The sequence below is a fragment of the Natrinema sp. 1APR25-10V2 genome (assembly GCF_031626495.1).
Classification (GTDB): Archaea; Halobacteriota; Halobacteria; order Halobacteriales; family Natrialbaceae; genus Natrinema.
In genome coordinates, this window is the sequence record NZ_JAMQOJ010000004.1 from 280,033 (window position 1) to 394,473 (window position 114,441).

At 64.4% G+C, this 114,441-nt stretch carries 107 protein-coding genes and 1 pseudogene (1 of these 108 only partly in view); 51 read left to right on the plus strand and 57 right to left on the minus strand.

Features of this window, described 5'->3' with window-relative positions; genetic code table 11:
* On the plus strand, positions 1-1,000 hold the 3' portion of the coding sequence (locus tag NDO75_RS14400; protein WP_310907183.1) for an ABC transporter permease. It extends 311 nt beyond the left edge of the window; the window shows 1,000 of its 1,311 coding nt (coding positions 312-1,311); the start codon falls outside the window, past its left edge; it ends in the stop codon at positions 998-1,000.
* Between the two features lie 39 nt (positions 1,001-1,039).
* Here the strand turns inward: NDO75_RS14400 and NDO75_RS14405 are convergent, their stop codons facing one another.
* Positions 1,040-1,540, minus strand: a complete 501-nt coding sequence (locus NDO75_RS14405; RefSeq protein ID WP_310907185.1) for a DUF5518 domain-containing protein — start codon at positions 1,538-1,540, stop codon at positions 1,040-1,042.
* A 75-nt stretch (positions 1,541-1,615) separates the two neighbouring features.
* On the minus strand, positions 1,616-2,743 hold the full coding sequence (locus NDO75_RS14410; RefSeq protein ID WP_310907186.1) for an AI-2E family transporter: 1,128 nt from the start codon (positions 2,741-2,743) through the stop codon (positions 1,616-1,618).
* A 90-nt stretch (positions 2,744-2,833) separates the two neighbouring features.
* On the opposite strand from NDO75_RS14410, the gene NDO75_RS14415 reads away from it, so the two are divergent.
* The 5 genes from NDO75_RS14415 to NDO75_RS14435 all read left to right on the plus strand — a co-directional run bounded on the left by NDO75_RS14415 (position 2,834) and on the right by NDO75_RS14435 (position 7,643).
* Positions 2,834-3,946 carry a thiamine ABC transporter substrate-binding protein gene (locus tag NDO75_RS14415; RefSeq protein WP_310907188.1) on the plus strand — a complete coding sequence of 371 codons (1,113 nt, stop codon included), beginning with the start codon at positions 2,834-2,836 and terminating at the stop codon, positions 3,944-3,946.
* A gap of 4 nt (positions 3,947-3,950) precedes the next feature.
* Entirely contained in the window at positions 3,951-5,864 is a 1,914-nt protein-coding gene (locus NDO75_RS14420; protein ID WP_310907189.1) for an iron ABC transporter permease, read from the plus strand.
* Positions 5,861-6,898 (plus strand): ABC transporter ATP-binding protein, encoded by a 1,038-nt coding sequence (locus NDO75_RS14425; RefSeq protein ID WP_310907190.1) that lies wholly within the window; start codon positions 5,861-5,863, stop codon positions 6,896-6,898. Before NDO75_RS14420 ends, NDO75_RS14425 begins: the two co-directional genes overlap by 4 nt.
* A gap of 76 nt (positions 6,899-6,974) precedes the next feature.
* On the plus strand, positions 6,975-7,286 hold the full coding sequence (locus tag NDO75_RS14430) for a carboxypeptidase regulatory-like domain-containing protein (protein ID WP_310907191.1): 312 nt from the start codon (positions 6,975-6,977) through the stop codon (positions 7,284-7,286).
* A 90-nt stretch (positions 7,287-7,376) separates the two neighbouring features.
* Positions 7,377-7,643: a hypothetical protein gene (locus tag NDO75_RS14435; RefSeq protein ID WP_310907192.1), complete on the plus strand. Its 267-nt coding sequence runs from the start codon at positions 7,377-7,379 to the stop codon at positions 7,641-7,643.
* 36 nt (positions 7,644-7,679) lie between these two features.
* On the opposite strand, the gene NDO75_RS14440 is transcribed toward NDO75_RS14435, so the two are convergent.
* Positions 7,680-9,551, minus strand: coding sequence for an SLC13 family permease (locus tag NDO75_RS14440; protein WP_310907538.1), 1,872 nt, complete (start codon positions 9,549-9,551; stop codon positions 7,680-7,682).
* Between the two features lie 295 nt (positions 9,552-9,846).
* Between NDO75_RS14440 and NDO75_RS14445 the strand changes: the two genes are divergently transcribed.
* Both NDO75_RS14445 and NDO75_RS14450 read left to right on the plus strand, forming a co-directional pair.
* The gene (locus tag NDO75_RS14445) at positions 9,847-10,155 is read left to right on the plus strand and encodes a hypothetical protein (protein ID WP_310907193.1); all 309 of its coding nucleotides are present in this window, start codon (positions 9,847-9,849) and stop codon (positions 10,153-10,155) included.
* Positions 10,152-10,664: an adenylyltransferase/cytidyltransferase family protein gene (locus NDO75_RS14450; protein WP_310907194.1), complete on the plus strand. Its 513-nt coding sequence runs from the start codon at positions 10,152-10,154 to the stop codon at positions 10,662-10,664. Before NDO75_RS14445 ends, NDO75_RS14450 begins: the two co-directional genes overlap by 4 nt.
* A gap of 30 nt (positions 10,665-10,694) precedes the next feature.
* Here the strand turns inward: NDO75_RS14450 and NDO75_RS14455 are convergent, their stop codons facing one another.
* The gene (locus NDO75_RS14455) at positions 10,695-13,055 is read right to left on the minus strand and encodes an ATP-dependent DNA helicase (protein WP_310907196.1); all 2,361 of its coding nucleotides are present in this window, start codon (positions 13,053-13,055) and stop codon (positions 10,695-10,697) included.
* Positions 13,056-13,237: 182 nt separating this feature from the next.
* Here NDO75_RS14455 and NDO75_RS14460 point away from each other — a divergent pair, with 182 nt between their 5' ends.
* Positions 13,238-13,474, plus strand: a complete 237-nt coding sequence (locus NDO75_RS14460; protein WP_310907198.1) for a hypothetical protein — start codon at positions 13,238-13,240, stop codon at positions 13,472-13,474.
* A gap of 120 nt (positions 13,475-13,594) precedes the next feature.
* Positions 13,595-14,170, plus strand: a complete 576-nt coding sequence (locus NDO75_RS14465; RefSeq protein WP_310907200.1) for a DUF1684 domain-containing protein — start codon at positions 13,595-13,597, stop codon at positions 14,168-14,170.
* Between the two features lie 322 nt (positions 14,171-14,492).
* Here the strand turns inward: NDO75_RS14465 and NDO75_RS14470 are convergent, their stop codons facing one another.
* Complete coding sequence (locus NDO75_RS14470) at positions 14,493-15,173, minus strand: class I SAM-dependent methyltransferase (RefSeq protein WP_310907201.1); 681 nt, start codon at positions 15,171-15,173, stop codon at positions 14,493-14,495.
* Between the two features lie 352 nt (positions 15,174-15,525).
* Between NDO75_RS14470 and NDO75_RS14475 the strand changes: the two genes are divergently transcribed.
* The gene (locus tag NDO75_RS14475) at positions 15,526-16,104 is read left to right on the plus strand and encodes a hypothetical protein (protein WP_310907203.1); all 579 of its coding nucleotides are present in this window, start codon (positions 15,526-15,528) and stop codon (positions 16,102-16,104) included.
* 95 nt (positions 16,105-16,199) lie between these two features.
* Here the strand turns inward: NDO75_RS14475 and NDO75_RS14480 are convergent, their stop codons facing one another.
* The 4 genes from NDO75_RS14480 to NDO75_RS14495 form a co-directional block, all read right to left on the minus strand.
* Positions 16,200-16,982, minus strand: coding sequence for a hypothetical protein (locus NDO75_RS14480; protein ID WP_310907204.1), 783 nt, complete (start codon positions 16,980-16,982; stop codon positions 16,200-16,202).
* 636 nt (positions 16,983-17,618) lie between these two features.
* Positions 17,619-18,623 (minus strand): Zn-ribbon containing protein, encoded by a 1,005-nt coding sequence (locus NDO75_RS14485; RefSeq protein ID WP_310907205.1) that lies wholly within the window; start codon positions 18,621-18,623, stop codon positions 17,619-17,621.
* Positions 18,623-19,024, minus strand: coding sequence for a DUF2073 domain-containing protein (locus NDO75_RS14490; protein WP_310907206.1), 402 nt, complete (start codon positions 19,022-19,024; stop codon positions 18,623-18,625). The genes NDO75_RS14485 and NDO75_RS14490 overlap by 1 nt, the downstream gene beginning before the upstream one ends.
* Positions 19,025-19,028: 4 nt before the next feature.
* A complete protein-coding gene (locus tag NDO75_RS14495) occupies positions 19,029-19,667 on the minus strand; it encodes a GTP-binding protein (RefSeq protein WP_310907207.1) in 639 nt (212 codons plus the stop codon).
* Between the two features lie 1,238 nt (positions 19,668-20,905).
* Between NDO75_RS14495 and NDO75_RS14500 the strand changes: the two genes are divergently transcribed.
* Positions 20,906-22,630 carry an ORC1-type DNA replication protein gene (locus NDO75_RS14500; protein ID WP_310907209.1) on the plus strand — a complete coding sequence of 575 codons (1,725 nt, stop codon included), beginning with the start codon at positions 20,906-20,908 and terminating at the stop codon, positions 22,628-22,630.
* A gap of 264 nt (positions 22,631-22,894) precedes the next feature.
* Here the strand turns inward: NDO75_RS14500 and NDO75_RS14505 are convergent, their stop codons facing one another.
* Both NDO75_RS14505 and NDO75_RS14510 read right to left on the minus strand, forming a co-directional pair.
* The gene (locus tag NDO75_RS14505; protein ID WP_310907210.1) at positions 22,895-23,848 is read right to left on the minus strand and encodes a S26 family signal peptidase; all 954 of its coding nucleotides are present in this window, start codon (positions 23,846-23,848) and stop codon (positions 22,895-22,897) included.
* 62 nt (positions 23,849-23,910) lie between these two features.
* A complete protein-coding gene (locus NDO75_RS14510) occupies positions 23,911-24,801 on the minus strand; it encodes a S26 family signal peptidase (RefSeq protein ID WP_310907212.1) in 891 nt (296 codons plus the stop codon).
* Between the two features lie 113 nt (positions 24,802-24,914).
* Between NDO75_RS14510 and NDO75_RS14515 the strand changes: the two genes are divergently transcribed.
* Positions 24,915-26,507, plus strand: a complete 1,593-nt coding sequence (locus NDO75_RS14515; protein ID WP_310907214.1) for a DNA-directed DNA polymerase II small subunit — start codon at positions 24,915-24,917, stop codon at positions 26,505-26,507.
* Positions 26,508-26,685: 178 nt separating this feature from the next.
* On the opposite strand, the gene NDO75_RS14520 is transcribed toward NDO75_RS14515, so the two are convergent.
* The gene (locus NDO75_RS14520) at positions 26,686-27,123 is read right to left on the minus strand and encodes a hypothetical protein (protein ID WP_310907215.1); all 438 of its coding nucleotides are present in this window, start codon (positions 27,121-27,123) and stop codon (positions 26,686-26,688) included.
* Between the two features lie 199 nt (positions 27,124-27,322).
* On the opposite strand from NDO75_RS14520, the gene NDO75_RS14525 reads away from it, so the two are divergent.
* Both NDO75_RS14525 and NDO75_RS14530 read left to right on the plus strand, forming a co-directional pair.
* Positions 27,323-28,501 (plus strand): aspartate kinase, encoded by a 1,179-nt coding sequence (locus NDO75_RS14525; RefSeq protein WP_310907216.1) that lies wholly within the window; start codon positions 27,323-27,325, stop codon positions 28,499-28,501.
* A 154-nt stretch (positions 28,502-28,655) separates the two neighbouring features.
* Positions 28,656-29,078, plus strand: coding sequence for a hypothetical protein (locus NDO75_RS14530; protein WP_310907217.1), 423 nt, complete (start codon positions 28,656-28,658; stop codon positions 29,076-29,078).
* Positions 29,079-29,156: 78 nt separating this feature from the next.
* Here NDO75_RS14530 and NDO75_RS14535 read toward each other — a convergent pair whose 3' ends face one another.
* The 3 genes from NDO75_RS14535 to NDO75_RS14545 all read right to left on the minus strand — a co-directional run bounded on the left by NDO75_RS14535 (position 29,157) and on the right by NDO75_RS14545 (position 30,299).
* Positions 29,157-29,525 (minus strand): hypothetical protein, encoded by a 369-nt coding sequence (locus tag NDO75_RS14535; RefSeq protein WP_310907218.1) that lies wholly within the window; start codon positions 29,523-29,525, stop codon positions 29,157-29,159.
* A 112-nt stretch (positions 29,526-29,637) separates the two neighbouring features.
* On the minus strand, positions 29,638-30,075 hold the full coding sequence (locus NDO75_RS14540) for a GNAT family N-acetyltransferase (RefSeq protein ID WP_310907219.1): 438 nt from the start codon (positions 30,073-30,075) through the stop codon (positions 29,638-29,640).
* A gap of 47 nt (positions 30,076-30,122) precedes the next feature.
* Entirely contained in the window at positions 30,123-30,299 is a 177-nt protein-coding gene (locus NDO75_RS14545) for a hypothetical protein (RefSeq protein ID WP_310907220.1), read from the minus strand.
* Between the two features lie 1,232 nt (positions 30,300-31,531).
* Here NDO75_RS14545 and NDO75_RS14550 point away from each other — a divergent pair.
* Positions 31,532-32,794 carry a DHHA1 domain-containing protein gene (locus tag NDO75_RS14550; RefSeq protein WP_310907221.1) on the plus strand — a complete coding sequence of 421 codons (1,263 nt, stop codon included), beginning with the start codon at positions 31,532-31,534 and terminating at the stop codon, positions 32,792-32,794.
* Between the two features lie 27 nt (positions 32,795-32,821).
* On the opposite strand, the gene NDO75_RS14555 is transcribed toward NDO75_RS14550, so the two are convergent.
* The 4 genes from NDO75_RS14555 to folP all read right to left on the minus strand — a co-directional run bounded on the left by NDO75_RS14555 (position 32,822) and on the right by folP (position 40,100).
* Complete coding sequence (locus NDO75_RS14555) at positions 32,822-33,799, minus strand: electron transfer flavoprotein subunit alpha/FixB family protein (protein ID WP_310907222.1); 978 nt, start codon at positions 33,797-33,799, stop codon at positions 32,822-32,824.
* Positions 33,796-34,569, minus strand: a complete 774-nt coding sequence (locus NDO75_RS14560) for an electron transfer flavoprotein subunit beta/FixA family protein (RefSeq protein WP_310907223.1) — start codon at positions 34,567-34,569, stop codon at positions 33,796-33,798. Before NDO75_RS14560 ends, NDO75_RS14555 begins: the two co-directional genes overlap by 4 nt.
* Before the next feature lie 50 nt (positions 34,570-34,619).
* Complete coding sequence (locus NDO75_RS14565; RefSeq protein ID WP_310907224.1) at positions 34,620-37,160, minus strand: FAD-dependent oxidoreductase; 2,541 nt, start codon at positions 37,158-37,160, stop codon at positions 34,620-34,622.
* 447 nt (positions 37,161-37,607) lie between these two features.
* Positions 37,608-40,100, minus strand: a complete 2,493-nt coding sequence (folP, locus tag NDO75_RS14570) for a dihydropteroate synthase (protein ID WP_310907226.1) — start codon at positions 40,098-40,100, stop codon at positions 37,608-37,610.
* 272 nt (positions 40,101-40,372) lie between these two features.
* Here folP and NDO75_RS14575 point away from each other — a divergent pair, with 272 nt between their 5' ends.
* On the plus strand, positions 40,373-42,091 hold the full coding sequence (locus NDO75_RS14575) for a formate--tetrahydrofolate ligase (RefSeq protein ID WP_310907227.1): 1,719 nt from the start codon (positions 40,373-40,375) through the stop codon (positions 42,089-42,091).
* Between the two features lie 264 nt (positions 42,092-42,355).
* On the opposite strand, the gene NDO75_RS14580 is transcribed toward NDO75_RS14575, so the two are convergent.
* The 4 genes from NDO75_RS14580 to NDO75_RS14595 form a co-directional block, all read right to left on the minus strand.
* The gene (locus NDO75_RS14580; RefSeq protein WP_310907229.1) at positions 42,356-42,736 is read right to left on the minus strand and encodes a Rid family detoxifying hydrolase; all 381 of its coding nucleotides are present in this window, start codon (positions 42,734-42,736) and stop codon (positions 42,356-42,358) included.
* Between the two features lie 113 nt (positions 42,737-42,849).
* A complete protein-coding gene (locus tag NDO75_RS14585) occupies positions 42,850-44,682 on the minus strand; it encodes a BCCT family transporter (RefSeq protein ID WP_310907230.1) in 1,833 nt (610 codons plus the stop codon).
* Between the two features lie 131 nt (positions 44,683-44,813).
* Positions 44,814-45,185, minus strand: coding sequence for a GRAM domain-containing protein (locus NDO75_RS14590; RefSeq protein WP_310907231.1), 372 nt, complete (start codon positions 45,183-45,185; stop codon positions 44,814-44,816).
* A 70-nt stretch (positions 45,186-45,255) separates the two neighbouring features.
* Entirely contained in the window at positions 45,256-46,497 is a 1,242-nt protein-coding gene (locus tag NDO75_RS14595; protein WP_310907232.1) for an NAD-binding protein, read from the minus strand.
* Positions 46,498-46,810: 313 nt separating this feature from the next.
* Here NDO75_RS14595 and NDO75_RS14600 point away from each other — a divergent pair, with 313 nt between their 5' ends.
* Positions 46,811-47,251, plus strand: a complete 441-nt coding sequence (locus NDO75_RS14600) for a universal stress protein (protein ID WP_310907233.1) — start codon at positions 46,811-46,813, stop codon at positions 47,249-47,251.
* Positions 47,252-47,420: 169 nt separating this feature from the next.
* Here NDO75_RS14600 and NDO75_RS14605 read toward each other — a convergent pair whose 3' ends face one another.
* The 5 genes from NDO75_RS14605 to NDO75_RS14625 all read right to left on the minus strand — a co-directional run bounded on the left by NDO75_RS14605 (position 47,421) and on the right by NDO75_RS14625 (position 52,760).
* The gene (locus tag NDO75_RS14605; RefSeq protein WP_310907234.1) at positions 47,421-47,573 is read right to left on the minus strand and encodes a hypothetical protein; all 153 of its coding nucleotides are present in this window, start codon (positions 47,571-47,573) and stop codon (positions 47,421-47,423) included.
* 107 nt (positions 47,574-47,680) lie between these two features.
* Entirely contained in the window at positions 47,681-48,139 is a 459-nt protein-coding gene (locus NDO75_RS14610; protein ID WP_310907235.1) for a hypothetical protein, read from the minus strand.
* Positions 48,140-48,437: 298 nt separating this feature from the next.
* Positions 48,438-50,195 carry a BCCT family transporter gene (locus NDO75_RS14615; protein ID WP_310907237.1) on the minus strand — a complete coding sequence of 586 codons (1,758 nt, stop codon included), beginning with the start codon at positions 50,193-50,195 and terminating at the stop codon, positions 48,438-48,440.
* 263 nt (positions 50,196-50,458) lie between these two features.
* Positions 50,459-51,730 carry a threonine ammonia-lyase gene (gene ilvA, locus NDO75_RS14620; protein ID WP_310907238.1) on the minus strand — a complete coding sequence of 424 codons (1,272 nt, stop codon included), beginning with the start codon at positions 51,728-51,730 and terminating at the stop codon, positions 50,459-50,461.
* 136 nt (positions 51,731-51,866) lie between these two features.
* Positions 51,867-52,760 (minus strand): bifunctional methylenetetrahydrofolate dehydrogenase/methenyltetrahydrofolate cyclohydrolase, encoded by an 894-nt coding sequence (locus NDO75_RS14625; RefSeq protein ID WP_310907239.1) that lies wholly within the window; start codon positions 52,758-52,760, stop codon positions 51,867-51,869.
* 356 nt (positions 52,761-53,116) lie between these two features.
* Between NDO75_RS14625 and NDO75_RS14630 the strand changes: the two genes are divergently transcribed.
* A complete protein-coding gene (locus tag NDO75_RS14630) occupies positions 53,117-54,493 on the plus strand; it encodes an aminomethyl transferase family protein (RefSeq protein ID WP_310907240.1) in 1,377 nt (458 codons plus the stop codon).
* A 109-nt stretch (positions 54,494-54,602) separates the two neighbouring features.
* Positions 54,603-55,535, plus strand: coding sequence for a methylenetetrahydrofolate reductase (locus NDO75_RS14635; RefSeq protein WP_310907539.1), 933 nt, complete (start codon positions 54,603-54,605; stop codon positions 55,533-55,535).
* Positions 55,536-55,578: 43 nt separating this feature from the next.
* Here the strand turns inward: NDO75_RS14635 and epsC are convergent, their stop codons facing one another.
* Both epsC and NDO75_RS14645 read right to left on the minus strand, forming a co-directional pair.
* Positions 55,579-56,454, minus strand: a complete 876-nt coding sequence (epsC, locus tag NDO75_RS14640; protein ID WP_310907242.1) for a serine O-acetyltransferase EpsC — start codon at positions 56,452-56,454, stop codon at positions 55,579-55,581.
* 287 nt (positions 56,455-56,741) lie between these two features.
* Positions 56,742-56,978, minus strand: a complete 237-nt coding sequence (locus NDO75_RS14645; RefSeq protein WP_310907243.1) for a hypothetical protein — start codon at positions 56,976-56,978, stop codon at positions 56,742-56,744.
* Positions 56,979-57,158: 180 nt separating this feature from the next.
* On the opposite strand from NDO75_RS14645, the gene NDO75_RS14650 reads away from it, so the two are divergent.
* Positions 57,159-58,103 carry a tetrahydrofolate dehydrogenase/cyclohydrolase catalytic domain-containing protein gene (locus NDO75_RS14650; protein WP_310907245.1) on the plus strand — a complete coding sequence of 315 codons (945 nt, stop codon included), beginning with the start codon at positions 57,159-57,161 and terminating at the stop codon, positions 58,101-58,103.
* A gap of 348 nt (positions 58,104-58,451) precedes the next feature.
* Here NDO75_RS14650 and NDO75_RS14655 read toward each other — a convergent pair whose 3' ends face one another.
* The 6 genes from NDO75_RS14655 to NDO75_RS14680 all read right to left on the minus strand — a co-directional run bounded on the left by NDO75_RS14655 (position 58,452) and on the right by NDO75_RS14680 (position 64,244).
* The gene (locus NDO75_RS14655; RefSeq protein WP_310907246.1) at positions 58,452-58,886 is read right to left on the minus strand and encodes an ester cyclase; all 435 of its coding nucleotides are present in this window, start codon (positions 58,884-58,886) and stop codon (positions 58,452-58,454) included.
* A gap of 899 nt (positions 58,887-59,785) precedes the next feature.
* Positions 59,786-60,439, minus strand: a complete 654-nt coding sequence (locus NDO75_RS14660) for a helix-turn-helix domain-containing protein (RefSeq protein ID WP_310907247.1) — start codon at positions 60,437-60,439, stop codon at positions 59,786-59,788.
* A gap of 42 nt (positions 60,440-60,481) precedes the next feature.
* Positions 60,482-61,246 carry a helix-turn-helix domain-containing protein gene (locus NDO75_RS14665; RefSeq protein ID WP_310907248.1) on the minus strand — a complete coding sequence of 255 codons (765 nt, stop codon included), beginning with the start codon at positions 61,244-61,246 and terminating at the stop codon, positions 60,482-60,484.
* Positions 61,247-61,439: 193 nt separating this feature from the next.
* Entirely contained in the window at positions 61,440-62,426 is a 987-nt protein-coding gene (locus tag NDO75_RS14670; RefSeq protein ID WP_310907249.1) for a hypothetical protein, read from the minus strand.
* A gap of 388 nt (positions 62,427-62,814) precedes the next feature.
* On the minus strand, positions 62,815-63,066 hold the full coding sequence (locus tag NDO75_RS14675) for a ubiquitin-like small modifier protein 2 (protein WP_310907250.1): 252 nt from the start codon (positions 63,064-63,066) through the stop codon (positions 62,815-62,817).
* A gap of 83 nt (positions 63,067-63,149) precedes the next feature.
* Positions 63,150-64,244, minus strand: coding sequence for a cell shape determination protein CcmA (locus NDO75_RS14680; RefSeq protein ID WP_310907251.1), 1,095 nt, complete (start codon positions 64,242-64,244; stop codon positions 63,150-63,152).
* Positions 64,245-64,375: 131 nt separating this feature from the next.
* Here NDO75_RS14680 and NDO75_RS14685 point away from each other — a divergent pair, with 131 nt between their 5' ends.
* Positions 64,376-65,368 carry a replication factor C small subunit gene (locus tag NDO75_RS14685; protein ID WP_310907252.1) on the plus strand — a complete coding sequence of 331 codons (993 nt, stop codon included), beginning with the start codon at positions 64,376-64,378 and terminating at the stop codon, positions 65,366-65,368.
* Between the two features lie 20 nt (positions 65,369-65,388).
* Here the strand turns inward: NDO75_RS14685 and NDO75_RS14690 are convergent, their stop codons facing one another.
* Complete coding sequence (locus NDO75_RS14690) at positions 65,389-67,521, minus strand: GAF domain-containing protein (RefSeq protein ID WP_310907253.1); 2,133 nt, start codon at positions 67,519-67,521, stop codon at positions 65,389-65,391.
* A gap of 254 nt (positions 67,522-67,775) precedes the next feature.
* On the opposite strand from NDO75_RS14690, the gene alaS reads away from it, so the two are divergent.
* The 4 genes from alaS to NDO75_RS14710 all read left to right on the plus strand — a co-directional run bounded on the left by alaS (position 67,776) and on the right by NDO75_RS14710 (position 73,759).
* Positions 67,776-70,550 carry an alanine--tRNA ligase gene (gene alaS, locus NDO75_RS14695; protein ID WP_310907254.1) on the plus strand — a complete coding sequence of 925 codons (2,775 nt, stop codon included), beginning with the start codon at positions 67,776-67,778 and terminating at the stop codon, positions 70,548-70,550.
* A gap of 68 nt (positions 70,551-70,618) precedes the next feature.
* A complete protein-coding gene (locus NDO75_RS14700; protein ID WP_310907255.1) occupies positions 70,619-71,404 on the plus strand; it encodes an alpha/beta hydrolase in 786 nt (261 codons plus the stop codon).
* Between the two features lie 290 nt (positions 71,405-71,694).
* Complete coding sequence (locus NDO75_RS14705) at positions 71,695-72,930, plus strand: AMP-binding protein (RefSeq protein WP_310907256.1); 1,236 nt, start codon at positions 71,695-71,697, stop codon at positions 72,928-72,930.
* 103 nt (positions 72,931-73,033) lie between these two features.
* A complete protein-coding gene (locus NDO75_RS14710; protein WP_310907257.1) occupies positions 73,034-73,759 on the plus strand; it encodes a type 1 glutamine amidotransferase in 726 nt (241 codons plus the stop codon).
* Between the two features lie 356 nt (positions 73,760-74,115).
* On the opposite strand, the gene NDO75_RS14715 is transcribed toward NDO75_RS14710, so the two are convergent.
* Positions 74,116-76,302 (minus strand): (Fe-S)-binding protein, encoded by a 2,187-nt coding sequence (locus tag NDO75_RS14715; RefSeq protein ID WP_310907258.1) that lies wholly within the window; start codon positions 76,300-76,302, stop codon positions 74,116-74,118.
* A 181-nt stretch (positions 76,303-76,483) separates the two neighbouring features.
* Here NDO75_RS14715 and NDO75_RS14720 point away from each other — a divergent pair, with 181 nt between their 5' ends.
* Entirely contained in the window at positions 76,484-77,074 is a 591-nt protein-coding gene (locus NDO75_RS14720; protein ID WP_310907260.1) for a conditioned medium-induced protein 4, read from the plus strand.
* Between the two features lie 356 nt (positions 77,075-77,430).
* Positions 77,431-78,117: a hypothetical protein gene (locus NDO75_RS14725; protein WP_310907261.1), complete on the plus strand. Its 687-nt coding sequence runs from the start codon at positions 77,431-77,433 to the stop codon at positions 78,115-78,117.
* A 15-nt stretch (positions 78,118-78,132) separates the two neighbouring features.
* On the opposite strand, the gene NDO75_RS14730 is transcribed toward NDO75_RS14725, so the two are convergent.
* From NDO75_RS14730 to NDO75_RS14750, 5 genes are all read right to left on the minus strand, one after another.
* The gene (locus NDO75_RS14730; protein ID WP_310907262.1) at positions 78,133-78,525 is read right to left on the minus strand and encodes an iron-sulfur cluster assembly protein; all 393 of its coding nucleotides are present in this window, start codon (positions 78,523-78,525) and stop codon (positions 78,133-78,135) included.
* A 1-nt stretch (position 78,526) separates the two neighbouring features.
* Positions 78,527-79,624: an amidohydrolase family protein gene (locus tag NDO75_RS14735; RefSeq protein WP_310907264.1), complete on the minus strand. Its 1,098-nt coding sequence runs from the start codon at positions 79,622-79,624 to the stop codon at positions 78,527-78,529.
* A 337-nt stretch (positions 79,625-79,961) separates the two neighbouring features.
* A complete protein-coding gene (locus NDO75_RS14740; protein ID WP_310907265.1) occupies positions 79,962-80,552 on the minus strand; it encodes an L-threonylcarbamoyladenylate synthase in 591 nt (196 codons plus the stop codon).
* A 64-nt stretch (positions 80,553-80,616) separates the two neighbouring features.
* Complete coding sequence (locus tag NDO75_RS14745) at positions 80,617-81,132, minus strand: redoxin domain-containing protein (RefSeq protein ID WP_310907266.1); 516 nt, start codon at positions 81,130-81,132, stop codon at positions 80,617-80,619.
* A complete protein-coding gene (locus NDO75_RS14750) occupies positions 81,132-81,437 on the minus strand; it encodes a glutathione S-transferase N-terminal domain-containing protein (RefSeq protein ID WP_310907268.1) in 306 nt (101 codons plus the stop codon). Before NDO75_RS14750 ends, NDO75_RS14745 begins: the two co-directional genes overlap by 1 nt.
* Positions 81,438-81,549: 112 nt before the next feature.
* On the opposite strand from NDO75_RS14750, the gene NDO75_RS14755 reads away from it, so the two are divergent.
* On the plus strand, positions 81,550-82,962 hold the full coding sequence (locus NDO75_RS14755; protein ID WP_310907269.1) for a hemolysin family protein: 1,413 nt from the start codon (positions 81,550-81,552) through the stop codon (positions 82,960-82,962).
* Between the two features lie 15 nt (positions 82,963-82,977).
* Here the strand turns inward: NDO75_RS14755 and NDO75_RS14760 are convergent, their stop codons facing one another.
* From NDO75_RS14760 to NDO75_RS14775, 4 genes are all read right to left on the minus strand, one after another.
* Positions 82,978-83,721, minus strand: a complete 744-nt coding sequence (locus NDO75_RS14760; protein WP_310907271.1) for a hypothetical protein — start codon at positions 83,719-83,721, stop codon at positions 82,978-82,980.
* A 132-nt stretch (positions 83,722-83,853) separates the two neighbouring features.
* Positions 83,854-85,047 carry an anion permease gene (locus NDO75_RS14765; protein ID WP_310907272.1) on the minus strand — a complete coding sequence of 398 codons (1,194 nt, stop codon included), beginning with the start codon at positions 85,045-85,047 and terminating at the stop codon, positions 83,854-83,856.
* 92 nt (positions 85,048-85,139) lie between these two features.
* Entirely contained in the window at positions 85,140-85,862 is a 723-nt protein-coding gene (locus tag NDO75_RS14770) for a DUF5828 family protein (protein ID WP_310907274.1), read from the minus strand.
* Between the two features lie 88 nt (positions 85,863-85,950).
* Positions 85,951-86,616 (minus strand): hypothetical protein, encoded by a 666-nt coding sequence (locus NDO75_RS14775; RefSeq protein ID WP_310907275.1) that lies wholly within the window; start codon positions 86,614-86,616, stop codon positions 85,951-85,953.
* A gap of 350 nt (positions 86,617-86,966) precedes the next feature.
* Between NDO75_RS14775 and upp the strand changes: the two genes are divergently transcribed.
* Both upp and NDO75_RS14785 read left to right on the plus strand, forming a co-directional pair.
* On the plus strand, positions 86,967-87,644 hold the full coding sequence (gene upp / locus NDO75_RS14780) for a uracil phosphoribosyltransferase (protein WP_310907276.1): 678 nt from the start codon (positions 86,967-86,969) through the stop codon (positions 87,642-87,644).
* 62 nt (positions 87,645-87,706) lie between these two features.
* Positions 87,707-88,084 carry a cupin domain-containing protein gene (locus NDO75_RS14785; RefSeq protein WP_310907278.1) on the plus strand — a complete coding sequence of 126 codons (378 nt, stop codon included), beginning with the start codon at positions 87,707-87,709 and terminating at the stop codon, positions 88,082-88,084.
* Here the strand turns inward: NDO75_RS14785 and NDO75_RS14790 are convergent.
* A complete protein-coding gene (locus NDO75_RS14790; protein WP_310907279.1) occupies positions 88,047-88,502 on the minus strand; it encodes a DUF2892 domain-containing protein in 456 nt (151 codons plus the stop codon). The two genes, NDO75_RS14785 and NDO75_RS14790, sit on opposite strands and share 38 nt — an antisense overlap.
* A gap of 38 nt (positions 88,503-88,540) precedes the next feature.
* On the opposite strand from NDO75_RS14790, the gene NDO75_RS14795 reads away from it, so the two are divergent.
* A complete protein-coding gene (locus NDO75_RS14795) occupies positions 88,541-89,563 on the plus strand; it encodes a hypothetical protein (protein ID WP_310907281.1) in 1,023 nt (340 codons plus the stop codon).
* Here the strand turns inward: NDO75_RS14795 and NDO75_RS14800 are convergent.
* Entirely contained in the window at positions 89,461-90,069 is a 609-nt protein-coding gene (locus NDO75_RS14800) for a YigZ family protein (RefSeq protein WP_310907540.1), read from the minus strand. The two genes, NDO75_RS14795 and NDO75_RS14800, sit on opposite strands and share 103 nt — an antisense overlap.
* 445 nt (positions 90,070-90,514) lie before the next feature.
* Here NDO75_RS14800 and NDO75_RS14805 point away from each other — a divergent pair, with 445 nt between their 5' ends.
* Positions 90,515-90,820 (plus strand): hypothetical protein, encoded by a 306-nt coding sequence (locus tag NDO75_RS14805; RefSeq protein WP_310907282.1) that lies wholly within the window; start codon positions 90,515-90,517, stop codon positions 90,818-90,820.
* Between the two features lie 259 nt (positions 90,821-91,079).
* Positions 91,080-91,508: a hypothetical protein gene (locus NDO75_RS14810; RefSeq protein WP_310907284.1), complete on the plus strand. Its 429-nt coding sequence runs from the start codon at positions 91,080-91,082 to the stop codon at positions 91,506-91,508.
* Positions 91,509-91,520: 12 nt separating this feature from the next.
* Here NDO75_RS14810 and NDO75_RS14815 read toward each other — a convergent pair whose 3' ends face one another.
* Positions 91,521-92,024: an amino acid-binding protein gene (locus tag NDO75_RS14815; protein ID WP_310907285.1), complete on the minus strand. Its 504-nt coding sequence runs from the start codon at positions 92,022-92,024 to the stop codon at positions 91,521-91,523.
* A gap of 131 nt (positions 92,025-92,155) precedes the next feature.
* Here NDO75_RS14815 and NDO75_RS14820 point away from each other — a divergent pair, with 131 nt between their 5' ends.
* Complete coding sequence (locus NDO75_RS14820; RefSeq protein ID WP_310907287.1) at positions 92,156-92,956, plus strand: hypothetical protein; 801 nt, start codon at positions 92,156-92,158, stop codon at positions 92,954-92,956.
* Between the two features lie 9 nt (positions 92,957-92,965).
* On the opposite strand, the gene hisB is transcribed toward NDO75_RS14820, so the two are convergent.
* A complete protein-coding gene (gene hisB / locus NDO75_RS14825) occupies positions 92,966-93,553 on the minus strand; it encodes an imidazoleglycerol-phosphate dehydratase HisB (protein ID WP_310907288.1) in 588 nt (195 codons plus the stop codon).
* Positions 93,554-93,826: 273 nt separating this feature from the next.
* On the opposite strand from hisB, the gene NDO75_RS14830 reads away from it, so the two are divergent.
* Positions 93,827-94,084: a hypothetical protein gene (locus tag NDO75_RS14830; RefSeq protein WP_310907289.1), complete on the plus strand. Its 258-nt coding sequence runs from the start codon at positions 93,827-93,829 to the stop codon at positions 94,082-94,084.
* A gap of 173 nt (positions 94,085-94,257) precedes the next feature.
* A pseudogene (locus NDO75_RS14835) lies at positions 94,258-95,681 on the plus strand (TrkH family potassium uptake protein).
* 396 nt (positions 95,682-96,077) lie between these two features.
* Here the strand turns inward: NDO75_RS14835 and hisA are convergent.
* A complete protein-coding gene (gene hisA / locus NDO75_RS14840; protein WP_310907290.1) occupies positions 96,078-96,839 on the minus strand; it encodes a 1-(5-phosphoribosyl)-5-[(5-phosphoribosylamino)methylideneamino]imidazole-4-carboxamide isomerase in 762 nt (253 codons plus the stop codon).
* A gap of 286 nt (positions 96,840-97,125) precedes the next feature.
* Here hisA and NDO75_RS14845 point away from each other — a divergent pair, with 286 nt between their 5' ends.
* The 6 genes from NDO75_RS14845 (at position 97,126) to fer (ending at position 102,633) form a co-directional block, all read left to right on the plus strand.
* Positions 97,126-97,509, plus strand: coding sequence for a hypothetical protein (locus NDO75_RS14845; RefSeq protein WP_310907292.1), 384 nt, complete (start codon positions 97,126-97,128; stop codon positions 97,507-97,509).
* A 110-nt stretch (positions 97,510-97,619) separates the two neighbouring features.
* On the plus strand, positions 97,620-98,798 hold the full coding sequence (locus NDO75_RS14850) for an anion permease (protein WP_310907293.1): 1,179 nt from the start codon (positions 97,620-97,622) through the stop codon (positions 98,796-98,798).
* A gap of 152 nt (positions 98,799-98,950) precedes the next feature.
* Positions 98,951-99,376, plus strand: a complete 426-nt coding sequence (locus NDO75_RS14855; protein WP_310907294.1) for a universal stress protein — start codon at positions 98,951-98,953, stop codon at positions 99,374-99,376.
* Positions 99,377-99,514: 138 nt separating this feature from the next.
* A complete protein-coding gene (locus NDO75_RS14860; protein WP_310907295.1) occupies positions 99,515-100,696 on the plus strand; it encodes an anion permease in 1,182 nt (393 codons plus the stop codon).
* Positions 100,697-100,819: 123 nt separating this feature from the next.
* Positions 100,820-102,001, plus strand: a complete 1,182-nt coding sequence (locus NDO75_RS14865; protein WP_310907296.1) for an anion permease — start codon at positions 100,820-100,822, stop codon at positions 101,999-102,001.
* A gap of 242 nt (positions 102,002-102,243) precedes the next feature.
* Positions 102,244-102,633 (plus strand): ferredoxin Fer, encoded by a 390-nt coding sequence (fer, locus tag NDO75_RS14870; protein WP_310907297.1) that lies wholly within the window; start codon positions 102,244-102,246, stop codon positions 102,631-102,633.
* Positions 102,634-102,903: 270 nt separating this feature from the next.
* On the opposite strand, the gene NDO75_RS14875 is transcribed toward fer, so the two are convergent.
* Complete coding sequence (locus tag NDO75_RS14875) at positions 102,904-103,407, minus strand: HPP family protein (RefSeq protein WP_310907541.1); 504 nt, start codon at positions 103,405-103,407, stop codon at positions 102,904-102,906.
* A 698-nt stretch (positions 103,408-104,105) separates the two neighbouring features.
* Between NDO75_RS14875 and NDO75_RS14880 the strand changes: the two genes are divergently transcribed.
* From NDO75_RS14880 to NDO75_RS14900, 5 genes are all read left to right on the plus strand, one after another.
* Entirely contained in the window at positions 104,106-105,335 is a 1,230-nt protein-coding gene (locus tag NDO75_RS14880) for an ABC transporter substrate-binding protein (protein WP_310907299.1), read from the plus strand.
* 24 nt (positions 105,336-105,359) lie between these two features.
* Complete coding sequence (locus NDO75_RS14885; protein ID WP_310907301.1) at positions 105,360-106,352, plus strand: sugar ABC transporter permease; 993 nt, start codon at positions 105,360-105,362, stop codon at positions 106,350-106,352.
* Positions 106,349-107,305: a carbohydrate ABC transporter permease gene (locus NDO75_RS14890; protein ID WP_310907303.1), complete on the plus strand. Its 957-nt coding sequence runs from the start codon at positions 106,349-106,351 to the stop codon at positions 107,303-107,305. The genes NDO75_RS14885 and NDO75_RS14890 overlap by 4 nt, the downstream gene beginning before the upstream one ends.
* 31 nt (positions 107,306-107,336) lie before the next feature.
* Complete coding sequence (gene ugpC, locus NDO75_RS14895) at positions 107,337-108,491, plus strand: sn-glycerol-3-phosphate ABC transporter ATP-binding protein UgpC (protein ID WP_310907305.1); 1,155 nt, start codon at positions 107,337-107,339, stop codon at positions 108,489-108,491.
* 163 nt (positions 108,492-108,654) lie between these two features.
* Entirely contained in the window at positions 108,655-109,656 is a 1,002-nt protein-coding gene (locus NDO75_RS14900; RefSeq protein ID WP_310907307.1) for an A24 family peptidase C-terminal domain-containing protein, read from the plus strand.
* Here NDO75_RS14900 and NDO75_RS14905 read toward each other — a convergent pair whose 3' ends face one another.
* The 3 genes from NDO75_RS14905 to NDO75_RS14915 form a co-directional block, all read right to left on the minus strand.
* Positions 109,657-109,884: a hypothetical protein gene (locus tag NDO75_RS14905; RefSeq protein WP_310907308.1), complete on the minus strand. Its 228-nt coding sequence runs from the start codon at positions 109,882-109,884 to the stop codon at positions 109,657-109,659.
* A 60-nt stretch (positions 109,885-109,944) separates the two neighbouring features.
* Positions 109,945-110,250 carry a hypothetical protein gene (locus NDO75_RS14910; RefSeq protein ID WP_310907309.1) on the minus strand — a complete coding sequence of 102 codons (306 nt, stop codon included), beginning with the start codon at positions 110,248-110,250 and terminating at the stop codon, positions 109,945-109,947.
* Between the two features lie 149 nt (positions 110,251-110,399).
* On the minus strand, positions 110,400-110,819 hold the full coding sequence (locus NDO75_RS14915; RefSeq protein WP_310907311.1) for an HIT family protein: 420 nt from the start codon (positions 110,817-110,819) through the stop codon (positions 110,400-110,402).
* Between the two features lie 295 nt (positions 110,820-111,114).
* Here NDO75_RS14915 and NDO75_RS14920 point away from each other — a divergent pair, with 295 nt between their 5' ends.
* The 3 genes from NDO75_RS14920 (at position 111,115) to NDO75_RS14930 (ending at position 113,631) form a co-directional block, all read left to right on the plus strand.
* On the plus strand, positions 111,115-112,101 hold the full coding sequence (locus NDO75_RS14920; protein ID WP_310907312.1) for a CDP-glycerol glycerophosphotransferase family protein: 987 nt from the start codon (positions 111,115-111,117) through the stop codon (positions 112,099-112,101).
* A complete protein-coding gene (locus NDO75_RS14925; protein WP_310907313.1) occupies positions 112,089-112,769 on the plus strand; it encodes an NTP transferase domain-containing protein in 681 nt (226 codons plus the stop codon). The genes NDO75_RS14920 and NDO75_RS14925 overlap by 13 nt, the downstream gene beginning before the upstream one ends.
* Before the next feature lie 133 nt (positions 112,770-112,902).
* The gene (locus tag NDO75_RS14930; protein WP_310907314.1) at positions 112,903-113,631 is read left to right on the plus strand and encodes a glycerophosphodiester phosphodiesterase; all 729 of its coding nucleotides are present in this window, start codon (positions 112,903-112,905) and stop codon (positions 113,629-113,631) included.
* Between the two features lie 30 nt (positions 113,632-113,661).
* On the opposite strand, the gene NDO75_RS14935 is transcribed toward NDO75_RS14930, so the two are convergent.
* Positions 113,662-114,363, minus strand: a complete 702-nt coding sequence (locus NDO75_RS14935; RefSeq protein WP_310907315.1) for a uracil-DNA glycosylase — start codon at positions 114,361-114,363, stop codon at positions 113,662-113,664.
* Positions 114,364-114,441 lie beyond the last annotated feature (78 nt).

A 114,441-nucleotide genomic window follows, 5' to 3' on the forward strand; every position in this document is an offset into this window, starting at 1 on the left:
GATCCAGACGCAGGCGCTCTCGAACGGCAACGAGACGGTTGCACAGGGGAACGGGTTGATCGCGTCGGGACCGTCGTACATCCGCGAGGACGAGCTAGCCGAGGGGAGACAGTTCCAGATGGGCGAGCGCGAGGCGGTGATCAATCCCGCAGCGGCGGGCCAGTTCGAGGAGAACGTCACCGTCGGCGACAATCTCACGGTGACGTTCCTCGGCGGCGAGCGGACGACTGTCGAAGTGGTCGGCATCACCAAGGACAGCGAGGGGCTGAGTCCGTTCGAGGGGTTCGAGGCCTCGCCGCGGGTCTACGTCCCGACCGATCCCTACTACGTGGAGCAAGCGGCCAGACTGGGGATCGGCGGCGGAGCCGGCGGTGACGACGCGGGCGCCGGTGGAAACGAAAGCGGCGGTGACGGCGGCAGTCAGGCTCGCTTCCTCGCGATCGTCGTCGAGGCCCCCTCCGACGACAGCGCCGACATCGACGCCGCCCGGCAGGCGGCGGCCGACTACCTCGAGAGCGATCGGTCGGACGCGAGCGACCTGATGGGCGACGACCTCGAGGTACAACTCCAGACGAGCACGGAACTGCTCCAGCAACTCGAGGACGTGCTGGGGCTCCTTCGGAACTTCATCGTCGGTATCGCGGCCATCTCGCTGCTGGTCGGCTCGATCGGCATCGCGAACATCATGCTCGTCAGCGTCACCGAGCGGACCCGCGAGATCGGTATCATGAAAGCCGTCGGCGCGCAGAACCGCGACGTGCTCGGCCTGTTCCTCACCGAAGCGGTGATCCTCGGCGTGATCGGTGCGATCCTGGGAACGGGACTGGGGCTCGTCGGCGGCTACATCGGCGCGCAGTACATCGAGCTCCCGCTCGTCTACCCGCTCGAGTACGTCGCACTCGCGATCGTCGTGGGGATGCTCGTCGGCGTCGTCGCCGGGCTGTATCCGGCCTGGCGGGCCGCGCGGACGGATCCGATCGACGCGCTCAGATACGAGTGAGTAGATTCGAGCGGCGGGACCGTGCTCGAGTTCTGCGGGCTATCGGTCCCACTCTCGTTCCTGCTCTACGCCCCGTTCCGATTCCGACTCGCGGTCCCGGATCGGCGCGGCGTCGGCGGTCCGCGTGTGGGTGTCCGTCTCGAAGCCGATGGTTTCTCTGGTCTGCTGCCGTCGGTCCGGATACTCGACCGCGAGATAGGCGCCGAGGTAGCCGCCCAGCGCCGACAGGCCGACGGTGTAGAGCAGGAGAAAGAAGATGCCGCTGACGAGCACGATCGAGAGGAAGGCGATGCCGCTGACGGGGACGTCAGCGGCGAGTCCGAGGCTGAGGAATCCGAACGCGAGAACGCCGGCGGCCGCGATCGGCAGGAAAGCGATCGCGCCGGCCAGCGCACCCGCGACCGTTCCGTCGCGCTGGTTCGGCCCCTCGAGGAAGCCGGCGACGGCACCGCCGAGGACGGTCGACAGTGGAATAAACGAGAGGACGACGCCGACGACGGCTCCGATGATCGCGTTGATCGCGGTTCGGCTACGGACCATACTGAACGAACGCGGAGCAGGGGCAAAAGTGTCGGTGGTCCGTTGTATCGGATCCCGAAGCGAATCGGTGAACGATCAGTCGTTCGTGATCTTCGAGTTCGACTCCTCGAAGGTCGTCTCCGCGTCAGCAGTATCGTCGACGTCGGTCGCGGTCTCGAGATTCTCCTCGATGATCTCGCTGAAGCTAGCGTCGGTGTTGACCTCGTCGGCGAGCAGATCGACGGCTTCGACGAAGACGGCGACGATCAGCGGGCCGACGACGACGCCGATCGCGCCGAGGGTAAAGAGGCCGCCGGTGAATCCGACGAAGTAGAGGCTGCCGGGGAGGCCGGCCGATCGGCGGGCCAACCGCGGGCGAACGGCGACATCGGGGAGCCAGGCGACGAGCACGAGGCCGAGGGTGCCGATCAGCACCGCCGCGGCGAGGTCGCCGGCGACGACGTGGTAGAGCGTAATCGGAGCGATGAGCATGCTCGGACCGATAATCGGGACGAACTGCATGATAGCGGCGACGATCGCTAGCGTCAGCGCACCCTCGTAGCCGAGTGCCCAGAACAGTGGGTAGGCGATCGCCAGCGTGGCGATCGACGTCGCGACCTGCAGGACGTAGATCGCGTACAGCGTCTCGCGGGCCCGTTTGGCGAGCGCGTAGACGACGTCCCGATAGGCGTGTGGGACCGGCGCGATCGCCGCTCTGCCGGCGTCGTCACCCTTGAGCAAGAGTCCGAAGAGGAGGACGACGAACAGCGCGAACTTGATCGCGAGCACCGGCAGCGCCAGTGCAAGCGTCGTCGCGGCCCCGCTGAGGAACTCGAGAGCGGTAGCCTGAACCTGCCCAACCTCGACCGCGTGCGTCATCCCGAAGGCCGTGATCGAGACCTCATCGGGGAGCCCAGTGACGACCTCGAGCACCTGCTCGAGCCGGAAGTACAGCGCGACGACCAGCGGCGAGAAGACGGCGATCGCGCTCAGGAAGCCGAGCAGGGTCGCGGCGAGCGAGCCCGTCCACTCCGAGAGCCCGCGCCTGACGAGCCAGCCCTGAACGGGCATGAGGACGTACGCCACCGTAAGCGCGAGGAGGATCGTCCCGAGCACCTCGAGCAAGATCCCGCCGGTCAGGACGCCGAGTGCCACGACGATCCCCGCGAGGACGTATCGGCGGCGCGTGTTCGCGGCCCGATCCTCGGTCCCGGTCCCTGTCACAGGCGTGGGTCTCATGCGGGCGACATAATCTTTCGGTCTCGGTGACTGTCGATCAAGCCGTTTAAGACCACCCGGTACAACCACCGAGTAATGAGACGACGGACGTTCATCGGTGCGATGGGTGGGAGCACGGTCGCCGGACTCGCAGGATGCTTGACACGGGACGGAGACGACGAGACGGGGAACGGCGATTCCGAGCCGGAAAATCCGGACCTCGAGGGAGAGCTCACGGTCGCGACCTACGAGTCGATGGTCGACGGCGACAATCCGGCGGGGCCGTGGCTCAAGGAGGCATTCGAGGCGGAGTACGCCGACGCCGAGCTGACGTGGACGGTTCCGGGGCAGGGACTCACCCACTACATCGAGCGCGAGCAACAGAACGCCGATCTCGAGGCCGACGTCTACCTCGGGCTCAACGTGGACGACCTCGTCCGGATCGACGACAGCCTCGGCGAGGGCGGCCTCTTTCGGGAACTCAACGTCGACCGGATCGACAACGCCGGGCGGATCCGCGACGGACTCGACATGGGCGACCCCCACGGCCGGGTGCTCGCCTACGACACGGGCTACATCTGCCTCGTCTACGACGAGACCGTCGTCGACGAACCCGAGACGCTCGGGGCACTGACCGAGCCGGCCTACGAGGACTCGCTGCTGGCCCAGAACGCCCAGAGCTCGGACCCCGGGAAGGCGTTCCTCCTGTGGACGGTCGACGCCTTCGGCGAGGACGGCTACCTCGAGTACTGGCGCGATCTCGAGGCCAACGGCGTCCGAATCCTCGACGACTGGTCCGAGTCCTACTACGGCGCGTACATGAACGAGGAGCGGCCGATGGTCGTCTCCTACTCGACCGATCAGGTGTACGCCAGCGCCGAGGAGTACGACATGAGCCGCCATCAGATCGCGTTCCCGAATGGGCAGGGGTACGCCAACCCCGAGGGGATGGGCATCTTCGAGCGCGCGTCGGAACTCGACCTCGCCTACGAATTCCTCGATTTCGCCCTCTCGAGCGAGGCCCAGGCCGTCGTCGCCCAGCGCAACGTCCAGTTCCCGGCCGTCTCCTCGGAGCACGTCGACCTCGACGAGGAGTTCGACCAGTACGCCCACGAGCCGTCGGAGGCGGTGACAGTGGGGTACGAGGCCCTGCGGGGCAAGCTCGACGGCTGGGTCGAGGACTGGGCGCGCGAGTTCGCCGGCCAGTAGGACCGTGTCCCGACCGGGAGCGACCGGGCGCTGGCCCCGGTTTCGATGCCGATCCGCAGCCATTCGCGAGTGGCTCGAGCACCGCGCGCTCGCCCTGACCGCGCTCGCGACGGCGGCGGTCCTCGTCGTCATGCTGTATCTGCCGGTCGGCATCGTCTTCGTCGAGGCCGTGCTCGAGGACGGGCGGCTCACGCTGTCGTACTTCGGTACCGTCCTCACGGATCCGTTCTATTTCGGTGTCCTCGCGGACGTCTTCGCTGAGCCGCTGGCGATTCGGAGCCACGTCGAGGGGGTCGTCGGCTGGCTTGCCGCCATTTCGGTATCGGTCTCGCTCGAGACCCCGATTCCCGGCCTCGACCTGCCGGTACCGTGGCTCCGGGTCGACTTGCCCAGCGTTCGGAAGGGGCTGTTCGGCTTCACGGCCTATCAGGCGGCGCTGTCGACGGTCGCGAGCGTCGCGCTCGGGCTGCCGGCGGCGGCCGTCCTCGCGAACTACGAGTTCCGGGGCCGGCGGACGATCCGCTCGCTGACGATCCTCCCGTTCGTGCTGCCGGGAATCATGGTCGCAGTCGGCTTCTACGCGATGTTCGGACGGGCGGGCACGCTCAACGGGCTACTCGGCCTCGTCGGACTCGGGCCGTTTCCCTTCATCGAGTGGAACCCGCTGGCGATCGTAATCGTCGCCCACGCGTTCTACAACGCGCCGCTGGTGGCCCGCGTCACCGTCGCCGCCTGGGAGTCGGTCGACTCCCGAACGGTCGAGACCGCGCGCAGCCTCGGGGCGAGCCCCCGCCGAGCGTTCAGCGACGTGGTCGTCCCACAGCTCCTGCCGGCCGTCCTGACCGGCGCGCTGCTGACGTTCATCTTCACGTTCATGACCTTCCCCATCGTCCTCGCGCTGGGCGGGCTCCAGCTAGCGACCGTCGAGGTCTGGATCTACGACCGGGTCCGCCAGCTGGCCTACGGCGAGGCGGCCACGCTCGCCGTCCTCGAGACGCTGCTCTCGCTCGCCCTGACCTACGCCTACCTCCGGTACGAGTCGGCCCAGACGGGGCTGGCTCGAGCGGCGACCCCGCCGCCGCGCGAGCCGCTCTTTCCGGACGTTCGGACCGCCCTGTCACCGCGCCGGCTGGCGATCGTCGGCTACGGACTCGTCGCACTGGTCGTCTTCGTCGGCCCCGTGGCGAGCCTCGTCGCGGGGAGCGTCACGGACGGCGGCGGGGTCACCCTGAACCACTACGCCTTCCTGCTCGAGCGCCAGCTCGAGGGCGCGTCCTATCAGACCCTGCCGTGGGTCGCCATCCGGAACTCGCTGCTCTTCGGCGTCGCGACGCTTTTCGTCGCCGTGCCGATGGGCGTGGTCGTCTCGGTCGTGACGACGCGGGCCGGCCGCGGCGGGGCCGTCGTCGACGCCCTGGCGATGCTCCCGCTGGCGGTCAGCGGCGTCGTCTTCGGTATCGGTCTCCTGCGGGGGCTCGTCTTCGGGATCCCGCTTCCCGGGGGCTGGCGGTTTCAGGTGACGGGCGGGGTCGCGATCGTCGCCGCTCACGCCGTCGCGGCCTACCCCTTCGTCACGCGCAACGTCTCGCCGCTGCTGTCGACCCTCGATCCCGCGATGGTCGAGTCCGCCCGCGCGCTGGGGGCCTCTCGCTACCGCGCGCTCGTCGACGTCGAACTCCCCCTCGTCGCGAGCGGGATCGTCGCCGGCGCGGCCTTCGCCTTCGCCATCTCGATCGGCGAGTTCTCTTCGACGGTGATTTTGGCCGGGAGCGGCGACACGTACACGATGCCCGTCGCCGTCGAGCGCTACCTCGGTCGCCGCTCCGGCCCCGCGATCGCGATGGGGACGGTGTTGCTGTTCGTCACGGCCGCGAGCTTCGTCGTCGTCGACCGCGTCGGCGGGAGGTTCGAGCGATGACCGACCTCCGGCTCGAGGGCGTCTCGAAGGCCTACGACGAAACCGACGCGCTCGAGGAGATCGATCTGACGGTCCGCGACGGGGAGTTCTTCACCCTCGTCGGCCCCTCGGGCTGTGGGAAGACGACCACCCTCCGGACGATCGCCGGTTTCGAGGAGCCGACAGAAGGAAGCGTCAGTTTCGACGGCCGATCGATGGGCGGCGTCCCGCCCGAGGGTCGCGACGTTGGCGTCGTCTTCCAGAGCTACGCGCTGTTTCCCCACATGAGCGTCGCCGAAAACGTCGGCTACGGGTTGCGGTTTCGAGCGCCGCCGAACGGGCAAACGGTCGAGGACCGTGTGGCCGAGTTACTCTCGCTCGTCGACCTCGAGGGGATGGGCAACCGGGAGCCGGAGCAGCTGTCGGGCGGCCAGCGCCAGCGGGTAGCGCTGGCCCGCGCGCTCGCGCCCGCACCCGACCTCCTCCTGCTCGACGAGCCGATGAGCGCGCTCGACGCCCGACTCCGGGAGACGCTTCGTCGCCAGATAAAGCGGATTCAGTCCGATCTCGAGATCACGACCGTCTACGTCACCCACGATCAGGCAGAGGCGCTGGCCGTCTCGGACCGGCTCGCGGTTATGCGCGACGGCCGCGTCGAACAGGTCGGCCGGCCCCAAGAGATCTACCGGGAGCCGGCGACCCGGTTCGTCGCCGAGTTCGTCGGCGACAACACCGTCCTCGAGGGCGAGGTGATCGCGAACGATCGGAACGGGGCTCGCATCGACGTCGACGGTCGAGCGTTCGAGGTGCCGGCGCTATCCGATGGGAGCGAGTACGCGACCGTCTGCGTGCGTCCCGGGGCGCTCTCACGGACCGTCGATCGCAATCGGATTCAGGTCGGCGTCGAGACGAGCGAATTCCTCGGCGAGACCGTCCGCATCCACGGGCGGTGGAACGGGCGGGAGGTCACGCTGCAACTTGCGGACGCCCCGGACGGAGACGAACTCACGGTCGGGTTCGATCCGGCGGACGCACACGTCGTGGCGTCGGAGTGATGGGGGCTCGTGAACGGGTCGTACGGCCGGACCACGAAGGCGGTTGCTTTTCGTCGCATTCGTGGTATAACCTCACATGCAACACACTCGCCGGCTTCGAATCGCTGTCAAGCCACGCGAAACAGCGGTCGGAGAGACGATCACCGTCCGCGTTCGCGACGATCGGCGGCAGCCGGTCGAGGGAGCCGTCGTCGGAACCGGAACGAAAACCGCACGGACCGACGAGCGCGGGCTGTGTCGATTCGAATTCGACTCACCGGGCTTCTGGAAACTCGTCGCCGCGAGGTCCCCGAGCGAGCGCGTCGCGTACGAGCCGGCTTCGGCGCTCGTTCGCGTCGTCTCGAGCCCGTCTCGTCGACGTCCGCATCGTCTCGTCGGATCGCGGTGAGTGGCGTCCAACCGATACGCCGCTTTTCTTCGGACCGGGTAGTGTGATGTGATACCATACCATTATCTCGGTCGGGACCGTTCGGATGGTATGGCAGACACGAAAGCGAGTCGGAACAAACAGGCCCGCATCGCCGAACGACGCCAGCGAGAACGGGAACTCGCGGAGGCGCTCGAGCGGGCCGACGAATCCGAACCACCGCTGGAGAACGGGTCCACGGCCGAGTTGCCCGACGAAGACGAGATTTCGGTCGAACTGCCCGACGAAGGCGATCCGATGGTCCGGCCGGTTCTCGAGGCCGACATCGCACCCGAACTGTCCGAGCGCTACCCGATCGAGCTGCCCGACGAATCCTGAGTGACGACGCGAGACGAACGGTCGAAATCGAAGCCGCTACGCCAGTCCCCAGAAGAACGCGATCCCGAGGACGGTCACGACCGACAGCAGTAACTGTAGCGGCGCACCGACCCGGACGAAGTCCGAGAACTTGTAGCCGCCGGGGCCGTAGACGAACAGGTTCGTCTGGTAGCCGACCGGCGTGAGGAAGGCAGTCGATGCCGCGAACGTGACCGCGAGCACGAACGCGAACGGGTCCGCGCCGATCTGTGTGGCGGTCTCGACGGCCACGGGAAGCATCAACACGACGCTCGCGTTATTGGAAATGACACCGGTGATGAGCCCCGTCGCGATGTAGAACACCCACAGCACGCCAAGCGCCGGCAGATACGCGCCGGTCGCGGCGACGAGACTGCCGAGCAGATCCGCACCGCCGGTCTGTTCGAGCGCCATCCCGAGCGGGATGATCCCCGCGAGGAGGAAGATCACGTCCCACTCGACGGCGTCGTAGATCTCGGTCGGCCGGAGGACGCCCGTCGCGACCATCGCGACGACGCCCGCGAGGGCAGTAACGAGGATCGGGAGCGAGAGGGCAGCGAGCCCCTCGAGCGCGCCGATGCCGGTCGCGGCGGCGAGCGCGGAGCCGACGACGCCCCACGGGATCGCGACGAAGCCGACGACGCCGGCCATGATCGCCGCCGCGTGGGGGATCTTATCGGTCCGGTAGTCGGGCTCTTCGGGCTCGTGAGCGACGATGAAGTCGTCGTTCTGCGAGAGGCGGTCGATGCTGTCCGGCGCGGCCTGGACCAGCAGTGTGTCGCCGACGCGGATCCGGCGCTCGTCCATGTTGCTGCGGACCGTCTCGCCCCGGCTGCGGAAAGCCAGTACGGTCGCGTCGTAGCGCTGCCGGAAGGTCGAACTCTCGAGCGATTCGCCGACGAGGAACGACCCTCGCGGGACGACGATCTCGACGAGGGTCCGCTCGGGGATCTCGTCGGGTTCCAGCTCCGCGTCCGTTTCGGGGCTGCCCACGAGCGTGACCGTCTCCCGATCGACGAGCTGCTGGACGGTCGCGCGGTCGGCGCGCAGCCGCAGCAGGTCGCCGGCGCGGATCGTCTTCTGCCCGATCGGCTCGATGAATTCCTCGCCGTCGCGGACGACCTGGAGGATGTCGGCGTCGAACTCGACGTGGTCGATGGCGTTCTCGACGGTGGTGCCCACCAGCGGCGAGTCGTCGTCGACGGTGACTTCGGTCAGGTACTCCTCGATGGCGTACTCCTGTACGTAATCCTCCTCGACGGGGACGCGCTCGGGGAGTAGTCGGTGGCCCACGGTCATGAGATAGAGGCTGCCCACGACCAGGACGACGATCCCGAGCTTGGTGAACTCGAACATCGAAAAGGGATGGTCGAGCAGGCGCGCAGAGACGTCGCTCGCGAGGATGTTCGTCGAGGTGCCGATCAGCGTGAGCATCCCGCCGAACATCGAGGCGTAGGAGAGCGGAATCAGGAGTTTCGAAGGCGAGGTCTTCCCCTGGTGTGCGATGTCAGAGATGACGGGCACGAGGATGGCGACGACCGGCGTGTTGTTGATGAACCCCGAAATTGGACCGCTGACGCCGATCGTGGCGAGCAGCTGTTTGTCGAGGTCGTCCCCCGCGAACGCGGACATCTTCCGGCCGAGGATCTGGACGACCCCCGTCTGGCTGATCCCCGAACTGAGGATGAGCATCGCCAGCACGGTGATCGTCGCCGAGTTCGAGAAGCCCGAGGTCCCTTCGGCCGTCGATATCTCGGTGAGGTTCACCACGCCGTCGGTTCCGAGCACCATCAGCAGGACCATGATCAGGATGGCGGTCACGTCGATCGGCAGGAGCTCGGTCACGAACAGCACCAGCGCGATGACGATGATCCCGAACACGACCAGCATCTCGGGGGTCACCGCGAGCTCGCCGGATCCGGCAGCTAGCGGTATCGCTCCGACGCCGAACGGAAACAGTTCGGACACAGTTGACAGTGCGGATTCCGTGACGGTCCCGCTTGAAGGCCCCGATTCGGCGGTATCACGGAATGGACGACGGCCCCGCGATGGCCGCCGTGCTCGAGGCCGCCCAGTGGACCTTCTGCGAACATCTTCGGGCGAATTCCCTCGGGGTAGGAACCGTAGCGGTACTCAAGTGCTGTTCCAGAAAAGAGACCGTACGAAGGGATCGGACCGACGAGCCATGAACGAGTACGCCCTCCCGATCGCGATCGCGAACACGGCCACGGTGCTGACCGGCGGTGCCGTCGCGCTGCTGGCCTACCGCGCGTTTCGCCGAACCGGCTCCGCGGCGCTGCGCGCGGTCGCCGTCGGGTTCGGGGTCATCGTCACCGGCTCGATACTCGGCGGCGGTCTCCACCTCCTCTGGGACGCGGTGGCGCTCGGCGTCGCCCTGCAGAGTGCGGTGACCGCCCTCGGGTTCGGGATCTTGCTCTACTCGCTGTACGCCGAAACGTCCGACGTGACCGTCACTACGGAGATTCGGCTATGAGAGACGGCCCGACTGCAGACGGATCGGCGATGCGGCCGACGCGCGTCGTCGCCCAGGGAACTTTCGACCTGCTCCATCCCGGACACGTCGGCTATCTCGAGCAGGCCGCCGCGATGGGCGACGAACTCCACGTCATCGTCGCCCGCGAGGCGAGCGTCACGCACAAGCCCGACCCCGTACTGCCCGACGAACAGCGCCGGGACGCCGTCGCCGCGCTCGAGGCGGTCGAGCACGCACGACTGGGCCACCCGGAGGACTTCTCGATCCCGATTCAGGAGATCGATCCCGACGTGCTCGTCCTCGGCCACGACCAACACCACGACGAGAGCGAGATCGAGCGATTGCTCGCCGACTGGGGGATCGACTGTCGGGTCGAGCGGGCGAGCGGACTCGAGCCGACCGACGAGGAACTGTACTCGAGCAGCGACATCGTCGACCGGGTTCTGTCGGAACGTGATCGAAAGCAGAGCGAGCGGCGGGCGACACTCGAGGCGGATGGCGACGACTGAACGCGACCCACGGTTCGTGATCGACACCCGCTACCGCGACCGGAACCGCTCTAAGCCGACGTCGAGCATGTCGGGGCTGACGGGCTGGAACTCGCCGTCGTCGGGCAGGTAGGGGCGGACGGAGTCCCAGCTGTCGCGGGCGTAGCGCTCGTCGAGCAGGACGCGCACGCCGACATCCTCGGGGCTGCGGATGACGCGGCCGATCGCTTGTCTGGCTTTCCGTACCGCCGGGATCGTCAGCGCGTATGTGAAACCGTCGCCGAACTCGTCCTCGTAAGCCCGCCGGACCGCCTTCGTTCGGGGACTCGAGGTGTTGACGATCGGAACGCCGCAGACGACCGCTGCGGCCAGTCGATCGCCGCTGTAGTCGACGCCCTCGGTCAACGTCCCCCGGAGGCTGGTGACGAGCACCTTCCCCTCGCCCGCGAAGAACTCGTCTTTGAGCGACTGGGTGGTCTCGTCGTCACTGGCGGCGTCCAGCAGGACCGCCTTGTCGATCCGCTCCTCGAGGACACCGGCGGCCCACTCGGCCTCGGCGTAGCTCGGCATCCCGACGAGGACGTTGCCCGAGACGCGGGCGACTTTCGCGATGGCGTCGGCGTAGTGCGTTCTGGTCGGGTTCTCCTCGTCCGGCCGCCCGCGGTTGTCGTAGGTGAACTTCGGGGCGGCGACGGCGAAGCTCTCGCGGTTCTCGGCGGGGAAGTGGAGGCCGTAGCGGCGCTCGACAACCGGCCGGTCTTCTTCGCGCTCGAGGTACCGGAGCCCCGTGACTTCGGTGAAGGCGTCCATCGGCTCGAGCGTCGCGCTCATCAGAATGCCGCCGCCGAAGGTGGCGAGTCGGTCGCCGATCGCGTCGCTTGGAACGCAGTTGTGCAGCGACAGGCGAGCGTTGTAGGCCCGCCGCCAGGAGTCTGCGGGTTCGGTATCGTCCCAGGTGCGCTCGAGTTCGATCTCCCGGAAGTAGTCGGTGTGGCCCTGCCGATACCACTCGCCGAGGACGCGGCCGACGGCGGGTGCGGCGCGGGTACGGTCCTCGTCCTCGGCTTCGTTCAAGATCCGTGCGACGACGGCACCGATGGCCTCGGTGCGGACCCAGTCGGCGTCGCCGTAGCCCGCCTCGCGAGCCCACTCGGTGAGTTCGTCCTCGGCGGGCATGCCGGGATCACGGAGGGGGAGTTCGGCGTCCGGAAGGTCGGTCAGGTTCGACTCCCAACCCCTGTGGTTCCGGTCGAGATACGCGGTGACCCGGCGGTCGAGTTCGGCCCGGAGGTCCCGGACGAACTCGAGCGTTCGATTGAGTTCCTCGTAGGAGACGTCGCTGTCGTTCAGTTCCGCGCGAACGAGATCGGCGTCGGCCGTCTTCGAGCCGCCCTGGGCCTGTCGGCCCTCGCGCTCGAACTTGATCGGCTGGATGACTCGCGAGAGTTCCGTTTCGGCGTCCCGAAGCGTCGCGTCGGCGACGCCTTCGCTGACCAGATCTCGCACCCGGGGCTCCAACATGTGTGCCTCGTCGCAGACGACGAACGTCGACTCGTCGAGCAGTGCGCCGGTGAAGGAACCGACGGTCCGGGGATCGAAAGCGTGGTAGTAGTTGCCGATGACGATCTCGACCTCGCCGAGAGCGGCCCCCATCACGGAGTGGGGGCACGTACCGTGTTTCACCGAGCGGGCGACGAGGTCCTCGGGCGTGACCATCCCGGCGGCGGTGAAGTCGTACGGGACCGCCTCGGCGGCGGAGCCGTCCTCGTCGTCCGGCAGGTCCTCGAGATACTGCGCGTAGAACGGGCAGTACTCGGTTTCGGCTCCGACGGGACCGCCCTCGCCGTATTCGGGGAGAGCCGGTGGATAGGGCGTCGGCTCGCCCGCGGTCTCGAGAAAGGTGCTCGTAGACTGGCTCCCGCTGTCGGCCAATCCGATCTGCTGGCTCCGGGCGCGAGCGGCCAGGTTCTGTGCCGTGGTGTCGCCGCCCTCGCCGGTGAGGTCGCGGGTGCGGTCCCGCAGCGTTTCACAGCGATCGTAGACGTTGCCGTCGTCGATCCCCGCCGCGTTCTCGCGGTTGTACGGACAGACGTCGGCCTTCCCGACGAGGGTCAGTCCCGAAATCGGGTCCCAGTCGGCGGGCAGGTTCTCGTTGATCGTCTCGAGGTCGGCCTCGAACTGGCGCAGTTGCTGTTTGACGCTCGTCAGCACGAGGACGCGCTCGTAATCGGTGTCGGGATCGCGCACGAGGTCGATCCCCGCGGTGAGTGCGATCATCGTCTTCCCGGTGCCACAGGCCCCTTCGATGACGGTGTAGCCACCCTCTCGCCCGGTGTCGATGGCGGTTTCGATGCCGTCGACCTGCGGCTCGTAGGGGCTGTCGTGGCCGAACACCGTCCGCCAGTTCGTCATTCTTGCCGTACTCATCGTCGGTCGATCATAGGGTTGACGGACTGGACTGGCCGCGCCATCGGTCATAAAGGATGGGACGATCGGGCCGCTCGAGCGAACCGTCGATCCGCGTTCGCACCGATCGTCGGTCACCGGTTGCTGCCAGCGTGACCCTTTATGTGGCTGAGCCCCTAGGACCGCTTGTGAAGGTTCCCCACTCCCTCGAAGACGTCGACCAAGACGTGGTCGTTCGTACGTTCGAGTACGGCGACAGCAGCGCTATCGCGGTCGATTTCGGCAGTTCAGTCGCGGATATCTCGGTCGACGTCGTCGGCTCGACAGCGATCATCGTCGCAGACGGCAAGCAGTTCGAATTCGAACTGCCGCCCGAGGCGAGCGATGTCTCCGCGCGGAACGGCGTACTCACGATCGAAGAGTAACGACCGATACGAACAACGTTTCACCGCTGTTTTGACGGGTTCGACCGTTACTGAGCAGAGCGACGCGTCGAAACGCGTCTGAAGCGCAACGCCTTCCCGGATCCATCGAGTAGCTCGGATATGAGCGACGCCATCGACGTCGACCGCTGGCGCGACGAACTCGAGTCGAAACGCGCCGAGAAGGACGACTTCTTCGCCGATCACCCGCAGTCGCCGATTCCGCCCGAAGAGCGCGACGCCTTCGACGGCCTCGACTACTTCGAGCCGGATCCGACCTATCGCGTGGCCGCGACCGCGACGGTCCACGACGACCCCGAGGTCGTCCTGATGGATACCACCGCGGGTCGCGAGATGCGTTACCGCCGCGTCGCAACGCTCGAGTTCGCTCTGGACCGCGAGGACGACGACCTCGAGGACGGTACGTTCGAACTCGCGGCCTACGAGCAGGAGAGCCCGAACGAACAGCCGCTGTTCGTGCCGTTCCGGGACAAGACGACGGGCCAGCAGACCTACCAGGGCGGGCGGTACATGGAACTCGCGCCGGAAGACGAGCTCGCGGACGGCGACGAGATCGTCGTCGACTTCAACCTCGCGTACTCGCCGTTTTGCGCCTACAGCGATACGTTCGACTGCCCGCTCCCACCGGAGGAGAACTGGCTCGAGGTGACGATCCCGGCCGGCGAGCGGTACGAGTAACGGCTGCTCGCCCCGGACGCTCGCGGGTATTCGATCGCAATCGAGACGGTCTATATATCGATACCCGTGACTCTCACCGACACCGTCGGAGCGTTTCGACTCGAGTCATCGGGCGTCTCACGGGCCGTGTCGGGGTATCTGGTGTCTCGAGTGGAAACCAGGGGGTTCAGCGCGGCGGTAGGGGGAAATTGGAGTGGCGATTGGGGTCCGATTCGGAATGGTGGTAGAGGTCGATTCGGAGTGACGGTTGGGCCCGATCAGAGCGGCGATAAGGGGTCGACCAATGACCGACGGCGAAAAACGGCGGCTGATCGACGACCGATCAGGGCGCGACGCCGACGGTGAGCAGCGTCCCGAGCTCGCGGTAGCGTTCGACCATCGCCTCGCGGGTATCCCACTCCTCGAGCGGGAACTCGGCCTCGGCGGGGATCGTGATCTCCCGGTCGGGAATGTTGTCCTGTTCGGCGACGTGGAGGCCGGCGTCGCGGAACGCCTCGCGGTACTGCCGGCGGTCCCAGCGGGTCATCTCGACGGAGATGAACTCCTGCCATTCGTGGGAGTGGGCGTTCTCCTCGTAGTAGTTGACGGCGCAGTAGAAGGTGCCGCCGGACCGGAGCACGCGGGCAATTTCGCGGAGCGCTTCGTGGGGATCCGCGGCGTAATAGAAGGCCTCCATCGACCAGATATGGTCGATCGAGTCGTCGGCGAACGGCAGCGAGTCGAAGTCGCCGACGACGTAGCCGACGGCGTCGTCGTCCGTGTAGCCCACGGCGTTGTGGGCCATCTCGGGCGATCCGTCGAGGCCGTAGACGCGACCAGCGCCCTTGGTATCCCGGAGCGCTCGTCCTGCGTAGCCGCTGCCACAGCCGAGGTCGAGGACGGTATCGCCGGGTTCGACGGGCAGCCGCGCCAGCGCGTGTTTCGCGGTGTGCCAGTGGCGTTCTTCCATCCCTTTGTCCCGGCCGCTCGTTGCCCAGTCGTCGAACTCCTCGCGAACGCTCATGGGCAGACGATCCGATCCCCAGAAATAAACGCGTTCGCATCGGTTTTTGCGGTCGACCGAGCCGCTCCCGCCGTCGGACGATGGTCGGCCGAGAGCGAACGGCTCGCTCGAGCACCGCCGACTCCGTTCTCATCGCTCTGGGAACCGCCGACAGATTCTTTAGGCTGGCCTAAATTATAACGAGTGAAGGGTCGCTCGACCGAAATCCGTGGGCATCCGGATCTCGGTTCGACTCGGTGAGTCGTACTGTCCCAACTCCGACCCATTTCAGACCCTTCCTCCCCGTTCGGCGTCGAACTCGACGAGACACATCCGCACTCTTAAGGGATTGCCGAAAGTTGTTCACGGCAGTATGGAGTACACGCTCGAAATCGATGGGACGCCGGAAACGGTACCGGGTGGGACTGGGATCCTTCTCCTGCATCCGAGCACGGGCGAAACGGATCGCATCGACACCGATTTTCTCAAGACCGACACCGACAACTTCCTCGTCGTCTCCACGCGAACCACCGCTCGAGAGGTCAGACAGAAGCTCGAGTACTACGACGTCGACGAAGAGTGCGCCGAGATTCTCGACACCCTGAGCATCGAACGCGGCTACTCCCGGCGGTCCTCGGACACCGTCCACTACGTCGCCGCCCCCGACGACGTCGACGGGATCGTCGAACACATCGACGGCTTCCTCGACGAGCACGACGGGAAACTCCGCATCAGCTTCGACTCCGTGACCGAACTCGCCTACTACGCCGGTGAGGAGCAGGCACTCGAGACGGTCGAGCGAATTCTGGCGTTGCTCGAGGACCACGACGCCGTCGGCCTCTTTCACCTCTCCGAGGAGCCCCACGACGAAGCGACCGTCGACGAGTTCCGTGCACTGTTCGACGGCGTGGTCGATCTGGACGAAGACGGCAGTATCGACGCCGAGTTCTGAGCACGAACGCTCCTCCGACCGTCGTTCAGTGGAAGGATCGCAGGGGCTACGACGATGCTCCAGTCGAAACGGGGGGCTAGGGAGCCAGTAGGGAGTCACTCCTCGAGCGAGTCGAACGTCTTCTCAGCCCAACGGATCGCGTACTCGGGGCCGTGATCCAGATAGGCGTCGGTGTCGAGTGCCGCGAAGGGGGCCGGTAGTTCGACGGCGTGTTTGATCGCCGCGCAGGCGAGTTCCGTCGCGTCCGGAAAATCGGTGTCACCGCGTGCGACCGCACGCGAGAGATCGGAGACGCGATTCTCGAGGCGGCTTCCGGCGTCCTGCCAGGCGTCGGCGAGTTCCGAGTGGTCGCCGCGCCAGTCTGCGAACACCTCGCGGGTCTGGAGGCCGACCCAGCCGTCGTAGAGTGCGGCGGCGACCTGATAGGTCCCGTTCGGATCGAGCGGGACCGCCCGATCGAGTTCGGGGTAGGCGTCCTCGAAGAAGCCGATGAAGTGTTCGGGCACCTCGAGTCCGACCTGCACCAGCGCCTCGGCGAGTAAGAAATCGACGAACGGTTCGGGTGAGCCCTCGACGCGGGGCTTGACGATGACTACCGGCGGCTCGGTCTGGCGGGTCCAGGCGATACTCCCGTCGCCCGGCATCCCGATCGTGAAATCCGATCCCGCGTAGCGAGTGAGCAGGGTCGGTGCGTCGTCGGGAAGCCAGGCTGCGGGATAGGTAGCGGGCTCGAGTGCGTCGACGAGTAGCCCGAGCTCCTCGGCCTGTGCCGGTGGGAGCGTTTCGAAATCGCGTTCGCAATCGACGACGCGAGCGTCGGGTGCGTGAGTCTCTCGGACGGCCGCGACCCGGTCCGAGAGCGCACGGACCTCGAACATCAGGCGAAGGCGGTCTGGAAGACGAGCAGGACCGACAGCAGTGCCGATACAGCGATCGTGGCGAGAACGACCTTGGTTGCAGTACTCATGTGCGAGGCGTCGTATCCGCGTCGCTTAAATCCATCTGTCTCCGGTCGTCCGCTGTCCGTCTTCAGTTATCTGCTGTCCGTCTCCAGACATCCGCTGTCCGTCTTCAGTCGTCCGCCGTCTGTCTTCAATCGGCTATCCATTTGACATCGGTCATCCGTCCCACTGTTGCCCGTCGACGGGTCGGCTCGAGGACACCGCACGGACGCATGAGCTTCCAACAGAGTGGGGAATCAGTTCGGCTTCGCTCGTACTCGAGCGGAAACGAGGCCATCGATATGCCGGAAAAGGGCGTTTCGACACCGTCGTTTCTTGTGGAGGGGTTTTAGCCAATACTATACGGCAGTGATTGCATATCGAACGGTTGCAGTCGAAACGGTCCGGTGACCGATGGCGGGACGTACGCCAGATCGGTGCAACCGAACGGAGAACTGATCCGCACGGCGAACGGTATCGGTCGTCGGGCCAGTCGTCGCCGGTCAGTCGTCGCCGGTCAGTCGTCGCCGGTCACTCGTCGCCGGTCACTCGTCGCCGGTCAGTTATCGGCAGTCACTCGTCGTCGCCGCGCCACGAGTCGGGAACGTCGATGACGTATCGGCCGTCCTCCTGCAGCGAGATGATGTACTCGTCGCGGTTATAGAGTTCCATCAGGTTGAGTTCGTACTGCCCCGGCCGAACGATCTTGATGCTCTCGAACTGATCGTTGAGTTCCGCGCGGAGTTCTTCGATGGACGGCCGGTCGCCGCTCGGTTCGCTGACGACGCGACCGTGTTCCGGCGGGGAATCGGCGTTCGGCTCCGCCGCTGCGGATGCGCTGTGATCGTCCGTGCGGCCGCCCGTCTCGCGTGCCGTCTCCCGCCGATCGGTATCGTCGGATCGAGGCGGAAGATCGTCCGTCGGAACGACCTCGCTTCTGGCGTGGGCCTGTGCCGAGTTTTCGTCATCCGCGAACGTGGTAGTGGAGCGCTCGCCGTCCGTGGCATGGACGGTGGAACTGTCGGACAGTTTGGCATCCGAGGGTCCCGTGTCGCGGTCGGACTCGGGCGATTCGCTCGAGCCACCGGTCCGATCCTCGGGTCGCCGCGCCGTCTCGGGCCATTCTTCGAACTCCCCGTCGGTCGGCGACTCTCGATCGACGGAATCGGGTTTCGCGCTCGAGGGCCAGGAACCGTCGGACCCCGGGTCCGCCGTCCCCGCCGATCGCGACTGGCCGGTGTCGTCGGCGTCGTCGGTAGATTGGTCCGCAGTACGAGACGAGACGAATTCGCGAACGGTCTCTGCGGCCCGCGTCGTGACGCTATCCGCTTCGGCGGCGCGGTTCCCGTTGTCGGCGGTCTCGACCGGGTCGGATGCGGGTGCCGATTCCGTTCCGGTAGCGGCGGAACCGGAGCCGGCGGCCGATCCAGTGCCGCCGCCCTCGTCGAACGATTCGGCTGCGGCCGTCGCGGTCGGCGCGAACTGGAACTTGTTCCCGCCGCAGTCGGGACAACCCGACAACATCTCTTTGGAACCGTCGGCGAACGTCCGGCCGCAGTTCGTGCACTGATGAGGCATTAGTTTCGGGACACGAGCGCGCTGATGAGCGTTTCGTCCTTGTGAAGCGTTTCGATCTGGTTTGCCGGGCCGATCACGGTGAGTTTCGTCTCCGCCTGCTCACCGCCCATGATCCGGCCGAGCAACGACGAGTCGCGGGTGTCGGACTTGGGGTAGGTCTCGATTTCGATCCCGTTGAACTCGTCGGGACTGATCTCGGCCATCGTCACCTCGATGAGGCGACTCTCCTCGTCGGGGGTCAACCCCTCCTCGAGGATGACGATATTGCCGTCGTGGACGCCATCGAGGATCATCCTGATCTTCTCCATCGTCGCCATGCCGTCCATGCGTTCGCCGCTGATCAGGTCGATCTGTACGCCGTCCGACGGCTCCGAGTCGTCCGCGTTGGTTGCTTTCGGCATGGTATCACCCGAAGTATTCCGCGATCTTGTCGTACACTTCGTCCATATTGTCGCCTTCCTTCGCGGAGAGGGGCACGGTCGTATGCTGCGGGAAGGCGTCCTCGATCCGCTTGACGCTGGATTCGTCGAGGTCGATCTTGTTCGCGAAGATGAGAACCGGGAGATCGCGGGATTCGATGATACCGATCAGCATCGTATTGACCTGCGTGATCGGATCCTCAGCACTATCCAAGACATAGATAACGCCGTCGACGTCTTCTCGAAGCCAGTGCATCGCCTCGGCAACGCCCTCTGTCGCTTCACGGGAGCGGCGAATGGCGTCGTCTTCGTCCATCTCGTCGGTGAACTCCTCGTAGTCGACTTTGGTCGTCACTCCGGGCGTGTCGACGATGTCGATCGTCACCGTCTTGCCGTTGCGTTCGATCTCGACGTTTTCTTTCCTGCGTGCGCGACGCGTCTCGTGGGGGATTCGACTCTCCGCACCGACGGCGTCACCAGTCCAGTCGCGTGCGATACGGTTTGCGAGCGTCGTCTTACCGGCGTTCGGCGGACCGTAGATACCGATTCGTTTGGGCTCCTGTTCCGAAAACAGGCGATCCGTAACCCGAGAGATACTATCTTTGAGTTCTGTGAACAGTCCCATCTGTGGGGGCCTCCAGCACCGCGGGGTGCATCTGCGCGTACTACTAACTGAATCCACTTAAGCCTACGTCAGACATGTAGAATGTATAACTAGAGAGAAATATACACATACACGATCGTTCGGAATCGGTGGTAGTGGAAAACTGGACTCCAGTCGTTCACCCGCGGCTTATGTTCCGAGCATCGGGAAAATATGTGCTCAGCCGGAACGAAATACGAGCAGGCTGAAGCGAAAGCGATGGCGAATCCAACGAAGGGGCGTATCGAAGCAGGTGTGTGCGTGGAGTCATCAAAGAGCATAGCTATCGGTGAAGAGAAGGGGAGCCGAACACCCCCACCCCCCTGTTTCAACTGGAGAGTGCCGAGAGAGTCGGCGCGAGAAGACACCGCCGAGTTGAAAACGACCCCCTTCTTTCCACTCGAGTCGCCGTATTGGCCGATCTCGAGGGTGATACGGATCGGACGAACGGTTCTAGTAAGTACAGAGGAAATCTAGTAAGCGAAGACAGCACGAGAAGCACTTCTAGTAGCCACTAGCAATACAAAACACACATCTAGTAACTACTCTTCTTCTGCTAGTTCTACGGATACTGTTTCTCTTCTATTGTAATAAAACTTCCCGTTAGAAAATCTCCCTGAGCCCCCCTCCCTCCCTCTCGACCGTTCCACCTGAAACGAAGGGGTGGGGGGGCATCCCTGGTAACCGATCAGTCTGCTCGTGTCGAGACACAGTGATATCGTTGTGACGTATCAACCTCCCGTAACGATAACTGCTCTTCCTTAATTAAGCAGTATCCGCACCCATTCGGAAGCATCTCTTTTCCTTCGGATGATTCGAATCAATCGCTTCCACGACCAAAGAGCTTCCACGACCAAAGACTTGGTACACCGGTTCTCTACCCACAGGGCGTACTTCTAATACGCAGTGAATTTCACACTGCTCAGTCCGTTTTCGTTTCCTTCGCTCCGTTTCTACTCGAGCCGTCACCGGCCAAGATCGATCGGCCGTCATTCGTCGCGGGAAGGTACCTCGTCCGGAACAAGCACCGGTATCGGTTCCATACTGAGGACGGGAAAGGAAGAATTTATTACCGTGCTTTTCCTCTGCTTCGTTTGCATCAACTGGACCCGAATCGGAACCCGGGAACGATAGATCCACGTCTTGAGCCTATCAGAACCTCAAATTCCCGGCTCCTGATTCGGCGCTCCACTCGAAATAAGGGGGTTCGTGTACGACGAATGTCAGACGATAATTCAGAGATTGCGGGTTCCGACGAGGTCGAAATCGACGAAACGAGCGGGTTCTCGACGAATCTCGAGAACGCGGATCTCGGTGACGAGGAGTCGAACCAGGGCTTGTTCGACGATCTGCTCAGTGGCGAACCGATCTTCGAGAACAAGGAAGTCCTCCGTCCCTCCTATACGCCACACGAACTTCCACATCGGAGCGATCAGATCAACAAGATGGCGACGATTCTCGTCGCCGCGCTCCGCGGAGAGACGCCCTCGAACATCCTCATCTACGGAAAAACCGGGACCGGGAAGACGGCGAGTGCAAAGTTCGTCAGCAAGGAACTCGAGAGCACGTCCCAGAAGTACAGTGTCCCGTGTGACGTCGAGTACATCAATTGCGAAGTTACCGACACCCAGTACCGCGTCCTCGCACAGCTCGCGAACAAGTTCATCGAGAAGAACAAGGGTCGGATCGACGACCGAATCGCGGAACTCGAGTCGCTGCTCGCAGACCTCGACGAGTTCGATCGTGCGTCCGCCGCGCGCGAACCCGACACCGACGACGCGACGGCGTCTGATCCGTTCGATTTCGTCTCCGACGAGGAAATCGAGTCGCAGGCCAACGATTCGACTGGAGACGATACCGAGTCCACGTCGGTCGATTCTCCACCTGAAATGAAGGGGTCTTCGAGTCGGACAGCGTCGTCAGCCACCGACGAAACCACTTCCGGCCCTACTGCGGATTCGACACCGAGCCCCGAGCATCCGCTCGAGTCGACACCGTTCGACGACCGAGACGACATCGAAGATCGAATCGCGGACCTCGAGGACGACAAGGACTCGTTCGAGGAAGTTCCGATGACTGGGTGGCCGACCGACCGGGTTTACAGCGTCTTCTTCGACGCCGTCGACTACGACGAGCGGGTCGTCGTCATCATGCTAGACGAGATCGACAAACTCGTCGAGAAGAGCGGCGACGATACGCTCTATAACCTCTCGCGGATGAACTCCGAACTCGAGAACTCGCGGGTGTCGATCATCGGTATCTCGAACGACCTGAAGTTCACCGACTTTCTCGACCCGCGGGTCAAATCCTCGCTGGGCGAGGAGGAAATCGTCTTCCCGCCGTACGACGCGAACCAGCTGCGGGACATCCTCGAGCACCGCTCGGAGGTCGCGTTCAAAGAGGGTGCGCTCTCGTCGGACGTGATCCCGCTGTGTGCGGCCTTCGCCGCGCAGGAACACGGGGACGCGCGACGCGCGCTAGATTTACTTCGGACCGCCGGCGAACTCGCCGAGCGCTCCCAGTCCGAGACGATCGTCGAGGAACACGTCCGACAGGCCCAGGACAAGATCGAACTCGACCGCGTCGTGGAGGTCGTCCGCACGCTCCCCACGCAGAGCAAACTCGTCCTCTTCGCGATCATCCTGCTCGAGAAAAACGGCGTCCACAGCATCAACACGGGCGAGGTGTTCAACATATACAAGCGCCTCTGCGAGGAGATCGACGCGGACGTGCTGACCCAGCGCCGCGTGACGGATCTCATCAGTGAACTCGACATGCTGGGGATCGTCAACGCCATCGTCGTCTCGAAGGGGCGCTACGGTCGGACAAAGGAAATCAGCCTCTCCGTTCCACTCGAAGAGACGGAGGCCGTACTGCTGAGCGACTCCCGACTGAGCGACATCGACGACGTGCAGCCGTTCGTGCAGGCGCGGTTCGAAAACTGACCGCTACGCGTTCTCAGGCCCTTGCCGACTTCCGTTCTGCTCGAGCGCCGTCCTTTCCCGCAGACGACTCACATCGATCCCGGTGCTGTGTCACTGCACCCGGTACCGCTCACAACCCCGTTCTCTACCCACTGTTTCGACTCGAGCGCGGCTGACGAGGAGAGTTCACTGCCCTCTCGACATGCGCTGCCGGCAGCGAACGCCGCGAACGAGTGGTGGAGGGATGCGGAGAAATGCAACCGAGTTCGAAGCGACGTGGCCGAATCAGCGACGGTATCGACTGGCGGCCGCTGCGGTACCGACACCGGCAACGGCGGCCATGCCGGCGAACTCACTGTCGAGTCCGGAGCTGGGGGCACCAGGACTTTCGGGTGCCGCCGTCATCGCTGTCGCGGCTGGAGCAGATCCTTGAAGCGGCGGACTCGAGGGCGATGTCGGCACGAGCATACCGCCGAGCAGTTTGTCGAATGTCAGGCGGACGTGGCCGAGCCACGGGATCCGAACCTTCGCTTTGCCGGTGATCCACTCCGGTTTGACCACGGTGGTTCTGGCACCGGACCTGCGCAATTGGTCGTATCCCGCGTTGTTATCCCCTTTCGTGATGAAACCGGCGTGCGGTGCAGGGCAACTGGCAATTTCCTCGCAGGTCGCATCGCCGACAATTTCCTCGCTGGCTTTGGTTTCGACCCAGCTTTCGTTGTCTTCGACCCAGAAGTGAGCGCGGTGAATCACCGGGGTCGTCCGCTCGCTGCCGTTGGGTTTGAAGACGATGACGTCACCTGCTTTCCCGTACTTGCGATAGCCGCTTTCTTTGCCTTGCTCGTAGGTGACAACCCCGGTACCCTGAACGGCACCGTCACCGGCGAAACGTCCCTCTTCGGTGATGAAGATGAGATCGCCTCGCTCCATGTGTGGCTCCATACTGCCGCTCTCGACGGCGACGAGGGGCGGCCAGATGCCGCTGATCCCGAACAGCAGCAAGCCGACGACGGCGACGATCGCGACGCTGCTCAACACGTCGCGCACCATTATGACGTTCTCGTCGTCGGTCTCGAGGAACCAGCGGACGACTCCGTCGTCTTCGATCGTCACGGCGTCGGGATCGGGAGCGGACCGCGACGGGCCGCTCGACGCTCGAGACGCCCCGGCGCTGCTGTCCTGCCGGCCGTCGTCGTCGCCGGGATCGTCTGGCGGACTCCCGGAACTAGAACCGCTCATCGTGACACGTTTTACCGGGCCTGACAATCAACTTTCTGTTCGGAGGAGCACGAAACGCAGGACTACGAATTATCTCTGTCTGATCCGGCGGCGATTCCGAACAGGATCAGCGCGACTCCTCCCGATGCGACGACGAGGAGGATCGATCCGAGGCCGACCGCAGAGCGGATCGAGTCGATCGCCAGTCGAATCCCGCCGAGTTGCGGCGTCCGGACCATCGCTTTGCCGGTCACCCAGTCGGGACTGACGACGGTGGTCTCCGATCCCGATCGCGGCAGTTGGTCGTACGCCGGGTTGGCATCGCCTTTCGTCACGAACCCGTCGTGGGGCGCCGGGCACGAGCGGATGTCGGCGCAGGTCGCGCCGTTGAGAGAGCCGGGATCGGCCGTCGTCTGTACCCAGTTTTCGCCCGCTTCGACCCAGAAGTGAGCGCGGTGGATCACCGGCGTCGCGGTCGGATCGCCGTTCGGCCGGAAGACGATCACGTCGCCCGGTTTTCCGAACTTTCGATAGCCGCTTTCTCTGCCCTCCTCGAGGGTGACGACGCCCGTCCCTTCGACGGCACCGTCGCCGGCGAACCGGCCTTCCTCGACGACGAAGACGAGGTCGCCGGCGTGCATGTTCGGCGTCATACTGCCGCTCTCGACGGCGACGAGCACCGGAAGCTGGCCGCTGATCCCGAACAGCAACAGCCCGACGATCGCGACGATGGCGAGACTCGTCAGGACGGCGCGAACCGCTGCAACAGTGCGGTCGTCGGTCTCGAGAAACCAGCGGACGAGTCCGTCTTCGATTCGGACGGTCTCCGTACTCCGGGCTCGAGGCGGAGCTTCGGTTGCCGGTCCCGGAGCGCTGACCGAGGTGTCATCGCCCTGTCGCTCACCGGCTCCCGATCGGTCGCCGCGGGGATCGGGGCGACTGCGACTCGGTTCGCCGGCATCGCGACCGTTCATCGGACACTCGTTTCTCGGACCGGGGCATCAACCTTCCGGCGAATTATGTCGTTTCGTCGCCCGATGGCGCGGGATCCGCTACCCTTTTGCCGTCGCCTGCGAATGCCTGGACTGTGCCACTCGAGGCCCCGGCTCGGATCGTCAGCGAACTCACGAGCCGCGGGTACAACGCCGAACGCGAGGCGGTGACGCGACTCGCGGCGGCCGAGGATCCGACCGCGGCGCTCGAGCGCGTGCTCGAGGAAGTCCCCGACGACGCGCTGGTCGTCCGAACCGATCACGTAACGGCCGCGCTCTCGACGGACGGTGCTGCCGATCAGGGACTCGCCGATGGGGGCGCTGTCGATACGGACGCTGCGGCCGCAGAAGCGCCTCCCCCCACGGATCCGACCCCCTCCGTTTCAACTGGAACCGACCAGCCCCCGGCCGGTGGATCGACCGGCCGATCTCCAGTTGAAACGGAGGGGTCTTCGCCGGCCGACCGCTCCGTCGATCCCGACCAGCGGTCGCTCGAGATCGTCGGCGATATGACCGGTGAGAGCACGGGAACCGGCGAATACAGCGACTTCGTCTCAGTCTTCCGCGATCGACTCGACAGGCTCGGCGGGAAGCTCCGGAGCCGAGTCAACCATCGGCCGGCATCGGCGATCCAGAGCATGCCCGGCGGCAGCGAGGCCGCGATGGTCGGACTGGTCAACGACATCCGGTCGACCGCGAGCGGCCACTGGCTGATCGAACTCGAGGACGCAACCGGGACCTTCCCCTGGCTCGTGATGAAGGATCGGGAGTACGTCGACCTCGTCGACGAGTTGCTTTGCGACGAGGTGCTGGCGATGGAGGGAACCCTGGCGGACGACTCGGGGATCGCCTTCGTCGACTCGATGTACTTCCCGGACGTGCCTCGGACCCACGAGCCGTCGACGGCCGACCGTCACGTCCAGGCGGCACTGATCAGCGACGTTCACGTCGGCAGTCAGGAGTTCATGGAAGACGCCTGGAACGCCTTCGCCGACTGGCTCCACACGGAGGAGGCCCAGCACGTCGAGTACATGCTGCTCGCAGGCGACATGGTCGAGGGCGTCGGCGTCTATCCGGATCAGGACGAGGAACTCGACATCGTCGACATCTACGAGCAGTACGAGGCGTTCAGCGAGCACTTGAAGAAGGTGCCCGGCGACATCGATATCGTCATGATCCCCGGCAACCACGATGCGGTCCGGCTGGCGGAACCCCAGCCGGGGTTCGACGAGGAACTCCGGGAGATCATGTCGGCCCACGACCCGCAGATCGTGAGCAATCCGTCGATGGTGACCCTCGAGGGCGTCTCCGTCCTCATGTACCACGGCGTCTCGCTGGACGAAGTCATCGCGGAACTCCCCGAGGAAAAAGCCAGCTACGACGATCCCCACAAGGCGATGTATCACCTCCTGAAGAAGCGCCACGTCGCGCCGCAGTTCGGCGGTCACACGCGCCTCGCACCCGAAGAGAAGGACTACCTCGTGATGGAGGAGGTCCCCGACATCTTCCACACCGGGCACGTCCACAAACTCGGCTTCGGCAAGTACCACAACGTTCTCGCGATCAACTCCGGCTGCTGGCAGGCCCAGACCGACTTCCAGAAGAGCGTCAACATCGATCCCGACGCCGGCTTCGCGCCGATCGTCGATCTGGATACGCTCGACGTGACGGTACAGAAGTTCTCCTGAACGAAACTTTTGCGCTGCGGGCTCGGCTTCGCCGCGCCCTCGGCAAAACTTTGATGAAAAGCCTCCTCCCTCCGTTCGCTCGTTTCACTCGCTCACATCGGTCGTCGGCCCGCTCGCTCACCCTTCGGGCTCGTTCGCGGTACAACTCCTTGTCTCGAGGGGTTCCGCTCACGTTCTCCTACGGCTCGAGTCGAAACCGGACCGTCGGGGAGCCGTCGAACTGCGGGCCGCGCCCGCGTCGTTCGAAACCGAGCTCCTCGGCGGCGCGGTGAATGGGGTCGGCATCCTGCGACGCGAGCACTTCGACGGCCATCGACTCGCGCTCGGCGAACCGGACGGGTTCGCCCAGCAGCCGTTTACAGGCTTCGTCCGTCCCGTCGAGCTGGGTGACGTGAACGGTGTCTTCACGCGCATCGAAGCTGATAAATCCCAGTAGATCCTCCGGATCCGAGCCGTCGTACTGCGAGTCTGAGACGTCGGCGTTCGGATCGTGGCTCCCGTCCTCGGCGACGCGCACCGTCCGGTCGTGGACGAGATTCCGCATCACGTCGGTCGGGGAGTCAGCGATCGACGCGAGCGCGTCGGCGTCGGCCTCGAGTGCGTCCCGTACGTTCATCGACGTATGGTAATGCTGCGCACGACAATAAATCCCTGTCGCGGCTACGGATGCCTGCGTTCGCCGGCAGAGACACGTCTGCCCGCCACCGAACTCCGGCTAAAAGCGCCGACGATGGGACACAGTTATCTGCCCGCTCTGGTAACAGTTCGGGTATGAGTCACAGCATCGCAGTGCGGGTCTTCCGCGAGGTGGCAGCATGCGCGTCGTAGCCAAGTTCGGCGGGACGAGTCTGGGCAGCGGCGACCGGATCAACCGCGCCGCGGACTCGATCGCCGCGGCCGTCGAGGACGGCCACGAGATCGCCGTCGTCGCCAGCGCCATGGGATCGACCACGGACGAACTGCTCGACGAGATCACCTTCGAGACCGACGAAGCCGACCGGGCCCAGATCGTCAGCATGGGCGAGCGAACGTCGGTCCGGATGCTCAAGGCCGCGCTGTCGGCCCGTGGCATCGACGCCACCTTCCTCGAGCCGGGCGGCGAGGACTGGCCGATCGTCACCGACGAGTACGGCGAGGTCGATGTCGAGGAGACCCAGCGACGCGCCGCGGAAGTCGCCGCGGAACTCGACGAGACGGTGCCGGTCATCACCGGCTTCCTCGCGGAGGGACCGGACGGCTCGATCACGACGCTCGGCCGGGGCGGCAGCGACACCACGGCGGTCATGATGGGCAAGTACATGGACGCCGACGAGGTCGTCATCGTGACCGACGTCGAGGGCGTCATGACCGGCGACCCCCACGTCGTCGAAGGGGCCCGGAACGTCGGCGAGATCTCCGTCGACGAACTCCGAAATCTCTCCTTCCGCGGGGCCGAGGTCGTCGCTCCTTCCGCGCTGTCGTACAAGGACGGCAAACTCGACGTGCGCGTCGTCCACTACCAGCACGGCGACCTCCTCTCGGGCGGGACGAGCATCGAAGGCGAGTTCCGGAACCTCGTCGACCTCCGCGAGCGACCGCTCGCCTGCCTGACCGTCGCCGGCCGCGCGATCCGCAACCAGCCCGGCATCTTCAACCACCTCTCGGAGGCGCTGGCCGAGAGCGACGTCAACATCGACGCCGTCGCCAGCGGGATGGACACCGTCACCTTCTACATTGACGAGGAAGAGGCCGAACGCGCCGAGAACATCCTCCACCGCGAGGTCATCGCTCGCGACGAACTCTCTTCGGTCACCGTCGATTCGCCGGTCGCCGTCATCCGCGTGACCGGCGGCGAACTCCCCAATCAGCCGGGGATCATCAGCGAGATCGTCAACCCCCTCTCCGAGGCCCGGATCCACCTCAACGACATCATCACGAGCGCGACCAGCGTCGCCCTCTTCGTCGACTGGGAGGACCGCGAGGAAACCCTCGAGCTCACACAGGACCTGTTCTGATCGCTCGATCCCCGTTCGATCTTCAGTCCCGGGCGTTCGATGTTCGAATCGATGACCAGTAGGGAGTCGTGACTACCGTTGCAGCGAATGCAACACGCGGCTAGCCAGCGGTAACAGCCTCGTAACGAAGGGGGGTGACGGTGCCACCAGCGCTATGAGCAGCGAACCCACAGTGACGGAGGTCTTCGAGGAAATCGAGCCCGACCCGGACGCGATCCTCGGGGCGTTCGACGCGGACTTCCCCGATTCCGTTCTCGAGGGGGCCGGCGATCACGATCCGGTCCCCGACGACGAGGTCGACGCCGACGACGTGACCGCCGCCGAGGTGTTCGCCGACCTCAAAGCGGTTTCGCTCGAGGTAGCCGACGCCGAGACTACGGACGAACCGATCGCCGGCGCGACCGCGATGGCTGTTCACCGCGACCCTGGTTCCGGGACGAGTGCCGGCGCGTCGGCTGACTGGGAATGGATCGGTCCCGATCCGACCGAAACGCGGATCGACAACGACACCTTCGGCGGCGTTGGCCTCGAGCCGAACGGTGACGCGACCAGTGAGTTCGCCTGGTTCGAAGCGTAGTCGAACGGCGATCAGTTCGTACCCTGGGCCCGGAACGGCGTCACACCTCGAGCCGTGGGGCCGAGGGCGGCGGCCGCGCTACAGGCTCGCGATGACGCTCCGCGCTCGATCCCGGAGCGTCGGTTCCGGTTCCGGCTCCGACCGACCGCGGAGCTGCTGTCGGGCGAGGGATCGGACTCCACGCGAAGCGGCGTCGGAGGTCGCGATGTCGGCCGCCCACTCCGGCAGCTGGGACTCGAGTTCCTGACGCTTCTCCGCCTTGATCTTCCCGAACCGGCGTAAGACGAGCCCGGCGCCGAGAAACAGGCCAGCGTCGAGCAACTCGCGCCGGAACCGCTCTCGGTCCTTTCGGACCGCGATCGCTTTCGCCAGCGAGAGCGCACCGATCGCGAGATAGACCTTCGAACTCTTCGACGGGTCGCCACTGAGCATCCGTTGGAGCGCCATGCGAAGGATAGCTACCACGTTCCGTCTGATAAAACTGCGCCGGCAAGAGACGGGTTCCGTCGAACGCGGTCGTCGATTTTAGATTTCAATCGCGCTCTCGCGCCGCCGACGATCAGGTTCGCTCGCCCGTCACCGCGACGCCGCGGTTTCGCTGCTCGTCGATCGGTTCGATCGAAAATCCGAGCCGCTCGTAGAACGGGCGAACGCCGTCGTCGAACCGGGCCGTGAGACGCCCCTCACGTTCGAGGCCCCGTTCGATCAGCGCGCGGCCGATCCCCCGTCCTCTGTGACGACGGCGAACGCCGATCGCGCCGACGTGCGCGCCGCTACCGGTCTCTATGGGCTCGAGGACGGCCGTGCCGAGAATCCGTTCGTTTGCATCGTCGTCGCCGCTGCCGTCGTCGCTTCCCGTTCCGCCCCGTCGATCGCCCGCGACGAGGACGTCGCCGGCGGCGATCCGCCCCTCGACGTCGCCGGGCTCGAGCAACGCGGCGTCGAGGATTCGTCGGATCTCGAGGGTGTCCTCGGGGGTAGCGGTGCGGACGAACATGACACTCGCCAGGTTAGCGATCGACGGTAATGAATAAGTCGGCGAGCTCAGATCGATTTCAGTTCGGAACCTCGGGATACATCGAGGACGGGCACGGTCGACGTTCGGCCCTCGAGTTCGAATCGCCGATAGAGCGTCCCGTGAGCGGTCAGGTTCCCGAGCGTGATCGGCTCCGTTCTGGACCGACGCAAGGTACAACCGATCATCTCGGCGTCGATCCCCATCACGATGTCGGCTTCACCACTCGTCTTCGAAGCGGACCGCCTTTCACTTCCCTGTTCGCTTCGACGGGTCGAGATCGAGCTAGAACTCCGAAGCGCACGGTCGTCCACATCTCGGTGGGAATCGGGTACGATGATTACATCTGGTGTCGGAGGAAGAAACTCCAAAGAAGTTTGTATAGCGCTTAGTGAATCCCCTCTAATAGTAGTGATAAAAATAATTAGTATAAGATACAATACGTGCTTCCTCTGGTCCGGTTACCGGTCCGCGCATCCGCATGGAGTTCGACTGTCGTTGCTATCGCGTTTCTCGCTGTTTTCTGAGAGGAGCTAATAATGTGAATGATATACGCCGTAGCTGAAAAACATGTATCCACGTCCGTATATCGCATACAGAGACGAGCATATGGGGAGAAATACTTTTCTGATACGGTATTACGACCGCGAGGGGATCCGGACACAGAAATCACAGCTGAACTCAGTTTCGTAGTGAACAGTCGGCCCGATTCGACTGATAAAGATAACTCATGTCTAGAAATTTTAATTTGTATGCAATGGCAGTAATATTGATATAAACTTAAACTGAGTTTCTAAGCCTCCTCCGGTTTAGCGTCGAGACGACGAACGACCCTCATCGAGACGTCTCGATGGAGACCGACGGCTCTTCGAGCACTCGCTCACACCCACCGATGTCCGACCGACTCGAGCGGCATCTTTGGTCGAATCCGTGATGATATCGCCGAATCGCTCTGGGAACCGATGCACGCTCTCGACACCGGCTCCGAGGGCGTTGTCCGATCGGCTTCCGGACTCGCCGGACGAACGGGATCCGCGAACAAGATTACAGACATATGGTTGTAATTCCTCTGGCGTCCACAGCCTGTCAGCGAACGGATTGCTTTCGGTTTACTCGAGTGGAGGGTCGGATCGTCCGAAACACGGGTTCAGTTCGGCGTCCGGTATCGTTCAGGCTGGCAGCATCAGTGGTCGTCCGCGGCCGAGGACCGCCGAACGAAACCTGAACAGCATCCATGCTGTTATGTCGTGTCGGTAATTTTCTGAGCCGTCGGCTCGCGTCTCGATCGATCCCGCCGCACCGACAACCGAGACACCGGTCGTTTCCTCAGCAACCGTCGGAGAATCGGCCGCCGAGCCCTGCGCTCCTGTCTTTTTCCTTTCGCCAGCCTCCCTCTGAACTGCGAGCTTTTTTGTTGCCCCGCGATTGACTCGTTCGCATGACATCGTCACGCGCCCCGGAACTGCCCGAATTGCGGGCGTTCGAAACGACGGTCGAGGCAGCCGACGGCCGCGAGCTGGAACTGGCCGAGACGTACTTCTATCCAGAAGGGGGTGGACAGCCGGCCGACCGCGGAACGATCGACGGCATCGCGCTCGCCGACGTTCAGGAGCAGGGTGGCGCGGTCGTTCACACTCTCGAGTCCGAACCCGACGTTGCGGCCGGCGACAGCGTCGCCTGCGTCGTGGACGACGCACACCGGATGTACTGCATGCGCGCCCACACTGCGAGCCACGTCGTCTACGGCTCCGCACGCCGGCTGTTCGACGAACTCGGCTACGCTGGCTTCGACATCGGCGAAGAGAAGATCCGACTCGATCTGACGACCGCCGATCCGATCAACGAGGACGACCTGATCGAACTGGGTCGCCTCTCGAATCTGGCCGTGTGGAACGCACAGCCGGTCACCTGGGAGCGACTGCCCGCCGACGAGGCCCGCGGGATCGATGGAATCGCGTTCAACGAGCAGACCGAAGACGGAGCGATGGCGACCGACGAGTCGGACACGTCCGATGGCCACGTTCGGGTGGTGACTATCGGCAGGCCGACCACCGACGCCGGCGTCGCCACGGACTCGAACGAGCCATGGGACGTCGCGGCCTGTGGGGGAACACACGTGCCGAACACGCGACAGATCGGACCGATCGAGGTACTCGGTCGGTCGAACCCCGGCGAGGGCGTCACTCGCGTCGAATTCGCGGTCGGCCCGGCGGGGATCGACCACGCCGCAAGCGTTCGGGCTGCCACGCGTGAGGCGAGTCAGGTCGCGGACGTCCCGACCGCCGAGCTACCCGAGGCCGTCGCACGCCTGCAAGACGAGCGAGCGGCACTCGAGGACGAACTAGCACGCCGAGAGCGTGACGTTCTGGACGCTCGCCTCACGGAGCTGCCCACCGTCGAGCGCGACAGTGCGACGTGGGCGGTGGGGACGATAGCGGGGTTCGACCCGAACGTAGTGAGTGACGGCACACGAGCGCTCGTCGATGAGGGGGCAGAGCGACCGGACGTGGTTGCGGTCGTCGACACGGACGGGACGCCGTCCGTCGTCGTGGCCTCGACTGGTACCGTCGATGCGGGCAACGTGATCGCCGACGTGACCGACACGTTCGGCGGCGGGGGCGGTGGTGGCTCGACCGTTGCACAGGGTGGCGGTCTCACGGCCGACCCTGACGACGTGGTCGCACACCTTCGCGGCGAGTGAGGAGAATCACGGCGTCGGCGCTGCCGACTACGTCGCCTCGCGTATCGCGTCGCTCAGTTCCGGGACGACCTCGTGGAGGTCGCCGATAACGGCGTAGTCGGCTTTCTGAATGATGGCTGCCTCGGAATCGGTATTGATCGCGAGAATGGTGTCGGCTCCCTTGCACCCGACCATGTGCTGTACCGCACCACTGATGCCGCAGGCGATGTAGATGTCGGGGCTGATCTTCGCGCCAGTCAGCCCGATCTGGTCGTCGTGAGGCCGCCAGCCTTCGTTGATCGCGGCCCGCGAGGCACCGACCGTTCCGCCGAGCAGGTCGGCCAACTCCTCGAGTTCATCGTAGTCCTCTGGGCCACCGACCCCGCGGCCACCGCCGACGACGACCCGGGCCTCGCCCAGCGGGATACCCTCTTCGTCCGTCGTCTCGACGCGCTCGACGCGGACTCGAAGGTGGGAGTCGTCGAGGGACGGCGTGAACTCGCTGACCGCCGGTTCGGTCGTCGACGCGGCCTCCTCGACCGGATATTCGCGCTCGGCAGCGGACACGAGCTTCGTTTCGCCCTCGAGCCGGGCGTGCTCGATGAGGCTGCCACCCCAGCGGTGACGACGCAGTTCGTACGCCTCGCCACCATCGGAGACATCGATATCGATACAGCTAGCCGCCATCGGGGCGTCGAGCGCGGCTCCGACGTTGGCCAGCACTTCGTGCCCGCGATCCGTCTCGGGGGCTGTGACCGCAGCCGCCCCCAGCTCCGAGACGAGCTGGGAGACGCTTTCGCCCCACGCCTGGGGTGCATAGCCATCGAGCCGATCGTGAGTGACGCGGTGGAGCTCCTCGACGCCGTATCGACCGAGTTCATCCGCCAGGGCGGCTCCTTCGTCACTGAAGACGACCGCACAGAGTGACGTCCCTTCGGCCGCTGCCAGCTCGCGAGCCATTGTGAGGCTCTCCAGGGAGAGTTCGTCCGCAACGCCGCTATCGTGTTCGACGAACGCGAGGATCATATCACTTCCACCTCCGATTCGAGCACGTCGATCACCTCCGGGACGGCATCCATCCCTTCACCAAGGACCTCGGCCTCGGAATCGGCCGCTTCGGGGGCCTCGAGACGGATCTTCTCGAAGACACCCGCTCCCACTTCCGGCGCTGGCTCGCGGCGGGGGACCTCCTGGCGACGCGCCTGCATCTTGGCACGCATCGAGGCGTACCGGGGCTCGTTGATCCCTTCTTTCACCGAGACGACCGCCGGGAGATCGATCTCGTACACTTCTTCGCCGCCGGAGACCTCGCGTTTCGCGGTCGCCACACCGTCCGCGACGTCCAGGGATTTGATCCCGGTCACACAGGGCAGGTCGAGTTCGGCGGCGACACGCACGCCGACCTGATAGTTACCCATGTCAGCCGACTCGTTGCCGAACAAGAGGAGATCGAACTCGCCGCCATCGTCGGCCAGTTCACGGACGGCGGTCGCGATCGCCGACGCGGTCGGCCGCGGCGACCACTCCTCCCCCGCGGTTTCGAGCAACGTCGCCTCGTCAGCCTGCATGGCAAGCCCCGTCCGGAGTTGCTCGTCCGCTTCCGCTGGCCCGAGCGTCAGGACATGTACCGAGCCACCGTGAGCGTCGACCTGCTGGATGGCTTCCTCGATGGCACACTCCTCGTGGGGGCTCATGGTGAACCCGAGGTTACTCGTGTCGATTCGCTGGTTGTCCTCCGTTAGTACGATCTTTGCACCGGTGTTCGGTACCCGTTTGATACAGGCCATTACGTTCATTGTGACGTGCGCTGAGAGAGGCCGTGATCGGCCTCGGATGTTGTTCGTGGTCAGTCCTCGCTGTGAATTCGCTCGTTGTCCGGGTCGAACAGTGGCTCGTTACCGACGACCTTGACGGTCACCGGGTACTGTTCGCCCATGTACTCGACTTGCAGGTCCGTGCCCTCGTCGGCGTACTCCGGCGGGAGATACGCCATCAGTAGATGTCTCCCGACGGTCGGTCCGGTTCCCGCGCTCGTGACGTAGGATTCCCGCCCCTCGGCGTCGACGATCACGTCGCCGTCCTCGTTCAGCACCGGCTCGTTGCCGAGCATGAACCGCCGTTCGCCGTCGGCGGACATGTGGTCGTCCACCGAGAGCGTACAGAGCGTGGCCGCGTTCTCCTCCTCGAGTGCCGCCGCGTAGGCCTCCTTGCCGATGAAATCGGCCTCTTTGACACCGTGGAACGTCAGGCCGGCCTCCGCCGGCGTGTACTCGAGTTCGAGTTCGTGCCCGTAGAGCCGGTATCCTTTCTCCATTCGACCGGTCGTCCCGTATACGCCCATCCCGGCGGGCCGGATGTCGTACTCCTCGCCGGCCTCGGCGATGGTGTCCCAGAGCCGCCTGGCCTGCCCCATCGGCGCGTAGATTTCCCAGCCGAGTTCGCCGACGTAGGAGAGGCGCATCGCCCAGACGTCGACCTCGCCGACGGTGATTTCCTGTGCCGTATACGGTGGGAACGCCTCGTGAGACATGTCTTCCTCGGCGATGCCGTCGACGACTTCGCGGGCGTCTGGTCCCCACACGCCGAGCGTACACAGCGAGTCGGACCTATCGATCAGATTGACGTCTTTGTCCGGGGGAAGGTGTCCGTTGAACCACGCGCGATCGGAGCCAGCCGCCGCACCGCCGGTGATAACCCGGTAGTGGTTGGGCCCGAGCCGGGCGGTCGTCAGATCGGAGACGAACCCGCCGTTCTCGGCGAGAATCGGCGTGTAGACCGTCTTACCGACGTCGACGTCCGTCCGTCCGACGGCCATCCGTTCCATGTATTCGGCGACGTCCGACCCCACGAAGTCGAAGATGCCGAACCCCATATCGCCGACCATGGCGACGTTGTCGCGCATGTGCAGGTGTTCGGCGAGGATGATCGGTGACCACCACCGCGAGTCCCACTCGTTCGGCCGGGTGAGGCCTGCGAGCTCGCTGTTATACTCGGTGAGCAGGTCGCGGTTGGACTCGAACCACTGCGGCCGTTCCCAGCCAGCGGCTTCGAAGAACCGCGCGTCCAAGTCGTCCTGGCGATCGTAGAACGCGCTGGTCCGGAGTGGACGGGAACTCTGCCACTGTTCGGCCGGATGGACGATACCGTAGATCTTCTGGAACCCCTCGTGAGCCCGATTCTTGACGAATTTCTCGGAGGTGCCGTACTCGTAGAACCGGTTCACGTTCGACGAATGCAGGTCGATGTCCGACCAGCCACGGGTCATCCACTGGGCGACGGCCTCGCCGATCGCGGGTGCCTCTTTGATCCAGACCGCGGCGCACGACCAGAGCCCCTCGACGTCCTGGAGTGGACCTAGAAGCGGCATGCCGTCAGGCGTGACCGACAGCAGCCCGTCGATCTCGTGGCGGACTCCGGCCTCGGGATCGTCCAGCAGTTCCGGGACGATCTCGAGTGCGTTTTCCATGGACTGTTCGAACGCGTCGTCGGTCAGTGGCGGCTGCGTCGGCGACAGGGGCGCTTCGTCGATCGACGGAATGTCCTCGACGTCCCAGAGGATCGGCCGGTGCTGGTAGGAGCCGACCTCGAGATCGTTGCCGTGCTGGCGCTCGTACATCTGGGTATCCATGTCCCGCACGACGGGGAAGGAAATCTCGCCCTCGTAGTCTTCGAAAAACGAGATCGGACCGACGCTGACCATCTGGTGGACCGCAGGCGTCAGGGGGATGTCGACGCCGGCCATGTCGGCGATCTTTGGGCTCCAAAGCCCAGCAGCGATCACGACGTCGCCGGCCTCGACGGTGCCGCGATCGGTTTCGACGGCCTGGATCGTCCCGTCATCGACGTGGAGATCGAGCACTTCGGTGTTCGGCGAGAGGGTGAGGCCGCCGTCGATCGCGTCGTCCGCTCGAGCTCGCATAACCTCACCGGCCCGAAGCGGATCGCAGGTCCCGGCACCCGGGCTGTAGAATCCGCCCTTGATGATCTCCGTGTTGAGATAGGGTACCATCTCCTCGACTTCCTCGACGGTGAGCAACTCCCCGGGTTCTCCCCACGATTTGGCTGACTGGACCCGTCGCTCGAGTTCGTCCATCCGCTCTTCGGTTCGGGCCACCTCGATCCCGCCGCTGTTCGTGAACGTGTCCATGTCGTCGTACTGCTCGATGCTCCGGCGGGTGAGATTGGTTATTTCCTTGGAGTGCTCCACCGGCATGAGGAAATTCGAGGCGTGGCCCGTCGAACCACCCGGGTCGGGGAGCGGACCCTTATCGATCAGCAGGATATCGTCCCGGCCCTGCTCCGCGAGATGGTACGCGAGACTGTTCCCGACGATCCCCGCACCGATGATGGCCGTGCCCGTACTTGATGGAAGGTCACTGTCGCTCATCGTCGGTCGCCACCTCTATCGCGTGACCGTCCGCTTTCCGAGCCGCTCCGAGTTCTCGGTTCGTTACTGTACAGTATCATCTTCGTTCGGTAGTAATTACCTCACTGGGCATTAAAAGACCGTATAACTGCTAGTACGGTTATGAGACGAGTCACGCTGCCGTCTTCGAGCTGCTTTCGGCCGTGACAGTAGGCCGGTGATCAGACGCGGTTTCGCTCGTATGTCGTTCTAATCGGCCATCTATCGGCCAACGAACGACTGGCGTCCCGATCGACCGTTCCGAGGGCTACTCCACAACGTGAAACCGTTCCGACAGGCTGTGTTTTTCGGGCACCGACCGAAGTCTCGAACCGAGCGGTACGACTCGAGACGAACGGGACGGCGGGTCCTGGTCAAAACCGGGTGCGACGAACAACCGGAGTATCAGGTCGGGTCACCGGTCGCGGATTACCGGTCGGCCGTCGTGCGTTCGGCGGTTGCGATCGCGGCAGCGTTCGGGGCGACGTCGTGGACGCGAACGAGGTCGACGCCACGCTCGGCCGCGAGCGCCGTCGCGGCCACGGTCGGCGCGAGTCGATCGTCGTCGCGACGCGTGACGCGATCGAACATCGACTTGTGGGAGTGGCCGATCATAATCGACGTCCCCAGGCCTTGAAACTCCGCGATCCGATCGATCAACTCGAAGCTCTCGGCGGCGGTCGTCCCGAAGCCGAGTCCGGGATCGAGAACCAGCTGCGATCGATCGATACCCGCACGCTCGGCGAGGAGAACGCGCTCGGTTACTTCCTCCAGCACATCGTCGACCACGTCGTCGTAGCTGTGCCGTCGGTCGGGATCGACCGGCGCGGAGTGACTGTGCATGAGAACGGCCGGCACCTCGCGTTCGGCGACGATGCGCCGCATCGCCGCGTCCGTGAGCCCGGTAACGTCGTTTACCATGTCTGCTCCCGCGTCGAGGGCCGCCTCGGCGACCGTCGGTTTACGCGTGTCGATCGAGAGCATCGTCCCGAGGTCGCCGAGCCTCTCTATGACCGGCAGGACGCGTTCACGTTCCGTCACGGCAGAGACCGACTCGCCCCCCGGTCGAGTCGACTCACCGCCCACGTCTATCACGTCCGCCCCTGCCGCGACCATCTCCTCGGCCCGAGCGACAGCGTCTTCGACCGCATCGTACTCGCCGCCGTCGTGGAACGAATCCGGCGTCACGTTCAAAATCCCCATCACCGCCGTCTCGTCGGTCCACGGATATTCGCCGCTCGAGCCGTCGGCCCCGATCCCGACCGTGTCGGTCAACTGTTCGGCGAGACGACGGCCGCCGACCGACCGCCCGCGCAGTTTCGACGTCAGTATCTTGAACTGATCGACCGTTCCAGCGAGGACGACCTCGAGGCGTTGGTCCGTCGCCTCGATGCCGGAGACCGCACAGGTTCCACCCAGCGACTCCATCAGCGAGCGCAACTCGGCAGCCACGTCGTGGCGGACGTGAAACCGTAACGTCCGGTGCGAGATCCGATCCACACGATCTCGGGTAACCGAGGGTGGGACGTCGGCTCGCCCCATGACGGCTCGAGCTCGTTCCGTGGTCGGGGTCCGGACCGATCGTACCGTCTGCGTCCACCAGTCACGGGCTTCGCCGACGACGGACAGTGACCCGGTCACGAGCACACAGTCCGACGGGTTGGCCCTGCGGATCGCTCGATCGAGTGCCACGAGCACCGACCCCGACTGGTCGATCACTGCGCTCGTCTCGCGATCGAACGTCGCCGCGAGGACGTCGGTTCCCTGGGCGCGGTCGACGTCCGCCTCGGCGAGATAGACTCGGTCCGGGTCCGGGAGCGATCGACACATCTCGACGAGGTCCTTCTCGCGCAACGAACCGAATACGAGGTAGAGGTCGTCGTAGTCGAACCGCTCGAGGAGCGTCGCGAGCTTCCCGCACGCGTCGGGATTGTGAGCGCCGTCGAGAACCGTGAGCGGCGCGTCGTTCATCACCTCGAACCGACCGGGCCAGCGGACGTTCCGAATTCCGGCCGCGATGGCGGACTCGGACGGATCGGCGACCTGCTTGGCGAGTGTGGCAGCGATTCCCGCATTGATCGCCTGGTGTGAGCCGAGCAAAGGCGTCCGACTCTCGACCTGCCAGTCCGGTCCGACGAGCGAGACCGACGACGATACCGTCGAGACCGTTCGCGTCTCGTTTACCCGTACGTCGGCGTCCGAGCGCCGGCCAGCGCTCGAACGTCTGTCGGCGCTCGCGGCGTCCGCGTCGGACGCATGGTCGTCCCCATCGACGGTTCCGACCGTCACGACGTCCGTCTCCGCCCGAATCGTGTCTAGCGCTGCACCCGTTGCACCGGTCACCAGCGGCGCACCCGCTGGAGCGACCTGTGCTTTGTCGCGTGCGATTTCCTCGACCGTCGAACCGAGAATGTCGGTGTGCTCGAGACTGACGGTAGTGACCGCAGCGGCCGCGGGATCGACCACGCTCGTCGCGTCGTAACGGCCGCCGATGCCGACCTCGAGAACGGCAACGTCAACGTCCTCGCAGCCGAAGTGCCAGAGGGCCATTGCGGTGATCACTTCGAAGAACGTCGGTGCGGCCCCCGCCACGGACCGATCGACGATGTGAGGCCAGACGGTTTCGACGAACCGCACCACCTCGCGTTTCGGTATCTTCCGACCCTGGACGGTGATACGCTCGCGCCGGTCGTTCAGGTCGGGCGAGGTATAACAGCCGACCGTGAGCCCCGTCTCTCGAAGGATTCGATCGAGTATGCGGGCCGTACTCCCTTTACCGTTCGAGCCTGCGATCTGGACGGCGACGAGATCCTCGTGGGGATCGTCCAGGTCGGCAAGCATCGCGGCGGTCGCGTCCGTCCCCATCTCGGGCCGGAGCCGCCGAAGCCGTTCTAGCCTGTTGACGGCCTCGTGATACTCCATGTGGTGGTGGTTCACACGGCCGCCAATAAAGCTCCTGTCGAGGGATTCTAAACCACAGATAGTAGTCTGTTTCACATGTCCTGCCGTCATCGAGCCACGGCGTGACGATCGCTCTCGGTACCTGCGATGGTTCGATGACCTGCCGGAGTCCGTGGGGCCTCGAATCGAGGGGCCAGTAAACGCCCCGGGTCGAGCGACGGCAGAAAACACGTCGTATCCGGAAACCGATGGGTGTGTTAACACTTATACAGCGCTCACGAAAACGTCCCTGTATGGCATCCACACACGAGGACGAACAGTCGATACCGACCGATTACGAGATTGCACAGTCAGTCGACACGAAACACATCGCCGACGTCGTCGAACCGTTCGGGCTCAGGCGGGACGATCTGGAGCTGGTCGGCGAACAGAAGGCGAAGGTCAAACTCGAGGCGATCGAGCGGATCCAGCAGGAACGGAAGGCCGACGGGAAGCTCGTCCTCGTCACGGGGATGACGCCGACGCCGCTCGGGGAGGGCAAGACGGTAACGACGGTCGGGCTCGGACAGGCGTTCAATCAGATCGACAAGGAAGCCCTCGTCGCGATCCGGGAACCGTCGCTTGGCCCTGTCTTCGGGGTCAAAGGCGGAGCTGCGGGTGGTGGCTACTCTCAGGTACTCCCGATGGAGGATATCAATCTCCACTTTACCGGAGACCTTCACGCGCTCACGTCGGCACACAACCTCATCGCGACGATGCTCGACAACCACATCAAACACGGGAACGAACTCGATGTCGAGGTCAACTGGGTCAACTGGCCGCGGGCGATCGACATGAACGATCGCGTCCTCCGCGAGACGGTGATCGGTCTCGGCGACATCGTGACCGGTCTTCCCCGCGAGGACGGGTTCATCCTGACGGCGGCCTCCGAACTGATGGCCGTCCTCTGTCTCGCCGATGGCATCGACGACCTCAAGGAGCGCCTCGCCCGCATCATCGTGGCGTACGATACGGACGGCGATCCGATCACCGTCGACGATATCGACGCGACAGGTGGTGCTGCGATCTTGTTGAAAGACGCGTTGAAACCCAACGTCGTCCAGACGATCGAGGGAACGCCAGCCTTCGTCCACGGCGGTCCGTTCGCGAACATCGCCCACGGGACCAATTCGCTGATCGCCGACGAGGTCGCTGCCCATCTCTCGGAGTATCTCATTACGGAAGCCGGCTTCGGCTCCGATCTGGGCGCCGAGAAGTTCATGAACATCGTCTGCCGGTTCGGTGAGATGGAGCCCGACGCGGTCACGCTCGTCGCGTCCGTCCGGGCGCTGAAGTACCACGGCCAGGAGATGTGGCCGCCCGACCTCGACGAACTCGAGGCCGAGGACGTCGACGCGGTCCGTGGGGGGTTCGAGAATCTCGACAAACACGTCGAAAACCTCCGGAAATTCGGCGTCCCAGTCGTCGTCGCACTCAACCGTTTCCCGGGTGATACCGACGCGGAGGTACAGGCGGTCATCGACCACTGCGAGGATGATCTCGGCGTCAGCGTCGCCGAATCGAACGTCTTCAGTGACGGTGGCGAGGGCGGAATCGAACTCGCCGAGGAACTGGTCGCTGCTGCGGAGTCCGAGTCGACGTTCGAACCGCTTTACGATCTCGACGTCCCGATCAAGGAGAAGATCGAAACCATCGCGACGGAGATTTACGGGGCCGACGGCGTCGAATACCACAGCGACGCCGAAGACGACATCGAGCGGCTCACCGGACACGGCTTCGACGACGTTCCGATCTGTATGTCGAAGACGTTCCATTCGCTCAGTGACGAGGCGAGTCGGAAGGGCGCACCCGAGGGCTGGACGCTCGAAATAAACGAGGTCTATCCCTCGGCCGGCGCCGGATTCCTCGTGGCGCTCACCGCCGACGTCCTCACGCTGCCCGGCCTTCCCGCCGAACCGGCCGCCGCTGGTATGGACCTCCACTCCGACGGGAGCGTTTCAGGGCTCTTCTAACGCGTACAGCGTCGTTCCGCTATCCCTCTGCTCTCGGTCGTACTTTGATCGTTCCGACCTGCCACAGTGCCATAAGACCGTCCGGCGCTCGCAGTCACATCTCTCGGTCCGACAGGTCTCTCGGGACCGTTCGTATCTATACTCCCGAAGCCCATCCCATTCACGTTCACTCACCACCAGCTAGCGTTCCGGAGCGATACACTGTAGGGCCACTGACGGCTACGCCGTCGGTATCCATACCTGGGGTTCTCACCGCACACCGCGTCATTCGAGCGTTGCTACGACCTCGATCTCGACGGCGGCCCCTTTCGGAACCGAACCGACCTCGATCGCGCTGCGAGCCGGTGGCGATGTTTCGAAGAATTCGGCGTACGCCTCGTTCATTTCGTCGAAATCGGAGATATCGTCGAGGTACACCGTTACCTTCAGGATGTCCGCCATTTCCAGATCTTCCGCCGCGAGGATTGCCGCGACGTTCTCCAGACACTGGCGCGTCTGGACGGCGACGGGTCCCTCGTCACGGACGTCTCCCTCGAGAGTCAACGGAAGTTGGCCCGCCGTGAACAGGAGGTCGCCGTTCGTCGTTGCCTGGCTGTACGCCCCGACCGCTGCGGGAGCATCGTCAGTGCTAACGAGTCGTTTCATCCCCTCAAAAAATCGAGGGGGACGATAATATAGGTATCGACGGCGACGGTGGCCAGAGCGTCCCGATCACGACGATCAAAACCGATTTCAGTTCGTCAGCGGTCCAGCACCCCTCACTTACCCCAATCGTGTGGCTCGAGAAACGACCGGAACTTGTCGAGCAGTGAGTCGTGCCCCCGTTCGTTGTCGCGAAACCAGCTAGCGAGCCCCCCGACCGCGATGATGGCGACGAGCGCGAACGGTCCGCCCGCTAACACTGCCGTCGCTTGAAGGACCTCGGCGCTTCCCGTCACCAGCACCGAAACGGCGACCACTCCCTGGAAGAGTCCCCAGAACACGATCGCACCGGTCGTCGGGGTACGGTCGCGTTTCGTCGCTAACACGGACACCACGAGCGTCGACGTGTCGGCTGACGTGGTCATGAACACGATGATCAGCGCCAGAAACAGGAACATCAGCAACTGGCTGATCGGAAACGCTTCGAACAACGGGAACCCTGCGACCGCCTCGGATCCGCCGTAGGCGTCGATCGACGCGAGGATGTCCGCGCTGCCGGTGTGCTGGACGTGAAGCGCTGTCGAACCCAACAGGAGAAACCACACCATCGTCGCGGCGGACGTCGCGACGAATCCCGTGAGTACGACCGTTCGAATCCGCCGACCCCGCGAGAGGGCCGCGAGGAACAGTCCGGCGAAGGGTGCCCACGAGAACCACCACGCCCAGTTCCAGATCGTCCAGTCGGCGACCCACGGGTCGCCGACGTACACGCTCATTGCGAGGAACTGTTCGACGTACGACCCGACCGCGTTCGATCCGCGCTCGAGGACGACCGGCTGCGGGGCAACGCTGAACAGCAAGATCGCGAACAGGCCGAACAGAACGATGTTCACGGCAGCGAGGCGTCGAATACCGCGATGAACGCCGCTCTGGGCCGACATGACGAACACGAACGCGAGTCCAGCGACGAACACCACCGAGCCAACCGTATCGAACGGCACGCCCCACTGGTAGGTAATTCCCGTGAGGAACTGCTGACTCACCAGCGCGATCGAGGTTGCAACCCCACCGATCGTCGCGAAAATCGCCAGCAGGTCGACGAGTTGGCACCACCTGGAATCGAGATTGTCGGCGCCGAGAAACGGCGTCAGGATCGAGGAAACCCGCAACGGTGCGCCCTGCTGGTAGACGAAGTATGCGATCGGGACCCCGACGACGATGTACGCGCTCCAGGCGGTAAAGCCCCAGTGAAACAGTGAATACGTGAGGGCAGCGGTGATGGCCGCTTCGGATTGGGGTTCGACAGCGAAAAACGGCGGTGGCGTTCGGTAGTGAAACAGTGCCTCCGCTGGCCCCCAGAACACGATGCCAGCGGCGATCCCGGCGGTGAAGACCATCGTGAAGTAGACCGGATACGTGTAGGTCGGCTCGGCGTCCTGACCGCCCAACGTGATGTCTCCCCAGGGTCCGACGAGCAAGTACAGGCAGAACGCGACCGACAGCAACGTCGCTGCGGCGAACAGCCACCCGAGATTCGTGGTCACTACCTCCCGGGCCGCCGTGACGGTGGCGATCGTCTGCGACGGGACGAGCAGTTGACCGACGAAGAACAGAACGAACACCGCGACCGGAATACCGAACGTGAGTCGCTCCTGTCGGGAGAGGAACGCACTGACCGACTCGGTCACCTCGAACTGTCGAACCCGCAGGAAAGAGACGCCGTGTTGCTCCTCGTCGACGTCGCTTTCGGTCGGTAACACCGCGAGGTACGTCAGCCCGGAACCGAAAAATACCAGCGAAAGGACGAGCCATCCCTGGCCCGTTATCTGTTCGCTGACGAATTCGGGAAAGAAAAACCCCGAAACGACGACGGTGCCCGATAGCACACAGAGCGGAATCAGTAGCTTTTGAAGCACCCGTTCGGTGGTGCTACTCCCGTGCAATCCCATATCGCTAGATTGTTTCCGGACCTTCATTAATGCCGTTGCAGTCGGGTCGGTCGAACCTGTAGAAATCGCCGCCGGCAGCGACGGCGACGCTATGGTTCCGGCTCGAACCGGTCTCGTGAACTGGCCCTCGATCAGGCTACGAGCATCGCAATCTCTTCGATCGCGTCGTCGAGATCGCTGACGACGAACGATTCGCGGGTGCTGTCGGTCAGTTCGACGTGAAGTTTTGCTGGAGAATCGTCGTGCTCCGATTCGGCCGGTTCCGCCCGTGGCTCCGCGTCGGTCACGCGCTCGATGTCCTCGAGGTCGATCCACATCGGCTCCCCGCCGAGAGCGGAATCCAGAAGGTGTGGACTGAACAGTAACCGCTGATCGGTGAGATACAGCTTCCCGCCGAGCGGGCGCGCACCTGAGCGCATGTAATTAGCGTAGAACGCTCCGATCAGTTCCTCTCCGGATCGGAACTCCTGACTCGTGACCCACCAGCTACCGATGTCGCCCATGCATGCTAGTAGTTCGCATTGTTTACACAAATAGGTTCCGTCGGCGGGTATCGATGCTTCGCTGCCCGGCTCACGACGACTCGGCGTCCGCTTCGTCGCGGTTCCCGGACTCGAATAGCGACACAGTGTTCCGTCCCTCGAGGATCGACTGGCCGAGAATCCGACCGCCGATCTCGATCAGGCTGATCACGTCGTCGGCTCCTACCTCTTCGAACTTGTCGAGGTGTTTCCGATCGTTGGCGGCGGCGACGATTCGAACCTCGGGGTTCGCCTTTCTGGCAGCGAGAATCGCGAGTACGTCCCGTGCATCGTCCCGCGTGGCGATGACGACGCCGCGCGCGTCGTCGATCTTTGCGTCGCGTAACGTCTCCACGTCCGTCGGATCGGCGGTTATGACGTTGATGTCCCTGTCGTCCAGGTCGGCCGCCCGTTCCGAGTCGGGCGTTACCACGACGACGTCGATCTCTCCCGCGAGTTCTTCGAGCACCGATTCCGTGATGTCGCTATAGCCGAGGACCAGCACGTGGTCCTCGAGCAACGTGAGTTCTGAGGCTGTCATGTCTCCGAACGCCGCCGCCATTCGTTTTTCGATCGTCGGGACCACGAGTGCCCCGATCGCGGCCGTGAAGGCACCCGTCCCGAGAAAGATGACCGAGAGGGAGAACCACTTCGCCCCGGTGCTCGCCGGCGTTATATCACCGTATCCGACGGTCGCGATAGTAACGGTGACGTAATAAAACGCGTCACCCCACGTCTCCAGTCCGATGAACTGGTCGCGAAGCGTGTACGAGCCGATGGCTCCGTACAGTACCACGCCGACGATCGACGACAGCGCTGCGATTTGGATCCCCGAGAGTTCGATTCGCTGGTCGAACGTGCGCCGGTTCACGAGGAGGAACGGAACGGTAACGAGACACAACAGTAGTAGCGGAACGTCGGTCGCTCCGAACGTCGTCAGTGGTAAGAGCGTGACGAGCGGGAGAACCAGCAGCGCCAGATACCACGCGAGACGCTTTCGTCGCCGGAGCCCGAAAACGAGTGGCACGAGAACGAACGCGAGCAGAACACTGGTGAACTGCAGGAAGGTCGGATCTCCTGGAAGTATCGCCGCGAGCGGCCCATCGAAGGTGACGTCCGACCGGCTGAGGTTCGACAAGCCGGTAACGAACGTGAGGACGGCCACAGCCCCGGTCAGAAGCACTGCTACCTTCGCTCCCGAGAGCACCTGCCAGTGGACGAGCTGGACCCTGTCCGTGTGATAGAATAGCTGCTCGAGGGCAGCATCCAGCTTCGTCTGGGGATCGCTCGACACGATACGGTAATACGTGCCGAACCCTTGTAAACGATACTCTCGGAATCGTGCCGTCGCTCGGTTCCGGTCAGGACACACGTCTCCTGCTACGGCCGTCCGCCGGTCCGAACCGTCGGGCTGCCAGTGGCTGCCTTCCAGTACGGCTACCGCCCGTGCTGCTCGAGGGTATTCTTCTCGGTACGATATCGAGCGTCCGACGGCGCGTTCGCTTTCGGTCAGTGAGACTGAATCGTTGAGCGACAGGGGGATTCGCCGGGACGGCTGCTCCAAAACTATATCATTCTGGACTGTGAATTGTGCACACGGGCCAAGCATGTACGATGACATTCTGATCCCGACGGACGGTGGCAAGCAAGCGCTGAAAGGGGCCGAACACGGTGTCGAACTCGCGGCATCGGTCGGCGCGACGATCCACGCACTATACGTGATCGAACTGCCTGGCGCCCCCCGAACGACGTACATCATGGAAGACGAGGAGCGAGTCCGAGAGGAGTACCGGGAGTACGGCGAGGAAGTCACGACGGAAGTGTGTGAGATGGCAGCCGAAGCCGGCGTCGACTGCGTCACTGCGGTCAAAACCGGTAGCGCGCACGAAGAGATCAAAGAGTACTCCGAAGAGGAGGATATCGACCTCATCGTGGTGGGAACCAGGTATCAGGGCAAGTTCGGCGCGCTGATGGGGAGCAACGCCGAGAAAGTGGTCCGGACGTCAGAGATTCCGGTGATCACGGTGCGGGTCAAAGGAACCGAGTGACGACCGATCGTCGTCCGGGGATGCCTGCGCTCGGCCGATAGCGCATCGATCGACGCCGTAACGCGAGGCATCCGCCGGGACGGACTCGCCCGGCGCAACCGCGCCGAACGGGGTGCGCCCGTCCTGCTCGTGCCCAGCGCCGGCGGGATTGCGAACGGTACGGCCCGACTCAGGCCCGCGTTTCTCTGAGATAGATCACCAGACTCAGTCCGATGAAACAGAGTCCGGCCAGCAGCAACGCTTCCACGTACATGGCTGTGAGAGCCAGCAGAAACAGCACGACGGCGAGCACCGCGAGCATCGCCGAGAGCGGTTTTGGCATGTCGAACTCGGGACGTGTGGTTCAGACAACGACGAGCGAGGTGGTATACGTTACGGCGGTCCCGAACAGCAATCCTCGGTGGACGGAGACGTCGAGGCCGCCGCAATTCAGAACGAGTGCGTAAACTCCCAGTGGTACTGACAGTGTTCGCAGTGGGCCCACTGTGGAACCTCGAAGACGTTGGGATGGCGCTTGCCGTAGTCCAAATCGGTGTGACACCGGGGACAGCGCATCGCCACTACCTCGAGGTCGCGAACCGCTTCGGGGCTGAACTCGGCGACACAGTAGGGACAATCGATCAGGTCTACGGCTCGATGCTGATCGAACTCGCCGCCACAGCGCGGACACTCGAGTACTGCGGGCGGTCGATTCGCCCACCCGGTGTCGCCGCGGATCGTCGTGGTCTGGGTTTCCGGAATCGATAGTGACTCGATCTCGCCCTCGCCCGTGAGCGAGTCGGCGATTCGACTACCGGCGCGTTTGCACGTCGCGAGACAGTCGATGACCGTCGACGTGAGTCGCTCGAGCAACGCGCTCGGTTCGGATGAGTCGTCCTCGTTTCTCATCGAATCCCGTACGCAGATACTCCGAATCACAATCGCATAAGCATACCGGCGATCGAACCACCACGACTCCTAGACCCCGTCTGAGCCGGCAATCGATATCGCTTCTCGAGTCAGGCCGTGGCGTCCGCTCCCGTCGACTCCGGCGGCACGCTGCTCGGATCGCTTGCGGCCCGACGAGGTCGCTATCGTCTCGATCGATATCGGCACGCGGGTTCACGTCGGCCACACGAATACCGACGGGACGTGGCGACTCGAGCGACGACCGTCGAGAACACGAAAGGGGGACGGAACGACGGAATCAGTCGTCGCTTGGCGACTCCCGGTCGTCTCTGTCCCTGATCTGGCGCACGGTCTCCCTGTCAGTCGTGATGATCTCGACTTCACCCTCTTCGGTCATCTGCTGGATCCGTTGCCGGAATTCGTCCGACCGGAGGATCTTGTGTTCCTCTCGCAGGCCCAGATAGACCGTGTAACACATGATCAATAGGATCATCGCGAACGGCAACCCGGTCGCGATCACGGCGGTCTGGAGCGCGAGGAGGCCACCGCCGACGAGCAACACGGCCGCGACGGCGCCCTCAGTGAGCGCCCAGAAGATACGCTGGGTTCTCGGCACGTCGTGTTTCCCGCCGGACGTCAGGTGGTCGATGACCAGCGACCCGGAGTCGGACGACGTGACGAAGAACGTCACCACGAGCAGGGTGGCGATGAGAGCCGACACGATCGCAAGCGGATAGTAGGTCAACATCTGGAACATGGCGATTTCCACGCCCTGCTCGCTGACCGTCGCGGCGAGAGAGCCACCCAGTTGGGTTTCGGCGAAGATTGCGGCCCCGCCGAACGTCGATAGCCAGACGAACGAGAACATCGCCGGGAGGATCAACACGCCGAGGACGAACTCGCGCACGGTGCGCCCCTTCGAAATCCTGGCGATGAACATCCCGACGAACGGTGACCACGCGATCCACCAGCCCCAGTAGAAGATCGTCCAGGCACCTTGCCAGCCCGCCTCTCCCGGTTGACCGGTGTACGCTTCGGTGAAGAAGGCGAGTTCGGGGAGGCTGATGAGATAGGCACCGAGGTTCTGCGTGAACCCGCTCATGACGTATAACGTCGGACCCACGAGCAGGACGAACCCGAGCAGTCCGAACATGAGGTAGAGGTTAATTTCGCTCAGGCGGCGGACTCCCTTGTCCAGTCCGGCGGCGACCGATAGGGTCGCGATAGCGGTAATTAACACGATCAGTACCACCTGTGGTACGGTACCGACCGGGACGTCGGTGCCCGCGACCTCGGTGCCGAGGAAATTCAACCCGGCGTTGATCTGTGTGACACCCAGTCCCAGCGACGTGGCGAGGCCGAACAGCGTCGCGAACACCGTTACGAGGTCGATGAAGTGTCCCGGCCATTCGTAGATCCGCTCGCCGAGCAGCGGCCAGAAGATCGACCGGAACGTCAGCGGCAGGCCGCGATTGAACGAGAAGAACGCCAGCCCGAGTCCGACGAGTCCGTAGACGGCCCACGGGTGAAATCCCCAGTGGAAGAAGGTCAAGACCATCGCTGCTTGGGCGGAATCCGGGTTATCACCGAAGAACGGACCGGCGTCGGCGAAGTGGAACATCGGTTCACCGACGCTGAAGAACATCAGCCCGATCCCCATCCCGGCACTGAACAGCATCGCCATCCAGGAGAAGTCGCTGAACTCCTTTTCGGCCTGCACGCCACCGATCCTGATGCTCCCGTATTTGCTGAACGCGAAAAACAGGATCGTGATCATGAAGATGTTGACGACCAGAATATAGAACCAGCCCATGTACGCATTGATCGTCTCGAACAGCCACTGGTAGGCCGCTTCGGCCTGGCTCCCGAGCAGAACCGTCACGGCGACGAACAGGATGATGAGCGCCAGTGAGAGCGGAAACACGACCGGATGGACGTCGAACCCCCACCTCACGATATTCGTATCTCCCGGTGCTCGATCGGACTCCGGATGGAAGAGTTCCACCTGAAGACCTTCGGACAGCTCGCCGACCTGTTCCTGCTCGTCATCAACCATACTGTCTTCCACCTCTGTCCGCGTATCGTTGTGATTCGATCATTGTAGTCGTACCAGTTGATTTCTCGCAGTTGACCGTTTGTTGTCCGTTTTCTCCTGTGTTCGATTATTCAACCGTCCCCGTCTCGATTGTCCCTGCAGACTGCTCTCGTCGAGCTAGCCGAGGCACCGTATTTGATATGGCTTATCGTACCACACATTCTACGACCATGTATGGGTATATACATTTGTTTGAGATAATTCGTGAATTACTATGGTGTAAATTAACCACCCGTCGACGATGTGTCTGCCGATGCTCGGTTCACGATCTCGACCTCGTAGCCGTGATCGGTAATCGACTCGATGATGTGCTTGGCGTGTTCCGCCCCGCTGGTCTCGACCTGAAAGATGAGGTAGGCCTCGCCGACGTCGAGGTCCTCCAGAGCACGGTCGTGACGAACGGTCTGGATGTTGGCGCTATGCTCGGCGATGACACTGGAAAGCTCCGCCATCTTCCCGGGTCGATCGTCGATGTGGACCCGCAGTCGCAAGATCTGCTCGCGATGAGTCAGCGCGTGAATGAGTATTGCACGGAGCATCGTCATGTCGAGATTCCCGCCACAGAGCAACGGTATGACGCGCTCGCCGTCGACCTCGAGTGCGTCGCTCCGGATCGCAGCGACCGCGGCGGCACCGGCTCCTTCGACCAGTTGCTTCGCCCGCTCCATCAGGACGAGCACGGCGTCGGCGATTTCGCCGTTGGTCACCGTCACGACGTCGTCGACGTGACGTTCGATGATCGACAGCGTCAGATCGGAGATCCCACCGGTTGCGATCCCGTCGGCGATCGTGTCGACGGACTCGAGCGTCTGTGGGGCGCCTTTGTCGAGGCTGTCGGCAACCGTCGCTGCCCCCGCTGCCTGCACGCCGATGATCCGCGTCTCGGGACTGAGTTCCGCGAACGCGGTCGCGATGCCACTGATCAGGCCGCCACCGCCGATCGGCACGACGACGGTATCTACCTCCGGGAAATCCTCGTACATCTCGAGACCGAGCGTCCCTTGCCCGGCGACGATCGCCGGATCGTCGAACGCGTGGACGAATTCGGCGTCCGACTCCGCTGCCAGGTCCCGTGCATAGCGAGTGGCTTCCTGGAAGTCCTGTCCGACGAGTTTGACCGTCGCGCCGTATCCGCGGGTGGCGTCTATCTTCGTTTGTGGAGCGGTCTTCGGCATGACGATCGTCGACTCGACACCGAGTTTCGTCGCGGCGAGCGCGACGCCCTGTGCGTGGTTGCCCGCGCTCGCCGCGACGACCCGGTCGAGGTCACCGTCTTCCAGACAGCGTGTAATTTTGTTGTACGCGCCGCGGGGCTTGAACGACCCCGTCCACTGGAGGTGTTCGAATTTGAGCAGGACCTTGCTGGCACCGGTCATCGCTTCGAGCGAGGTACTCCGTTCGATCGGCGTCTGCTTGACGACCGACGGATCCTCGAGTCGCTCCCGGGCGGCTTCGATATCTGCGAACGAGACGGTGACGGCATCGTCCTCGCTCATGCTGCTACCACCTCGGGAGAGCGCCTCGACCGCCGCAAACGTGACGTCTGCACGGTCGGACGTAAGCGTCTCGCCGGGTTTCGGGACCGGGAAACAGAACGCATCGGGTAGTTGTAACGAATTGGGGGCATACGTCTCACGGAAGAGTGACCGGGACGTCGGTCTGGACGCTGGCCGCTTTGACAGTGTTGTACATCAGCATCGCGATCGTCATGGGGCCGACCCCGCCGGGCACGGGCGTGATGATGTCGGCCTTCCGTTTGGCGCTCTCGAACGCGACGTCACCGACGAGTTCGTACCCCTTCTCTGTCTCCGCATCGACCCGGTTGACGCCCACGTCGATTACCGCCGCTCCCTCCCGGATCATCGATCCGTCGACGAGTTCGGGGTACCCCGCTGCTGCGATCACGATGTCCGCCCGTCGAGTCTTCTCGCCGAGGTCCGTCGTCCGGGAGTGACAGATGGTGGTCGTCGCGTTCCCACCCGGGGCCTTCTGGATGAGGAGGTTCGCCATCGGCTTCCCGACGATATCCGACCGCCCCACGACGACCGCGTCTTTCCCTTCGGTCTCGACGTCCGCCGCCTCGAGCAACTTCTGAATGCCGTGTGGCGTACAGGGTTTGTACCGGGGGTTCCCCGCAACGAGTCGGCCGACGTTTTCGGGGTGGAAGCCGTCGACGTCCTTGCTGGGATCGACCCGTCGAAGGACCGTCGCCCGGTCGACGTGATCCGGGACGGGCATCTGGACGAGAATGCCGTGAACGTCCGGGTCGTCGTTCAACGCCGTGACGGTCTCGAACAGTTCGTCGGCGGCTGCCGTCGGATCCAGTTCGTGGTGGAGTCCCTGGATACCGAGTTCGTCACACGCCCGCTGTTTCATCGAGACGTACGTCTCGCTCGCCGGGTCCTCGCTCATCAACACCGTGGCGAGCCCTGGCGTCACGCCCGCTGTCTCGAGGTCGTCGATACACTCCTGGAGGTCGTTCTGAATTCGGTTCGCCACCGCGTTGCCGTCGATGACGTGAGTCACGGAAACTCACCGCCTGGCGTAGCGTATTCGGCTGTTACGTCGCAGATCATTCTCTCTCACCGTTTCGTTTCCCTGCCGTGACTGCGTCTCCGTGCGTCTCGGCCGATACTGAAAACGGCAATGTGTGTTGTTATCAATGCACTGCATCCCCGTGTCCGCGGCGGCGATTCGACACTCGACCGGTTCGAATTCCACAAATGATAAGATACGTGTTACTTGTAGTCGTTGCACCTCACCACCGAGACCGAGATACCGTCCCTTTCGACGTCGTAACGGCCGTTTGTCGGCCGATTCGAGTCAACCAGTATGGCGGCCGTCTCCTACTTTTATGTACCGCGGTGAAGTTGTGTGTGTTAATGTCTGACAGCCAACCACCATCGACGGAGAGTCAGGATCATCCGAACTATCCGAGCGTCGATCAGTCAGATCGAACGGTTCCGAGGAACCTGCGTCAGTCCGGCGATCCAGGGATCGAGATGCTCGTTTCCACTCGTGTCCGAAAGTCACCGTTCTTCCACAAGTCGTTCGTGGAGAACGGCGCTTGGCGAGCGACAGTCTACAACCGAGTTTACCACCCGCGCGGCCTCGTCGAGCCCGAAGACGGCGGCATGATGGAAGAGTACGAGGCGCTGGTAGACCGGGTAACGTTATGGGACGTCGCAGTCGAACGACAGATCCGAGTAAAAGGGCCGGACGCCGAGGCACTCACCAACTACGTCATCACCCGCGACGCGACCGAGATCGAGCCGATGCACGGCAAGTACGTCATTCTCTGTAACGAGGACGGCGGCATCCTCAACGATCCCGTGTTGTTACGTCTGAGCGAGGACGAGTTCTGGTTCTCGATCTCGGACTCGACGCTGATGCAGTGGCTGCAAGGCGTCAACGTTGGGAAGAACTTCGACGTCGAGATCGACGAGATCGACGTCGCCCCGATGCAGATCCAGGGACCGCGATCCGTCGACGTGATGGTCGACGTTGTCGGCGAGGCGGTCGAAGAGATCCCCTATTACGGGCTGATGGAGGCCGAAATCGACGGCTGTGAGGTACTGGTGAGCCAAACCGGTTTCTCCGGCGAGAAGGGGTTCGAGATCTACGTTCGCGACGCGATGGAAAACGCCGAGGCGGTCTGGGATCCCGTCCTCGAGTCGGTCACGGACCACGGCGGGATGCAGGTCGCGCCCGCACACCACCGCCGTATCGCCGCAGGCATTCTCTCGTGGGGACAGGATATGGACCACGAGACGTCGCCGTTCCAGGTCAACCTCGCCTACCAGGTACCCGATAACAAAACGGCCGATTACGTCGGTAAAGAGGAACTCGAGCGCCAGCAGGAACAGATCGAGAACGGCGAGTACCCGTTCGTGCACAAGATGGTCGGACTCAAGTTGGCCGGCGAACCGATCCGGGACTACGCGCCGGACTTCTGGCTCATCTCGGATCCTGACACCGGCGAGAAGTGTGGCTACGTCACGTCGCCGTGGTACAATCCCGAGCTCGAGACGAACCTCGCGCTCGGGTTCGTTCCGGCGGGTAAACTCGACGGCGACGTCACCGACGTCTACGACGGCAACATCGAGACGGAGTTTCAGGTCCACTTGCCGGACGAGTACGCGGAGGAGTCCGGCGAACCAGTGTATGCGAAGGTGTCCGAAGTGCCGTTCAAACCCTCGGTGAATCCGAGCGCTCGGGAGCAGGCCAAACTCCACGCCAGAGAAGAGGCAAAGGAGTGAACTGGACCGTTGCCGTACGCCCGGTCGACGCTCGCCGTTTCCCGGGATACACGCTCGGAGAAGCAACAGTCGGCAGTGACGATCGATACATACGTGACGTTGGACCACCATAGACAACGTCGAGGCGGATCGAGTTCGGCGATGGGGCCACAGACGATCCGAGTCAAGTCAAGTCATGTCATCTGAAGTCCAGCCACCCGCGATAGCCGAGGGCGTAACGACACTCCTCTCCCGGCCACGGTTCGAGTTAATGCCCTTCGAGAGTATCGAAGAGCAACTGCGCTACCTGCCAAACGGTGCGACGGTCGCGATCACCACATCCCCGACGCTGGGCCTCGACGCGACGATCGAGTGGACGGAAACGGCGGCCGCGAACGGATACGATATCGTCCCGCATATCGCAGCCCGCTACGTTCGCGACGAGGCGCACCTCGAGGAGATCGCGCGCCGACTCACCGACGCCGGCGTCACCGATATCTTCGTTCCGGGCGGCGATCGCGACGAACCGGCTGGCGAGTTCGACTCGGCGTACGGGCTCCTCTCGTCCCTCGACGAACTCGACTACACGTTCGAAGACGTGGGGATCACCGGTTATCCCGAAGGCCACGACTTCCTCGACGAGCAGACGCTGGCCGACTCTATGGCGAAAAAAGTCCCGTACGCGACGTACATCGTGACGCAACTCTGTTACGACCCCGACGCCATTATCGACTGGCTCGAGACGGTCCGTGATCGGGGGGTCGAGCTACCGGTGGAGGTCGGCATTCCGGGCGTGATGAAGTACCAGCGGTTACTGAGTATCTCCAAGAAGGTCGGTGTCGGCGATTCGATCCGTTTCCTCCAGAAGACCAGCGGCATTCTCGGATTTGTCCGCCAGATCGTCGGCTCACGCGGGAAGTACACCCCAGACGAACTCATCGAGGGGCTTGCGCCGTATGCCAACGATCCCTATTACAACATCCGGAGCGTTCACATCTACGCGTTCAACCAGGTTCCAGACCTCGAGTCGTGGCGACGGGACGTGCTGGCGCAGTACCAGTAGCCGTCGAATCGATTGGAGACACCCTCCGCGGTTTCCGACCACCTCAGTTGCGCGATTCCTCGCTCCGCTTCCGCTCCTGGTCCGGGTGTTCGGAGACGAACACCTTCGTGTGATCGGGAATCTCGGTCGTGACCCACGAGTTCGCGCCGATACTCACGTGATCGCCGACGGTGATGGGTCCGAGCACCTTCGTTCCGGCACCGATCACGACGTGGTCACCGATGTTCGGATGGCGCTTGTAGTCCTTCTTCAGCATTCGTTCCTCGTCTTCCTCTTCCTCGAAGTGGAGGGCTCCGAGCGTGACGTCCTGGTACAGTCGGACCCAATCGCCGATCGTTGTCGTCTCGCCGATAACCACGCCAGTCCCGTGGTCGATAAAGAAGTACTCGCTTATTTCAGCCCCCGGATGGATATCGATCCCAGTCACCGTCTTCACGTGTTCGGTGAGTTCTCTGGCGTACTCGGGATGGCCTGCCTCGTAGAGGCTGTGTGCCACGCGCTGCATCATGATAGCGTGAAACCCGGGATACGACCGGATCACCTCCAGATAGCTCTTCGCGGCAGGATCGCCCTTGTACGCGGCCTCGACATCTTTTTTTAGCGCTTGCCGCAACTCCGGGAGCTGATTTAGGACGCTATCGACCGTTTTGGACGGATCGGCGCCCGTATACGGGTGAATCCCTGTACAAAAGAGCACTCCGAGTTCGGTCAGCAGATCCCGTATCGCCGATTCGTCCTCGAGCAGTGAATCGGCGTTCCAGCATCTGGGAAACAGCAATTGTTTGAGCACCTCTCTCTCCTTTCGTCGGTGGTCGATCGAGGGAAAATTCATCGATGCGTCCGTCGGGAAGGGGTCCGTATCCGCTTCGTAGGCCTCCCGAAGTTGTCGAATCGCGTCGCCGGTGTAGGTGTACTCCATAGTTCGGATCTTCGAGCGCGATACACATAGCTCTCCATCTTCGCGTCGCTCTCCCGATATGCCGACTCGATCGCTCGATCAGGCGACATCCGTGCTGGAGTCCTATCGGGAACGTCGTGAAGTCGTCCCGAACCCTGGAAACGGCTGGTCGCTTCTGCAGTAGGGCCTGTTCATGTGCGATAGAACGGTCTTCGCTGAACCGAGGGCGCTACGCCCTCGTCCTCGACGAGCGAGCAACGGGAGCGAAGTGGGACGGGGATCCAGCGCCTGCACGAGCGAGAACGTATTTACTTCTCGTTCCGGACGACCACTCTATAACCGCCACGTCGACGGAAGAGCGTGCGGAGAGCCCGCTCGACGCGGCCGGGTTCGGACGATGGACGTGGCATCGCCGGCATATAGAATTCGGGGTAGGACTGTCCGTCGTCGGTACGCTGCTCGGCGGCGCGCTTTTGTGCTTGTTCGGGGTAGGACTGTCCATCGTCGGTGCGCTGCTCGGCGGCGTACTTTTGTGTTTGCTTCATAAGAGAAGTTGGGTCCCAGAGCGATTAAAAATTCCGGTCCGGGGCCCCGACGAATATAATTAAAAACAATCAATGTTATATGATGGCACGGGAACGAGACACGATGATCCGCTGCGGACGACTTATGACCGCAAACGAACGCGACGAATGGTATAAACCGATTGCTTCCGAAATGACACCATGTCGTCGGAACTGCTCCTCGGCGACCCGGTCGCGATGAACATCCGCAACGAGGTGAGCGATCGGGTACGCCAGTTGCGCGGTCAGGGTCTCGTTCCGACGCTCGGGACGGTGCTGATGAGCGGCGATCCGGCCGACAAGCGTTTCATGGACCTGAAACACGCCGCCTGTGACGACGTCGGCCTCGCGACGCAAGATATCCGTCTCGATCCTGCTGCGCCTCCAAAGCGTCTGCATCGGGCAGTAGACCGTCTGTGTGCCGATCCGGAAGTCCACGCCGTATTCGTCCAGGTCCCGCTCCCCGACCACGTGGCGATAACCGACATCAGACAGCGTCTCGAGCCACGGAAGGACGTGGACTGTTTTCACCCTCGGAACCTCGGGCGACTCGTCGCCGGCGACCCGGTCTTCGTCCCGGCGACGCCTGCCGCGGTTTGCCGCTTGCTCACGGCTTACGATATCACGGTCGAGGGGCGGGATGTCGTTCTCGTCGGCCGGTCGGACGTTATCGGGAAGCCCCTGGCGAACCTCCTGCTTCAGGATACACCACGGGGGAACGCCACTGTCACTGTCTGTCACTCCGGGACACCCGACCTCGCGTCGGCGACTCGACGCGCGGACATCGTTGTGACCAGTTGCGGCGTTCCGGAACTCGTCGACGGCTCGATGCTCTCGTCCGGCGTCGTGGTCGTCGACGTGAGTTCGAATCACCGTCCTGTAACCGCGACGGGCAAGGCGCAGGACGGTTCGGGCGACCGGTCCTCCCCCGATTCTGTCGATGGAACCGCTACCGACGTGGTCGGCGATGTCGAATTCGAAAGCGCGAAACAGAAAGCGAGCGCGATCACGCCCGTTCCCGGCGGCGTCGGTCCGGTCACGCTCGCAATGTTGGTCCGGAACGTCGTTCACGCCGCCGAACGCCGAGTTGCGGATGGGATTCTGTAACCGTGGTCACTCGATAGCGTCGGCACTCGCGCTCGGCTATTCTCGTAACGGGGCTGGTAGAACTGTACTCCCTGCTGTGGGAGATCACAGTGAACCTCCCCGTTCGCGATTTCGCCGTCGAAGCTGGCGCTATTCAGAGTGAGACGGTGAGTGAACTGATGGAATTTGTTCGATCTCGTCGCGGAATCGATGTTCCACTGCTATCGGTGACGAAAGCGAGAGATGCAGCCATGCACGAACCAAACCATGCCGGACAACTGGCAGGTTTCCTCCTCTCTCGACGGAACGAGAGACGAGGGATGGAACCGACGTGACCGATACGGCGGCCGTCTCCCTCGAGTAGGGCCGCTAAATTCGGAGATGAGCGGGCGGATCGACGACTTCGAGCCGCTCGAGCAGTCCGAGCCGGTCCTCTTCGAGCCAGATCTCCGTGATTCGATCGTCCTCGATCCGATACATCGCCATTCCGGTCCACTCGACCGTGTGACCGGTCGGTTCGATGTCGTGATACTCACCGGAATGTGTCCCACTGACGGTATATCGAACCACGACGGTATCGTCCTCGGCGACCACGGCTTCGGTGGAACCGGAGTAGTCCGGGAATACGTCGAAATGCGCCTGGAGAAATTCGAGGATTTCATCGACTCCCTGTAACTCTTCGTGAATTCCGTGCTCGACGACATCCTCGGCGAGGAGTTCGGAGAGCGCCTCTCGATCTCGGTCGTTGAACGCGTTCAAATAGCGCCGGACGAGATTCTTGTTCGTTTCTGCTGTCGTTGACATTGTTTCACCTGGAATTGAGCGCTCCGATCGCTGATCTCCGCTCGTCGGAACCCCGTTTACGGTACGACAGCTATATTGTTAATTGTTACCGTTGGGCATGGAGGGCCGAATTAATTCCTCGTCGGGTGATCGCTGGGAGTTGAGAAAGACGCGACATTTTCACATCTTGATAATAGTGGGCACCTAAATTCCCACACATATATTATAGTTCTGAAATTACCATTAAAATACACTACTACTATTTCTGAGTAACTTGACGCCGATCGCGTCGAATCGACGTTCACACCGAGGCGCAGAAGACGAGCCTCCGGCTCGATGACGAATCCCCACCGGGGTGCGACGCAGTTTTAGGAACTGTCAGCCGGAACTGTTCTTTTTGCGGTTAGCGCGTTCTTTATCCGCTCTACTCACTGTTCCCGACGGCGTACTACCGTAGAGACCGCACCTTCGCTACGGAAGAGATGGCACTCGAGACAGTGTGGGACCGTGATCAGCGAACAGTCGAGTGACGCTTAACAACTATAGTGAATGTGTTTCTCGAAGGTAAGTATGCGAACTGATTTGCCAAGCATCACTTCTACAATACTGGTTCGAAAACTCATACCCGGGGGATAAATATAGAAGAAATTATGTTTCGGGAGAAGTCAAATGTGATACATTCCTGAACGGCTAAGATACAGTGCAAGAATGGTAGTCAGTATCGGCACGTTCGTGTCATCGACGAGTGGTAAACGAATCCCACAGCACGTGGGGCCGCCCTGAAGGAAATGCATGGAGATCGGCTACGTGACTATACCCGTGCCGCCGTAGGTAACGGAACGAACCTGATCTCGAACGCGAGTAGTCCATACTTCAGCACTGAATCCGTACCGCGCGCTCGTGCCCGTCTGCCCGGGTGATCAGTCGGGGTCTTCGTCGACGAGCGTCTCCTCGATGAGCCGAGCGGAGCCACGCCTGAGCCGTCCACTGATTGCCGTGTGGGAAATATCGAGCAGTGACGCTAACTTCTCCATCGATATCTCACGTGGCTCGTCGTAATATCCGTGTCTGTACGCAGCGACCAGTGCCTCGATCTGAGACACCGTCAGGCCGAAGTCGAACTGGTCGTCTAACTCGTCGTTCTGCGTGAGCGCGAGCACGTCGAAGCGAATGCCCTCTTTTTTCGCGTACTCGTTGAGCTCACGCAGTGCGTCGTGTCCCTCCAGCTGTAACCGTAGCATCCACCCGTTCAGGTAGCTTTCCGACTCCAACGTGAGCCCGCCCCGTTCGGTGATCAGCGGCGTGATCAATTTCGCGTCGTCGCTGTACTCGATTCTGTACACTCGCTGGTCTTCCCCCTCGAGAATGGCGGAAAAGTCGACAACGGTGTGATCGGTCTCGAGCGCCGATTCGACGGCGTCGAAGTTCGTCGCTTCGATGCGGAAGAAGTACACGTCGTGTTGTGGGTCGGTGCCCACATCCGAGATGACGCTGATCTCTCCGTCCGGAAGAGACCGGATTGTATACGTCAGCGCGACGTCGGGATGCTCTACGTATACCTGCGTGGAGATCACGGCTGTTGCCCCCCTGGGTACGTTTCGATCACGGCGCTGTGGCTACTCATCGTTTTCGTCCGCTCGTAATTGCACGACCGGATCGGAACGGTACTCGACGGTATCTCGGTCACCGAGCCGCGATGCGTCGACCGTCGGTTCTTCGACGGCGAGTATCGTCCCGATGAGCGACTTCAGCCCGCGCTTGAGCCGCCCATTGACGGCAGATGGGGAGAGCTCGAGCGTTTCGGCCAACTCCTCGAGAGAGACCTGCCGTGGTTCCCTGAAATACCCCTGTTCGTACGCCGTAACGAGGGCCGTTCGCTGTTCTTCGGTGAGTGGATTCGATCCGATGTGAGCTACGTCGGATCGCAACTGCTGGGAGAGGTCGAGTACCTCGAAGGTGAACCCTTCCGCACGCGCGTGTTGCCAGACGTTGTTCACTCCCTCATGGTCGGAGAAGAACCACCGTTCGCGCCACCCGCGTGGAGTGCGCCGGACCGACGAACTGTGGGCGTCTACCACCAATCCTCCTTCGCTCGTGACTTCCGGCCCGAGGAGTTTCGTTTCCGGGGTAAACTGGATCTTCCACAGCCGTTGGCCATCGACCGCTGGTACCGGCGTGACGTCGTCTACCGTGTGATCGTTCTCGAGAACAGGCCGTATTATTTCGGGACTGGATTCGACGAGTCGAAAGAAGTAGACGTTCTGTCCCGGGGTCGTGCTCGTCTCCCGGACGACGCTGGCAGTGAGTTTAGGCAACGCGCTGAGCGTATCGGCGAGAGCCCCGTCCTCGTGAGCGAACCGGACCTCGGTAATAAGCGCCATTGTCAAAGCCGGTGTTAGATATGATAACGCAACCCACGCTATTAAGCAGCGGTGGTATGTTGTGTTTCAGAAGCCGGTTGCGAACACTTCCGTCGACCGCGGTACCGATTAGTCGTAGCCCACGTCCACTCCGCCAGTCGAACGCCGAGAGACGGCACCTCACTTCTCGATCGAGTCTCTGCCCCCTCAGCTGTTAAGCTTCTGTAGCCGAGACCTGGCGGAGTCGATCGAAGATCTCCTCGTGGCCGGCGTCGCGCTCGTGTTCGTCGGCGACTCGACCGACCACGAACTCGTCTATCTCCAGTCGGCGCAATAGATCGAGCGTTTCGTCCCGATCGAGCCCGAATTTCTGTTTGACCTCGTAGATCGTGTTCGCTCTCGATACCGTCTCGACGAGCGTCTCGACGGTGACGTCGTCGGGAAGACCGAGACCGTCGGTGAGAACGACTGACGAAGACTGGTCGCGTTCCCCTTCCGTTTCCGAAACCGTCTCCGATCGGTCGTCGTCAGCGTTCGACGCCGATGATTCGGCACCGGCGTCGGTCTCGGAGTCGACCTCCGCTTCGTCGTCCTCGTTACCATCGGTTCTGTACGAGTTCGGCTCGTGAATCCCGAAGTCGATCATGTATCGTCGAACCGTTTCTGCGGTGACGTCCATCTCGAGCGCCTCGCTCATTTCGGTAAACGTCTCACAGGACTCGTACACTTCTGCGAGTCGTTCCGGATCTCTGAACGGAGGAACGCTGCGGTCGCGATCGACGACTACCTCGTCGTCGGTTTCGTCGGAAACGACGACTGAAGCCGGAGTCCACTCGCTTTCCTCGGAGCCTCGCATGTCGGTCGAGTCGGCACTGAGCGTGACCGTAATCCCCACATCGGCGTCGACCGTCGCCGCCGTCGGCACCAACTCGAGATTGTGATCGAACGTCGGGACGACAGGTGCCGCCGACTCGAGAACGAGACGGAGCCGGCCGTCGGAACCGATTTCAATCTCTGCAGGCGTTAGCCCCTCCGGCTGTCGATCCGACGACGATGTCGATACGGCTAGTTCGATCTCGGCAGTCGATTCGGATTTCGAATCCCCACACTCGACGAGTTCGACGTTGTGTACGGTGGCCCCCTCCTCTTCCCACTCTGCGAGAAAACGGCCCAGGTTCCGAATATTGCTACCGACACCCATGACACATGGTATCGCACAATAACACATGGAAACCCCCGGTGAATAGTGGTGGTCTTTAAAAGAGAGTCGCACGAGTCCCGGTTCAGAACGAGCCATCGGTTGCTGTCGTCCGATCGGTATCGGAGTGGTCGACACTCGACCGACAGTGGGGACGGAGCCGCTGGCAAACCAGAGACGAATCTAGCGACTCCCTGATCGGTTCGAGTATCGCGTGACGGTGCTTTTGAACACTACACGAAGTGGTAGCTGACGTCGTACACCGTATTCTTTGCGGAGTCGCAGCTAGCGAGAAGCGCCGTCGAGGTCGGTCGGGTCCGCAAGATGCTGCTCGGGATCGTCGCGACCATCGAGTACCGACTCGGGTCGGAGACATCGGCCGCCGATCGCCCTAACCGCCCTTGATCAACCGCAATACCGTCACGTGATCGCTCTCGACCGGCTGGTCCTCGGGAACCGGGCGACCGTCGACGAGGACGCTCACTTCGTGCGGACTCAACTCGACTTCGCGCAGCAGGTCCGCGTAGGTCGGCGTCGCATCGGCGTCGGAGCCGCCGGCGCTCTCGCCCGCCGCGGCGTCTGTCACCGCCTCGAGCTCGAGTTCGTAGGTGTCCTCGCCTTTGACGTCGACGGTGACGTGCATACGCCCGGTTGCGGGAGGAGGGCCTTGAGCGCGTCGCTCCGCGGGCCTCGAGCCCGCGCTCGCGGTCGGTCCGTGGCTCGCGCTCAGTCGGTCGTCGGCTCGTCGGGACCGGGACCGACCCGTCGCTCGCGCTCCCGTTCCCGGGCCCGTCGCCGATGACCGTACAGCCCGCGAGCGATCGCGCCGAGTCCCAGCAGGAGGAAGACGAGGTTGATCGCGCCGCCGACGACGGGGAGTCTCGAGAGGGCGGCCCCGCCGAGCAGTCCGACGACGAGCGCCAGCCATCGGTTCCCGATCCCGATCGCCGAGAGGAGCCACGCCGCGACGGCGAACTGGCCGTAGACGGTGCCGATCCACAGTAGCAGGGCGAACGCGAGCGCACCGAGGATCGCCAACGGAATTCCGACGACGGTGATCGCGAGCGCGATCAACAGTATCGGAACCCCCACGAAGGCGCCGAGTCCGACCAGCCCGGAGCGCAGCGGCCCCGCCGCGACGTTCTCGGCAACGCCGGCGGAGAACCGCGGGAACAGCGCGAGCAGGGCGGCCCCGAGCAGCAGATTCACCGCGAAGGCGTAGATCGCGAACAGCCACGACGCGAACGGCTGGACCGTCGGGGCCACGTCGACGCCGAGCGAGGAGTCCTCCTGAACCGTCCCCGCGACCGCGTCGGTGTTCCCCTGCAGGTCGCCGTCGTAGCGCAGATCGCCCGCGATCGATGCGGTATCGCCCAGCCGGATCGTATCCGCGCCGATCACCGCGTCGCTCTCGAGGGTCCCGTCGACGGTCACGCTGCCCGCCCCGGCCGTGAACTCGCCGCCGACGGTGCCGGACTCGGTGACCGTGACGCTCCCGCCTGCGGCCTCGACGTTACCGTCGACAGTCCCGGCGATGGTCACGCTCCCGCCGGCCGCCTCGAGGTCGCCGCCGACCTGCCCCGTGTTCGTGATCGTCACGTCGCCCCCGACGGCGCTCACGCCGCCGGTGACGGTGCCGCGGACGACGACCGTGCCGCCGAGCGCCTCGAGGTCGTCGACCGTCTCACCCTCCTCGACGACGACCGTGCCGCCGGCCTGCGCTCCGGACTGGGCGGCGACTGTCATCGGAACGATACCGATGATCACGACCGCGACGAGCAGTGCGACGACGAGCCGTGATCGGTGGTTTTCCCCTTCCATACGTCCTTCGTAGACGAGCAGACAGAAAAACGTGTAACGCAGATGTCAATATCTGTGTCGTTTCCATCGTCCGCTCGAGACGCGAAAGCGGCCTTCGGGCGATTTATCTTGCGCCCGCACCTTCGGCCGGTATGAGCGAGGCCGACGCCGAGGCGGCGGAGCCAACCCCCGGGAAGACGGAAGTCTGGATCGAAAAGTACCGGCCGGAACGGCTCGACGACATCAAGGGCCACGAGAATATCGTCCCGCGGCTACAGCGGTACGTCGAGCAGGACGATCTGCCGCACCTCATGTTCGCGGGACCGGCCGGAACCGGAAAGACCACCGCGGCGCAAGCCATCGCCCGAGAGGTCTACGACGACGACTGGCGCGAGAACTTCCTCGAGCTGAACGCCTCCGACCAGCGCGGGATCGACGTCGTCCGCGACCGGATCAAGGACTTCGCGCGCTCGAGTTTCGGCGGCTACGACCATCGCATCATCTTCCTCGACGAGGCCGACGCGCTGACCTCCGACGCCCAGTCGGCGCTGCGCCGGACGATGGAGCAGTTCTCCAACAACACGCGCTTTATCCTCTCGTGTAACTACTCGAGCCAGATCATCGACCCCATCCAGTCGCGGTGTGCAGTGTTCCGGTTCACCGAACTCACGGAAGACGCCATCGAGGCTCAGGTCCGCGAAATCGCCGCCACCGAGGGGATCGAAGTGACCGACGACGGCGTCGACGCCCTGGTCTACGCGGCCGACGGCGACATGCGGAAGGCGATCAACGCCCTGCAGGCCGCCGCGGTGATGGGCGAGACCGTCGACGAGGAGACCGTCTTCGCGATCACCGCCACCGCCCGTCCCGAGGAGGTCGAGGCGATGGTCGACCACGCCATCGGCGGCGACTTCACGGCCGCCCGCGCCGCTCTCGAGGACCTGCTGACCGACCGCGGGCTGGCCGGCGGCGACGTCATCGACCAGCTGCACCGCTCGGCCTGGGAGTTCGACATCCCCGAACGGGCGACCGTCCGGCTGCTCGAGCGACTGGGCGAAGTCGACTACCGGATCACCGAGGGCGCGAACGAGCGCCTGCAACTCGAGGCGATGCTGGCGTCGCTGGCGCTCGAGAACGAAGCGTAATCGGTCGGCAGCGATCCCTTTTACTCGCCGTTTCGGGCGTCGACGCCACGGAACGCGAACGCGATCCGCCCCTCGTCTTCGGCGACGCCGACGTTCCAACCGTGGGCGTCGGCGATACGCTCGACGGTTCCGAGCCCGAACCCGGTGCCGTCGGCCGCGGCCAGCCGTCCGGGGACGGGATCCGTCTCGAGCCCGCTGTCGACCACGGCTTCGGTTTCAGCGGCGCGGCGGGCGACGTAGAAGCCGTCGTCGGTCGCGCCGACGGTGACGACCGCGGTCGCGTCGCCCGCACCGGCGCTGGCGGTCCCCTTCTCGTCGCCGTCATCCGTCCCGTCGGCGACGGCCTGAAACAGGCGTTCGAACAGTTCCCGAAGCCGCGTCTTGTCCGCCTCGAGGACGCGGTTCTCCGCGGCCCGGGTGACGAGCCGCGCGTCGCCCGTTTCGACGGCGACCCAGGCCCGGCGGGCCACGTCGTGGACGGCGACGGGTTCGGTGTCGACGAGCACGTCGTCCTCTCGGGCGATCGCGACCAGTCGATCGAGGAGTTCGCGCAGCCGCTCCTGGGCGTCGTCGACCTCCGCGAAGTGCTCCCGGTCGCCGGTCTCCGCGGCGAGCTCGAGGTAGCCGCGGGCGACGTTCAGCGGCGTGCGCACGTCGTCGTCGATCAGCTCCGCGATCCTCTCGAGACGCGATTCGGCGGCGGCCAGTTCGCGCTCCCGGCGGTTGTGCTCGGTCACGTCGCTGTAGATGATCAGCCCTTCGGGGTTGTGGTCCGCGGCGTCGGCCGCGCCGCTCTCGGCATCGTCACCGCCGCTGCCGCCGTCGGCGTCGGCGTTGGCGTTTGCCTCGAGCGGGATCAGCGTGAGCAGGAACTCGCGGACGCCATCGGCGGTCTCCCGGCGACTGACGAGCTGGCGGCGCTCGCCGGATCGCAGCGACTCGAGCAGCGTCGCCCGCCGGTGCTCGAGTCCCGGCGGGACGGTGTCCTCGTCGACGGGTTTGTCGACGACCGATTCGGGCTCGGTGCCGAACACCTCGGTGAATGTATCGTTGACAGTTCTGACGACCGGCTGGCCGGCATCGATTTCGTAGCGGATCGCCGGTTCGGGCACGTTTTCGAACAGCGACCGGTAGCGGTCGCGCTCGGCCGCCAACCCGTCGCGTTCGGCTTGCAGTTCGTCGCGTTCGACCGCGAGTCGGTCCCGCATCTCCCGGAGTCGCTCCAGTTCCCTGCGTTGGCTCTCCTCGGCGTCGATCCGCTCGAGGGCCGCGGCCGCGACCCGTCCCCACGTCGAGAGCAGATCGACGTCGTCCTCGTCGAACGCAGCCGTCTCGTCGGCGGCGACCTGCAGAACCCCGATGTCGCCGACGGGCACGCAGCACAGCGCTGAGACTCCCTCGAGCGGGGCGCTCAGCCGGTCGTCGTCCGCGAGGTCGTCGATGCAAACCGGCTCGCCCGTTCGGAGGAGGTCGCCGAGCGACCCCGTTCGCGCCACGGGTTCGAGGTCGTCCTCCGAAACCCCCGACGCGGTCGCTCGCGGGACGAGATCGCCGAAGTGGACCGTCGACAGCCAGCAGCGGTCACGCTCGAGCGCGTCGGCTGCGGCCTCGACAACGACCTCGAAGAGCCGGTCGCGGTCGCGGCGGGCGACGAGTTCGGGGACCGCCTCGAGGAGCCGATCTTCCGGTCCGGGGGTCGTCGTCGCCCTCTTACCGGTCGCGACGATCGGTTCGTCCCCGCCGGAGTCGCCCTCGCTTCCGTTCCCGTGACACACCCACTCGATCTCGTCCGCGAGGTGCGCGACGGCGTCGTCGGTGTCGCGGCGGACGTAGCCGTCGATGCCGTCTGTCGACCGGGCGGCCGTCGGCGCGTACGACGGATCGCAAAAGAGAATCAGCGGCGTCTCGCCGCAGGCGTCGGCCACCTCGAGCAGGGTCGAGCCCGCTGCGGTCGTCGGCGTCTCGGCGAAGACGACGCAGTCGACCCCGGGTGCCCAGTCCCTGACGCGCTCGACCGTCGTCGCCGGTCGGGCGGATCGCTCGGTGCTCGAATCGACCGCCTCGAGCGATTCAGCGCCGTCGCTGGCGGCCGCGTCGGTCGCGGCGACGTAGAGGATCGTCCGCGGTCGGGTGGTCGCTGGCGGCTGTGTCATTCCGTCGGAATCTGGTTCGCTCTCTCCGTGACAACGACACGCCAGCCTAATGGGTCTACTGGACGTATCGATCGCTGAGTTAGCCCCGGCGATAGCCGCCGTGCCCCCTCAAACGACGGTCTTTCGACTCAGTCGCGACGGTCGGGATCCGTCATGGAACCGACCGCCCTGGTTCGATCGCGGGACGGCCGACGACAGCCTCGCGGCCCGATTTGCGGAACTGTTTTACGCGCTGCAGGGCCACTAGACGCGTAATGAGCGAACTGGCGGAGGAATACCGCCTCGAGTACTTCGAGGAGGAAGGGTTCGAGCGCAAGGAGTGTACGGAGTGTGGGGCTCACTTCTGGACACGCGACGACGACAGGGTGACCTGCGGCGAGCCGCCCTGCGAGGAGTACGGCTTCATCGACAATTCCGGGTTCGATGGCTCCTACAGCCTCGAGGAGATGCGCGAGGCCTTTCTCTCTTACTTCGAGGCCAACGATCACGAGCGAATCGATCCCTACCCGGTCGCGGCGAACCGCTGGCGCGACGACGTGTTGCTAACCCAGGCGTCGATCTACGACTTCCAGCCGCTCGTAACGTCGGGCGAGACGCCGCCGCCGGCGAACCCGCTGTGCGTCTCCCAGCCCTGCATCCGGATGCAGGACATCGACAACGTCGGCAAGACCGGTCGGCACACGATGGCCTTCGAGATGATGGCCCACCACGCCTTCAACGCACGCGAGGACGCCGAGGGCGAGTACGCCTACGAGGGCGAGGTCTACTGGAAGGACCGCACTGTCGAGCTCTGCGACGGCTTCTTCGAGTCGCTGGGTGTCGATCTCGAGGAGGTCATCTACATCGAGGACCCGTGGGTCGGCGGCGGTAACGCTGGCCCCGCGATCGAGGTCATCTACCGCGGCGTCGAACTCGCCACGCTGGTCTTCATGTCCCTAGAGCAGGACCCCGACGGCGAGTACGAGATGAAAGACGGGAACCGCTACAGCCCGATGGACACCTACATCGTCGACACCGGCTACGGGCTCGAGCGCTGGACCTGGGTCTCCCAGGGCACCCCGACCGTCTACGAGGCGGTCTACCCCGACATGATCGCGTTCCTCAAGGACAACGCGGGACTCGAGCACACCGACGAGGAGGCCGACCTCATTCATCGGGCCGCCAAACTCGCGGGCCACATGGACATCGACGAGGCCGAGGACATGGAGACCGCCCGCAGCGAGATCGCCGGCGAACTCGGCGTCGACGCCGGGGAACTCGAGGAGCTCATGGAGCCCCTCGAGGACATCTACGCGATCGCGGACCACTGTCGCACCCTCGCTTACATGCTCGGCGACGGCATCGTCCCCTCGAACGTCGGGACGGGCTATCTCGCGCGGATGGTCCTCCGACGCACCAAGCGCCTCTGTGACACCGCCGGCGTCGACGCACCGCTGGACGAACTCGTCGACATGCAAGCCGAGCGCTTGGAGTACGAGAACCGCGACACGATCCGCGATATCGTCCGCACCGAGGTCGAGAAGTACCGCGAGACGCTCGAACGCGGCGGCCGCCGGGTCGAGACGCTGGCCGAGGAGTACGCGAAGAAAGGCGAGCCGATTCCGACCGACGAACTGATCGAACTCTACGACTCCCACGGCATCCAGCCGGACATGGTCGCCGAGATCGCCGCGGAGACCGGCGCCGAGGTCGACGTGCCGGACGACTTCTACAGCCTCGTCGCGAAGCGCCACGACACGCCGGAGGCGGTCCTCGAGGCCGAGGAAGGCGAGGACGAGCGCTTCGAGGACCTCCCCGAGACGGAGAAGCTCTACTACGACGATCAGGAGCGCACCCAGTTCGAGGCGGTCGTCCTCGACGTCTTCGAGCGCGAGGAGGGGTACGACGTCGTCCTCGATCAGACGATGTTCTACCCCGAAGGCGGTGGCCAGCCCTCGGACACGGGGACGCTCTCGACCGACGATACGACGGTCGAGGTCGACGACGTCCAGATCGTCGACGACGTCATCCTCCACCGGACCGACGAGAACCCCGGGAAGGGGGAACTGGTCAACGGACAGATCGACGGCGAACGCCGCCGGCAGCTCATGCGCCACCACACGGCGACCCACATCGTCATCCACGCCGCCCGACAGGTACTCGGCGAGCACATCCGGCAGGCCGGTGCCCAGAAGGGCGTCGAGAGCTCTCGGATCGACGTCCGCCACTACGACCGCATCTCCCGTGAGAACGTCAAGAAGATCGAGGACCGCGCCAACGAGATCGTCATGGCCAACACCGCGGTCTCTCAGGAGTGGCCCGACCGCCACGACGCCGAGGCCGAGCACGGCTTCGACCTCTACCAGGGTGGCATCCCGCCGGGCGAGCAGATCAGGCTGATCACCGTCGACGAGGACGTGCAGGCCTGCGGCGGTACCCACGTCGCCCGCACCGGCGACATCGGCGCGATCAAGGTACTCTCCACCGAGCGCGTTCAGGACGGCGTCGAACGCATCACCTTCGCCGCCGGCGAGGCCGCCATCGAGGCGACGCAGACGAAGGAGGACGCCCTCTACGAGGCCGCCGAGATCCTCGACGTCTCGCCCGAGGAGGTCCCCGACACCGCCGAGCGGTTCTTCGAGGAGTGGAAGGACCGCGGCAAGCAGATCGAGGACCTGAAAGAACAGCTCGCCGAGGCCCGCGCCGGCGGCGGTGGCAGCGGCGAGGAAGTCGAGGTCGGTGACACGACCGCCGTCGTCGACCGAATCGACGCCGACATGGACGAACTCCGCGCGACCGCCAACGCCCTCGCCGAGGACGGCAAGATCGCCGTGCTGGGGAGCGGCGAGAGCGGCGCCCAGTTCGTCGTCGCCGTCCCAGACGGCGTCGGCGTCAACGCCGGCGAAGTCGTCGGCGAACTCGCCGGCCGCGTCGGTGGCGGCGGCGGCGGGCCGGCGGACTTCGCGCAGGGCGGCGGGCCGAACGTCGAGGATCTCGACGAGGCGCTCGAGGACGCCCCCGACATCCTTCGACAGGTCCTGAACGCCTGAACCGGACCCGAGTCGCGCTCGAGTCGAAACCGTCCCCTTCTTTCACCGCTGACCCTCTCGACTCACCCATGCCCACTGTATCGAACGGATCGGTCTCGCTGTACTACGACCGCGCCGGCGAGGGCGAGCCGGTCGTCTTCGTCCCCGAAGCCGGCCTCGGCGGCTGGCTCTGGGGCTGGCAACACGCCGCCGTCGCCGGTCCCTACGAGGCCGTCGTCTGGGACCTCCGGGGAACCGGTCGCTCGGACGCCCCGGTCGGGCCCTACGACCTCGAGACGCTCGTCGCCGACCTCGAGTCGATCCTCGCGGACTGCGGGTTTCGCAACGTCCACCTCGCGGGCTGTGGTCTCGGCGGCGCGGTCGCGCTGGCGGCGGCCCGAACCTCGAGCCGCGTCGCGACGCTTTCGCTGTTCGGGACCGCGGCACGGGGCGAGGCGTTCGACCTCGATCCCCTCTTCGCCCCGCCGGACGATCGGGACGCGCTTCGCCGGTCGCTCGAGGCCGGACTCTCGGCCGAGTTTCTCGAGAGCCAGCCCGACGTGGTGGACGGCATCGTCGACTGGCGGGCCGACGGCGATGCGGATCGGGCGGGCTGGGAGGCACAGGTGGCGGCGCTCGAGGGGTTCGACGCGACGGAGTGGCTGATCGAGGTGACCCAGCCGACGCGGGTACTCCACGGCGGCGCGGACGAACTGGTCTCGACCGACGCGGGCCGGGAACTGGCGCGGGGGCTGCCTCGCGGGGAGTTCGCGGAACTCGAGGGGGCGGGGCACCTCTGTTTCGTCGAACGCTCGCGGACCGTCAACGATCGGCTGCTGGGATTCCTCGAGGCGCAGACGGACGATTCGACGTGATTCGTCGGTGGATGTCCGGCCTCAGTTCGACTGACCGCCCCGCTCGAATACGTTGAACCAGTCACGGCAATGACTCGCCGACCGTGGCGACACGAGACCGCCGCGCCCTCCCCAGCCGATTCGCTCACTCACGCTGTTCGTTCGCTCATCCCTCGCGTTTCGAGCAGCGCGCCGGAACGGTGATCCCGGCGGCCCCGCCGGCTACCGTCCCCGAGTCTCGCCGACGATCGACTGCCGTGCTTGCGACTGACCCCCTGCCTACTACGTGCTCGAGCGTGGGAGGCTGCATCGTGACTCTCTCGCTGGCGCGTCGGGCGGCGCAGTTCCCTGATCGGACGGCGGTCGTCGATATCTCCGAAGAGCGGCTGTACGCCCCCGCGGAGACGATCGACGAGGATCGAGTCACGTACGAGGGGCTGTCGACGATCGCGACGCGGACGGCCGAGCGCCTCGCGACGCGCGGTGTCGACGCGGGTGATACCGTCTGTCTGGTCACGCGCAACCGGGTCGCCTCGCTCGCGCTTTTTTTCGCGTGCCGGCGGCTCGGGGCGACCGTCGCGCCGGTCTCCCATCTGCTGACGCCGGCCTCGGTCGAGCGGCCGTTCGACGTCCTCGAGCCGACCCTCGTCGTCGGCGAGGCGGCCCAGCGCGACCTGATGCGGTCGATCCCGTTCGATCGCGCGGTGACGCTCGAGGAACTGACTGAGACGAAGCGCGATTCCATCGATCTCGACGACCGCCGGTCGGATGAGAGCCCGCTCCTGGCCCTCCACGGCGACTCGGGGCGGCCAGTCGCCGGCTACTCGGCCGACGCCATAGAGCGCAACTGCCGCACGGCCGTCGCCGCGTGGGGGCTCGCCGCGAACGACGTCGTCCCCCTCACGACGCGCCTGTCGGCCGCCGACGGGCTGGTTCGCGTCGCGCTGTCGACGCTGTGCGTCGGCGGGACGCTCCTGCTCGACCGGGCGTTCGATCCCGGCGACGCCGCAATCGCGATGGCCGCAGAAGATGCGACGTTCCTCGCCGGTCGCGAGAGGTCGATCCGCGACATCGCGGCCGAAGCCGAGTTCGGGGACGCGGTCGACTCGCTCGAGCGCGTCGTCTGCGAGGGAGCCGTCGCTGACGACGTCGTCGCCCCCTACCGTGAGCACGACGTGCCGGTCGCGCGGGCGTACGGCCGCCTCGAGTGTCCGACTGCGTTGAGTCAGGGGTTCGACGGCGACCGGGACGGCTCGAGCGGCGAGAATGCGAGCGTCGGTCGGCCCGTCCCCGACTGTCGCGCTCGGCTGATCGACGAAACGGGCGACGGACTCGAGGGCGCGGCGACCGGCCGCCTCCAGCTTGCAGGGCCGATGGTCGCCGACGGTTACGTAACGGCTGCCGGAACCGACGACGAGGACTGGGACGAACCCGCCGATCTCGAGACTGACGACGTAGTCGACGAGCGCGGCCGGTTCGCCGACGGCTGGTTCGATACCGGCGACCGGTTCCGCCGGGACGGGGACGGGAACTACTACCCGCAGTGACCGACGGATCGTACGGTGACCGACGCCGCGACCGCGTCAGCGGTCACGGCAACGACGGCACCGTGCACAAGGCCTATTCTACTCGAGTCGCCACTAGCGTCCAATGAGTCAGCTCCGAATCGCCGTCCTGAACGCGGCCCATCGGGACGAGAACACGACGCGGAACTTCCGGCGCGAACTCGACGCTTCGCTGGCCGAGTTCGACGCCACCGACGGCACGGTCCCCGACGACTTCGACTACGACGGCGCGGTAGTTACCGGCTCCCGCTCGTCGGTCTACTGGGACGACGACTGGATGCGGCCGGTCAAGGAGTGGGTCGGCGAAGCGATCGATCGCGGCGTCCCCTTCCTCGGCGTCTGCTGGGGCCACCAGCTACTGGCCGACGTGCTCGGCGGTACCGTCGCCGACATGGGCGTCTACGAGGTCGGCTACAGCGAGATCGATCGGCTCGGCGAGTCGCGGCTGTTCGACGGTATCGACGACACCTTCCTCGCGTTCACCAGCCACTCCGACGAGGTCGCCGAACTCCCGTCCGGTGCCGAGCCACTGGCCGAGAACGACTACTCCAACCACGGCTTCCGCAAGGACCGCGTCTTCGGCGTCCAGTTCCACCCCGAGTACGACAGCAAAACCGCCCGCGAACTCGTCCACCGCAAGGAACTCTCCGTCGAACGCCGCGAGTCGATCCTCGATGAAATCACCGAGGCAAACTACCAGCAATCCTGCGAGGCGAAACTCGTCTTCGACAACTTCCTCGAGTACGTCCGCGAAACGAAACGGGTCGATGCCGCCACCGACGCTTCGGCTTCGATCGGCCGTTCCGACTAGCCGCCGAATCACTACAGTTAGCTGGTTTTCCCCGTCAGCGAGAGCAGAAACGTTTCTAACGGCTATCGGGCGTCAATAAATGCGCCTGTTAGCCGAATCACGGGGGAGACGACCGACCGTCTCGAGGGACTGCAGGGGGAGATCCGCCGCGAGACGGGCCGGGACATATCGAGACGGGTCCTCCTCGAGCGGATCGTTCTGTTTACTTCCGAGTCGAAAGCCGCGGTGATCGAACAGTTCCGTGACGATTCCCCATCGTAGCCGACCAGTCAGTACTGTCCTTCCGGTGGCAGCTGTTTTCGTGAAAACCCGTCCAATACGATTCGGTTGGAGAACCGGAGTTAACAGGGAGTTGGTCAGTCGGCGGCGACTTCGACCTTCGCTTCGTTCTCCTTCCCGATCGCCTCGACGATGAGTTCGGCCACGTCGACGATCTCGATCTCCTCCTCGTAGCCGCCGGTCTTGCGGCCGTCCTCGTACATCGTCATGCACATCGGGCAGGCGACGACGAACTTCTCGACGCCGCTGCCGGCGTCGGTGTCCTCGAGCGCCTCCCGGATCCGCTCCTCGCTGGGTTTGGGCTCCTCTTCGAAGTCCATCCAGAGGCCGCCACCGCCGCCGCCACAGCAGAAGGAGTTGGCGCGGTTGCGGGGCATCTCGTCGAGCGTACAGCCAGTCGCTTTGATGAGTTCACGCGGGGCTTCGTACTCGTCGTTGTACCGACCCAGATGGCAGGGATCGTGGTAGGTGACCGTGTAATCGAGTTCGGTGCCGTTCAGGTCGAGTTTGCCGTCGGTGACGAGTTCCTCGACGGCCTGGGTCCAGTGGTAGACCTCGATTTCGCCGTCCTCGTTCCACTGTTCGTCGTACTCGAAGGGCATCATCGGGTCGTCCGAGAACTCGTCGAAGTTGACCTCCGGATACTCGTTCTTGAAGGTGTTGTAGGAGTGGGGGTCCGTACAGACGATCTTGTCGAACTCGCAGTCCTCCCACGTCTCGACGTGGTGGCCGGCCAGTTCGACGTAGAGCAGTTCCTCGCCGACGCGGCGGATGTCGTTGCCGTCGAACTTCTCGTCGTCGAAGAGGATGCCGAAGCTGACATCGGCCTCCTTCAGGATCGTCGCCAGCGAGCGGGCGACCTGCTTGTTGCGCTCGTCGTAGCTCGGGAAGTCGCCGACGTACCAGAGGTAGTCGACTTCTTCCTCGCGAGCGTCGGTGACGTCGAACTCGAGTTCGTCGGTCCAGTCGCCACGGTTGCGCGGCGAGTCGCCGAAGGTGTTGCCGTTCTGCATGACGTTCTGGAAGACGTCCTGCATGCTGGGGGCGACGTCGCCCTGATCGGTCATCTGGCGGTTGAGCCGGGTGAAGCTCTTGAGGTGCTCGATCTCGACGGGACAGGCGTCCATGCAGGCCATACAGGCCATACAGGACTCCATCGTCTCGGCGTTGATGACGCTCGTGCCGCCGTCGGCGATGATCGGCTGCTCTTCGCCGCCGGCCTCGAGGTCTTCGCGGTAGGACTTCAGGTCGAGGATGACGTTACGCGGGTCGAGCGGGCGGTCGGAGGCCTTCGCGGGACAGACCGACGAACAGCGACCGCACTTGGTACAGGCGTCCTGGTCGAGGATCTCCTTCCAGGTGAAGTCGTCGATGGACTCGGCGTTGGTCGCGTCCAGATCCGAGGGGACGTTGGGCAGGCGCTGGCCGGCCTTCTCGTCCCGGGTGACGACGTTCGCGAACGAGGAGATCATGTGGAACGGCTTGGCGTAGGGGATCCACGCGATGAAGAAGAAGGCGATCAGCGAGTGGGTCCACCACGCGAGCCAGTGGAGGTTCTCGACGTTGAACCCGGCGCCGTTGAGCCCGGCCTGTTCGGGGCCGAGCGTCGGCAGTCCGATCGCCTCGAAGCCGAGCGCCATCCCGTAGGCGACGAAACTGACGATTTCGTAGTCGGGAATACCGGCGCTGTAGACGCGCAGCCCCTCGAGCAGGAAGCCGCCGACGCCGAGCGCGACCAGCGTCCAGATGAAGATGTCGTCCTCCATCGAGGTATGCCGGTCCCAGAGCCGGTGGTTCCGAACCCAGTACCGGCGGTACATCGCCATCCCGATGCCGACGACGAACAACAGGCCCATGGCATCGACGATGAACGAGTAGGCGAGGTAGAAGTCGCCCTCCCAGAAGGTCATATGGAAGATCTTCTGGAAGGCGTATTGATCGACCGCGATGATCGTCGTCGCGATCAACAGCGTCAGGAATCCCCAGAGAATAAAGGAGTGCATCAAACCGCCGTAGAGATCCCTGTTGAACTGTTTCTCGTTCGAGAGGACGATTTTAGCGCTGCTGACGATCCGATCCGGCAGGTCGTTGAGGCGGGCGAACGAGTCGTCGTCGCCCTCGGCGTAACGGGCGAACCGCCGATAGACGCCGTAGACGAGGACGGCGATGGCGACGAACGCGAGGAAATAGAACACCGCGTACTCGACGCTGGTGATCCCCCAGTACGTCTCCCTCGCCACGCCCGACTGTGCTAATGCGCGCATGTGCAATGAGGGGCAGGGCTGTGACTTAATTCTTGCCACACCGCCTGCCTGGGCCCCTCGTCGCCGTCTTGCGAAAATCTTCACGTAATTCTGAGTTTATAATAGTTGACCATGTTCGATTCGACCGCCCAACGTGATCTGGCAACAGGCTTAAATAGCCGCCCGTCGGGAGTGTCCATCCATGAACGACAAGACCGAGGAACTCCGAGATATCTTCACCGACGTCACCGACGGCGAGGAAACCGTCACCGAATCCCAGGAGAACACCCGCGGCTCTCTCGAGCGCGACGAACGGACCGACGAGGAGCGCCTCGAGAGCGTCGTCCAGCAGATGCGCGAACGCTACGGGTTCGAGACTGAACTCTCGAACGACGAGCTACTCACGGTCGCCAGAGGCTTCTACGACGAGCGGAGCGACGCCGACATCGCCGAGGAACTGGGTGTCGACGAGGACGAGGTCTTCGAGGCCCGAATGACGCTCCATCTGGTGGGCGAGGACGACGCCGACGAGGTCGACCTCGCGGCGATCCGCGACCGAGAGGAGGACGACGCCACGTTGGCCGCGGAGTACGGCGTCAACGAGCCCCAGATCCGCCGCTACCGCCGCGTCGCCGAAGCGGAAGACCAGTCTCGAGCCGCCAACGACCGCTACCGCGACGAGTTCGATAGCGTCCTCGCCGACGCCGAGCTCTCCGAGCGAATGGCGTCCGACCTCCGCGAGGACGGCCTCGAGGACGCGACCGATGGGATGGAGACGGACGTGGACTTCTAGAGCCAACCTTTTGCTCTGCGGTCTGCCGCGTCGACGGCAGCATGGCTGCCGCCAACGCGCCGTCCCTCGGCAAACGGTTGATCAAAAGCACTCCTCCCTCCGTTTCGGCTCGCTACGCGCCGCTTGGCTCACGGCTTCGCCGTTCACCTATCCGCGGCGCGTAGCGCCGCGCTCTTCACATCGGTCGTCGGCCCGCTCGCTTACTCGACTCGCGGCGTACGCCGCTCGTCTTTGCGCGGCGCGCAGCGCCGCGCTTTCGTTCGCTCGCGGATACTGCGATGCGTTCCCCGCCGACCGCTGTACCGTTGGTGACGACTCGCCGAGACTTCTTATACCAAGCCGCGGCCAGACGGCCCGTGACCCGTGCGCACGTCTCGTTCAGCGACCTCCGGACCGCCGCCTACTGCCCGCGAAAGTGCTACTATCAGCGAGCGCTGCCCGACGAGGATCGCGCGCCGCCGCCGGAGGTCGAGTCGATTCGAGGACTCGAGTCCCGGTACGAAGCCCTCCTCGAGGCTCCGCCGGACGAACTCGAGCGCGAACCGATCGCTATCTCGGCCGTCCGGTATCGCGACCGGCTGACGACCACCCGCGACCGACTCGTGGACGCGGGTCACTGGGACCGGCTCCGGAATCCCCACGATCGAGACGTGTTCGCGGCCGGCCGCCACTGCCGCGGCGTCGTCCACAAGGTGCTCGCGGAGCCGCTCGAGCCGGTCCTGCTCTCGACGGGCGAGCCGCCCGAAAACGGCGTCTGGGAGCCCCAGTCGGTCCACGCGGTCGCGGCCGCGAAAGCGCTGTCCTGGGAACACGGCGAGTCGGTCGACCGGGCCTGGCTCGAGTATCCGGCCTACGGCGAGATCCGCTCGCTCGAGCTGACGACTCGGCGGAAGGCACGGTACCGACGCGCGCTGCGGGCGGTCCGCGAGCTGGACGGTCCACCGGCTCGGTCGTCCAGTCGCTCGAAGTGCGAGTCCTGCGAGTTCGCCGCCGAGTGCGGCGTCAAAACGCGAACCTTGCGATCGATGCTGGGGCTCAGATAGCCGGGTGATTCCGAATCAGTCCTCCGAGGAGGGAGCCGCTCGGCCCGCGTTTCGTTCCTCGTGATACCGGTCGGCCAGCGCCTGCTGGTGTTCCGCTCGCCGCTCTTTCGCGGTTTCGGACATCATCTCTTCGCTCCAGGAGAGGCCCGCGTCCGTTTCCAGCGTCACGTCCTCGACGCCCGGCAGGCTGCCGACGCGCTCGTTCGCTTGCTCGATGAAATATCCCACCATCATACACGACGGCGACGTGATGCGGAGCTGGACGTGGACCGTCCCGTCGTCGATCTCGATCTTCTTGAGGAGCCCCATCTCGACGATGCTGATGTCCGTCCCGCGAGCCTCGCTGCAGGGATCGACGATCTGGTCGAGTTGCGCGCGCACCTCGAGCGGAGACGGATCCGGACTCACGTCAGTACACCTCCGGGGCCGCTTTCGTCGTCGAGAAGGGATCTGCGAGCCCGTCTTCGCTCGTCTGCTTGCTGAACGAGTCGTCCGCGAGTCGCTCGCGAGCTTCGTCGATGTCTAACCCGACGAGGTCCGCGTAGTTGCGTCCGAGGAGGTTCCGCTTGTGTTCGTCGCTGATCTCCGGCATCTCTCCAAAGTCGATCCCTCGCCGAGCGATGTCGTCTGGCCACTCGAAGTCACGGAGCGCCTCGAGTTCCGGCTGTGGGTGGTACGCCATCGCTGCCGACCCCCAGTACATCCTGTCGAGGACGGCCTCGCCGCCGATGCTGATGATCTTTGCCATCGTCTCGGCGAAGGCCCGCTCGTTCGCCGCCAACTGGACGCCCAGCGTCTCCATGTTGATGTGCAGATTCGGGAACCGAGCCATCTGCCAGGCGGTCTCTTCGGTGAAGGCAAGCCCGCCGTGGACGAGGCCGAAGTCGAGTTCGGGGAAGTTCGCGCAGGCGTCGTCGACGTCGCCCGGGTGGTAGGGATCCCGGGGCACCGGGCCGAAGGGAATGGCCTTGTGGACTTCGATCAGGTCGATGCCGAGCGATTTCGCCTTCTCGAAGACTGGGTAGGCGACCGATTCGTCGTCCATGCGCCATCCCTCGTGGTGGTCTTCGCCCCAGTGAGAGGGGTAGAGCTTCAGTCCGACCGGATCGACGGCCTCGACCTGTTCTTCGAGCGATTCCTCCCACCCGTCCCGGAGCGGATCGATGTTGGCGAAGCCGAGGAACCGTTCGGGGTACTCCTCGACGGCCTCGACGCAGTTCTCGTTCGCCGTCAACCCATCGTGAAAGGCGTACAGCGGAAGCGACTGGAACGTCGCCATGTCGGTATCGCTCTCGAGGAAGAGCATGTTCGCCGTCTCCTCGACGCTCCAGTTTCGCACGTATCCGTCGCGCGTTACCCGGTACCCGGGCGGTGAGGCCTCGTCGACGGTTCCGAAGATCATATCGGTGATTCCCCGCGCGTGCTGTTCGTTTCGGTAGTTCGACGGGGCGAGATTGTACGCGTGAACGACGGCGTCGAAAATGAACGTCTCTTCGAGGTCGATCATGGTGTGACGTCTGGATCGGGTTTCGAGCCCGTACGACTGCGCTTGGCATTCTCTATCATTGTATCGACAACCCGTTTTCAACGAACCCTCTGAAAAGCGTTACTTCGAACCGATAGCGAGAGAAACGGGCAGATACTTTTATACGCTCAAATCTGAGCGCTCGTCACGATAAACGAGGCAAATGAAACGCTGGCAGAGCGAAGAAAAGACGGATGTTCGACACCATCCGAGAGCGGAATTGAAGGACGAAACGGAGTCCGTCGGCGCGGTGGCCAACGTTCGACATGGGACCGGCGTTCGATACTCCCTCCGATCCGGCGTCGGTAATTCGCCGTGGCTAGTCGTGGCGCTCGAGCCAGGCCTCGATCTCGTCGGCCATCGCGCCGCGGCGGTGGATCGTCTCGCTCGAGACGTCGACGACGGTGCTCTCGGTCCCACCCTCGGTTTCGCCGTCGTCGAGGACGACCGCCGCCGCCTCACGGATTTCGGAATCGAGGTCGGCGGGCCGGCGTGCGCTCTCACGACCGCTGACGTTCGCGCTGGTCGACGTGATCGGCGTGCCGGCCCGCTCGCAGAGCCGGAGCGCGACCTCGTGGTCCGGGACGCGGACGCCGACGCGGTCCCGACCCGCGGTCAGTTCGTCGGGGACGCTCTCGCGCCGTCGACAGAGGACCGTCACGGGCCCAGGGAGAAACGTCGCCATGAACTGACGCTCTCGCTCGGTCGCGCGGACGTGCTGCAGCGCCGATGGGACCGACGGGACGGCAAAGGAGATCGGCTTCGAGCGGTCCCGTCCCTTCACCTCGAAGACGCGTTCGACGGCGGCGGGGTCGAGCGCATCCGCGGCGAGACCGTAGACCGTCTCTGTCGGGTAGACGACGAGCTCCCCTGCCTCGATCGCCTCGGCGGCGCGGTCGAACTCGCTCATTCGGTTCGAAGTCGGCCTATTTCGCCCAAAAAAGTATCGCTCGGCGTCGCGAACGCGACGGTCGCTATGCGAGCCCGAGTTCCGACTCGAGGTCGTCGTAGTCGGGGAACTCGGGCCAGTCGGTGGCGACCCACGCGCCCTCGACGGTGCGGTCGCCGTCGAGCGCGAAGAAGGCGACGCGGGGTTCGCTGACGCCGGTCATCCCGTCGAGTTCGTGGGCGATCCCGTACGACTCGGCGACCTCGTTGCCGGGGTCGGTGAAGAAGCGGAACGGGTAGTCGTTGGCCTCGAGGAACCGTTTGATGCCGTAGGGGGTCGAGGCCGTGACGCCGACGACTCGGTCCGCGCGTTCGTCCCACTCGCGCTCCGCGAGTTCGTCCCAGACGTATTTCGCGAGGAACGAGCCGGTCATCGGCGTGAAGACCAGGATGGTCGTGCCGTCGCTCTCGCTGACGAACTCCGAGAGGGTCCGGTCCTCCCAGAACTCGTCGGTGACCAGCGGGCGGGTGAAGTCGGGCGCTTCATCGCCGGGCCCGGGATGATCCGCCGGATCCAACTCGACGACCTCGAAGTCGGGCATCAGTCGTCACCTCCCGCGTCCGCCGCGGCCGCGTCGGGGCGGTCGCCCTCGCCGTAGGTCGACTCGAGGTAGTCGACGATGTTCGCGCTTTCGGCCATGGTGACGCCGGTGTTCTCGTCGACGACGACGGGAACGGTGCGGACGCCGGCGACGCGCTTGACGACGTCCCGTTCGGAGTGCATCGGTTCGACGAATCGCGATCGGTACGAGAGATCGTACTCGTGCAGCCGCCGGGTGACCCGTTCGCAGAACGGACAGCCCTGGAGCCGGTAGAACGTGATCGGTGGGTCGTCGGGTGCGCTCATACCCACACGTAGGGTAAACGGCCGGGTAAACGTGTCGTCGGCGGCGGCGATAGCCGTCATTGGCCGTCAAATGGGAAACGGTTAACCGATCCAGCCATAACGCTGTACATCAATGGCGTTGTCTCCGCCCCCCGAGGTCGTGTTGGCTGCATACGAGGTCCCAGTGGTGGGGCTCGAGATCGAGCAGTCGGTGGTGACCGTCCTCGGTGCGCTCGCGGTCGCCGTCCTGATCGGGCTCTCCGGCTTCTTCTCCTCTTCGGAAATCGCGCTGTTCTCCATTCCGAAACACCGCGTCGAGGGGATGGTCGAGGACGAGATTCCGGGTGCGGAGCGAGTCAAGGCGCTGAAAGAAGACCCCCATCGCCTGCTCGTGACGATCCTCGTCGGGAACAACATCGTCAACATCGCGATGTCGTCGATCGCGACGGCGATCCTCGGGCTCTACTTCGGCGGGCTGACGGCCGTCCTGTTCGCGACGTTCGGCATCACCGCCGTCGTCCTCCTGTTCGGCGAGAGCGCGCCGAAATCGTACGCGGTCGAAAACACCGAATCCTGGTCGATTCAGGTCGCCCGGCCGCTGAAGGCCGCCGAGCGCCTGATGTTCCCGCTCGTCATCCTCTTCGACTATCTCACTCGCCAGATCAACCGCCTCACCGGTTCGACGGGTGCCATCGAGGCCCCCTACGTCACCCGCGACGAGATCCAGGAGATGATCGAGTCCGGCGAGCGCGAGGGCGTCTTGGAGGAAGAAGAACACGAGATGCTCCAGCGGATCTTCCGCTTCAACAACACGATCGTCAAGGAAGTCATGACGCCGCGACTCGACATGACGGCGGTGCCGAAAGACGCCGGCATCGACGAGGCCATCGAGACCTGTATCCAGAGCGGTCACGCTCGCGTCCCGGTCTACGAGGGTAGCCTCGACAACGTGCTGGGCGTCGCGCACATCCGCGACCTCGTCCGCGATCTCAACTACGGCGAGACCGGCGACGACGAGATCGAACTCGGCGATCTCATCCAGCCGACGCTGCACGTCCCCGAGTCGAAAAACGTCGACGAACTCCTCTCTGAGATGCGCGAAAACCGGATGCACATGGCGATCGTCATCGACGAGTTCGGCACCACCGAGGGGCTGGTGACCATGGAGGACATGATCGAGGAGATCGTCGGCGAGATCTTAGAGGGCGGCGAGGAACAGCCCATCGAGGAGATCGACGCGGACACCGTTCTCGTCCGCGGCGAGGTCAACATCGAGGACGTCAACGAGGCCCTCGAGATCGACCTCCCGGAGGGCCAGGAGTTCGAGACCATCGCCGGCTTCATCTTCAACCGCGCGGGCCGGCTGGTCGAGGAGGGCGAAGAGATCACCTACGATGGCGTCCGCATCACCGTCGAGAGCGTCGAGAACACCCGCATCATGAAGGCGCGGCTCCGGAAACTCGAGATCGTCGAAGAAGAACCCGAGCCCGACGAGGAAGACGAAACTGCGCCGCTCGAGGTCGACGAAAACGATACGCAACCGTAGCGGCGCCCCGTCGAATCAGGACTGCGACCGGACGAGCGCCGCCACGTCGCGGGCGACCGCGGGCGGGACGACGATCCGGCGCGGCCCCTGCACGTACTGGCCGCCGGGCTGGGCGTAGTCGAGACTGAGTATGGCGATATCCCCTAGCTGACGGATCGAGACGTCCGTGATGACCTCGAGGTCGACGCGCTGGTCGGGTTCGTAGAGGTAGATCGCCTCCTCCTCGCCGTCGAGCGTGCCGACCGATTGGAGAAACGACGCGAGAACGAGCGCGCCCAGTGCGAGCGGGAGGAACAGGGCGGCCAGCCCGGTGAACGGGCCAGCCCCGACGGCCAGCAGTTCGTTCTGCGAGACGTACCGGCCGACGCCCATCAGGACGCCGATGATCGCGCCCATCGCGACCGTTCCGACCGCAGCGTCGACCGCCCGGTCGGCGCTCGTTCCCGACGGGGCGTCGAACGGAAGCGGCCCGGCGGCGCGCTCCAAGTGGCCTTCGGTGTCGCCGGCGAGGGCCAGTGCGACGACCGTCGCGGCGCTCCCGGCGATGAGCGCGAGGATCGCGATCCGGCCGACCGCGCCGAACGCCTCGCCGCCCAGCCGGTACAGTCGCCAGCAGATGACGATGCCGATCGCGGCGAAGAAGGTGCCGACGCCGAAGGTCCACAGGAGCCGGACGGTGCGCGACGTGCTGGCGTCACGCCGCCACTGGATCGTCCCGTCTCCCGCCCCGTCTCCAGTGCGGACGGTGTCCTCGTTCATACCCGAACTCACGACCCGTCGTGTAAAGACCGTTCGATGTCGCCCGGGTCGTACGGAACGCTGTAACTGTTTACCGGCGTACCGCGGGAAGCAGGTCCTGGGTACGCCTGAGATGATTTACAGCAGACCGTATCAGAGCGCGACTACGTCGATGGCGGCGTAGCCGACGTACCCGATGGCGATCGCACCGGCCAACGAGCCGATCCACGCGAGAACGGTAAAGCCCATCTTGCGCGCGCTGACGCCGCCGCCGGCACCGGATGCTGCGTAGCCGCTGCCGATGATCGCGCTGACGATGATCTCGTTGAACGAGACCGGAATGCCGTAGAAGACCGCGGCCTGCGCGATGATAAACGAGGGGATGAGCGCCGCGATCGACCGACGCGGCCCCAGCGAGGAGTAGTCCTGCGAGATCGCCTTGATCATCCGCGGCGCGCCGGTCCACGAGCCCAGCAGGAGTCCGAAGCCGCCGCCAACGAGCATGGCGAGCAGCGGCAACTCGAGCTGACTCGAGAGGGGGATCAACGGCCCGATCGCCAGTCCGACCTGACTACCGCCGGCCGAGAAGGCGACGAGGCCGCCGAGGACGAGCAGGAAGTGGCGCTCGCCGCGCTCGACGCCGTTGCCGAGGTCGAGCGCGATCGCGCCCGACCAGAGCGCTGCGATCACGAGCGTGGCCCCGACGACGCCGACGATTTCGCTACCGGGGAGCCAGCCGCCCGCGACCTGCGCGATCGAGGCCCCGCCAGCGTCCGGCGGTCCGAGCAGCGCGAACTCGACGTTGGCGACGATCGCGCCGACGAGCCCGGCGAACACGACGATGAGATACGCCTCCGATAACCCTTCGGCGCGGAGGAGCCGGGCGACCGCGTACGCGATCCCGCCCCCGACGAACGGCGTCAGTATCCACAGCGTCGCCATCTCGGTGTACTTGGCCCACGCAGGATCGCCGCCCATCGCGAGGCCGACGCCGATGACCGCGCCGGTCACGGTGAACGCCGTCGCGATCGGATAGCCGGTGAAGATACCGATCGCGACGAGGGCGGCCGCAATGAGGAGGGCCATCGTGGCGGCGAGCGACGACAGCGTCACCCCGCCGATCAGTTCGGTCCCGACCGCCTCGGAGACGTTCGCCCCCTGAAGGACCGCGCCGCCGAAGCCCAGCAGCCCGACGAGGAAGCCGGCCCGCATCACCGAAATCGCGTTCGCGCCGACCGCCGGCGCGAACGGGGTGGAGCCGCTCGAGCCGGCACCGATCGCCCAGGCCATGAAGAGACTCGCGACCGCGGCCACGGCGAAGGTGCCCAGCGTGGCGATATCGACCATCTATCCGGGTTCTATTAGCGGACCCTACAAGTGTGTGCCGACCTGCGGCCGGCAGCGGCGACGGGTCACCGGTTCGTGACGGTCGATCGCGCTCAGTTCGTCGTCGATCGTGAGTTGTCGTCGGGTTCTGGCGGCGGCTCCGCGCCCTCGATGGCTTCGGCCGCGTCGGTGTCCTTCTCGACCTCGACGTGCCAGCGGTCGATCTCGTCTTCGTACTCCGCGAGGCTGTCGGAGATCTCGTCTTTGAGTTCGTCGTCGTTGACGTTGACTTCGAAGACGAACCGCTCTCCGTTCCCGCCGTTGCGCGTCGACTGCTGGATGTTCGCGCTGACGAGTTCGTTGTCGAAGTAGTAGGGCGCGAGCTGGGTCATCACGTTCTGGTAGACCGTGTCCTCGACGCGGCGCAGGGCCTTGCGCCCCGCGGAGTCGGCCGCTCGCGCGACGTAGTCGATCGACTCCTTCCAGTTGCCGACCGCGGCCTCGGCGTCGTCGTCCTCGAGTCGCTCGTAGGATTCGGAGAGCTTCTCGCCGGCCGTTTTGATGTCCTCGTCGGGCTCCTTACCGGCTTTCTCGCCTTTGCCCTCCTCGACGCTAGCCTGATCGGCGGTCTTCTCGCTCACGTCGGCGTCGAGCGTTTCGTGTGCCTTTGGTCGCCACTCCTCCCATTCGTCGAACGCACGGGCGAGGTGCGCTTCGGAGTCCTGTTCGGCCTCGTGGACCCCGGCGTCTCGAAGCGCGCGCGTGATGCGTTCGCCGTGCTCGACGATGTCGCCCCAGTCGCCGCGGACTTTGAACCCCGAGATGCTCTCTTCCATTCCGCTGGCCGAGTGATAGCGTCCGGATCGGTATAAACTTCTCTGCCGTCGCCCGCCTGCGCGGGTGCCGTCGATCGTCCGGAACGGACTATCGCTGGCCGCCCATCCCCCGGCCGCCGGTTGTCCCCTGTGACCCCGGCTGCTGACCGCCCAGCTGCTGTGGTCCCTGCTGACCGCCGGTCATCGGTTGCTGACTCCCCATCGCCTGCGATCCGAACTGCTGGCCGCCCGACTGCTGACCGCCCGTCGCTTGGCCGCCGACCATGCCCAGCACGGTCGAACAGGAGTCGATCGTTCGATCGATCACCGAAATGGTCTCGGCGATGTGTGGGTGTTGCTGGTACTGCTGGAGTTCCGGCAGGCTCTCAGTCGCCACGCGAACGAACGTCTCCGCGACTTCGGGGCCGAACATCGAGTCGCGTGCGATCAGACTCTCGTTGAGGTCGGCGAGCTCCGCGATGTCGTGACAGATCTGCGCACACGTCGCGAGCTGGCGCCCTTCCGAGGCGCACTCCTTCGCACACCAGTCGGCGACGTTCGACAGCTCCGTGAAGTCCTCGAGCGCGATCCGAAGCTCGTTCGTGAGGTGGCTTTCGAACGACTGGCGGCCCTGCATCTGTTGGCCGCCGGTCATCGGCTGCTGACCGCCCATTTGCTGTGTTCCCTGCTGACCGCCGGCTATTGGCTGCTGGCCGCCCATCTGCTGTGATCCCTGCTGACTGCCCATCTGCTGTGTTCTCTGTTGTCCTCCCATGGACTGGGTCGGCTGCTGTCCGTACTGTTCGGTCGGCTGTCCTTGCCGTGGCTGTTGTTGGAACTGGTGACTCATCGTGAGTAGCCGCCCGTGGTCGGGCGTCGAGGGCTACGCCGATCGCGTGATTAAACCGGGACCACCGTTACGGCTGGTTTCGGCGGCAAAACCCTGTTTCGAATCGACGCGTCGATGCCCGAAATCGAGCCGAAGCGTCGCAACTGTATCGGTAATATCGAGTTAGCGCCCCTAAGCCCGTCTTTCGACGGAGCGCGACGGGCGGGGACCGCGATCGGGGCTGCCGCTCGCTGCTGATCGATACTGTGAACTACCCGGCGAGTGGCTGTAGAACTATGCCGATCGAAGACCGGGACGACGCGTATCTCATTACGCACGCACTGGCAAAAGACACGCTCTCGCGCCTGCGCGATGTCGAGACCGAGCAGGTTAGCTTCCGCAAGGGGCTGGTCAAACTCGGCCGGATCTGTGGCTACGAGATCATCGACGGCCGGATGGAGACCGAGTACGTCGAGATCGAGACGCCCCTCGAGACGACGATGGGCGAGCGCGTCCGCGGACTCGAGGACGTGGTCATCATCAACGTCCTGCGCGCCGCGACGCCGTTCGTCGAGGGGCTGTTGAAGGCGTTCCCGCGGGCCCGACAGGGCGTCATCAGCGCGAGCCGTGACGAGGAGGCCGGCCGGGACGCGGACGGCTCGTTCCCGATCACGGTCGACTACGTGAAACTGCCCGAGATCCACGAGGAGGACACGGTCATCGTCGCCGACCCCATGCTCGCGACGGGCAGCACGATGTGTACCGTCCTCGAGCACGTCATCGAGAACGCCGCGCAGCCGGAGAATCTGATCGTTCTCTCTGCGGTCTCCGCGCCGGAAGGGCTGCTTCGCGTCGACGAAGAGTGTCCCGAAGCCGACCTGTTGACCGTCTCGATCGACGACCGCCTCGACGACGACGGCTTCATCGTGCCCGGTCTCGGCGACGCCGGCGATCGGGCGTTCCGGACGACCTGAGCTGGGTTATCGGTTCAGCTGATTGCCGACGGACTTTTGCTGGTTCACGAAATCGAACCCGTATGGACTACACCGTCGTCGATCCCGACGACCTCGAGTACGTCGACGATCGTCCCTGCGACCTCCGTCGGCTTAGCGAGGCCGCGGGAATGGACGAAGTCGCGATCAACCGATTCGACGCCGATCCGGGCGAACAGCTGCCGCTTGCCTACCACTACCACGAGACCCAGGAGGAGGCGTTCGTCGTCCTCTCGGGGACGCTGCACGTCGAGACGCCCGACGGCGAACTCGAGGTCCCCGCGGGGTCGCTGTTCGCGGCCCCGCCCGAGGCACCGCATCGGGCGTACAACCCCGCCGACGCCGACGAATCGGTTTCGGTCATCGCCATCGGTGCGCCGCCGGTCACCGGCGACGCAGTGCCCTACGAGCCCGACGAGTGAGCGGAGCGCGACGGACGCTCGAGCCCGCTTGCGCGTCCGGCACCGACAAGTTGCGTCCGCAGGCATCGATCCCGAGCATCGCGTTCACCGAACAGCGGTGACCGGCTGCGGTCGTGGGGAGATTGCCACCGGCGACGACCGCCATGCTGCCGCGCGTCCGGTCGCGATTGCGGTAGCCAGTCGGAAGTAACGCCGCCGCGAGGACGATGCGGCCGATGCGATCGATCCTGCCAACGTTCCATACCGAGCCGGACGAGGGCAGGTCGATATCGGAACTCCCTGCAACGTACCGTTCAGCACCCCCTCCGTTTTCGGTCGAACTCGGTGCCTGTCGCCCTGATATCCCTCGATCCGACCGCGCGTCCGACCTGCTACCGACGCGGTCGCTGCGGTCGGCAGGCCACCGTTCCGACAACACCCGTTATTATTTTAACACAACCGCGCGTTTGATCGACCATGACTGGTCGTGGTCCGGCCGGCCGGCCCGCTGTCGCCGACCGAATCACCGAATCGCCCGAGACGATGTTTCGGCTCGCGTTCAGCGGTTACGTCGGCACGCTCGTCGCTGCCCTCGCGGCGGTAGCCGTCGTGCGCGTAGATACCTCAGTGACTGCCGTCGCCGTCGCGACCGTCGTCGTCGTGTTTCTCGTCGGCACCCTCGTCGGCGTCACCCTCTCGGGACGAGACCAGCGACTCCCGGCTCGTCTCGGCCGAAACTGGCGTCGACGGACCGCGGTCCTGAGCCCGGCCGTGCCGTTCGGCCTCGCCGCTGGCGCTGCGTGGCTCGGCCGGCTCGAGCCCCGCGTCGGCCTCGTCGGACTCGGGGGAACGTTCGCCGTCGCGATCGTCGGCTACGTCGCGATGCGGCTGGCCGAGACCTGTTACGTGGCGTCGATCACTGCCGACGAGGCCGTAGAACGCTGGCAGTGGGAGCCGCCGGGCACCCCGCGGCTGGATGCGCTCGTCCTCGTGCTGTGGCTGTTGCTGGGTGCGGCTAACGCCTACACCGGCGAGTGGGCGAGTTCGATCGTCTGGATAGGGCTCGCGATCGTCTGGGTCTGTACGAGCCTCGCCGAAGGGCGTTGGCGGGTCGGCTCGATCGGCGAACCGCCCGAAGTGCGCGTCCACGATGCCGGACTCGTCAAGCAACGGCCCTACACGCAATCGATCGTTCCGTGGTCCGACGTATCCCACGTTCGGCTGCGCGAGGGGCAACTCGTCCTCGACCGGGGCTTCTTCGACGTGCAGTTCGAACGCGACCAGTTCGCGACCTCGAGGCCGCACAGGCGGCGATCGAGCGGCGCCTCGACGCGACCCGAACCGACGCGGGCACCGCTCCGCGGTAACCGTCCGGTTGCGTCGATTTCCGTTCCGTCCTACTCGAGGGTTACCCGGCCGCTCGTCGCGCTCCGGAGTCGATCCCGGACCCCCTCGCTCTCCGCGAGCGGGACGCGCACGTCGAAGGTGACCTCGGTCTGATAGTCGGCGTCGAACTCGTAGCCCTCGCTCTCGAGGATCGAGCGGACGGTGCCCGAGTCGTCGTACGCGACGGTGATCGTCACCTGCTCGTGGGGCCGTTCCTCGACGACGCCTGCCGCGTCGACGGCCTCTTTCACCGCCCGCGAATAGGCCCGGACGAGGCCGCCGACGCCGAGGTTCGTCCCGCCGTAGTACCGGGTGACGACGACCGCACAGTTCTCGAGATCCTGCTGAGCGAGGACGTTCAGCGCCGGTTTGCCGGCCGATCCGGAGGGCTCGCCCGCGTCGCTCGAGTATTCCCGGAGGAACTCTCCGTCGGCGTCGGCCCGGACGCGGTAGGCGGGGACGTTGTGGGTGGCGTCGGCGTACTCCTCGCTAACGGCGTCGACGAAGTCGTCGGCGGCGTCGACGGTGTCGACGGGTCGAACGTGGCCGATAAACTCCGACCCCTGGACGACGAACTCGGCGCTGGCGGGGTCGGCGACGGTCCGGTACGCGCGGCTCACGGCCGGCCACCTCGCCGTCCGGCCGGCCCGTCTCGCCGCTCGTGCCGCGGTTCGCCGCTGATCACGGCGCATCGGTACGTCGGCCCGCGAAAAGAGGGCGTCGGTCCCGCCGTGGATCTCGACGACCAGTGGGTAGGTCTCGTTGGGATCGAAGTCAGGTGAGGTGAGTGTCCACCGCCGTAGCTTGCCAGCATCGGCACCGTCCCCGTCCTCGTCGGTCTCGAACCGGATTTCCTCCGACTGGGCAACGGCCTGATCCGCGAGGTACTCGTCGTTGACCCACGTCAACCGGGTCCGTTCGTCGCCGCCGCGCGTCGTCGCGAAGACGTCATCAAGAGCGGTTGGACTCCTACCTAAGTGAACTGTTCGGTGCCGTGGAATCACGATTCGCTCTCGTCGCGGTCGGATCGGCCTTCGGCGTCGCCGTCGCCGGACGGATCGCTACGTGGATGCGATCACCCGCGACGAGCCGCTCGAGGCGCGGCGGTGGCACTGGAAGCCGGCCAGGCCTGCCACGCTCGACGCCGTTCTCGTCTTCGCGTGGGGGTTCCTGACCGTCGGTAATGCCGTCTCCGGTGAGCCACTGGCCGCCGTCGTCTGGGGTAGCTTCGCAGCCTACGCGTTGGTTTTCGTCGTTGACCGCGGCCCGTTCGAACTGCGATTCGACCGCGACGAATTCGAGGACCTCGAGGACGTTCGCGCAGCGATCGAACGCCGCCTCGAGAACACCGACTCGCGAGCGGACTCCTGATCCGTCGCTACAGTCGCTCGCCGGTCACAGCTCCGTTCTCCTCACCGGTTACTCGTGGGTTGCCCGGCCGCTCATCGCGCTTCGAAGGCAATCCGAAGCGCCTCGCACTCCGCGAGCGGGACGCGAACGCCGACGGTGATCACCGTCTTGTAGTCGGCGTCGAACTCGTAGTCCTCGCTCTCAAGGTGAAACCGATCAGTTCGTGTACCGTTTCGCTGGGACCCTCACGCTATTGGTTCTCCATGCGTTGGATGAAGGTATGGACGGCGAGACCATCGATTCCGAACTCGCGGACGAGATTCACAGCGTCTGCCGGACGACGGTCGGCGACGAACTGCGCAGTATCACCTACTTCACCGAGGAGGACGTCGAGCAGTTGTACCTCCGCTCGGACCTGGAGCAGACGGCCGATCTGATCGGCTTCGCCGATCACGAACGGCTCGGCTTTCACTCCCAGTCGGCCTACCGGAACACGCAACTCGGCGAGTATCAGGCGACGATTCGGATGTTCGAGAACGGGTTCCTCTCGCGGGTCATTCGAGGCCCCCACGGCGTCTGGGTGACGACCGACGACATGTCGATCGAGCGCTTCGAGGAACTCACCAGCGCCCTCGCATCGGTCCTCGACGACTTCGCGGACACCGTCGACGTCGAGAGCGGGGACGAGGGCGAGCGCGAGGACGACTGACCGCCGGCACGCTCACTGGATCTCGATCTTTCGAACGAACGCGAGGTCGCGGATCGCGGTGATCACCTCGCCCGGGAGCGCCTCGTCGGTGATCAGGTAGAGCCGCGGCTCGTCGGTGAACTCCGGATCTTCGCTGATAGTCTGGCGGATCGAGATGCCGTGGTCGGCCAGCGTCCCCGTAATCTCGGCGACGATCCCCTCCTGTTCGGCGTCGTCGACGGCGATCGACAGCACCGTCAGATCCAGCACCGGCGCGAGGTCCATCAGGCTCGGCACCTGCGAGATGTTCTGGAAGATGCGCCGCAGTTCGGGGTCCTCGAGGATGACGTCCGTCGTCGAGTCGACGACTCGCCGGTCGACGCCGATCTCGCGGGCGATCCCCGTGTTCGGAATCTCGATGCCGCCCGAGACGACCCGGCCGTCGTCGTTGACGGAGAAGCCCCGCTCGAGCAACAGGCGGATGACCGCCTGCTGACTCGGCGATCCCTCGAATTTCTCCATGATCTCGTCGAACATTCGTCGGTGAGTGTACGCACGCCGTGATATAATGTTCGGTGATCGGTTTCGGTGGACGTCCACGGAGCGTCCCTCGAGCCGGCGACGGTCGCTGGCTGACACTTTTATACACCGCCATTGATTGGTCAGATATGCATGCACTCCGGAGCTGTGATTTCTGTGGTGCCGACGCCGCCGGCGCGTTCGAGATCGTCCCACCCGAACTCGAGCCGACCGAGGCCGAACAACGCCGCGTCGTCCTCTGTGTCGACTGCAAGGACCGTCTCGAGGTGCTGATCGAACCGCTGCTCGCCCGCGCGGGTGCCGAAGACGAAACCGCTGCAGGCGACGAGGCCGACGCGAACGACGGCGAGTCGGCAGGTACTGACTACGCCGTCGCCACAGCGGACGACTCGACACAGAAACGCGACCGAACGTCCAGTCCGAACGCGACCGTCTCCGAGCCGGACGCGGATCCGGAGTCCGGTGCCGACTCCGAGCCCGCCGAGAGCGAGAGCGAAACCGGGTCCGACGACAGTGCCGATACCGACTCGAGCGACGTGTCGCTCCTCGAAGACGGGATCACCTTCGAACACGGCGACGGTGCGGACGACTCCGAGGTCGACGCCGCGGAGGTCGCCGAGCTGGTAGCGGCGACCGACGGGAAGCCCGACTCCGGCGCGCCGGCGGAGAACGACGCCGGCCGGGATGGTGCTGACGAAGGGGACGAACCGGACGCCGAATCGACCGACGCCCCGACGAGCCCGCCGCCAGCCTACGGCAAGGTCGTCCGACTCCTTCGCAACCGCGAGTTTCCCATGCAGCGACGCGCCGTCGAGGAACTGGCCGCGGGAGCATACGACCTCGAGGACGACGAGGTCGAGGCGATCATCGACTACGCGCTCGAGGACGGCGAGTTCGTCGAGGAGCGCGGGATGCTCAGTCGGCCGTAACGGCCGGCGCTACAGGGTCCCCTTCGTGCTGGGCGTCCCCTCGCGGCGCTCGTCGATCCGCGTTGCGTCGTCCATGCTACGAGCCAGCGCCTTGAACAGCGCCTCGACCTCGTGGTGGGCGTTCTCGCCGTCGACCGCGAGGTGGAGCGTCAGCCCTGCGTTCATCGACAGCGATTCGCCGAAGTGTCGCGCCATATCGCTGGTAAAGCCGCCGATCGACTCCTGAGAGAACGCCCCATCGAAGTAAAAGCGCGGCCGGCCGCTCACGTCGACGACGGTCTCCGCGACGGCTTCGTCCAGCGGTACCTTGCGGTCGGCGTACCGCACGATCCCTGCGCGGTCGCCCAGCGCCTCGTCGAACGCCTCTCCGAGGACGATCGCCACGTCCTCGACCGTGTGGTGATCGTCGATCTCGAGGTCGCCGTCGCACTCGATCTCGAGGTCGAACAGGCCGTGTTTGGCGAACGACGTCAGCATGTGATCGAAGAAGCCGATTCCCGTATCGACCATCGCCGCACCGGTTCCATCGACCTCGAGCGTACACTCGATCGTCGTTTCGGCCGTCTCGCGCGTGACCGTTGCCGTTCGCTCGCTCATGGGACAGTCATGCCGCCCCCGGTACAAGGCGATTCCGCTCGTCGGTGTCGCCGGCACAGCGGCCGTTCGCAGGCTTATCGATCGCGCGCTGACGGACGACGCTGAATACTGCCTCTAAAACAGCTATAAAACGTCTAAACAGATTTGAATTGGTTTGAAACCGATGTTATACCGCTAGTATCGGACTGAAACGGACCGAAACGACGCCAATTTTCGACCCGTTATATGATCTATGGGTTGAATGTCTCTATCGAGACGAGGTGTCCCGTTCCGATGTCAAATCCCTCCCCCATTTCGAACGAATCGATCGCTCCGTCGAGCCCTGAGACGGAGCGCCAGCACCGACTCCTCCGGTCGGTCAAAGGCCCCGCACAGTTCCTGTCGTTCTGGGTCGCGATCGCCCTGCCCTTCGTGCATCTTCCTCTCCTCGCACAGGGACTCGGCGATCCGACGGTTACGCTGACGTTTTTCCTCTTGCTTTTGCTCAACGTTTTCGCACTCTATCTCGGTCACGGCCATAATCGGAGTTGATCGGCTCCGTTCGCAGTTCGTCCCTGAGACGCGCTCTCTTCGGCTACCACCCGATCGGACCGAACTGTTATTCCGTTCGCCCGTTCACTTCGGAACGGTAGATGCCGATTCGTGTCGACTGGCGGTCGAGCTGTAGCCTCACTGGAACTGTCCTGAAGTGATTCTCCGTCCCGTTGGTGGCACCGCTCGCGCTCGCACTGATCGATGGTGATTCTCCCGGTCCGTTTCTCGTCACGATCGTCGTGACCCTCGCACTCGCGACCAGCCTCGAGCGACTGACCGACGACCGGAAAATCGGGCAGCGCGAGGCGTTCCTGATGGTCGCGCTGACGTGGCTGGGTGTCGCACTGGTCGGGGCAATTCCGTTTTTCGCCGCTGGAGACGGTGTCTTTTCCCACCCGGTCAATGCCGTTTTCGAGAGCACGAGCGGTGTCACGACGACGGGCGCGACCGTGATCGAGGAGTTCGCCGTCCACTCGCGTGCGATCATGCTCTGGCGGGCGATCCTCCAGTGGCTCGGTGGCCTCGGCATTCTGATCGTCGCAATCGGCCTCTTTTCGCACCTGCTGGTCGGTGGTGCGCAGTTGATGGAAACCGAAACGCAAACGCGTGACATTCACAGACTGCGGCCGCGTATCGGTGAGACCGCGCGTCTCATCTAGTGGCTCTACATCGGGTTGACCGTCCTCACGATGCTCGCTCTCTACCTGCTTCATCTGGTTGGGCTCGCACCCAATATGGACCTCTACAACGCAGTCACACACGCGCTGACCAGCATCTCGACGGCAGGCTTCTCCCCTCAACCCGACAGCATCGGCGCGTTTTCACCGGCGGTCCAGTGGACGCTCATCCCCGTCATTATCGTCGGTGCGACCAATTTCATCCTCCTCTACTACGTCGTCCAGGGAGAGTACCGCAGACCCCTCGAGTCCGCGGAGTTTCGCTTCTACATCGGTCTTCTCGCTACGATGGGGCGCTCGTCGCCACCCTGGTCGTTCTCGACCCGCATATCGTCCCGGGACCCGCAGCGACGATCCGACACAGCCTGTTCAACGTGGTCTCGATGGTGACGACGACGGGCTATGCGTCGGCGAACTTCGACCTCTGGTCGCCCGGTGCCAAGCACTTGCTGTTCCTCTGTATGTTCACGGGCGGAATGGCCGGCTCGACCACGTGCTCGATCAAGTCGCTGCGGTGGCTGGTCATCCTCAAAGCGTTTCGCCGGACCCTGTTCGTTTCGATTCACCCGAACGCCGTTCGCCCCCTCCGACTCGGCGACTCGGTGGTCGACGAAGAGACGATCGGGGACATCTTTTCGTACGTCATGCTCGCGATCGTGATATTCTTCCTGTTGACGATCGTCATCGTCGTCGACGCCGCTCGAGTCGGCGATCCCGTCGGCGAGTTCGACGCGCTCGGTGCGGCCGCGTCGATCTTCCTCAACATCGGGCCAGCGTTTGGCGTCGCCGGCCCGTTCGACAACTACGCCGTCTTCTCGCCGGTCACTCGGAGCGTGATGATCGTCATGATGTGGATCGGCCGTATCGAAATCTTTCCCGTTCTCGTCTTGCTGACGCCCGAGTTCTGGAAATCTTGACGCTCGAGGGTTCGTACGCGGTCGTCGACGGGGCACCAAGAGACCATCGTCCCAGTTACACGGCTCGAGTACCCCTCGATCCGTGCTCTCGGTTCCCGAACGCGGTCTCTTCCAAACGTCGTGCTCTCGGGTCCCTACGCCGTTCCGGCTGGATCGGCGTCGTTCGGTGGTGGCTCGGGCAGGAGAAAGAGAACGATCGCGACTCCGAAAATCGCCGCGAGGGCCCGACGAACACCATCGACGGGAGGAGGGCGAACACTGCGGTCGTGCAGACGCGATCGGACCAGTGGTAGTCGCGGTCCGTCATCGGCCTTCGGTTCACCCGACGAAATCGTGACCGTTCTGGTCTCCTCCGACCCGGCGGTAAAGAGTGGCCGTCTCTCCGTCGAGCGGTCCCTATTCGACGGATTCGGCCGCGTTCTGGGCCGCCTCGAGCGTAAAGTTCCCCTCGTACAGCGCACTGCCGACCACCACCGCGGTCGCACCCGCGTCCGCGAGCGCTCGCACGTCTGCGAGCGTCGCCACGCCGCCGCTCGCGATTACGGGAATGTCGGTCGCTTCGACCAGTTCGCGCACCGGTTCGGTTGCGACCCCCTCGAGTTGCCCTTCGACGTCGACGTTCGTAAAGAGAATCGCGGCAGCGCCGAGGTCCGCGTACCGTTCCGCGGCCTCGACGGGCGAAATTCCTGCGCCTTCGGTCCATCCTTCGACGACGACCTCGCCGTCTTTCGCGTCGAGGCTGACGACCACGCTGTCGGGATGCGCCTCGCTGATTTCGGCGACGATCTCGGGGTCTTCGACCGCCGCGGTGCCGAGGATGACGCGGTCGACGCCGCGCTCGAGCAGATCGACCGCGCCCTCCGCGGTGCGAATCCCACCGCCGAGTTGCGTCGGAACGTCGACGGCGTCGATCATCGCGTCGATCGCGTCGGCGTTCTCGCGCTCGCCCTCGAACGCGCCGTCGAGGTCGACCAGATGGAGCGTCTCTGCGCCGGCGTCGATCCATCGGCGAGCGGCCTCGACGGGGTCGCCGTAGGTCTTCTCCGTCCCGCGCTCGCCCTGGACGAGCTGGACGACTTCGCCGTCCTGCACGTCGACCGCCGGAATCACCTCGAACTCCTCGAGTCCGCCGTCTCCCCCGTTCGCGTCGGTGTCCATGTCAGAGTGAGCGGGCCGGCCGTGAGTAAAGGCGACGGTTTCGCCGAACGACCATCGCCGACACACTGTATCCGTACTAGGCGGAACAATTACTTTCAGATCGGCGCGCCGCTGCAGCCGATTCTGTCGGTCGTCACCGTGCTGGGAATCGCGTTCTTCTGGGGGGTCTGATGGCTGTCCCCAAAGTAATTTCACACGTTACCCTGAAATGACAGTACGTGATGCGTTCCCGTATGGGTCGAGTCCGAGACCAACCGGCGACTGCGCTGAAGGGGTTGACCGAGCGATGAATCCGCGCTATATCGACGCGATCATCGATCTCGCATACGGTGGCCTGATTTTTGCCTCGGTCGTCTTGATCGTCGTCGAGGGAACGCGGGTCGGGTTAGCGCTCGGGCTAGGCGTGCTCGTCTCGTACGCATTACACGTAATCTGGAAGATGGCACGCTTCGATCCGGAGTGGATGACGAGGGAGATGGAAGAGACGGTCGAAGAAGCCGTCGAACAGACGGTCGGCGAGCAAGTCGACACGGTCCAGCAACAGATCGAAACCGTCGACGAACGCATCGACCGTCGTCCACGCGAGGACGAAATCGAGAATCTCCTCGAGGAGACGGTCGCCGACGAGCCGGCGGGTGGAGAGGACGAGACCGGAGACGCCACCCGATAACTCCCGTTATCGGTTCGCCGGTCGCGAGTCGCGTCCGACGGCCGTCGATCCTCTCAGCGTACGAGACGGCACAACGAATATCCGAATCGACGTGAAAGCTGTGTATCAGTATGGTGTCCGCGTTGCTCCTCGTCGGGATTCTCGTGGCCGTTTTCGTGGGATACAACGTCGGCGGTGCGACGACCGGACCGGCGTTCGGCCCGGCCGTCGGCGCCGACGCCATCTCGAAGACCGCGGCCGGCGCGTTGATGACGCTGTTTTTCTTCGTCGGAGCGTGGACGATCGGTCGCCGCGTCGTCGATACCCTCGGCCGCGAACTCGTCCGGGACCCCGGCGTTTTCACGCTCGAGGCGAGTATCGGCGTCCTCTTCTTTATCGGCGCTGCGTTATTCGTCGGCAACTTCTTCGGCGTCCCAGCGTCGACGTCGATGACGGCCGTCGGCTCGATCGCGGGACTCGGACTCGCCGCCGGCGAACTCAACGTAGCGGTCATGGGCGAGATCGCCATCTGGTGGATCGTCTCGCCGTTCATCGGGTTCTGGGTCTCGCTGATCATCGGCCGCTACTTTTACTCGGCTCTCAATCGCCGGCTCGCGATGGCGCGCAGTGAGGGTCCCCTCTACCGGATCGATCGGTCCCGTCGGCTTCCGGTTCCGGTCCCGACCGAGACCACGAACCGGCGCGAGCTGGGGGGCGTGGCGATGGTGATCGTCATCGGCTGTCTGATGGCGTTCAGCTCCGGCACCTCGAACATCGCGAACGCGGTCGCTCCGCTCGTCGGCAGCGGCGAACTCGAGATGGATCCCGCGATCGTCATCGGCTGTGCCGCGGTCGGGATCGGCACGGTCACTATCGCGCGGCGCACCCTCGAGACGATGGGCAACGAGCTCACGGAACTGCCGCTGACGGCGGCGATCGTGACCGCGACGGTGAGCGCCTCGCTCGTCATCTTTCTCTCCGCTATCGGCATTCCCGCGAGTTTCGTCATCATCGCGACGATGTGTATCATCGGGCTCGGCTGGGGACGAGCGACGCGTCCGATAACGGTGACAGAGGCCGTCCGGGGCGAGGAGTCGGTCCCGGTCTCCGTCGACGTCTTGACCGCCGACGAAGAGGGTGAAGAGCTGCCGCCGATCGGCGACGAGAACCCCGAACGAATTCCCAGCGCGTCCGATCTCTTCGACCCGGCGACGACGGCCCGCGTGGTCCTCATGCAGAACGTCGTCCCGGCCATTGCGACGGGCGGCGCGTACGTCACGTTTCGGTTCGTTCCGATCTTCGGTCTCTGACTCGAGGCGTCCTCTCAGTTCGACGTGCCGCGCGCTCAGGGGCGGGAGACGCCCGGGTATCGCGCTCGGCAGCGCCGCAGGCTGTGGGACTCGATCGGTCTCCCGGTTGCGTGTCCCTGCGCATTTATTCGTTCCAGTGGTGAAGGGGACGTATGGTTTCACGCATTTTGGTTCCGATGGAGGAGTCGGAAATGAGCGAACGCGCCCTCGAGTACGCCCTCGAGGCGTTTCCGGACGCCGAGATAACCGTCTTACACGTCGTCGGCGAACCGTCCCAGATGTGGGGGCACGCGACGGGACTCGCGCTCGCCGACGACCTCCAGGAAGCGGCGGAGGAACACGCGAAGGAAGTGTTCGATCGGGCACGCGACATCGTCGCGGACGCCGACGGCGACGCGGAACTCGAGACTGCGATCGAATTCGGCCACCCCGCTCGTGCGATTATCAACCGGGCCGACGACTACGAGACGATCGTCATCGGCACCCACAGTGGGTCCATTGCTGATCGCATCTTCGTCGGTAACGTCGCCGAGAAGGTATTCCGGAGTTCCCCGGTTCCGGTCGTGGTCGTCCGATAACTGACGACCCGTCGTTTTTCGTCGGTCCCGGGCTCCACGCGAGACCGACGCACGTCTCGAGTCGCCCCGCCGTCTTCGGTTTAATGACGGAATCGTAAACAGGCGTGTTTTTACGATCGGACGTACGAGTTGTCTGCCGTGACGGAAGTACTGCTTATCGTAGGGATACTCACTGCAATCTTCGTCGGCTACAACATCGGCGGCTCGACGACCGGCCCCGCGTTCGGGCCGGCCGTCGGCGCGAACGTGATCACGAAGGTGATGGCTGCCGGCCTGATGTCGATCTTCTTCTTCGTCGGAGCCTACACGATCGGCCCGCAGGTCGTCGACACGCTCGGCAGGGAGCTCGTCACCGACACCTCGATCTTCACGATGCGGTCGAACGTCGCCGTCCTCTTCTTCATCGGCGGCGCGCTGTTCGTCGGCAACTACGCCGGCGTTCCCGCCTCGACGTCGATGACGGCCGTCGGAGCCATCGCCGCGCTGGGGATGGCGACCGGCGAACTCGACCTCGAGGTGCTCGGCGAGATCGTCGTCTGGTGGGTCGTCGCGCCGATCATCGGTTTCTGGGTGGCCGGCGTCGTCGGGCGGTATTTTTACCCGCAGATCAACGCCTGGATCGCCATCGAGGCCGATGAGGAGGGGCGACCGATGGTGACGATCGATCGGTCGGGCCTGGTCCCGCGGCTACAGTTCGGCCTCGACGCCAACCGGCGGGAGATCGTCGGCGCGCTGGTGGTCGTCGCGATCGGCTGTCTGATGGGCTTTGCCTCGGGGACGAGCAACATCGCCAACGCGATCGCGCCGATCTACAGCACCGGCGACGTCGATATGACGACGCTGATCCTGATCGGTTCGGCGGCCGTCGCGGTCGGCTGTTTCACGATCGCCCGACGTACCCTCGATACGCTGGGCAACGACATCACGAACCTCCCGCTGACGGCGGCGATCGTCGTCGCAGTCATCAGTTCGGGGATCGTCGTCGGCCTCTCGTCGATCGGTATCCCCGCGAGTTTCGTCGTCATCGCGACGATGAGCATCGTCGGGCTGGGCTGGGGCCGGGCCACCCGGACGACGACGCTTTCCGATGCCGCCCGCGGCGAGGAGACCCGCGTCTCGGTCGGTGCGCTGACCGCCGAGGAGGAGGGCGAACGCTCCCCCGAGATCGGCGAGGAGGAGCCCGAGGACATTCCGAAGGCGTCGGACCTGTTCGATCCCTCGACGACGGCCCGCGTGATCCTCATGCAGAACGTCGTGCCCGCCATCTCGACGATCGGTGCCTACCTCACCTTCCGGTTCGTTCCGATCTTCGGGTTCTGACACCCGAGCGACAGTTCGACGATCGCCCCGATTCGGAATCTCGATCCGGGGACCTGTCGTGGTCGATGATAGTCGTATCGTCGCTCCGAAACGTCTTTTTCGACAGGCAGAATGGGCTGGGGTATGGTTTCCGCGATTCTCGTCGTCGGGATCGTCGTGGCCGTCTTCGTCGGGTTCAACATCGGTGGCTCGTCCACGGGGATCGCCTGGGGACCGGCCGTCGGCGCCGGCGTCATCGGCAAGACGGCGGCCGCGGCGCTCATGTCGATTTTCGTCTTCGTCGGCGGCTGGACCGTCGGCCGGAACGTCATCGCGACGATGGGCGGCGACATCGTCCCCGCCGAGATCTTCACGCTACAGGCTAGCATCGTCGTGCTCTTTTTCATCGGGCTGGGGATGCTGCTCGCGAACCTCTTCGGCGTCCCCGTCCCGACATCGATGACCGCCGTCGGTGCTATCGCCGGTCTCGGGCTCGCAACCGGCACGCTCGATATGGCGGTCATGGGCCGGATCATCTCCTGGTGGGTCGTCACGCCAATCCTCGCGTTCTGGATCGGCGGCATCGTCGGTCGCTACTTCTATCCGTACCTCGACCGCTATTTCGAGATCCGCCAGTCCGGCGGCCCCTTGCTGACGTTCGATCGATCGGCCCCCGTCCCGAAACCGGCGATGGGGCCGGGAACGACTGGGAAAGAGCTCGCCACGACGATCCTGATCGTCGTCATCGCGTGCTACATGGCCTTCGGCGCGGGCGCGAGCAACGTCGCGAACGCGGTCGCACCGTTAGTCGGCAGCGGCGCGCTCGATATCGGGGGGTACGACGGAACGAACCTCGGCATCGTGATCGGGGCCGTCGCGATCAGCCTCGGCGGCTTTACGATCGCTCGCCGAACGATGGAGGCCGTCGGCAACGACCTCACCGAGCTCCCGCTGCTGGCGGCGCTGATCGTCGCCGTCACCGCCGCCACGATCACCACTATCCTCTCCGCGATCGGCATTCCGATCAGCCTCGTGATGGCGACCGTGATGACGATCGTCGGACTGGGCTGGGGTCGAGCCAGCCGAACCGCGACGATCGCCGGCCTCGCACGGGGCGAAGAAACCCTCGAGCTCTCGACGAACGTCCTCACGCAGGAGACTCCCGACGAGGTCCCGAAAATCGGGGAAGAGGAGCCCGAAGACGTTATCGACGCCGACGATCTGGTCCGGCCGGACGCCGTCGCTCGATTCGTCGCGTTCTGGATCATCGGTCCCTCGGCGTCGGCCGGACTGGCGTACGCGTTCTTCCTCGTCGTTCCGATCTGAGTTCCGGTGGCCGATCGTCGGCCGACGGGCCGTCGTCCGTCCGTCTGCCCCCGAATTCCGAAGGCGGCAAATACCCCCCGTCTCACCGACTTCACCGAAACATTTCTGTTTCGTCTCCCGCTCGACCGAACATCTTCTAACAAATGACGGCATTCTTCCCTTCGAACTGGCCGGTTCTGACTCAAAGACAATTTAGGACTGAACAGCAAGCTATACCAGTGCGGGCCTCGAACCGCTGAGTGATGCCCACGGTAGAATACCTCAACTACGAAGTACTGGACGACCACGGCTGGGACATGGACGACGACGACCTCTTCGACGAGGCCGCCGACGCCGGCCTCGACGATGAGGATTACGGCACGCTCGACGTTGCCGAGGGCGAATACATCCTCGAGGCGGCCGAAGCCCAGGGCTACGACTGGCCGTTCTCGTGTCGCGCGGGTGCCTGCGCGAACTGCGCGGCGATCGTCAAGGAGGGCGAAATCGAGATGGACATGCAGCAGATCCTCTCGGACGAGGAGGTCGAGGACAAGAACGTCCGCCTGACCTGCATCGGCTCGGCCGAGACCGACGAGGTCAAGATCGTGTACAACGCGAAGCACCTCGACTACCTCCAGAACCGCGTCATTTAAACTATACCGTGGCCGCTGGCCACAGACACGTTTTTTCGACGCGTCGACTCCTTCCACGCGCACATCCCGCTTTCGCAGTCTCCGTCCCCGACGATCAGCCTCGACTGTCGCGTCGGAATACCGCGTAGCCGGAGCGAGAGATGTGGTGCGATAGTAGCTGACTCGGCCCCACGGCTACGTCCGGTTGCGCTCTTTTCTCTCACGGCCGTCACGTCGACCGACGGCTGTCGCTCGAGGCCACCTCGCTGCTGGACTGACGGTCGATTCCGATCACGGCGACGATTCACTCGAGAGCCCCGGTCGCTCCCGACTCACGAGTTCGTGGGCGGCGACGAGGACGGTGACGGCGACGGCGATGAGCGCGCCGTCGACGAGCGACGGCAGGAGGCCGAGCGAGACGATGAGCGTCGTCGCGCAGGCGGGCGGGTGGACCGTCTCGGTCACGAGCATCCCGCCGGTAGTGAGGACGACGGCGAGGACGCCGCTGGCGACGAGTCGGAGCTGGCCGGCGGCGAGCATCGGCGCGGTCGCCGTGACGGTGAGTCCCGGGGCGATGGTGTGGTAGGCGACCAGCCCGGCCGCGACGCCGACGAGGTGGCCGCCGACGACCCGTCGCGGGCGGGTGACCTCACCGTCCCGGACCGTCGCCAGCAGAAAGGCGGACGGCCCCAGACTCGGGAAGAGCAGCGCCTCGCCGGTCACCCAGGCCAGCGCACCCGGGACCGCGAGCAGGACGCCGACGTACAGCGTCGAGAACGCCGCGCCTTCCCTCATGCCCGCCGCCTTGTCAGTGCGGGCTGATATAGTGTTCGTTGCACGGATCGCCTCGAGTGCGGTCGTCGGGTCCGCCCACGGGATACGAACCGACTGCAGCGACCGACAGTGCGACACGTTCTCCTCGAGCATCGACGGTCGATTCCGTACACTGGAGCAGAGAACGCGTACCTGGCGCCCGTTTCTCTTTCGACCGTTCCGGATCTCGATAGACCTTCGAGCATATGATATCGAACAATAACGGCTACAATCAACCATATTGCCACTTGACGCGCTTCTACTACGACCGAAAACCAAAATTATAAATAAGGGCTGAGTAAATATTTTTGACTACAAACTGAGCGACGAAACCAGTACTAACTCCGCAGTTTCGCCCGAGCGAATATCGGAATAATATCAAATATAGTATGGATCAGATTCCGAAAATAGAGCTACTAACGTGTCGCTTTCGCTCTCGAAAACCCACTTTCGATTCTAAACCCGAGAATATTCCGAAGTTATACCACAATAATTACGTGTACTGAATGATCGACTATGAACTATACCGAAAGATTTACTCAGAAGGGTATACGTGTTTCTTCGTACGTGTCGTCAAAGCATAACACGGGAAGCAGTGGAGAGGGAGAACTGCTCCGAACGAAAGACACGTAGGTTCAATTACTATGACAGATACCAATATTTCGCTCTCGCGTCGTACAGTGCTCAAATCAACCGCCGCAGCAGGGGCGGTCGGTCTGGCCGGCTGTACGGGTGGCGAATCGGGATCGGACGCGATCGAACTGCTCCACGCGTGGTCCGACGGCGACGGAAACGCTGCTATCGAGGCCCTCGTCGAAGGATTCCAGGAGGCACATCCGGACGTCGAGTTCGCCGAGGAACCGGTCAACGGTGCCGCTCGTGGCAACCTCGACCAGGTCATCTCCAACCGGCTCCAGGCGAACGACCCGCCGAGCACGTTCCAGACGTGGCCCGGCCAGACGCTGACCAAGTTCGGCGACGCGTACGCCGACATCGAGGGCGACGTGTGGAACGACGACCTCAAGGAGAACTACCTCTCGGGGCCGAAGGAACAGGCCCAACTCGACGGGACGTACGTGACGGTCCCGCTCAACATCCACCGCATCAACAACCTCTTCTACAACACGTCGGTCCTCGAGGAGGCGGACGTCGACCCCGAGTCGATGTCGTCCCCGGCCGACGTCGTTGACGCGTGCGCGGCCGTCGCGCAGAACACCGACGCGGTCCCGTTCGCACAGCAGACCAGCGGTGCGTGGTCGACGATTCAGCTGTGGGAGACTATCCTGCTCGCGGAGGCCGGTATCGACGGGTACAACGCGTTCATCGAAGGGAACGGCGACGTCGAGCAGGTCCGAGCTGCCCTCGAGAACGTCGTGGAGCTCACGGAGTACTATCCGAGCGACGCCTCGTCGATCGGCTTTACCGAGGCGAACAAGATGGTCATGGACGGCAGGGCCGCCTTCATCCATCAGGGTGACTGGGCGGCGGGCGCCTACAGCGGCAACGACGAGTTCAACTACGGTGACGACTGGGGACAGGTCGCCTACCCCGGAACGAGCGGGAACTACCTGCTGAACATGGACTCCTTCCCGTACCTGGACGGCAACCCGTCGCCGGAGGCGACCAAGACCTTCCTCGGTTACTGTGGGAGCGCCGAGGGTCAGGTCCTGTTCAACAAAGAGAAGGGATCCATCCCGCCGCGGAAGGACGCCGATGTGTCGGCGCTCAACACCTTCCAGCAGGATCAGTACGACGACTTCACGAACGCGGACAATCAGCCGCCGTCCATCCAGCACGGGCTCGCCGTCTCGCCCAGTATCGCGACGAACATCGGCAGCGCGTTCAGCGGCTTCCTCGAGAGCTACGACGCCGACGCGACCGCGGACGACCTCATCAGCGCCTTCCAGTAAGAGAAGGCCTCAGGTGAATATATTATGCGTAAACTGATAGACAGGCTCCGGAATCGCTGGCCCGACAGCGAGATCCGTGCGGACGGCGGCGAGACACCGTTACAGCGCTCGCTTTTACGTCGGGATTCGGTCCGGTCGGCCCCCTTCTGGTTGCCGCCGTTCCTGCTGGTCGGACTGTTCGTATACGGTGCCGTTCTCTGGAACGCCGTCCTCTCGTTGACCGACTTCACCGGTCTCGGGAGCCCGGACTACAGCTCGCTCGATCTCGAGAACTACGTGATCGCTTTCAACGGCGGGACACCGACGTGGTCGGAACTGACGGTCGATCCGATCTGGAACTCCCTGCAGAACACGGTCGCGCTGATGATCGTGTTCTCGGCCGTCTGTCTCGCGCTCGGGCTGTTGTTAGCGATACTCCTCGACAGAAAGATCCGTTTCGAGGATACGCTCCGTACGATCTACCTTCTCCCGATGAGTCTCTCGTTCGTCGTCACGGCGAAGTTCTGGCTCTACATGTACAATCCCGATACGGGGCTGATCAACATCGCCCTCGGCGTGATCGGGTTCGGGCCGGTCGAGATCGTTCAGAATCCGGACCTGAAGCTCTGGGCCGTCGCCTTCGCCCTGATCTGGCAGTTCAGCGGCTACGCCATGATCGTGTATCTGGCGGCGCTGCGGGGTATTCCGTCGAGTCACTTCGAGGCGGCACGCGTCGACGGTGCGAGCACCGTCCGGATGTACTGGCGCGTCATCATCCCGCAGCTTCGGACGGCGACCGTGAGCGCGCTCGTCGTCATCACGGTGTTCGCGCTGAAGGCCTTCGACTTCCTCTTCTCGATGTACGGCGGGTACCAGCCCGGTCCGTCGGCGGACATCCTCGCGACGCGGATGGTCAGGGAGGCGTACGCCAATCAGAACTGGGCGTACGGCGCGACCATCGCCGTCATCCTGTTCGTGATGGCGCTTTTCATCGTCGCACCGTACATCTACTCGCAGTACCGACGGGGTGAACTATGAGCGGCGCAACCGCGACCACCGACGAGAGCGCAACGAGCAGCGCGAGCGCGACAGGTGAGGAGAACGAGACGCGTGCGCGCATCAAGCGTATCGCCCTCTACGCCGTTCTGGGTGGGATGGCCGTGTTCTACCTCGTCCCCATCGAAACGGGACTGATGACGGCTATCACTCGGCCGGAGACGTACACCGGGTCGACACCGTATCTCCCGCCGCTCGAGCCGTTGGTGCCCGGAACCGGGCGGTTCTCGCTCCAGCCGATCGGGAACGCGTTCGACGGACTGTCGAGAGGACTCGTCAACAGCTTCATCCTCGTCGTCCCGGCCACGATCCTGTCGGGACTGTTCGGCAGTATGGCAGCGTACGGGCTGACGAACGTCGACTGGCGCGGCCAGGTCGGTATCTACGCACTGTTCATCGCCGGTATCTTCATCCCCTATCAGGCGGTTCTGGTGCCGCTGACCCAGTTCTGGTACAACGTCGTGCCGCTGCGGACGATGTTCCTCCCGCTCGCCGGCCTTCCGTTCGTTCAGGAGTACCACTGGAAGCTGGTGGCGCTCATCGTCACCCACACGGCGTACGGAATTCCGATCTGTACGCTCCTGTTCCGTGCCCACTACAAGAAACTCTCCGGCGAGATGATCGAAGCGGCTCGACTCGACGGGGCATCGGTGGCGACGATATACCGTCGCATCGTGCTTCCGCTGTCGATACCCATGTTCGCGGTCGTCTTCATCTACCAGTTCACGCAGATCTGGAACGACCTCCTGTTCGCGCTGACCATCGTCCAGTTCGGCGACGCGTCGGTCGTGACACAGGAGTTAGTCGGGATCGGAACGTCACAATCGGGAACGAACTACCCGCTGCGGATGGCCGCGTCGCTGTTGGCGGCGCTTCCAACGCTGGTCGTCTACATCCTGTTCGGCGACAAGTTCGCCGATGGGGTGACAGCATGAACTCCGGAACGATTTCCACAGGTGATCTAACATGGCAGAACTAACGCTCGATTCGGTAACGAAGGTGTTCAACGAAGGTGGTAGCGACGAGGTCGTCGCCGTCGACGGTGTGGATATCGACATCGCCGACAGTGAGTTCCTCGTGCTCGTCGGCCCGTCCGGCTGCGGGAAGTCGACGACGCTCCGAATGATCGCCGGTCTCGAGACGGTCTCCGACGGCGAGATCCGGCTCGGTGGCCGGTACATCAACGACACGCCGCCAGCCGAACGGGACATCGCGATGGTGTTCCAGTCGTACGCGTTGTACCCCCACATGACCGTCCGGCAGAACATGAGCTTCGGGCTGGAAGAATCGACCGAGATGGCCGACGAGGAGATCGCGGCCACCGTCGAGGAGACGGCCACGATGATGGGCATCGAAGACCTGCTCGACCGCAAACCATCGGAGCTCTCGGGCGGCCAGCAACAACGAGTGGCGCTCGGCCGTGCCATCGTCCGCGACCCGGATGCGTTCCTGATGGACGAGCCGCTCTCGAACCTCGACGCCAAGCTCCGCGCGACGATGCGGACGGAGTTGCAGCGCATTCAGGAGGATCTCGGCGTCACGACGGTATACGTCACGCACGATCAGACGGAAGCGATGACGATGGGCGATCGCATCGCCGTACTCAACGACGGCGTCCTCCAGCAGGTCGGGACGCCGCTCGAGTGTTACCACACACCGAACAACCGGTTCGTCGCCGGCTTCATCGGCGATCCGTCGATGAACTTCTTCGACGTAACGCTGTCGGGCGACACGTTGACCGGCGAGAGCTTCACGTATCCGCTCCCCGACGACGTTCGGTCGTCACTGGACGACGCGACCGAGGTTACGCTCGGCGTCCGGCCCGAGGATATCGAGTTCCACCGCAAGGAGTCCGCGGTCGGCGACCACAACTTCGAGTGCGTCGTCGACGTGGTCGAGCCGGTCGGCGAGTCGAACAACGTCTACCTTCGATTCGCCGACGACGACCGTCCGGATCCGGAGATGTTCATCGTCACTATCAGCGGGATGCGAAACGTCTCCAGCGGCGACCGCGTCGTCGCCGCCATCCCGCCGGAGGCGATCCACCTCTTCGACGACCGCGACGGGCGGGCTCTCAAAAACCGGTCCCTCGCCGATGTCGACGGCGTCGCACCGACCTGATCGCGCTGTCACGGTCTCGTACCGTTCGTTGCGACTGCCGTGCGGTTCGCTCCGCTGTGGGTGATACCCGGTCGATCCGCTCCGTCGACAGGCCGTCCGCCCCGAGACGGGTCGCGTCCGCCGAGCCGAAAACGTAACGCTCCTTCGCTCGAGAGTGTCGCCCGTGACAGTTTCCGGCGTCTCGGCGACCGGTCCGGACCTGCTTCGGCTGGTCGCCGTCCCCGTCTTCGCCTGGACCGCCGTCCGCGATATCCAGACGCGCCGCGTCTCGAGCGCCGTCTGGATCCCCCTCTCCGTGCTCGGGACCGCGCTACTAGTCTGGGACGGCTGGCTGGCCTGGAGCGCAGGCGGAACCGGCTGGACCTACGAATTCCTGCTACCGACGGCGATCAGCGTCGGACTGGTCGTCCCGATCGCCTACCTGTTCTGGTGGGTCGGCGGCTTCGGCGGGGCCGACGCGAAGGCCCTGCTCGTTCTGGCCGTCCTCTTTCCGACGTTCCCCGAGTACGCGTTCGGTCCGTGGTCGGTTCCGCTCGAGACGCCGCCGATCGGCGCGTTCTCGTTCACCATTCTGACGAACGCCGTGCTCGTCGGCGTCGTCCTCCCGCTCGCTCTCGCCGTTCGAAACGCCGTCGCGGGCCGGATCGCGCCGGTGATGTTCGTCGGCTGGCCGACCTCGTGGGAACGGATTCCCGAAACCCACGGTCGCCTGCTCGAGACCCCGTCGGGGCTCTCCCGGGGCGGTCTCGACCTCGATGCCTTGCGGATGTACCTCCGCTGGCGGGGGCTCACGCTCGCCGAACTGCGCGACGAGCCCGACCGGTATCGCGATCCGGCGACGCTCCCCGCCGAGCCGAACCCGCCGACCGACGGGGCGGTGACCGCCGATGTGGAGGCTCGCGGCGACGGCGGGACCCTCGAGGCGAGCGCCGACGATCCGGTCGCTGCCGAGGACGACGATTCGTGGGGTGCCGCGGTCTTCCTCGAGGATATCGACGGCTCGGCCTACGGGACCACGCCCGAAACGCTGCGCGACGGGCTCGAGGTGCTCGCGACCGAGGAAACGGTCTGGATATCGCCGGGAACGCCGTTTCTCGTGCCGATCTTTGCCGGGCTGATGATCGCACTGGTCTACGGCGACCTCCTGCTCGGGACGCTGCTCTGACTACAGCGTCCGCTCGTACAGCGGGACGAGCGCCGTCCAGAAGAGCACGAAGGCGACGCCGACGCCGATCAGCGCCAGCCACGGATCGCCCCGACCGGTCGGGGCGCCGGTCGAAAGGAGGACGAAGGTACCCGCAAACAGGAGCAAACAGACGAGCACGCTGCCGAACTCGAAGATCGCAGCGATGGGGTATTCGCGGATCCGGGCGGCGATGCCGGCGAGGCTCATACCCGAGACTCGGCGGTCGACGACAAAAACGTCACGGCAGCCCGTGCGTCGAGACCCTCGTCAGTCCACGACGTACGACTGGTGATCGCCGCGCGTTCGGGTGTCGACGAACTGGTGGCGCGTTGCCCCCTCGAGATCGCCCGCGAACGACGGGTCGGTCCTGCCGTTTCCGTACACCTCGTTTGCCCCGCGCAGGTCGTGGTCCGCGAGCAGGTCGGCCAGATCCGGCGGCAGCGAGTCGCCGTCCGCGAGGTCGAGGATCAGCTGCTGATCGGTGAAACTCTTCGCGATGAAGGCGTCGCTGACGGCGTCGTGCTCGCGGAGGGTCGCCGCGAGGTCTCGGAGGGTGGCCTCTCGATCGCTCATGTCGCCCGTGTTGAACGCGGCGGCGGAAGGATACCGTGACGAACATTTTCGCCGAGAACGGTTCCGATCGATGGTCAGTCCCGAACTCGAGCGCCGCTCGTGGACCGACCACCAGCGAGCGAAACGGACTCGTCATCGCAGCCGTCGGTTCAGGCGCGAGACTCGATGTCGGCGGCGATGTCGTCGAGTTCGTCGTCGGCGAGGTCGGGTCGATCGCCCGCGATGGCGTGGATGGGGCCGCCGCCGTCGCCCTCGAACCGGGGGACGATGTGGCAGTGGACGTGGGGGACTTCCTGGCCCGCTTCCTCGCCGTTGTTGAACGCGACGGTAGTCGCGTCGGCGTCGACGGCCTCCTCGACGGCCGGAACCATGCGGTGGACGGTGTCGTAGAGGTCGGCGGCGACGTCGTCGGGAACGTCGTTCAGCCGCTCGTACTCGTCTTTCGGGATGACCAGCGTGTGGCCCGGGGCCAGCGGATTGGCATCGAGGAAGGCGACCGTCGTCTCGTCTTCGTACACGATTCGGGCCGGAATCTCTCCCTCCACGATCTGACTGAAGATCGTACTCATACGCGAGTGTGTGTCGGCCCGCTGTAAGAAGCTTACTCGCTCGAGCGCACCTCGGTTTCCGTGGCTCGGCTCTCCGACTGTTCGTATCAGTCAAGTGCTATAAACTGTCCATTCAAATGGAAATACCGCGCCTATATAGTTATATGTACTATTTGGTAGTCGATACAAGTACAAATGTTATTACGGTCACCGATGTACCGGTACGTAGCGTTCAGGTCGGATGACGGAACACGGTCGGCTGGTTCCGTCGACCGACTTCGGCCGCTTCGCGGCGCGTCCGGAGGTGAGTCACTGTATGGTAGAGGTACTCTACGCGATCGAAAGGCCGTTCATGCGCAAGACGTTCGAAGCGATCGACCGCCACGTCGACGCCGAATCGGCGCTCGTTCCGGTTCGCCCGGACGCTCGCGGCTGTAGCGACCGTATCGCCGAACTCGAGGTAGACGACCCCGACGCGGTCGACGCGAACGTCCGATCGATCGATCCCGGCGTGGTCGTCTACAACCACCGGTTCGGTATCGATCGGTTCTCCTTCTACGAGGAGTACCCGCTCGTTCATCTCCGACACGGCGCGTCCATCGGCCGCGACGAGATCGCCGTCACGACGGAGACGATCCTCGAGCACGCCGCCGCCGCGCTCGCGCCCGGCGAGCGGTGGGCGCGGGCGTACCGGAACGCCGCGCCGCCCGACGTGACCGTCTCGGTCACGGGAATCCCCGAAGCAGACGAGTTAGTCGACGCGCCGCCGCCGAACGAGCGCCGGGTACTGTACGCGCCGACCAACACCGAGTTCGGACGGGGTGCGTACGTGAACACCGCCCGCTCGGTCGTCGAGTGTTTCGCCGACACGGCCTACGAACTGCTCTTTCGGCCGCATCCCCACGACAGGAGCGAGGGCCCCGGGCTGGACGTCACCCGCGAGTGCGAAGCGCGAATCGCGGACCTCCCGAACGTCGTCTTCGATACGGCCGCGACGCCGCTCGAGAGCATGCGCCGCTCCGATGTGCTCGTCTCGGACTACTCCGGGGCGATCGCCGAGTGGCTCCACACCGGCCGCCCGCTCGTCCAACTCACCGACATCGACGCGCCGGATCGCGAGGTGCCGGCGATCGGAGTCACGACGGACGATCTCGACCTCGAACTCGTCGACGACCTGTACCGGCACGGCGAGCCGGCCGCAGTGAAACGTCGGCGCGCGTCGTGGCTCGAGGACCTCGGCATTCCGATGGACGGGCGGGCCGGCGAGCGCGCGGCCAGGGAGGTGGTCCGATGCGCGGCGTGATCCTGGCGGCGGGACGGGGCCGACGGATGGGCCACCACACGGACGACGTGCCGAAAGCGTTCCTCGAGTTCGACGGGCGGACACTGTACGACCGCCAGCGCGACGTCCTCGACCCGCACGTCGACGGGACGAGCATCGTGCTCGGCTATCGCCACGAGACCGTCCGAGAGCAGTACGATCCGGACGACCCCATCGTCTTCGACGAGTGGACGAAGTACGAGAACGCCGCGTCGCTGCTCCTCGCGCTCGCCCGCATCGACGACGACCTGCTGGTCTTGAACGGTGACGTGCTCCTCGACGAACGCGAGGTCGGCCGGTTGACGGCGCAGTTCGACGCCTTAGATGACGGCTACAACCTCGTCGGCTGTCTCCCGGGGATTCAGGACGAGGACACGGCGATTCGCTGGGACGAGTCGGGACGGGTGACCGAATACGGGCTCATCGAGGGTCACCAGCACGCCGGCTTCGGTATCGTGAGCAGCATCAACCGGCAGGCAGCGATGCGAGTCCTCCGGTCGCGGCTCGACGACTGGTACCCGCACGTCTATCCGCGGACGCCGACCCGCCCGCTGCTGATCCCGGCCGATCGCCACGTCGAGGTGAACCGGCCGTCGGACCTCGAGCAGGCACGATCGTGGCTCGCGTCCGAGCGGATTCAGTGCGCCTGATCGGCGACGGCGGTTTCGAACCCGTCACGACGTCGGTCCGACCGTCTCACTTCGGGGACAGTTCGGAAGATCGGACAAAATAGCGCGCTCAAAGCAAAATATTGATGACTGCTCCGCCGTGCGAACCGGATAGATGGAGATTATCGGCCATCGTGGCTGCGCAGACCAGGTTCCCGAAAACACCCTCCTCGCGATCCGCGAAGCCGCCCGGCGGTTGCCCGCCGTCGAGATCGACGTTCGCCGATGCGAGACGGGCGAACTGGTGGTCTTTCACGACGCGACCCTCGAGCGCGTCACGGATGCGGACGGCCGCGTCTCGGAGACGCCGTGGGCCGACCTCCGCGAACTGACGGTCCTCGACTCCGACGAATCGATTCCCCGCCTCGAGACGGCGTTGCGGGCCGTCCCCGACGACACTACCGTCCAACTCGAGCTCAAAGAGACCGGCATCGCCGCGGACGCGATGCAGTTAGCGATGGCGGCGGGTGCCGACGTTCGCATCACGTCGTTCCTCCCCGAGGCGCTCGCGGAAGTCGCAGCGACCCCGCTGGACGTACCAAACGGCCTCCTCTTCGAGGACGATCCGGACGCCAACCTCTCGCGAGCCGTCGACCTCGAGTGTACCCACGTCTTCCCCCACTTCGATCTCTGCGTCGACACCGACGTCGTCGCCGCCGCCCGCGACCGCGGACTGGGCGTCATCGCCTGGAAGGCGGCGCGGACGGTCGACGACGTCCGCACCTTGCACGAGGCCGGCGTCGACGGCGTCACGTCGGATCGGTGGGACGTCATGCCGCCCGCACTCGAGACGGCCTCCGAGGCCGGGCGGCTGGACGCCCGAAGCGAAACGACGAGCGACTAACGCGACCCGACCAGGCTGCCGATCGGATTCTCAGCCGGTGAGCGCGTCGAGCGTCTCCTCTATCGCCTCGAGGTACGCCTCCGGTTCGTATCCCAGCCGGCCGATCCAGACGTCCTGGTACGAGGGGTGGAGAATCGGAACGAGGGTAACGCCGAGCCGTTCACACCGAACCGGCTCGAGTACGCTATCGATAAATCCCTCGAGCGCTCGGTTCTCGGCCGCGAGCACCGTCTTCGTCGCGTGTTTGCCGGTCGCGAGCACCACCGCGGGGTCGACCGTCTCGAGTTCGGTCAGCAGGTGCGACCGACAGGTCGAGCGCTCTTCGGGCGTCGGCTCCCGGTTCGTGGTGGGATCGTCCGGATCGGCCGGGAAGCACTTGACCGCGTTCGTGAAGTAGGCGTCGCCGTAGCCGACCCGCTCGAGCATACGCCGGATGCGCCGGCCGGAGTGACGCGAGGTGTAGGCCTTGCCGGTCCAGTTGCCGCCCCGCCAGCGGTCGGCGTCCGGATTTCCGTAGCCGGGGGCCTCGCCGACGACCACGACCTCGGCGTCGGGGTCGCCGGTTCCCCACGAGATGCACTCGCGGGACTCGGCAAGCGCCGGACAGCGCGCGCAGTCGGGCTCGAGAACGTTGCGGCGGGTCGGATAGGCGGGCTCGCCGCCGGAAGTCGAATCGGATTCGGCGCCGTCGGCCGATCCGTGGCCGGCGTCGGTGTCGTCGGAGGGGGGCACACTCGAGCGTACGGCTGCGAGGGTATATGCAGGTCGGTCCGCCCGGGCGCACTCGGTCGTCCAGCGGAACTCCGACCG

Bases quoted from the DNA above. Each gene is read 5' to 3' on its own strand.
- NDO75_RS14405 (WP_310907185.1), bottom strand. From the start codon at position 1,540: ATGGTCCGTAGCCGAACCGCGATCAACGCGATCATCGGAGCCGTCGTC.
- NDO75_RS14415 (WP_310907188.1), top strand. From the start codon at position 2,834: ATGAGACGACGGACGTTCATCGGTGCGATGGGTGGGAGCACGGTCGCC.
- NDO75_RS14425 (WP_310907190.1), top strand. From the start codon at position 5,861: ATGACCGACCTCCGGCTCGAGGGCGTCTCGAAGGCCTACGACGAAACC.
- NDO75_RS14430 (WP_310907191.1), top strand. From the start codon at position 6,975: ATGCAACACACTCGCCGGCTTCGAATCGCTGTCAAGCCACGCGAAACA.
- NDO75_RS14435 (WP_310907192.1), top strand. From the start codon at position 7,377: ATGGCAGACACGAAAGCGAGTCGGAACAAACAGGCCCGCATCGCCGAA.
- NDO75_RS14440 (WP_310907538.1), bottom strand. From the start codon at position 9,551: ATGCTGGTCGTGTTCGGGATCATCGTCATCGCGCTGGTGCTGTTCGTG.
- NDO75_RS14445 (WP_310907193.1), top strand. From the start codon at position 9,847: ATGAACGAGTACGCCCTCCCGATCGCGATCGCGAACACGGCCACGGTG.
- NDO75_RS14450 (WP_310907194.1), top strand. From the start codon at position 10,152: ATGAGAGACGGCCCGACTGCAGACGGATCGGCGATGCGGCCGACGCGC.
- NDO75_RS14455 (WP_310907196.1), bottom strand. From the start codon at position 13,055: ATGACGAACTGGCGGACGGTGTTCGGCCACGACAGCCCCTACGAGCCG.
- NDO75_RS14465 (WP_310907200.1), top strand. From the start codon at position 13,595: ATGAGCGACGCCATCGACGTCGACCGCTGGCGCGACGAACTCGAGTCG.
- NDO75_RS14470 (WP_310907201.1), bottom strand. From the start codon at position 15,173: ATGAGCGTTCGCGAGGAGTTCGACGACTGGGCAACGAGCGGCCGGGAC.
- NDO75_RS14475 (WP_310907203.1), top strand. From the start codon at position 15,526: ATGGAGTACACGCTCGAAATCGATGGGACGCCGGAAACGGTACCGGGT.
- NDO75_RS14480 (WP_310907204.1), bottom strand. From the start codon at position 16,982: ATGTTCGAGGTCCGTGCGCTCTCGGACCGGGTCGCGGCCGTCCGAGAG.
- NDO75_RS14485 (WP_310907205.1), bottom strand. From the start codon at position 18,623: ATGCCTCATCAGTGCACGAACTGCGGCCGGACGTTCGCCGACGGTTCC.
- NDO75_RS14490 (WP_310907206.1), bottom strand. From the start codon at position 19,024: ATGCCGAAAGCAACCAACGCGGACGACTCGGAGCCGTCGGACGGCGTA.
- NDO75_RS14495 (WP_310907207.1), bottom strand. From the start codon at position 19,667: ATGGGACTGTTCACAGAACTCAAAGATAGTATCTCTCGGGTTACGGAT.
- NDO75_RS14500 (WP_310907209.1), top strand. From the start codon at position 20,906: ATGTCAGACGATAATTCAGAGATTGCGGGTTCCGACGAGGTCGAAATC.
- NDO75_RS14505 (WP_310907210.1), bottom strand. From the start codon at position 23,848: ATGAGCGGTTCTAGTTCCGGGAGTCCGCCAGACGATCCCGGCGACGAC.
- NDO75_RS14510 (WP_310907212.1), bottom strand. From the start codon at position 24,801: ATGAACGGTCGCGATGCCGGCGAACCGAGTCGCAGTCGCCCCGATCCC.
- NDO75_RS14520 (WP_310907215.1), bottom strand. From the start codon at position 27,123: ATGAACGTACGGGACGCACTCGAGGCCGACGCCGACGCGCTCGCGTCG.
- NDO75_RS14525 (WP_310907216.1), top strand. From the start codon at position 27,323: ATGCGCGTCGTAGCCAAGTTCGGCGGGACGAGTCTGGGCAGCGGCGAC.
- NDO75_RS14530 (WP_310907217.1), top strand. From the start codon at position 28,656: ATGAGCAGCGAACCCACAGTGACGGAGGTCTTCGAGGAAATCGAGCCC.
- NDO75_RS14535 (WP_310907218.1), bottom strand. From the start codon at position 29,525: ATGGCGCTCCAACGGATGCTCAGTGGCGACCCGTCGAAGAGTTCGAAG.
- NDO75_RS14540 (WP_310907219.1), bottom strand. From the start codon at position 30,075: ATGTTCGTCCGCACCGCTACCCCCGAGGACACCCTCGAGATCCGACGA.
- NDO75_RS14545 (WP_310907220.1), bottom strand. From the start codon at position 30,299: ATGGGGATCGACGCCGAGATGATCGGTTGTACCTTGCGTCGGTCCAGA.
- NDO75_RS14550 (WP_310907221.1), top strand. From the start codon at position 31,532: ATGACATCGTCACGCGCCCCGGAACTGCCCGAATTGCGGGCGTTCGAA.
- NDO75_RS14555 (WP_310907222.1), bottom strand. From the start codon at position 33,799: ATGATCCTCGCGTTCGTCGAACACGATAGCGGCGTTGCGGACGAACTC.
- NDO75_RS14560 (WP_310907223.1), bottom strand. From the start codon at position 34,569: ATGAACGTAATGGCCTGTATCAAACGGGTACCGAACACCGGTGCAAAG.
- NDO75_RS14565 (WP_310907224.1), bottom strand. From the start codon at position 37,160: ATGAGCGACAGTGACCTTCCATCAAGTACGGGCACGGCCATCATCGGT.
- folP (WP_310907226.1), bottom strand. From the start codon at position 40,100: ATGGAGTATCACGAGGCCGTCAACAGGCTAGAACGGCTTCGGCGGCTC.
- NDO75_RS14575 (WP_310907227.1), top strand. From the start codon at position 40,373: ATGGCATCCACACACGAGGACGAACAGTCGATACCGACCGATTACGAG.
- NDO75_RS14580 (WP_310907229.1), bottom strand. From the start codon at position 42,736: ATGAAACGACTCGTTAGCACTGACGATGCTCCCGCAGCGGTCGGGGCG.
- NDO75_RS14585 (WP_310907230.1), bottom strand. From the start codon at position 44,682: ATGGGATTGCACGGGAGTAGCACCACCGAACGGGTGCTTCAAAAGCTA.
- NDO75_RS14590 (WP_310907231.1), bottom strand. From the start codon at position 45,185: ATGGGCGACATCGGTAGCTGGTGGGTCACGAGTCAGGAGTTCCGATCC.
- NDO75_RS14600 (WP_310907233.1), top strand. From the start codon at position 46,811: ATGTACGATGACATTCTGATCCCGACGGACGGTGGCAAGCAAGCGCTG.
- NDO75_RS14605 (WP_310907234.1), bottom strand. From the start codon at position 47,573: ATGCCAAAACCGCTCTCGGCGATGCTCGCGGTGCTCGCCGTCGTGCTG.
- NDO75_RS14610 (WP_310907235.1), bottom strand. From the start codon at position 48,139: ATGAGAAACGAGGACGACTCATCCGAACCGAGCGCGTTGCTCGAGCGA.
- NDO75_RS14615 (WP_310907237.1), bottom strand. From the start codon at position 50,195: ATGGTTGATGACGAGCAGGAACAGGTCGGCGAGCTGTCCGAAGGTCTT.
- ilvA (WP_310907238.1), bottom strand. From the start codon at position 51,730: ATGAGCGAGGACGATGCCGTCACCGTCTCGTTCGCAGATATCGAAGCC.
- NDO75_RS14630 (WP_310907240.1), top strand. From the start codon at position 53,117: ATGTCTGACAGCCAACCACCATCGACGGAGAGTCAGGATCATCCGAAC.
- epsC (WP_310907242.1), bottom strand. From the start codon at position 56,454: ATGGAGTACACCTACACCGGCGACGCGATTCGACAACTTCGGGAGGCC.
- NDO75_RS14645 (WP_310907243.1), bottom strand. From the start codon at position 56,978: ATGAAGCAAACACAAAAGTACGCCGCCGAGCAGCGCACCGACGATGGA.
- NDO75_RS14650 (WP_310907245.1), top strand. From the start codon at position 57,159: ATGTCGTCGGAACTGCTCCTCGGCGACCCGGTCGCGATGAACATCCGC.
- NDO75_RS14655 (WP_310907246.1), bottom strand. From the start codon at position 58,886: ATGTCAACGACAGCAGAAACGAACAAGAATCTCGTCCGGCGCTATTTG.
- NDO75_RS14665 (WP_310907248.1), bottom strand. From the start codon at position 61,246: ATGGCGCTTATTACCGAGGTCCGGTTCGCTCACGAGGACGGGGCTCTC.
- NDO75_RS14670 (WP_310907249.1), bottom strand. From the start codon at position 62,426: ATGGGTGTCGGTAGCAATATTCGGAACCTGGGCCGTTTTCTCGCAGAG.
- NDO75_RS14675 (WP_310907250.1), bottom strand. From the start codon at position 63,066: ATGCACGTCACCGTCGACGTCAAAGGCGAGGACACCTACGAACTCGAG.
- NDO75_RS14680 (WP_310907251.1), bottom strand. From the start codon at position 64,244: ATGGAAGGGGAAAACCACCGATCACGGCTCGTCGTCGCACTGCTCGTC.
- NDO75_RS14685 (WP_310907252.1), top strand. From the start codon at position 64,376: ATGAGCGAGGCCGACGCCGAGGCGGCGGAGCCAACCCCCGGGAAGACG.
- NDO75_RS14690 (WP_310907253.1), bottom strand. From the start codon at position 67,521: ATGACACAGCCGCCAGCGACCACCCGACCGCGGACGATCCTCTACGTC.
- alaS (WP_310907254.1), top strand. From the start codon at position 67,776: ATGAGCGAACTGGCGGAGGAATACCGCCTCGAGTACTTCGAGGAGGAA.
- NDO75_RS14700 (WP_310907255.1), top strand. From the start codon at position 70,619: ATGCCCACTGTATCGAACGGATCGGTCTCGCTGTACTACGACCGCGCC.
- NDO75_RS14710 (WP_310907257.1), top strand. From the start codon at position 73,034: ATGAGTCAGCTCCGAATCGCCGTCCTGAACGCGGCCCATCGGGACGAG.
- NDO75_RS14715 (WP_310907258.1), bottom strand. From the start codon at position 76,302: ATGCGCGCATTAGCACAGTCGGGCGTGGCGAGGGAGACGTACTGGGGG.
- NDO75_RS14720 (WP_310907260.1), top strand. From the start codon at position 76,484: ATGAACGACAAGACCGAGGAACTCCGAGATATCTTCACCGACGTCACC.
- NDO75_RS14735 (WP_310907264.1), bottom strand. From the start codon at position 79,624: ATGATCGACCTCGAAGAGACGTTCATTTTCGACGCCGTCGTTCACGCG.
- NDO75_RS14740 (WP_310907265.1), bottom strand. From the start codon at position 80,552: ATGAGCGAGTTCGACCGCGCCGCCGAGGCGATCGAGGCAGGGGAGCTC.
- NDO75_RS14745 (WP_310907266.1), bottom strand. From the start codon at position 81,132: ATGCCCGACTTCGAGGTCGTCGAGTTGGATCCGGCGGATCATCCCGGG.
- NDO75_RS14750 (WP_310907268.1), bottom strand. From the start codon at position 81,437: ATGAGCGCACCCGACGACCCACCGATCACGTTCTACCGGCTCCAGGGC.
- NDO75_RS14755 (WP_310907269.1), top strand. From the start codon at position 81,550: ATGGCGTTGTCTCCGCCCCCCGAGGTCGTGTTGGCTGCATACGAGGTC.
- NDO75_RS14760 (WP_310907271.1), bottom strand. From the start codon at position 83,721: ATGAACGAGGACACCGTCCGCACTGGAGACGGGGCGGGAGACGGGACG.
- NDO75_RS14765 (WP_310907272.1), bottom strand. From the start codon at position 85,047: ATGGTCGATATCGCCACGCTGGGCACCTTCGCCGTGGCCGCGGTCGCG.
- NDO75_RS14770 (WP_310907274.1), bottom strand. From the start codon at position 85,862: ATGGAAGAGAGCATCTCGGGGTTCAAAGTCCGCGGCGACTGGGGCGAC.
- NDO75_RS14775 (WP_310907275.1), bottom strand. From the start codon at position 86,616: ATGGGAGGACAACAGAGAACACAGCAGATGGGCAGTCAGCAGGGATCA.
- upp (WP_310907276.1), top strand. From the start codon at position 86,967: ATGCCGATCGAAGACCGGGACGACGCGTATCTCATTACGCACGCACTG.
- NDO75_RS14785 (WP_310907278.1), top strand. From the start codon at position 87,707: ATGGACTACACCGTCGTCGATCCCGACGACCTCGAGTACGTCGACGAT.
- NDO75_RS14795 (WP_310907281.1), top strand. From the start codon at position 88,541: ATGACTGGTCGTGGTCCGGCCGGCCGGCCCGCTGTCGCCGACCGAATC.
- NDO75_RS14810 (WP_310907284.1), top strand. From the start codon at position 91,080: ATGGACGGCGAGACCATCGATTCCGAACTCGCGGACGAGATTCACAGC.
- NDO75_RS14815 (WP_310907285.1), bottom strand. From the start codon at position 92,024: ATGTTCGACGAGATCATGGAGAAATTCGAGGGATCGCCGAGTCAGCAG.
- NDO75_RS14820 (WP_310907287.1), top strand. From the start codon at position 92,156: ATGCATGCACTCCGGAGCTGTGATTTCTGTGGTGCCGACGCCGCCGGC.
- hisB (WP_310907288.1), bottom strand. From the start codon at position 93,553: ATGAGCGAGCGAACGGCAACGGTCACGCGCGAGACGGCCGAAACGACG.
- NDO75_RS14830 (WP_310907289.1), top strand. From the start codon at position 93,827: ATGTCAAATCCCTCCCCCATTTCGAACGAATCGATCGCTCCGTCGAGC.
- hisA (WP_310907290.1), bottom strand. From the start codon at position 96,839: ATGGACACCGACGCGAACGGGGGAGACGGCGGACTCGAGGAGTTCGAG.
- NDO75_RS14845 (WP_310907292.1), top strand. From the start codon at position 97,126: ATGAATCCGCGCTATATCGACGCGATCATCGATCTCGCATACGGTGGC.
- NDO75_RS14850 (WP_310907293.1), top strand. From the start codon at position 97,620: ATGGTGTCCGCGTTGCTCCTCGTCGGGATTCTCGTGGCCGTTTTCGTG.
- NDO75_RS14855 (WP_310907294.1), top strand. From the start codon at position 98,951: ATGGTTTCACGCATTTTGGTTCCGATGGAGGAGTCGGAAATGAGCGAA.
- NDO75_RS14865 (WP_310907296.1), top strand. From the start codon at position 100,820: ATGGTTTCCGCGATTCTCGTCGTCGGGATCGTCGTGGCCGTCTTCGTC.
- fer (WP_310907297.1), top strand. From the start codon at position 102,244: ATGCCCACGGTAGAATACCTCAACTACGAAGTACTGGACGACCACGGC.
- NDO75_RS14875 (WP_310907541.1), bottom strand. From the start codon at position 103,407: ATGAGGGAAGGCGCGGCGTTCTCGACGCTGTACGTCGGCGTCCTGCTC.
- NDO75_RS14885 (WP_310907301.1), top strand. From the start codon at position 105,360: ATGCGTAAACTGATAGACAGGCTCCGGAATCGCTGGCCCGACAGCGAG.
- NDO75_RS14890 (WP_310907303.1), top strand. From the start codon at position 106,349: ATGAGCGGCGCAACCGCGACCACCGACGAGAGCGCAACGAGCAGCGCG.
- ugpC (WP_310907305.1), top strand. From the start codon at position 107,337: ATGGCAGAACTAACGCTCGATTCGGTAACGAAGGTGTTCAACGAAGGT.
- NDO75_RS14905 (WP_310907308.1), bottom strand. From the start codon at position 109,884: ATGAGCCTCGCCGGCATCGCCGCCCGGATCCGCGAATACCCCATCGCT.
- NDO75_RS14910 (WP_310907309.1), bottom strand. From the start codon at position 110,250: ATGAGCGATCGAGAGGCCACCCTCCGAGACCTCGCGGCGACCCTCCGC.
- NDO75_RS14915 (WP_310907311.1), bottom strand. From the start codon at position 110,819: ATGAGTACGATCTTCAGTCAGATCGTGGAGGGAGAGATTCCGGCCCGA.
- NDO75_RS14920 (WP_310907312.1), top strand. From the start codon at position 111,115: ATGGTAGAGGTACTCTACGCGATCGAAAGGCCGTTCATGCGCAAGACG.
- NDO75_RS14925 (WP_310907313.1), top strand. From the start codon at position 112,089: ATGCGCGGCGTGATCCTGGCGGCGGGACGGGGCCGACGGATGGGCCAC.
- NDO75_RS14930 (WP_310907314.1), top strand. From the start codon at position 112,903: ATGGAGATTATCGGCCATCGTGGCTGCGCAGACCAGGTTCCCGAAAAC.